The organism is Psychrobacter celer, from assembly GCF_016107555.1.
Lineage (GTDB): Bacteria > Pseudomonadota > Gammaproteobacteria > Pseudomonadales > Moraxellaceae > Psychrobacter > Psychrobacter celer.
Genome location: NZ_JABASU010000009.1, coordinates 1 through 90,822, shown reverse-complemented (window position 1 = coordinate 90,822; position 90,822 = coordinate 1). Strand labels below are relative to the sequence as shown.

The following is a 90,822-nucleotide window of genomic DNA, read 5'->3' as shown; positions in this document are numbered from 1 at the left end:
AAGTAGCGTTCAATAATATACGTTGTGTCTTACAACTACTTTTGCAAGAGGTCTAATACTACAGAAAAAAAAGAACATTCGAATAGTAAAGAAAAAGTGTTATTGGTTATTAACTGCTTGCAAGGTGGCGGTGCAGAACGTTCGGTCTTGACGCTGGGACAAGGTTTTCATGAGTTAGGTTATGACGTCCATATTTTACGCTTTAAATCTAGAGTAGCTTATGAGCTCAGTAATGATATTTCTTATCATCAACTGGACCTAAATGATTATAACTCTATACCTACGAAACGTCTTAGGTACTGGTATTTTGCAAAAGTATTAGACAGATACGTGCGCAAAGAGATTGGTACTCCAATATTGACGCTAGCGAATTTAGATAAAGCCGATATGGTCTTGCGTCATAGTAGTCTGCCCAATATCGCACACGTAATTAGAAATACTATTTCTAAAAAAATTGAATTGTTTAGAAGCCAAGGCAAAAAAGCAAATGATAAAAGATTAAGCAATATATATTCTCGGCATCCTTGTATATGTATTAGTAAAGGAGTCGAAAAAGACTTTCAAGCTACATTGGGTGTGACGAATACAACGACAATATACAACCCGATTGACCAAAGACAGATTGTGCAGTCGGCATTAGAGTTCGAGCCAGAGTTTGACAGTTACATTATTCACGTTGGTAGTTTTAAGACTCAAAAAGCTCATGAAGTGTTGATTAGAAGTTATGCAAAGACTCGGAAAACATTGCCACTTCTATTCTTGGGTGAAGGTGTATTGCTAGAGTCAATGAAAGAACTGGTTACTTCTTTAGATTTGGAGAACCGTGTACATTTTTTAGGTTTTCAAAAAAATCCATATCCTTATATCCAAAAAGCACAGTTTATGGTTTTGTCATCAGTCTTTGAGGGATTTGGAAGGGTTATTGCTGAATCACTGGCTTTAGGGACACCTGTTATCAGTACAGACTGCCCATCGGGTCCAAGTGAGTTGCTACCACCACACAACCTCGTCCCTGTGGGAGATGTGGATACATTAGCTAAAAAGATGGATGAAGCAATGGAGAATGCTGATACATATCAGTCCTCGTTTGACATGGAGTTATTACCAATTAATATTGCTCAACAATATATAGATTTTATGAGAACTAATGGTTAGAAATTACTCGGTTACAGCCTTGATAAAAAGTGTAGGTCGTAGTCGTGTAGTAATATATAAGAGAGATAGACTAATCCAACCACCATTTAGACCAATCATCTCTGTGCAACTGCCGTAGAGTAGCAAAAGCACTGTCATTATTCTGCAGTTTTTCAAACACTGCCAGTAACATGGTCGTGGCCAATTTATCAACTTTCTGAAATTTATTATAGCGTTTTCGCATATTTCTCAAGCTATCATCGGTGCCGATACGAAAATAAGTAAGACCATCGTACAGAGGCAAGTCACCAGCATAAAGCATATCGGTTTTTTCAGTTAGCAATGGCATAGATTCAGCATTAGTGGATAACTGCAGAAAGTTTTTGGTTTCATAAGTACGTAAAGTATTCATTAGAGTTACGACATTCATCAAAATAGCTGCTCTATGAGTATTGTTTGAATGATCAATAAACGTATCGCAAGCAGAGACAATCCAGCGCAACGACAGATGTGTCAATAAATAGTCGCTCTCTGCTTCCCATAGTCTTTCAAATTCAGCGAATGTTTTATCTATTTTGTACTTACGGCGCATTAGTATAATAAGCGTGTTGTGATAAAAGCAGAGCTCAGACTCACCAAGCGATTTGTATTTCAAGTTATTCAAATGGTTTTCTAAATCTGTGCTTTTACGCTCATTGGTTAACGCTTCAATATCACACATTGATTCAGTAATGGTTGTTGCTTTCATCTCATCAAAGCTTCTATCATTATAGGTTTTGATAATCTTACCCGCATTCAGTCTTTTTTCGCTTCGAAAGATCAATATCAATTTTCTCTGCCAACTTGAAGGTGTAGCCATGTTATCAAAATCCTTTAAAAATATATAAAGATATTAGCGCCTTAATCTCTATGATATAAGCCTTAAAGATCGTTGTTATTTGTTTAAACTGAATAATATTGTCTATACCAATCGACAAATTGCTTAATACCATCTTCTATACTAGTCTCCGGTTTAAAGCCAGTATCCTCTATCAATTCATCTATATCGGCGTAAGTAATAGGCACGTCACCAGGCTGCATCGGTAATAAATTTTCTATCGCTTTTTTGCTACATGCTGTTTCTATCGCGGTAATAAATCGACGTAAGGTGATCGGTTTATTGTTGCCTATATTATAAACCTTGTAAGGAGCTACTGCGGTAGTTATGGATGATTTCTGCGGCGCTGGTGCCTTATTCATAATACGAATGATACCCTCAACGATATCGTCAATATAAGTAAAGTCGCGTTGCATGTTACCGTTATTAAAGACGTCAATTGGCTCGCCTGCTAGTATCTTTTTGGTAAAAGAAAAATAAGCCATATCGGGACGGCCATAAGGACCATAAACGGTAAAGAATCTAAGCCCAGTGGTAGGAATATCGTATAAATGACTATAGCTGTGAGCCATTAATTCGTTAGATTTTTTGGTTGCTGCATACAAGCTAATGGGATAATCAACGCGATCCTCTGTGCTGAACGGTTGTTTGGCATTCATGCCGTACACTGAGCTGGAGCTGGCATAAATGAGATGCTTAACTTTAGTATGACGACAGCCTTCTAAAACATTAGCGAAGCCAACGATGTTAGAGTCGATATAAGCATTAGGGTTTTCTATGGAGTAGCGCACACCTGCTTGGGCGCCCAAGTTAATGACAATATCAAATTGGTAGGTGGAAAAAAGCTCAGACATGGCTTCACGATCAGCAAGGTCTAACTTAATAAACGTAAAAACTTCTGGATCTGATATCTCACCTAATATTCTCAAACGCGCTTCTTTTAGATCTACATCATAATAATCATTGATATTATCAATACCAACGATACAGTAATCCCTAGCAGATAGATCTGTTTCTAGTATCGCCTTGATTAAATGAAAACCAATAAAACCTGCCGCACCAGTGACCAGTATTTTCATCAGTCGCTCCCAAATAGATCTCGAGTAAACACTTTATCCGCTACGTCCTGTATATCAGTTGATAAACGATTAGCAACGATTACATCGCTCATCGCTTTAAACTCACTCAAATCTTTAATGACGCGCGAATTAAAAAACTCTTCTTCTTCTAGTACTGGCTCATAAACAACGACTTCTATACCTTTGGCTTTAATACGTTTCATAATGCCTTGAATAGCCGAGGCGCGAAAATTATCAGAACCACTTTTCATAACCAATCGATAAACGCCAACGATTTTAGGGTTTCTTTGAATGATCTTATCTGCAATAAAGTCTTTACGGGTGCGATTAGAGTCTACAATCGCTCTTATTAAATTACTTGGCACCTCATCATAATTGGCCAAGAGCTGCTTGGTGTCTTTTGGTAGACAATAGCCGCCATAGCCAAATGAGGGGTTGTTATAGTGATCGCCGATACGTGGATCTAAGCCCACCCCTTCGATGATTTGCCTAGTAGATAAGCCAAAAGTCTGTGCATAAGTGTCAAGCTCATTAAAGTAGGCCACGCGCATAGCTAGATAAGTATTAGAAAATAGTTTGATTGCCTCAGCTTCAGTGGGCTTAGTAAATAGTAATGGAACATCCTTTTTTTGCGCGCCTTCGATGAGTAGGTCTGCAAACTGCTGGGCACGTTTGGACTGCTCTCCGACTATGATTCTAGAAGGGAAAAGGTTGTCATGCAAAGCTTGGCCTTCTCTTAGAAATTCAGGAGAAAATATAATACGCTCAGTGCCATAGCGCGCTCTAATACTGAGCGTAAAGCCGACGGGTACGGTCGATTTAATAATGATGAGGGCGTTTTGATTAACGGTGAGTATCTGCTCAATTACAGTTTCGACGCTTGAGGTATTAAAATAGTTGGTTTTGGGGTCATAATCAGTAGGCGTTGCTATAATAATAAAATCAGCATCTTCATAGGCTTGCTTTGCATCAAGAGTTGCACTGAAATTTAGTTTTTTATTTGTCAAGAAGTGTTCGATATCTTTGTCTTCGATAGGGGATTGCTTATTATTTAGCAATTCTACCTTTTCAGCGACAATGTCGACAGCGATAACGTCATGATGCTGCGCTAGTAGCATAGCATTTGATAAGCCTACATAGCCGGTACCGACGACTACTATTTTCATAAAGTATCCAAGGTCTCTAAGTTAAAGTTGATGCAATATATGGTTGCTCTAAGACGTTAGTTTGCACTCGTTAGTAGCGATGAGGGTAGATATGCCGAAAATTTATTTGTCATAGCGGCTGTAACCTTCTGATAAGAGTCAGAATTAAGACGGTCTAAGCTTTGAATGCAGCCATACTTATAATCACTATTATCTAAGTTAGATAAAAAACTCTCAACGCTATCTTCGTTCTTCAAGTAATTAACCGCTATATCAGCTCGTAAATGGGCTTGGCTCTTCTGTATTTTGAGATGGTTCATCAGAGTAATAGGGTTCACCTGAGCAACATCTCTAAATTTATATTTTATTTGTGTCTCTAAAAGCTGTGGGTGCTGTAGCAGATAGTTTTTTAAGATCGTTTTATCAACAATATGAGGAAAATGATGAATCTCAAAAAACTGATCCATATCAAGCACTTTTGCACTGAGCATCTGCGCGATGGTATGTCTTGGCTGAATAGGCGTACCTAATAGTTTAGATTTAGCTTTACGAAAGTTAAGTTTGGCATTTAAAGCTGCCGTGTTGCGCCAATGACCGTGCAAGATAAGCTTATCTTTCTCTATAAAATCCTCTAGAGTTGCAGACTGGTTAAAGAAAAAATCATCGTTCATATAAATAAAATAATCAGACACATCCGCTATATGCCAAAGCATTGTTTCAATTGAGCGAGTATTGAACGTTGGCAAAAACTGCTCGTAACCCTCAAAAAGCTCTGTATGATCGATGATTTTTATCTTATCACCTGCACAAATTCCCTGCTTAGCGAACTCATTTATAAACTCAGGCTGCTGCCCGTCACTAACAATATAAATATGACGACAAAAAGGTACATACTTCAAAATAGAAGCAAGGTTGTAATAGATTTCATCATTACTGGCAAAGCGGGTTGAGCTAGTAGCGTCAGAGGCAGCGCTAGAGGTTTTTTGATAGCGCGCTCTTTTTGCTTTGAGCTGTGCATCATCACCGTCCACCCAAGCGATAACAATGTCTATATCTGGTGAGTCGGACTTTTTCATATATTTACCTGTTAGCTAGCACCACTACTGCCAATGCTCTTGCAGCCAAGGACTCGGCAAGACACGCCGATACCATTTGCCGCCGCCGCCTTCAATGGCATCTGGCGGATTGATTTCGCCATGGAAGATAACGATTTTAGCGCCATTGGGCAGAGTAGGTGCTTTGATAAAGTTAAAGGGCGGCTTTGCCATACATTGGTATTTAAAGCTGACGCACCAGTCTTTGGGCCAATACTCTAAATGATGATGCTCGCGCAAATAGTTGGATAGATAAGCCTGCTCATGGCGTACTTGCGTGCGAATGGTGTCAAAATTACGCTCAAAATTACTAAGCAAGTCAGAATAAGTACCCATGCCAATATTAAAGCGATAGACGGAGCTGTTACCAATCATGCGCCAAGGTTTTTTCCAGTCACGAATGATAACCACACTGTCATCAAACTCCGCCTTATAAGTAAAAAAGCTGTCGATATTATCGACAATAACGATGTCGATATCTAAAAATAGCGCTACGCCTTTTAGATCGTACAGCTCAGGCTTAAAGGTTGTAAGCTTTTTCCAGCCGCGTTCAGGTCCCGCTGGCAAATCCATCTCGGGTATCGGGTAGCACTGTACCGCCTCATTAATACCTGTACTATCATCCGTCAAGCAAACCATCTGAAAGTCCAGTGTCAGATGGCGACTGACCATATTATAGAGACGATTGACATACTCAGGACCGTACTTATCGCCCCATTTCATACAGATGATATAGCGTGACTCTGCTAGGTGGGCAGAGTCTTGGTCTTTTAGAGTATGGTTAACGAAGTCAGATGTCATAATTGACTCTTTTTAATAAGATGAAAACATGAAGCTTAGAATATGCTATATTTGATACCGCTATATTGAGTCTACTATAAAAGATAGCGCAATTAAGTCTTATATCTTTTATCCTTAGCCGATTTTAGAAAGGCTTGTAGCTTGCTACTATCAGCGCGATAAGGATTGCCAAGATTAGGGATGCGTTTAAAGCGGCGATAGCCCCACATATAATGGCTACATTTATCCTCAATCATGTGCTGCATGGCCAGATTGAGCGCATGCGCTGCTGTTTTTGCATCGCGCTCATACAGCGCTGGATCATCAAGCTTATAGCAATAAATATCAAATCCGCGCCCATCATCACGGCGAATACAAGATAAGCCGACCAGTGCGCATTTGGTTTTACTGGCAAGCTTGGAGGCCAGCGTACTGGTCAACGTCTCAATCCCAAAAAACGGCACAACCACGCCGCCTGACGGATCAGGGACATGGTCGGGCAATATAATACTAAAGCCGCCTTGCTTTAGAGTCTTAAAGATAGCCTTGACCCCGCTACCATCGGTGGGTACCAGCGTGGCATTTAACCGCGAGCGGCCTTGCAAGACAAAGTCATTGATGATGTCGCCTTTGACTGGTTTATACATGATAGTCGGGGCACCAAATTGATTGAGCCACGCGTTCATCATCTCCCACGTACCCAGATGCGGGACGATGGCCAGCATACCGTTTGGACTGGCAAGACCTTCTAACAAAATGTCTTTATTGTGGACATCACGTATCTGCTTGATGCTCCACTCAGGCGGCATCGCCCAGCTTTTGACCGACTCGATACTGGTCAAGCACTGATGATAGATAATCTCTTTAGTCAGCGCTTGTTTTTGCTGGTCTGATAAAGAATCAGCAATCAGCGCCATATTGATACTGACGGTGCGCATGATACTCAAGCTGGGTATCTTTATGATAACCCAAGCGACAAAACGTGCCACTATCTGTAGGACGGAAAGTGGCACGTATTTAAAGATATGGTACGGATTCATGACCACTCACGCAGTGATGAATCCTGTAGTCCGCCAGATAAAGAATAGTTAAACATTATCTGAGGGCTTACTGAGCAGGTCTATTGCTGTCGGCTTGTGCTTTTTCGCGCACACGGATACCAAGCTCACGTAGCTGCTTGCTATCGACTTCAGCAGGGGCTTGGGTCAATGGGCAGTCAGCAGTTTTGGTTTTCGGGAAAGCAATCACATCACGAATAGAGCTTGCACCTACCATTAACATGATCAACCGATCCAAACCAAAGGCAAGACCACCGTGCGGCGGCGCACCGAATTTTAAGGCGTCAAGTAAGAAGCTAAATTTCTCTTCGGCTTCTTGCTCATCGATACCTAGCGCTTCAAATACAGCTTGCTGCATCTCGAGGGTATTGATACGTAAGCTACCACCACCGATTTCGGTACCGTTTAGTACCATGTCATAAGCGATAGAAAGCGCGGTTTCTGGGCTGTGTTTTAGCTCATCTACCGAGCCTTTAGGCTTGGTAAATGGATGGTGCATAGAGGTCCAGCGGCCATCGTCAGTTTGCTCAAACATTGGGAAGTCGGTCACCCAAAGCGGTGCCCACTCACACGTGGTTATGTCTAAGTCTAGACCGATTTTTTGACGTAGAGCACCTATGGCATCGTTTACCACACTGGCTTTGTCCGCACCAAAGAAAATAATGTCGCCATCTTCTGCACCAGTACGCTCGATAAGGCTAACCAAGACGTCATCAGTCATGTTTTTGATGATAGGCGACTGCAGGCCAGACTCTTTGTCGACGCCGTTGTTGATCAAGCTTACATCATTAACTTTAACATAAGCCAAACCGCGCGCGCCGTAGATACCGACAAACTTGGTATAGGCATCGATTTGCTTACGGCTGAGTGAAGCGCCGCCTGGGATACGTAGCGCGGCCACACGGCCTTTAGGGTCGTTTGCAGGACCAGCAAAGACTTTAAAATCAACATCTTTCATCAAATCAGCCACATCGACCAATTTTAATGGAATACGTAAGTCAGGCTTGTCTGAGGCGTAGTCACGCATCGCCTCGGCATAAGTCATGCGCGGGAAGTCTTCAAACTCGACATCAAGCATGGTTTTAAATAGGTGCTTGATCAAGCCTTCATTGATATTCATGATTTCTTCTTCGTTTAAGAAAGAAGTCTCGATATCTACTTGGGTAAACTCTGGCTGACGATCGGCACGCAAGTCTTCATCACGGAAGCATTTAGCGATTTGATAATAACGATCAAATCCTGACACCATAAGCAGCTGCTTAAATAGCTGTGGTGATTGCGGCAAAGCAAAAAAGTTACCTGGGCGAGTACGTGAAGGCACCAGATAGTCACGCGCACCCTCTGGCGTAGCACGAGTCAAGATAGGGGTTTCAACATCTAGGAAACCGTGATCGTCGAGATAACGACGAATCGCTGAGGTGGCCTTGGCACGGAACACCATGCGCTCTTGCATGTGCGGGCGGCGCATATCTAGATAGCGATACTTAAGACGCAAGTCTTCTGATACCGTGGTATTTTCGTCATTCAATGGGAACGGCGGGGTCTCAGATTTGGCCAGTACTTCGATCTCTTTGCCCAACAGCTCAACTTGACCACTGGTCATATTGTTGTTTTCGGTGCCTTCATAACGGCGGCGTACGCGGCCAGTGATTTTTAGCACATATTCAGGACGTACTGCATCAGCCGTTGCGAATGCCTCTGGCGTATCAGGATCGACGACGACCTGCAAGATACCGGCGCGGTCACGCATGTCTAAAAAAATCACGCCACCGTGATCGCGACGACGATGTACCCAGCCTACGACACTGATGGTTTGCTCAAGTAAGCTTTCGGTTACGGCTCCGCAATATTCGTCTCGGTATTCGCTATGCGTCATAGTGCTTTGCGTCATAATATAATTATCCAGTTGTCAGCCCAGTTCGAAATATAATAATGCAGCCATCATTGGCATGGCGCCAGTTAGGCACTGTGCGAATAGGCACTGTGCAAAAAAGCACAAATACGCGATTCAGACAAATGGTCATCGCGCAGGCTGCAGTAATTTGATGTAAACGCATATTATGCCTAATCTGGCATTGTTATACAACTAGCGGTTGCCAGAGTATCTACGTTAAATAATGTCATCGTGCTTGAAAATACGGCCAATCGGGCACATATCAGCTGCACATTAATAACAGCAACGTTATCATTATATCTACTGACATATCTACCGACTTGAGGAAATGACCATCATGCTATTTCATCCACCCAAAAATCCTATCGAGCTAAAAGTACGCCATCTAAACGAAGCGCAAAAGCAGCGCCGTGAAGATTTAATGGAAGCCACGCAAGGCAAGGCCGCCCTCAAGCAGTTCAAAAAGACCATGGCAAAAAAAGCCAAACAAGCGCTAAAGGCAAAAAATAAGAAAAAAAACAACGAAAGCAAACCACAGGTCTTTGTGCTGGACTTTGATGGAGATATCAAGGCCACAGCCGTCAAGCATCTGCGTGAAGAGATTAGCACACTGATTAGCACCGCCAACAAGGGTGATGAAGTAGTGGTGCGTCTAGAGTCGGGCGGCGGCTTGGTGCATGGTTATGGGTTGGCTGCGGCACAGTTGGTTCGTCTAAAAGATGCCGGTCTAAATCTGACTGTCTGTGTTGATAAAGTCGCGGCGAGTGGTGGTTATATGATGGCTTGTGTGGCTGATAAAGTGGTGGCTGCTCCGTTTGCTGTGATCGGCTCGATCGGGGTGGTCTCTCAATTGCCAAACTTTCATAAATGGCTCAAAAATCACGATGTCGATTATGAGATGTTTACCGCTGGCGACTACAAACGTACCGTAACGGTATTTGGTGAAAACGACGCCGAAGACCGCGCCAAGTATCAAGAAGAGCTTGAGCAGACGCATGCGCTGTTTAAGCATTTTGTCAACACTTACCGTCCAGCTCTAGACTTAGAAAAAGTCGCAACAGGCGAGCACTGGTATGGTGAAGATGCCTTGACGCTAAACTTGGTCGATGAGCTACAAACCTCCGACAGCTATATCTTGGCACGGATGGAAGACAGTGAGGTGTATGCCCTGCATTCAAGGCAAAAACCAACGCTTGCAGAAAAGCTGGGACTGGCGCAAGCAGCAGAGGCGACTCTACATGTGGCGCTCGACAAGCTGCCAGATGCCTTGGCGCGCTTTGAATTAAACAGTCGTTTAAATATCCTAAAATAACATGAAATATCAAAAGGTTGTTTGGTCTTCAGCTCTGCAGGCTTTATGATTGACTGATGAAGTGTTTGTGTTTTGTAAAAGGCGTGGCCTAGCTGGTCGCGCCTTTTTTGCTGTTTATTGATAATCACTGTGTTATAAATGTAGCGGACAAAAGAGAGTATACGTACGTACACTATAATGTTTTATTAAAATTTCGATGTGAAATTTATAAGAGTCATTAACCATAAGTAGAGAAAAGGAAGTCACTATGTCTAGTCAAACCCTGATGTTTACCGCAACAGAGCATGGTCAGGCCATGCATGCCAAAGTCAAAGCGTTCATCGAAACCCATATCGAGCCAATAGAAGCGCAGTTTTGGCAAGATTGTCATGCACAAAACCCTGATGGTGACTGGACCACATGGCAGTGGCCCGAAAAATACGAGAGCTTGCGTAAGCAAGCACGTGACGCTGGATTATGGAACCTGTTTTTGCCAGACGATGAGCTGGGTGCTGGCTTGTCTGTCACCGACTATGCGCCGATTGCTGAGCTGACGGGCCGCAGTTTGCTGGCGCCTTATGTATTCAATTGCAATGCACCTGATAGTGGCAATATGGAGTTGTTATGGCGCTATGGCTCAAAAGAGCAGCAAGACCAGTGGCTTACGCCGTTGTTAGAAGGTAAGACGCGCTCGGTGTTTTGTATGACCGAGCCTGAGGTGGCTTCCAGTGACGCGACCAATATGCAAGCGACGGCGGTGGTCGAAGGTGACGAAATCGTCATCAATGGCAGTAAGTGGTGGTCGTCAGGTCTGGGTGATCCTGCGGTCGATGTATTAATCGTCATGGCCTATACCCCTGATGAGAATAAAGACCGTCACCATCAGCACTCGATGGTACTAGTACCGGCAAAAACCGCTGGCGTCAAAATCGAGCGTATGCTCAAAGTATTTGGTGATTATGATGCGCCGCATGGTCATGGAGAGGTCAGCTTTAATGATGTGCGTGTGCCAGCCAGTCACTTTATCGGCGGGCCGGGTATGGGCTTTGAGATAGCCCAAGGCCGCTTAGGACCAGGCCGCATTCATCACTGTATGCGCTGTATCGGTGCGGCTGAGAAGTCGTTGGAGCTGGCTGTCAAACGCGGCATGGCACGGACGGCTTTTGGTAAGCCACTAATCCAGCTGGGCGGTAACTTTGAGCGTATCAGTGATGCTCGGGTTAAGATTGACCAAGCACGCTTATTGACACTATACGCGGCGCAAAAAATGGATGCCCAAGGCACCAAAGCGGCACTCACTGAAATCTCTGCGATAAAGGTCGTCGCACCCACAGTATTGCAAGAAGTGGTCGATATGGCGATTCAAATCTATGGCGGTATGGGTGTGTGCCAAGACACGATGTTGCCGTCATTTTATGCACAAGCTCGCGCGCTGCGTCTAGCTGACGGCCCTGATGAAGTGCATAAAACCATGATTGCCAAACTTGAGCTGAAGCGTCAAGGTTTTAGCCGCTCGTCGAAACCTGCTAAATCTTAATATAAGAGTAGGGCGCGTTGCACATTCATAACGTGTTGAACATTCACAAATAGGCACTGCTAATCGCTAAAATGGTGCTAGACAAGGCGCAAAGCGACGATAATGCAGCTGCCTTACCGTAATGATTGATTACTTTAATTGACCACATGATAAGGAACATCTTATGGCTACTGATACTCATGCCAACTCTACTGACAACGATGACCAGTCACCGAGCAACGTCCTAGATAAAGGCGGCGCAGTGCGCGAAGGCGAAGAGCTGGATGCTCACGCGGTCAGCGACTGGCTACGCGAGCAGGGCGTTGATATAAAAGGCGAGCCAACAGTCACTCAGTTTTCAGGCGGCGCATCAAACTGGACGTACCGGCTACAATATGAAGGCACGGGTGCAGAGCAAGATTTGATCTTACGTCGTCCGCCAAAAGGCACCAAAGCCAAGTCGGCGCATGACATGGTGCGTGAGTACACGGTACAAAAAGCCTTAAAAGACGCTTACCCTTATGTGCCAAATATGGTGGCGCTATGTACCGATGAGTCAGTCATCGGAGCGGATTTTTATGTCATGGAGCGTATGGAAGGCATCATTCCGCGTGCCAATCTGCCCAAAGGGATTGAGTTAGATGAAGCGCAAACACGCGCATTATGCACCAATGTCATCGACGCCTTGATTGATCTACATCAAGTAGACTATAGCGCGCATCCTGACTTGGTCGAGCTTGGCCGCGGTGAGGGCTACTGCGAGCGCCAAGTGACAGGCTGGGATAAGCGCTATGTCAAAGCCAAAACACCCAATGTGCCAAGCTTTGCGTTGGTGCGTCAATGGCTGACTAAGCACACACCTGCCGATAGTAAAACTTGCTTGATTCACAACGACTGGCGCTTTGATAATGTGATCTTAGATGCCACGGATCCAACCAAAGTCATTGGTGTGCTCGATTGGGAAATGGCGACTTTGGGCGATCCGTTGATGGATTTGGGCAGTGCTTTGGCTTACTGGATAGAAGCCGACGATAACATGATCATGCAGCAGTCCCGCCGTCAGCCCACGCATTTAAAGGGCATGATGACCCGTGAGGAAGTGGTGGATTATTATCTGGAGCGTACGGGCCTACAGATAGACAACTGGACGTTTTATGAGGTGTTTGGGTTGTTTCGCTTAGCGGGTATCGTACAGCAAATTTATTATCGCTATTATCATAAACAAACCACCAACCCTGCCTTTAAAAACTTTTGGATTATCGTCCATGTCTTGCATGCCAAGTGCTTAAAGCTGATCGCTCAGTATGAGGGCGAGGCGTTGTTTACCAGTCACGTGCAGCCGCATTTAGCAGACATGGGCGTCGATGCTGCTACCATCGCACAGCTACCCAGTCCTGTACAAAAAATTGTCAAAAGTATCTTACCAAAAAGTTACTTTACCCAGACGTCGTCATCGGTGGACGAGTAACGCGCTGATACGCCGCAAACAAATACCGTTGGATTAATAACAAAAGGCAGTATTTTATGACCACCATACTTCTGGCACGTCATGGTCAGGCGTCCTTTGGGCAAGCAAACTACGATCAGCTCTCAGAGCTGGGCGGTATTCAGGCGCAGATGTTAGGTGAGCATTATGCAAACACCCAGCGCCCTATCGATGCCATCTTTACCGGCAGCTTGGTCAGGCAGCAAGACTCAGCGCGGCATTTTTGGCAACGCTACCAGTCTTTTGCGGGCAGGGATCAAAACCAAACGCCGCCGCTCGTATCCGCCATTGACTTAGACAATACGGATCGCTATGTCTTGCCGCAGTTTGATGAGTTTAATCATCAAGACGTCTTGATGAAGTCTCATCCAGCTTTTGGCAATCGCGCGGCAATCGCGGCCGAGATTGCGCAAGCAGAGGTCCCATCTAAGCGTTTGGCCGAGCTGTTTGATCAAGCGATGCAGCGCTGGCATGGCGGCGAGTGCGATGATGACTATCTAGAGAGCTGGCCACAGTTCAACGACCGCGCCCAGTTGGCGCTCGAGCAGGTACGACAAAAAGTGGTGGATATGAGCCTAAATCGTGACAGTACGGTGCTGGTTTTTACCTCAGGTGGCGTGATCGCGGCCATCACAGCTCAGCTATTAAAGCAGGGCAGCTCAACGGCTTATCAGATTAATAAAAGTCTGGTCAATACTGGGGTGACGGCGATCACGTTTAAAAATGAGCGAACGCGTTTGCTGTCTTTAAATGAGTATAGTCACCTGTTTTCAGCAGGCAAAGGGTTTGTGACGTGGCGATAAGCTGGTATCTGACGGCACGGATACGCTATAGTAGGACAACAGCGCTCGCGGCTGCGGCTAAGGACGAATGCCATCCTCTATGATCGCCGCGTATCATCCGCTTATCTTGTCTGATGATAAAACAAGCGCTATTTTATTATAAGATATCAAGGACTGTCTATGCAAAATCATATTTTAAAGGTCGTCAAGCAAAACGCCGCGCAGCGCAAGCGGCAGATATTAAGCGCGCTATACCCAGATCGGTATCTAAAAAAACGCAGCAAACAACAAGTCGGGCGCGGCAAAACCGTACTCATCACAGGAGCCAGCTCAGGCTTGGGTGAAGGGATGGCCAGACTCTTTGCCAAGCTTGGTTATAATTTGGCGATTTGTGCGCGCCGTACCGATCGCCTAGAGCGTTTAACCTCAGAGCTAGTGGCAGAGTATCCGGACATTCGGGTCGAGTATCGCGCTTTGGATGTGAGCAACTATGACGAGATATTTTCAGTGTTTGATGCCTTTGCTGCGGACTTCGATGGTATCGACCGTGTGGTCGTCAATGCGGGTGTGGGAGATAGCCGCCGTATTGGTAAAGGCCGTTTTGAAACCAACCGTCATACAGTCGAGATCAATTTTATATCCGCGCTGGCACAGTGTGAAGCGGCGATGAATATCTTTCGCGCACAAAACAGCGGTCACTTGGTGGTGATCTCTAGTATGTCGGCTATGCGTGGTTTGCCCAAACACCTAACGGCGTATGGTGCAAGCAAAGCGGGGCTGGCGCATCTTGCAGAGGGTATTCGTGCTGATATGCTACTTACCAATCTGCCCATTCAGGTGTCTACGATTTATCCAGGCTATGTGCGTACCGAGATCAATGAAAACGCCAAACCGCTGCCGTTTGAGGTCAATGCCGAAACGGGCACCAAAGCCATCGTTGCCGCCATTGAGGCTGAGGTAGAAGAAGCCTGTGTACCAAGCTTGCCGTGGTCGGTGGTGGGTAAGGCGATGAAGCATCTGCCATTACAGGTGGTCAATAAGTTCAGTTAGCATCTCACTCACTTAAAACGCAAATACAATAAAAATATAAATAGACAAAAAAAGCCCTCTATATCTGTATAGAGGGCTTTTTACGCTGCAGTATCCGCAGTGTTAGACGCTTTGACTAAAGCGTTTGCGGGTTGTCGAGTTGATGCTGTTCGCGCAGCTTTTGCCGCAGTACCTTACCGACGTTACTCTTTGGTAGCTCGCTGACAAACTCAATATGACGCGGGCACTTATAACCCGTTAAGTTGTCTAGCGCAAACTCTTTGATGGCTTCTTTGGTGACATTGTTGTCTGCAGGCACGATATAGATTTTGACCGCTTCACCTTGATGCTCATCAGGGATACCTATCACCGCACAGTCGACAATATCGTCGCTGTCCAACATGACAGACTCAATCTCATTAGGGAAAACATTAAAACCAGAGACCAAAATCATGTCTTTTTTGCGATCGAGTAGGGTGAAGTAGCCTTTTTCATCCATACTAACGATATCACCAGTACGGAAGTAACCCTCTTTAGTAAAGTCGCTACTACTGTCTTTATTAAAGTAGCCCGACATGACATTTGGACCTTTGATGCACAGCTCGCCTGCCTGATTAACGCCTACTTCTTTGCCATCTTCATCGATAACAATAATATCAACGCTTGGACCAGGCGTGCCAATCGTACCATTAAATTTACGATCAATGACGATATTGTTGGTGCCGACTGCTACACATTCAGTCATACCCCAACCTTCAATCATCGGACAGCCTGTCACTTCTAACCAACGTGCCGCTGTTTGTTCGGTTGCCGCCATACCACCTGCCTGCGAGAGACGAAGTGAGCTAAAATCTAGGTCTTTAAAGTTTGGCTGATCAAGCAAGCCTTTAAACAAAGTATTAACCGCTGGAAAAATATGGAACGGCTGTTTGGATAAAGTTTTGATAAATCCAGGCATATCACGCGGATTTGGTACCAAGATAAAGGTATAACCTGAGCGCATGCCAAGCAGGCTAAGCATGTAAGCAAAAATATGATACAGCGGCAGCGCCATGACCATATTGATATACACTTCATTGATCTCAGACGTGACCGGACGAAACCATGCTTCTGACTGCATGGCAGCAGCGACGACGTTACGCTGAGTTAATACCGCGCCTTTTGATAGTCCAGTGGTACCACCAGTATATTGCAAGATAGCCGTTTGGCTTAAGCTGGTTTTTGAGGGCTGAAACGGTAGACTCTTGCCTTTTTTTAGAACATCAGGGAATTTGGTGACATTATATTTAGGATCATTGAGGTTGTACTTAGGTACCAAGCGTTTGACTTGACGGATAACGGTATTGACCAAAATACCCTTAAGCCCCATCATGTCGCCCATTTTGGATAAAACAATACGCCTAATGGCCGTCTCTTCGATGACCTGCTCGAGCGCTTGGGCAAAGTTGTCTACCACAAAGATAACTTGCGCACCTGAATCGTTGAGCTGATGGCGCAGCTCGCGGCCAGTGTATAATGGGTTGATAGGCGTACATACGTAGCCTGCTCGCAAGATACCGATCATCGTGGGCAAATACTGCGGCACGTTTGGCATCATCAATGCCACCACGCTACCTTTGGGGATTCCCTGCGACTGTAGCCATGCGGCGACGGCCAATGAGGCTTTGTCGACGTCATCATACGTGTGTGTCACGCCCATACAGACACTCATAGGGTGCATACGAAAGCGATTAAAACACTCCTCGTATAGCTCGATGAGGTTGTCGTATTGATCAGGGTCGATGCTCTTTGGTACGTTTGCTGGATAATGAGCAAGCCAAGGCTTATCTGTAGTCATATTTAGCTTCCTTAATTTTGATATAAGTTAAGGTTCTATAAGAAAGTAGTCACATCCTTGTCAACGATATGCGCTCAATCACTGAGTGCGATATGGCCGAGTGCTATCCTATCTATTACTGACTGCTAACATATGGTGGCCTTTGTACAATGGTGTTTAACGATCAAAAATGCTGGTTTGAATGGGTTAAACGATTGATTGTGCGCCTCGCCGTCACACGAGGTCAAATAAAACATATATATGGTAAAACGACGATATTCTGTTGTTTTAACGAATGTTTCCTTTAATTAAAGCAACAGAATGGCAATTGACATATTCCGGCAATAAATTAACATAACTACAACGTAAATCGATATTATTATACTAGAACTTCTTAGTACATATATAAATTTGATTAATCAAATAAGATGTGTTGCAAGTGAAATAAGTTAAATGGTCATCAAATAGGGATGGGCTGTGAGGGTGTTGTCTGGCGCGGCAGCTTATTTGAAAGATAAATGGCTGGCGAAGGCGATTCGTCAATAGTGACGATAACATAGAATAAAGATTGAGTAAAAATTCTGTGAGGTCAAAGCGGATAAATAGATAGTAACGAGACAGATAAGCCGTCATTCATGCATCAAGCAATAGTAAGTAATAAAAAGATCTAAAGATAAGGGCGCTGACATAAAAGCGCCCTGCAAAGGCAAGGCGCTATGATAAAGCTTTGATAAAGTTCTTATTATGAATGACGTATCTACAGTCTTGGATGGTCTGCGTCGTGTTTTTCGCGCAGTTTTTGCCGCAATACCTTACCGACGTTGCTCTTTGGTAGCTCGCTGACAAACTCGATATGACGTGGGCACTTATAACCCGTTAAGTTGTCCAGCGCAAACTCTTTGATGACTTCTTTGGTGACATTGTTGTCCGCAGGCACCACATAGATTTTGACTGCCTCGCCTTGGCGCTCATCAGGAATACCAATGACCGCACAATCAACGATACCGTCGCAGTCAAGCATGACAGACTCAATCTCATTAGGGAAAACATTAAAACCAGAGACCAAAATCATGTCTTTTTTACGGTCTAACAGTCTAAAGTAGCCTTTTTCATCCATACTAACGATATCACCAGTACGGAAATAACCATCGCTGGTAAAGTCATCACTGCTGTCTCTGTTTAAATAACCTGAGGTGACGTTAGGGCCCTTGACGCACAGCTCGCCTGCTTGGTTTACACCGACGCGCTTGCCCTCATCATCAATCACAATGGCATCGACGCTAGGGACGGGCACACCAATTGTTCCGTTAAACTTACGATCTGTGATGACGTTGGCCGTACCGACCGCCACGCCTTCGGTCATTCCCCAACCTTCGATCATCGCACAGCCAGTGGTCTCAAGCCAGCGAGTGGCGGTTTGTTCGGTCGCCGCCATACCACCTGCCTGCGAGATACGTAGCGAGCTAAAATCTAGGTGTTTAAAGTCTGGATGATCTAGCAAGCCTTTAAACAGCGTATTGACCGCTGGAAAAATATGAAATGGCTGTTTTGATAAGGTTTTGATAAACCCTGGTATATCGCGCGGGTTGGGTATTAAGATAAAGGTATAGCCTGAGCGCATGCCGAGCAAGCTGAGCATAAAGGCAAAGATATGATACAGCGGTAGCGCCATGACCATATTGATATATACCTCATTGATCTCAGAGGTGATAGGGCGGGTCCAAGCCTCTGATTGCATCGCCGCCGCCACGATATTACGCTGCGATAAGATGGCACCCTTTGATAATCCTGTTGTGCCGCCGGTATATTGCAAAAACGCCTTTTGATCAAGTGACATTTTTGGCTTTTGAAAGGGAAGGTTTTTGCCTTTTTTGAGCACATCAGGGAGTTTGGTGACTTGATACTTTGGGTCGTTGAGCTTGTATTTGGGGACCAGACGTTTGACTTGGCGAATGATGGTATTGACCAAGATGCCTTTGAGCCCCATCATATCGCCCATTTTGGATAAGACAATACGTTTGATTTTGGTCTCGCCGATGACCTGCTCGAGCGCTTGGGCAAAGTTGTCTACCACAAAGATAATTTGTGCGCCTGAGTCGTTGAGCTGATGGCGCAGCTCGCGGCCTGTATAGAGTGGATTGACTGGGGTGCATACATAGCCTGCGCGCAAGATACCAATCATCGTGGGCAGATATTGCGGCACGTTTGGCATCATCAGTGCCACCACACTGCCTTGTGGTAGTCCCTGAGATTGTAGCCATGCGGCGACGGCCAACGAGGCTTCATCCACATCATGATAAGTATGAGTCACACCCATACAGATACTCATAGGGTGCATACGAAAGCGGTCAAAGCATTCCTCGTACAGCTCCATTATGCTGCTATATCTATCAGGGTTGATAGTCTTAGGTACACCATCGGGATAATTGGCAAGCCAAGGTTTGTTCGGCATCATAGTCAGCGTCCTTGAATTTCAAAATAGGGTAGGAGGGTGTATCAAAGCAGTCTTATCCGTGTCAATAAAACACACCAGCGCTGACAGAGGTAGTTTGTCGCTGCGTGCGTCAACATCCGTATTTATTGACTGGCTGCTCAGTTTTTTGAATGACAGGGTAAGTTGCACGGTAATCATCGATTGCTTCAGTGATAGCGAAAACCATGCGCTATTATTAAAGCATAAAAACCAAGGCATCAAAAAAATAATACACTTCAGAAATACAGTAGCATGAATGTCGGCCAAGGCAACAACGGTATATGATACTGATCAGTTCATTTAACCATCAGCCATAAAGTATGAGGTAGATTAAGCCTGTACCAGAGAAGTTATCTATAGTTAGCTGAATGTAAAACTGTTATGGATTTAAACGCGCTACTGGTATAAATTTTACTTGCGTGCTGCGTTCCCAGAGGCTGCGCAAAATTCATCCCAGTAGCGCTATGACATTTTTAGAGTGTATCGACTATATATAATTGACAATTACAATGAACGGATAATGAAAAGAAGTGATGCTTGATGGAGTAAATTTGGTGACTATCAGTTGAATTGAGGACACGCCCTCATAGAAGCCAGCAATTGGCAGTCAAGGAAGCGAGAATTGCTGGTGTTTATTAAAAAATCGGCGGTAAGTGAGTAGGGCGCTGATGGTGCAGCCCAATGTGCTACTCACACAGATTAAAAACATGGTGACTATTTGATAGCGAATGGCTTGGGTAGGATCAGCGCCTGCTAAGATCTGTCCTGTCATCATACCAGGTAAGCTCACCACGCCGACCACCAACATAGAGTTGAGCGTCGGTGTCATACCATTGATGATGGCCGTTCGTATCTGCTCATGTACAGCTTCAAAGGGCGTCGCAGATAAGCTGAGCATCATCTCGATACGCGCTTGCTGCTCATAAAAGGCATTGATCAGCTGGTTACTGGTCAATGAGATGGCAGTCAGTGAGTTGCCTAATATCAGACCCAAAATAGGAATCACAAACTGCGGTGTGTACCATGGCTGCACTTCTAAAATAACCAAGATAGCCATGGCTGTCACCAGTACTGCGGAGACACTAACGGCAAGCAGCGTATCGATAAACAAGCCTTTATAGCGGCGTTTGACTCGGTTTTTGGCCGCACTTCCTGCAATCAGTGTCATTATGGTCAAGATGGATAAAACTTCATACCACTGCTCGCGCGCAAATACCCACGCTAAGATGAGACCGATAAAGCTCAGCTGCACGACTGTACGTAGCGCCGCCATCAATAGTGTTTTGGTCAGATGTAGACGCAAACGCCAAGAGACCATCAATACCATGAGGATTAAGCTGCTGGCGAGCGCAATGTCGCCATATGTGAGAAATATCTGCATGTCGTCGCTGGTGTTCATCGCGGCTCACTTTGTCAGCCAAGTATGCTGGCTCACTCATTTATTTTTACTGCCCGCTGTGCCTACGCAGACATGTACCCTTTGATGCGTTCATTGAATTTACATTTACCTGATTTTAGTCAGTACGCCTGCTTGCATATGCCAATGCTGGTCTGCCAATGGCAGGATGTCTTGGGTATCGTGCGTGACCCACAGTACCGTGCGTTGTTTGCTTTTTTGTACCCAGTCGGCGAGAAGCGCAACCAGCTGCGCGGCCGTATCGACATCTAGCGCGGCGGTAGGCTCGTCTAGCAACAAGACACGCGGCTCTAGTTGTAGTAAGCGTAAGGTGTTGACCAGCTGGCGCTCGCCGCCTGATAAGTGATAGGAATCTTTGTGCAAAAAATCACCCCCTCGGCCTAAATAAGCAAGCTGGGCGGTATGCCAATCGCTATCAAAGCATAGATGCTGATGCGCCCGCAACTGGAAAGGCAGCTGCAGATTATCAAGCACGCTGCCTTCTATCAGCTGAGGGTGCTGCGCGAGCAAAGCGACTTGAGCGCGCCATTTGGTAGGTGAGATATCTTGTATGCCCCAAAAGCGGGCGTGGGGCGGCTCGTGCGTGGGTCTTAACCGTACGGTGCCCGCGCTGATGGGCAAAAGCCCTGTCAGCACCCGTAGTAGTACCGACTTGCCGCTACCAGATGTACCCGTCAGGACGGTCACCTGTCCTGCTAATAGTGTGCCACTGGCTTGTTGTATCAGTCGTTTTTTTTGTCCATCACTACCGTGAGTCAGCACCTTGACATGCTCAAATGCCAAGATAGTATCGTCGTTGTCGTTACTCATCGATGGGCGCTGTCTATTGAGCAGCTGGTGTCTGAATTGGTGACGGCCGTGCGGCGGCTTGCTCAATGGCTGCCCGCAGCTTTTGAGGTACGCGAATGGGGCGCATGGGGGCGCCGTTGGCAGCAGCGGTATCGGCTGCATGGTCCTTGTCACCGGTATTTGGTGTCGGTCTTAGCTGGTTTTGCACGCAGGCGATGACAATTTTGCCACGGCTTAATAGCCCAGCGTTGCTGCTAGCTGCGCTATCTGTCAGATGCCGATGGATACTTTGATAAAACACAATGCTGGCAGGCTTTATCTCGACGTCATCGATACGTACGCTGATGACTTCATCTAACAATATCGCCCGTTTGTATTGTAGGTCTGCTTGACTGACGACAAAGTGCTGCACGTCGCCTGTATCTGTCTGTAAAAAATAACCGTTGAGACCGAGTTTGGCAAACCAATCACGGCGACAGTTTTCAAAAAACACCAGATGATTGGCATGGTAGACTATACCGCCAGCATCGGTATGGTTAATATAGACATTATAGTCTTTTGCAAATAGTGGCGAGATACTATCGCTGGTGGCTGTTTTTGGGGTGTGGTGCTCGGTTTTTGTTGTTGTTGTTTGCGTGCTTGTTGTCATATGAGTGCTCAGTATAGTGATACAGGATGTCTGTGCGATGGTTGAGTGCTAAAAGTTGCATGCCCAAAAAGTGTCAGCTATTTATTATGAGGTATCATGGCCGCTGACCAGTAGCAACTACTCTAGCTTAAGATATCTGGGCGTGCAACAGTCAGACCCATTTACGTCTGCTATCATAGTGCGTCATATCAGTGTATCGCTGCGTATTTTCATCAATCAGTATAGGATAATTTATGACCCGTTTTGTCAGTTTTAATATCAATGGTATTCGTGCCCGTCAGCATCAGCTAGAGGCAGTGCGAGAGGTGATCGATCCTGATGTGATGGGATTACAAGAGACTAAAGTACACGACGATCAGTTTCCTTTATCGGCGGTCGAGGGTTTGGGGTATCATGTAGAATACTTTGGCCAAAAAGGGCATTACGGTGTGGCTCTGTTATCCAAAGTTGCGCCGATATTTGTCCAAAAGGGGTTCCCTGGCGAAGATGTGGATGCCCAAAAACGCTTTATCCACGCCCGTTATGAGCTGCAAGGCCGTGAAATTGATGTATTAAATGGCTATTTTCCGCAAGGCGAGAGCCAAGACCATCCCACCAAGTTCCCTATGAAGCGTGCCTACTATGCCGATTTGATGGCATATATCGACACGCTCAAAGCTGAAGGTCGCTCACTGGTGATTATGGGTGATATGAATATCGCGCCAGAAGATATCGACATCGGCATTGGGGAAGCAAATGCCAAACGCTGGCTAAAAAATAGAAAGACTTCATTTTTGCCAGAAGAGCGTGAGTGGTATGCCGATTTGATGTCGCGTGAGCTGACGGATACGTACCGTCTGCATTATCCAGAGAGTACCGAGCTATATAGCTGGTTTGATTACCGCAGTCGCGGCTTTAATGACGATCCGAAGCGTGGTCTACGTATCGACCATATTTTGTGTAGCGCGGATCTCGTCGATCACTGCGTGGATGCGGGTATCAGCTATGAGCTTCGTGGTATGGAAAAGCCTTCTGACCACGCGCCAATTTGGAGCGCGTTTGCTCTTAGCAAAGTATAATTTGAATCAAATATGGCCTAAATAAACAAACCGTCTGAATAAACCATCTATATAAGCAAAATAAGGAAACCCCTATGGCTGTTGGAAATGTTGCAATACCTGATACTATTTATCCCATCGAAGGCGTCAAACTAAGTGCGACCGCGGCAGGTGTGCGTTATAAGGATCGTGATGATTTGGTGGTGCTTGAGATTGCTGAGACGGCCAGCTGCGCTGTTGTCACTACCAACAACACCTTTTGTGCGGCGCCTGTACGCGTACTGCGTGAGCACTTTGACACTCACAGTCCACGCTATCTTGTGATCAACACTGGTAATGCCAATGCTGGGACGGGTGCCGATGGCAAACGCCGCGCCCAAGAGATATGTGCGGCATTGGCCACTAAAGCTGGCGTCGATACCCAGACGGTCTTGCCGTTTTCGACAGGGGTCATTGGTGAGCCGCTAAACAGCGATGCGGTCATTGCAGGGTTGGATGAGGCGCTTGCTGGTTTGGCGGCTGATAAATGGCTGGCCGCGGCAAATGGCATCCGTACCACTGATACTATACCCAAGATTGCGAGCCAAAAAATCGAGGTGGCGGGCAGCTGCTATCATGTGACTGGTATCTCAAAAGGCTCAGGCATGATACGTCCAAATATGGCAACTATGCTAGGCTATGTGGCGACCGATGCCAATATCAAAACCGACCTGCTACAAGAGATGCTGGGTCAAATCAATGAGCAGTCCTTTAACCGCATCACAGTCGATGGAGATACCTCGACCAACGATTGCTGCGTGTTGATCGCCACAGGTGCAGCCAGCTCGGAGGTAATCGATAGCCCTGAGCACCCGCATTATTCAGCGGTATTTGCTGCCTTGACAGAGGTGTTTGTCCGTCTGGCGCAGTTGATTGTACGAGATGGGGAAGGCGCAACGAAGTTTATGACGGTCAAAGTCACCGGCGGCAAAGTTACACAAGAATGCTGTGACGTGGCCTATGCGGTCGCGCACTCTCCATTGGTCAAAACGGCGTTTTTTGCCAGCGATGCTAATTGGGGTCGTATCTTGGCGGCGGTGGGTTATGCAGGGATTGAAGATCTTGATACCGAGCAAGTCGATGTCTATCTTGATGAAGTGATGATTTGCCAAAACGGCGGCGTGGCGCCAGATTATACAGAAGAGGCGGGCAAGGCGGTGATGAGCCGCCCAGAGATTACCATTCATATCGATCTGGCACGCGGTGATGCTAGCGATACCGTTTATACCTGCGACTTGTCTTATGACTATGTCAAAATCAATGCAGACTATCGTAGCTAACTGATAGCGGCTATTTATTGATACCTTAATGCCAAGTGTAACAGCCAGAGTGACCGATACGGTGTCGCTCTGGCTTTTTTTGTGCCTTGTTAAGCCAATATGAGGAGACGTGCTCGAAGTAAATACGCGGTGAGTAGCAATTTACCCTGTGATTTAATACGCTTTATTAACAGCAGTTGCAAAAGCTGACGTTACTTTACAAAGCAGTCATAGAGGAGAAGCAGCACTGCGCCCTATACTTATTTCAGTCAGCAATACATCAAACGGTTAAACCAAACTATCAAGTAATCATGACCTGATAAGTGTGAGACATACGACGATAGTTATAAAATTTGCCAAACAATAACGTAAAACAAGTAATAAAAACGCATAACCAATAACTGAGGATTGAATAATGAAAAAATTAGCCATTGCAGCATTAATGACCACATTTGCCCTATCAGGTTGCTCTACCATGGGGATGGATAACGAGCGTACCATGGTGGTTGAGGGGCAGCCAATGAATGTCAAAGTTGTCAATATCCCAAGCTTTGAGGTAGAGATTGCACCACGAAAAGCTGTTTGTGACCTCACGGCAACCGATGGTACCACCGTTGAAGCTGAATGCTTGCAGTATCGTCAAACCCATCAGAAAAACTACACCACATTAAATGGTAATATCCAAGGTTTCACTTATGAGCCAAACTATCGTTATGTGCTCGATGTGCGCCAAGAAGCCGTAACTGCTGAAGGCTCAAATGTGGTACAACCGGTCTGGATCTTAAATGAAGTAATTTCTAAGACAGCTGAGTAATGACGCTAACTGCTGACTAAAACTATTGTAGACAGCCATCATACTGACGATAGATATTGAGGGCGTGTTCTGACGATAGATATTGAGGGCGTGTTGAACATTCAACCATGGCACTGACAGAGACTATTTTTTAGGACGATTCGAAGGTAAAAATAGTAAGCTTAGTCGCTCTAAGCGTCTATTTTTACCAATGAAGCGGCAAAAAAGAGTCCTGTCCCTACGGCTGATGCTAAAATTGCGCTGTACTGCGTTGCAAATCTAGCTAAGGCATCTGCATTATCGTTGCTTTGCGCCTTGTCTGGAACAATTTTAGCAATCAGCAGTGCCTATTTGTGAATGTTCAACACGCCCTAATCATTATCCTAAAAAATGCCTCTGATTGATCAGAGGCATTTTTTGTTACGTTTAACACAACACGATTATCTTATTAGTATGCTGACCTCATAAATGACGACTAACACTGGCTGTACTTTACACTGACGCCATGAGTGGCCGTCGGTATACGATTGTCAGCATACACTGCCAGCCCGCCACGTGAGGTTTCTTTATACTTATCGAGCATGTCAGCGCCAGTCACTTTCATGGTTTCAATCACCTTGTCTAACGAGACGAAATGTTGGCCATTGCCGCGGCAGGCCAGACGCGCCGCATTGATCGCTTTGACCGCGCCCATGGCATTGCGCTCGATACAAGGCACCTGTACCAGTCCGCCGATAGGATCGCAGGTTAAGCCTAAGTTGTGCTCGATGCCTATTTCGGCCGCATTTAAGCATTTGGCTGGCGAGCCATCCATGATCTCGGCTAGAGCAGAGCCTGCCATCGCACAAGCGGAGCCAACCTCGCCTTGACAGCCAACTTCAGCGCCAGAGATGGAGGCGTTTTGTTTGATTAAGCTGCCGATAGCCGTGGCGTTTAATAAAAACTTGCGCACGCCGTCTTGGCTATAGTTGGGCAAAAAATCACGGTAATAATGTAGCACCGCTGGGATGATGCCCGCTGCACCATTGGTCGGCGCAGTGACCACTTTGCCACCATTGGCGTTTTCTTCATTGACTGCCAGAGCGTACAGATCGACCCAGTCCATGGCAGCGAGCTTGTCGGTCTTGGCGATCGGCTGGTCTTTTTCAGCGTCTAGCTGTTGGTGCAAGTCTTTAGCGCGGCGTTTGACATCTAGGCCACCTGGCAAGATGCCACCATTGTCACACCCTTGTGTGACGCAGTCTTGCATCACCGCCCAAATCTGATCCAAATACTCAAACACCGCTGTTTTATCACGAAAGTGGCACTCGTTGGCCAGCACCAGCTCGCTGATACTAAGCTCATGCTGACGACATTGCTCTAGTAGCTCTGCGGCACTATTGAAGGGGTACGGCACACTAGCTATCGTAGGGCTGGCATGGTCTTCGTCTGGGTTGGTGGCGTCTTCTTCATTGATGACAAAACCGCCGCCAACTGAGTAGTAAGTCTGCTGATAGCTGCTATCATCTGCTAGTGTCGCGCGCAGGGTCAAGGCGTTTGGGTGATAAGGCAACACCGTCTCATCATACCAGTGAATATCGCGATCTGTATCAAAGTCAATCGTATGCATGGCTGAGATAGCCAGCTGTTTGGCTGAAAAAATAGGCGCTAGATAATCACTGGTCAAACGCGTATCAATCGTACTGGGCGTATGTCCGAGTAAGCCAAGTAATATGGCTGTGTCGGTGGCATGGCCTTTGCCAGTGGCTGCCAACGAGCCATAAAGCTCAATCTCGATACGCTGGATAGTCGTTAACTCAGCCTGCTTTATCAGTGAGGTCAAAAAAAGATTGGCAGCGACCATCGGACCGACGGTATGTGAGCTTGATGGCCCGATACCGATTTTAAATAAATCAAAAACACTAATCATAATAAATTACCAAAAAGTCATCAGTGATTGGGCAGACAAGATAGCCTGCTTTACGCACTTTGAGTCAATATATAATAGCCAGCCACTACCGATAATCACCTATATACGGTGCATATAGCGCAGTGGTGGTGGTTGTATGGGAGTCGAAGAACAAAAATAGCCGCTGAATAATAACTTTTATTTAATAAGAAACTCCGTTATTATGCTTCCAGCCAACGGTTGTGTAACATCCTGTAAGTCAGTAGTTGATAGGCTGATGGACAGTAGGACAGCGCCAACTTAGATATTTAGTATAGTGAGTTCAGTATAAAAACGACACAGTATGACTGGGATGAGTTTTACGCAGCATCGAGCAGCACAGGTACGGCACGCAAGGAAAATCTATACCAGTTCCATGTTGACATATAATGTATCTGTTTTATTTAGAATTAACTATTGAACATATCGGCAACATATCGACCCTGTCACATCCGGTAAAACACAGACATCATAACAAATAATACTTTTGGTTTGCTAGCAAGAAATATAAAAGAATAAGTCTCAATAGAAAAAAAGAAAAATAGTCGATTTGTGTTATAAATCATGATGTTATAAATCAAAATATTGCTGCATAGTATCATTCTATTAAAGTGTTTTTATTTTTAGGCTAAGTAAGTAGCTATTGACTAAAATTGAGACACGCCCTTGTTTTTCCTCATCACTCCAGCTCACATAGGACGCGCGCATGTCATCGCCAACAGAACATCCTTCATCTTCCCAAAAAAGCGCTCAAGATAAGCCGGCACAAAACGCCTTAGAGGCGGCGGGTATCGACCCAGCAGCCATGGGTCAGCCGCTTCATTCAGATTTTGACAATGGCCGCTGGTTTCCGACATGGCGACCTTATAAAGGCGACTTGGACCGCGATCCTGTCGGTATCAATGAATATCTACCGCCTTCAAAAAGCGTCTTGTTAGGGGTGCAGCATACCTTTGCCATGTTTGGGGCGACGGTGTTGGCACCGCTTTTGATGGGATTTGACCCCAATCTGGCTATCTTGATGTCGGGCATCTGTACTGTGATGTTTTTTATGATCACAGGCGGGCGTATGCCAAGTTATCTGGGCTCAAGCTTTGCGTTCATCGGACCTGTCATTGCAGTGACCGCTTATGCAGGGGCAGGGTTCAATGATAATTTGAGTGTCGCTTTAGGCGGTATCATGGCATGTGGTATCGTCTATGCGCTGATTGGGCTATTGGTGATGAAGACGGGCACTGGCTGGATTGAACGCTTGATGCCGCCCATTGTCACAGGAGCTATTGTGATGATTATCGGTCTAAACCTAGCGCCAGTGACCATCCAAGGGGTGTCGGCCAATCAGTTTGATGCTTGGATGGCGACGTTGACGGTATTACTCATCAGTGGGGTGGCGGTCTTTACCCGTGGTATGCTGCGCCGCTTGCTGTTGCTGGTGGGCTTGATCTTGTCTTATGTGGCCTATTTTGTGATGACCAATGTTTTGGGCTTCGGCACGGCGATTGATTTTAGTGGTGTCGCCGCCGCATCGTGGTTTGGGCTACCAACGATTCATGCCCCAAGCTTTGAGATGAGCGCCATTATTCTTATCGCGCCGGTGGCATTTATCCTAGTCGCCGAAAACTTAGGACACTTTAAGGCAGTTGAGGGTATGACAAAAGCGCGGGTGACGCCTTATATGGGCCGCGCGTTTTTTGCAGATGGGCTGGCCACGACGTTTTCGGCAGGGTTTGGTGGCACTGGTGTCACTACCTATGCCGAAAACATCGGTGTCATGGCCGTAACCAAGGTCTATAGCACGACGATATTTGTCGTGGCAGGGTTGGTGGCTATTTTGCTGGGCTTATCGCCAAAGTTTGGTGCCATTATTCAGACGATACCAGCGGCCTTATTAGGCGGTGCTTCTATCGTGGTGTTTGGCCTGATCGCGATTGCAGGGGCAAAGATTTGGATCGACAATCACATCGATTTTAGCAAAAACAGCAATCTGATTATCGCGGCTGTTACTGTCATTATGGGGACAGGTAACTTTAGCTTGCACTTAGGCGGGTTTGATTTGGGCGGCATCGGCACGGCAACTTTGGCTGCTATCGTGTTAAATGTGTTGTTTAATAAAGGCTCTGACAAAAACGCTGACACTAGCGCAGCGGCCAAATAGGCCGTATACTGGTCAAAAAAACGCCCATACTATTATAGTATGGGCGTTTTTTGTAGTGCGTTTAGGGGAGCAATAGATGATGATAAGTAGCAGACAGAGATTATTTATAGTCGCGTTTATAAAACCGCGAAAAAAAACGATAACGGCGTAGGGCGCGTGGCTTTGGTTTGAGTGAACCCAAATAAATAGCAAACATGGTGAGTAACGCACCAGCCCACTGTAAAGTATTGATGGGTTTGTCCAGCCAGCTATAATCAATCACCAAAGCGGCGATAGGCTCAGAGAGCAATAGTAACCCCGTCAAGGCCAGTGACAGCTTGGGAATAGAGTAAGCAATGAGTCCCCATGCCAAGCACTGCATCACCGTACCATAGACCAATATCCAGCCAATCTCCGCCCAAGTATTGGGCAAGATACTGCCTTGATCAGACACCCACATTGGCACAACCATCGCCAGCACCCCGCCGATACTGATCAGCTGCATGAGCATAAATATCGGCGTTGGCTCAGTATCGTGCGTCTTACGGATAAAGGTCATCGATGCCGCTAGCATAGCGCCCGAGACGATACCAGTGACAAACCCCCACGTCGCTGCACTGTTATGGGCAAACTCCGGGCTACCAATCATCGCCACACCGAGCATTGCCAAAAACAAACTAATCAGCTGTACAATAGATTGACGCTCATTGAAATACAAAAACCCAATCGCTGCTAAGAAAAAGATCTGTAAGCTATTGAGCAGGGTAGAGATACCAGGGCCGACCGCATAAATACTCTCATGCCAAAGTGCCAAATCCAATCCCAAAAACGCCCCTGATAACAACGCATAAAAAATTGCGCGTCCTGAGCGCGGCAAGCGTTGTCCCATGATTTTGGCCAATACGGCAAAAACGATACCAGAGATGGCCAAGCGCCAAAACGACATCGCCCAACCACCGATATCGACATGAGCGACGATCAGGCTACCTAAACCAAAAATAATACAGCCTACGACTAAACCGATAGGGGCAGAGCGGGATGCGGCGATGGCCATAGCCATAGTGTCTCCTTATATGAATGGGATGATGATAAAAAAGCATTTTACAGCGATTAAGCTATTGTCGAGGTTTTGCCCCCAAAATGAAATGGCTCAGCGACAATTATTCTATGAGATAGCAGACAAGGCTATCTAAACGACGACCCCTGTGTATATAATTATGCCAATAAATGACATTTGCTTAGGTTTATTATGTTTCGATGTTCTTTATCAAAACCGCGCCCTGTAGTATCTAACCTTTGGACAATGATGTTGCGGTGTACGGCTGGCGTTAGCATTGTCAGTGCGTTACTGGTGATACCGCAAGCACAAGCCGCCAGCTGTAAAATCCCCAAAAGCTACTACAAAAACGTCTCTTGTACCGCCAGCAGTGGCTTGTTTTTAGCCGTCAAAGATTTTGGCGCGCCTGTGGCCTTGATTGACAACAAAGGCAAGCGCATCGTCGATCTATCACGTTATCAAAAGGTCGACGCCGATAACCTTTCAGAGGGGCTGCTGCCCGTACTGCGTAACGGTCATGTCGGATATCTCAATATGAAAGGGCGAGAAGTGGTGCCTGCTATGTACGATATGCTAAAAGAGCGTCAAGGCTGGGCGCGGCCGGTATCAGAAGGGCGTATCGTCGTAAAAAAGGACGGCAACTATGGCGTCATCAATACCGCCAACAGAACCGTCGTGCCATTTTCGTCATCGTTTAGTGAGGTGGCTGATTATCGCGGCGGCATCACCCGTGTGCGTAAAAGCAATAACATCAGTTGGCTGGATAAAAGTGGCAATGTGGCAAAAGAGCCTGCTGACAATAACCACAAGCCGCCGCAAGCGCGTCAGTCGCCATCCACGCCGCCCATCAGTCCATTTACCACACTACAGCCGCGTCAGCAAGATGGTAAATGGGGCTTTGTCGATGACCAAAATGTCACCATGATTACCTACTCATTTGATGAGGTGCGTCCCTTCTCTGAAGGCATGGCGGGCGTACGTATCAATGAAGATTGGGGCTTTGTCAATCTTGGTGGTGAGCTGTTGATTCCGTTTCGGTTTGCAGACAGTGGCGTGTCGGCAAGTGATACTTATCAAGGCAAGCCCTCGTTTGTGTTTGTCGATGGCAAAGCATGGATCGGTAATCTAAAAAATGGCAATAAAATGTGTATTGATAAAACAGGCAGCAGCGTTGGCTGTGATTGAGCCGTTTGTTTTTGCCCCATGGCGATACCTAAGTAGGCATAAAAAATTCAGCAAATATAAATAACTTAAGCAGGCATAAAAAAGCGTGCAAGCTTGTCTTTGACAGTCAAACTTACACGCTTGTTCAGACGTACGCGCTTTTTAAATAACCTTTAAGAGCGATGCGCCAACAGATGATTACTGATCAGATCCACCATATAAGGCTGATAATACTCAGGAATATCGTGTGCCATGCCCTCAATCAGATAAAACTTGGCATTGGGGATGGTCTTCGCCACCACGCGCCCTTGCGATGCTGGCAGGAGGCCATCGGCGCTACCATGTAACACAATGGTTGGGGCTTTGACTTGTTTGCTATAGCGGCTAATAGAGCCAGATGCCAAAATAGCATTTAGCTGCTGCACGGTCCCGAGCGGATGAAAGCTGCGCTGATAGCGAATTTTGGCAATCTCACGCACCATGCGCACATTGACATGCCCTGGCGTGCCAACCGTCTTCATAAACCAGACGCTATGACGCACGATATCACGCTCAGAGTGACTCTCAGGGCGGTTGATAAGGGTGTATAGCTGCCGAGGTTTGGGTGGTCTTAAAAATGCACGATTGGTGGTGGTAAACATCAGAGCCATTCGCTGTACCAAGCTTGGATAGCGAGCGGCCACGATTTGGGCAATCATCCCGCCCATAGATGCGCCAAGCAGATGGGTTTTACCCAGCTGCAACGCCTTTATAAGACGGGCGGTGTCTTCGGCCATGTCGGTCAAATTATAGGCCACTTGCGCGCTCTTGTTAGAGAGCCCTGTTTGCAGACGCATCATCATCTTTAGCTGACTGATACGCGGTAGGCCGTCAATTTGCACTTTAGACGATAGACCAATATCACGATTGTCAAAACGAATCACAAAAAAACCGGCATCAATGAGGCGTTTTATAAAGTTTTCTGGCCAAAATATCATTTGTGAGCCAAGCCCCATGACCATGAGCAAGGGTGGGTGGTTTGGGTTACCGCCTGCTTCCACACAAAGCTCGATACCATCACCGATATCGATCATCGCTTGATGCAACTGGTCACTCAGATCAGAGTCATGCCACTGATGTGCGCCAAACTTTTGCCACTCAGGCGTAGGATAGTGGCTCACATTCTCATCTAGGCTTGGATCTGGGCTTGCTTGGGATCTGGCGCTATTGATGTTATTTGATTGTGTCATGAAGTGTCCTAATCAGAGGTCGTCTACTACAGCTCAAGCATCTCAAAATCGAGTTTGCCCACACCGCACTCAGGACATGTCCAGTCATCAGGGATATCTTCCCATTTGGTACCAGGGGCGATGCCTTCTTCTGGGCAGCCAAGTGCTTCGTCGTATATCCAGCCGCAGACAATACATTCATAACGTTTCATAAAAAGTCCTATCGATTATTTCTAGTGTGACCGTTTTTTAGCGCGCCAGTCATGCCAAGGGCTAATGACTGGGCGTCACGACAGTGTGCAAGTGTCCATATAACGGTCAGCGCTTAGACAGCAAAAACGCACGTAGTTTAGCATATAACCGTTATTTTCATAGTTAAGTTTACACTTGTATATTGAGATTGTGAGATTTTTATCAAGTCAAGCGTCGCGGTTTTGTGCAGACCGAGGCTGATAATAGCCGATGCTTTAGCGTATTAATTGGGTCAATTATGCTACAATAACGGCCGAAAAATTCACACCAGTTATCATTAAAGTCATACACGCTAAGGGTCCTCATGAGCATCAATGCCGCTACCTCTACCAATACCGAAAACCAGCCATCAGCCGTGCTCAATACTGATCATCCTTTTTGGCAGATCATTCGCACCGTACCAGACTTTCCAAAAGTCGGCATTGATTTTTATGACATAACCCCGTTACTGCGCAGTCACGTTGATGCGGTCATCGATGCGCTGCTGGCCGCTTTACCAGAAGGCTGTCTGGATGAGGTCGATTGTTTGGGTGCGGTCGAGGCGCGTGGGTTTGTCTTTGCCAGCTTGCTAGCAGGGCATTTGGGTAAGGGTATGATATTGCTGCGTAAGCCTGGTAAGTTGCCGCCACCTGTAGCCAATAAGGCTTATGCGCTTGAGTATGGTAAAGACACCCTTGAGATGCAAAACAATCTACCGCCTGAGCGGGTATTGTTGGTCGATGATATTTTGGCAACTGGTGGCACCTTGAACACCGCTTACGAGCTTTGTCGCTCAGCAGGTCACACCGTGGTCGGGGCGCTGGTATTACTCGATTTGGTGGCGCTGCATGGAGCGTTTCCAGTACCCGTTTATACGGTACTAAAAGCCTAAAATCAAAAAGCGCGCTGATGCTGATATAATCAGCGCGCTTTTTTTCAACATAGCTATTTAAGATACACGGTATTTAAGACACATGGCATAAAGCCCATGCTAAATTAAGCCGTTTTTTGTTGTTCGTGGTTTTTGCAGCTGTATTCTACGAGGGCGCGCCCGATCGTCTTAGGGCTGGTGATTTTGAAATCTTTTGTGGTCAAAATGGGTTTATCTGACTGCCAAGACTTTATGACTTTGTCATTGGCCGCGTAATTGACATAAGCACGCCGATAGTAGCTGGCGTCTTTACAAGAGATCAGTAGCTGCTGGTCGCTATGATGGATGGGTTTTTCTTTAAAAGGCGCTGTTTCCGCATTTTCTTCTTTTGCAGCCTCTTTGTCTTTTGCTATGTTTTTTTTGGCTTGTGGGGGGTAGGTTCGACGGATTGAGACGGTGATATTTTCGACACGCTTTTCATCTATGATGCTAATATCAGAGCGCTCGATAGAATCTAAGTCCACACTAAAAACCGAGCCAGAATGACTCTCGGACACCTCTGACCAGTTCACTGCTTGTGCGCTGAGTGCCAAAGCACTGCCTGCCAATAACACTGATAGCCGTTTCATACTTAAGCCTTGCTTCTGGTTGTTTGAAGTAGGCCATAATAGCCAAGTTGTTATCGGCAGGCAAATATCTTTTATGACAGGTCACGGCCTGACAAGTTACTCACGGATGGCCGCCAGTGTCTTGGCCAGCTCATCACGAGCAGTGATAAAGCCATCAATGCCCTTTGGTAGCAGGTCTTGTGTCACGGTGTCTTGTTGGTAGGCGGCGCTGAATTCTTCGTGAGTTAGACTGACGCGGGTCATCTCATCTAGCGCCATAGACATGCTGGGCGATAGCTGACGCTCTACTTGTGTGTCCATGGCGGCAAGCTCGTCGATAAGGTTTGGCGCGATGGTCAATAAATCACAGCCTGCCAACGCCAGTATTTGCTCAGTAGAGCGGAAGCTTGCGCCCATGACTTGAGTGCCATAGCCGTGCTGCTTGTAATACTGATAAATCAGCTTGACCGATTTTACGCCCATATCATCGGAGGCGGGCACATTTTGGCGGTTTTGCTGGCGTTTTTGCCAGTCTAAAATACGACCCACAAAAGGCGAGATCAGCGTCACGCCAGCATCAGCACAGGCAATGGCTTGATGCTGACCGAATAAAAGCGTCAAGTTACAATGGATGCCTTGGGTTTCGAGGTAGCGCGCCGCCTCGATGCCTTGCCAGGTGGCGGCCATTTTGATCAAGACGCGCTGAGGATCGATTCCTGCCTTTTGATACGCCTCCATAAACGCCATGGCCTTATCGATCGTCGCTTTGGTGTCATAAGACAAGCGCGCGTCGACTTCGGTAGATACTCGTCCCTCGATCAGTGCCAAAATATCACAGCCAACTTGGACGGTCAGTGCATCTATAACCGCATCGACATCGCCATTATGGCGGCTCATGGTCTCTGCCAGCATGCCTTGGTTGTCAGGGTGGATGAGAGCTTTGGTGATCAAGCTTGGGTTGGTGGTGGCGTCGATGGGTTTTAAGCGCGCAATGGCGGCCAGATCGCCAGTATCAGCGACAATGGTGGTCATGGTACGAAGCTGTTGTAATGCGCTCATTAGAGATCCTTTTTTTTTAGTGACGTGATGTTATCAATCACAGGGTGGTTTTGTTTTTGTCGTAAGATGAGGGATTGGTATTAAACTGTAACATAGTTTTGAGCCTCTGTTGCCTCATAGTGTGATGGACGACAAAAGACAAGGGCACAACTGTGCTATAGTCAGGTCAATATTAGCTGATCAGCATTCTCATTTGCTGACGCTGTACCACAATTATTTTGAATCGACTATACTATGGACGAGATGATATGGGCAGCTGATAAGAGTGGCGCGACATTACATGCGATTGCACACGATTACCCGTGGGCACTGCGCGCCGTTTTTGTTATAGTAGAGCCGGTCACCTGCTATGCGACAGTGGTATGAGCAGCTTGAGATATTATCGATAAGTCAAAAAATAGCATGGCAAAATCGGATAAGAGCAAAAGCAGACGGTGTCTTGATAGACTGTTGTTTTATCATGTCGCTATAGCAAGCTATTAACACCGATGATGTCAGACCCAATAGCTAAAAGCTGGTCAAAAATTTCAACAGTAAAAAATCTAAAAAGGATGGGCGGTAATGAGTGAGCAGTCACCAGAACAACATATGAATAACTCCAATCAAACCACGACAGACACAAACGATGCCGCAACCGAAAAAGCGTTTTTGGACAATATTCGTCAAAGTATCGATGCAGTAGACTGCAAAATTCAAACGTTGATCAATGATCGTGCCAAATTGGCTCAGCAAGTGGCTGTCGTCAAAAAAGAACACCTCGCGAATAATGCCGCCGCCGCAACTGACAGCAACCCTATTTTTTATCGTCCAGAGCGAGAGGCGCAAGTACTAAAAGCCGTCATGGAGCGCAATACTGGCCCTATCGCTGACGAAAAAATGGCCCGTCTGTTTCGTGAGATTATGTCTGTATGCTTGGACTTAGAAGCACCGCAGCGCATCGCCTTTTTAGGGCCTGTTGGTACCTTTACCCATGCAGCTGCGCTCAAACACTTTGGCAAAGCCGCGGATACCATGCCGATGACCACCATCACCGATGTGTTTCGCGAAGTCGAAGCGGGCACAGCGATGTATGGCGTGGTACCTGTTGAAAACTCTTCAGAAGGGGTGGTCAATCACACGCTAGATGGCTTTTTGTCCTCTTCTTTAAAAATCATCGGTGAAGTTGAGCTGCCTATTCACCAAAACTTCTTGGTCGCTGAGCACACCAAGGTCGATAGTCTCAGCCGTATTTATTCGCACCAGCAGTCATTGGCTCAGTGCCGTCATTGGCTTGATGTCAACTTTCCAAACGTCGAGCGTGTGGCCGTATCGAGCAACGGAGAGGCGGCGCGTCGCCTCAAAAACGAGTGGCATTCTGCCGCTATCGCAGGGGACGTTGCTGCAGCAGAATATGATCTACACAAGCTGTATACCAATATAGAAGACAATCCTAGCAACACCACACGTTTTCTTATCATCGGTCACGAGGCGATTGCGCCATCAGGCCAAGACAAAACCTCTATCGTGGTATCGGCACACGACAAAGCAGGGGCACTTATCGAAATCCTAAAGCCACTGTCTTATCATGGGGTATCGATGACCAGTATCGAGACGCGTCCTGAGCGCCCGAATAAATGGGCTTATGTGTTCTTTATCGATATGAATGGTCATATTGATGCGCCAAACGTGAGCGCGGCGATTGCCGATATTCGTCCACTGGTAAAAGATTTGCGTATACTTGGCTCATACCCCAAAGCGGTATTGTAAGCTAATCATCGGCCGCAAATGGATCATACTAAGCAGTAGATGTGTCATCATCTCTAAGGATAAACCATGGCATCACCTCAAGCGACATCATCAAGTTTAGCTCCGCTTACCTCTGCGTATGATAGTATCTTAGCGCTGACGCCTTATCAGACTGGCAAGCCGGTTGAGGAGCTGACACGCGAATATGGGGTTTCTGATGTCGTAAAGCTGGCCAGCAATGAAAACCCATTAGGCTGCTCGCCGCATGTGACATTGGCAATCACCGAGCAGCTGGGTCAACTGGCACGCTATCCTGATGGCAATGGCTATTATCTCAAGCAAGCGCTGGCGGATTTTAATCGTGTGGATGTTGAGCAGATTACCCTAGGTAATGGCTCCAATGATCTATTGGATCTCTTGGCGCGTGGCTTTGTCAGTTGCGACGATACCATTGTGTATAGTCAGTATGCCTTTGTGGTGTATTCGATGCTGGCGAAGATACAAGGTGCTACTGGGATTGAGGTGCCAGCGCCGCGGTTTGGTCATGACTTAACGGCCATGCGTCAAGCCGTCGCCGACCATCCAAATACCAAGGTTGTGTTTATTGCCAATCCCAATAACCCAACAGGCACCCAGCTTGGGCAAAAAGAGCTACGTGAGTTTGTCGCTAGCGTGCCAGCTTCGGTACTGGTGGTGCTCGATGAGGCGTATATCGAGTATAGCCCTGAGAGTAATAATAGGGCGCTGCTTGATGAGTTTGACAATGTGGTTATCGTTCGTACGTTTTCTAAAGCTTATGGGCTGGCGGGTTTGCGCGTGGGCTACGCGCTCAGCTCAGTACCAGTCGCAAATCTGCTCAATCGCATCCGTCAGCCATTTAACGTCAGCCGTGTGGCATTGGCCGCCGCCGCTGCTGCACTTGCCGATCAAGACTTTATCGAAGCCACTCGCTTGAGCAACGCTGAGCAAATGCGCTGGTTAGAAAAACAGTTTGACGCGCTAGGGCTGGGTTTTATTAAGTCGCACGCCAATTTTATTATGGTAAAATTCGAAGTCGAGATGGAAGACATCAACGCTATGTCTATTCATCAAGCATTGCTAGAGCAGGGAGTAATCGTACGTCCTTTGGCCGCCTATGGACTCCCGAACTGGCTGCGTATCACGGTAGGTCTGGCTGAAGACAATCTGCGTTTGATAGATACGTTACGCTCGATTTTGACCGAGGACTGATCACTGGCAACTGATACTGATAAAGAGGGCGGGCCAGCCCATCTGAATCCTGATAATGTCATGGCACTCATGCAGGCGTGCCTTTGCGACTGAATGCCAACTTGTGAAATACAAGCTGCCGTGAGTCGCCATAAAAAAGATAAAAAATAAGAATCCTATGCAATCCTCTTTTGATAAAACCCCTTTGTTGTTTAAACAAGTTTGCGTGATCGGTCTTGGGCTGATTGGCGCAAGTCTTGCTCAAGCTATAAAAGACAATCATTTAAGCGAGCGCTTGGTTGCTGTCGATAGGCACTTGCCAAGCGTGGATGAAGCCATAAAACATGGCTTGCTTGATGCTGGTAGCACGCGCTTGACTGACGTGGTGGCAGGTAGCGACTTACTTATCATAGCCGTACCGGTGCAAGCGGTGCAAGCCGTATTTACCGATATCAAAGCTGCAATGGACAACGGCCAGCTGGCTACAGACTGTATCATCACGGATGTCTGTAGTACCAAGGTCAATATCATTGAGGCAGCAAAATCGGTATTTGCTGCACTGCCAACGGGGTTTGTACCCGCGCATCCGATTGCTGGGGCGGAGAATTCAGGGTATCATGCCAGACGCGCCAATTTGTTTGTCAACCACAGCGTGATAATCTGTGAGCTAGCCACCACCAGCTCTTCTGCAATTGCAAAGCTGCAGCAGTTATGGGAGGCGGTGGGTGCGACTGTCATGCCGATGGCAGCCGATCATCACGATGCGATATTGGCGCATACCAGTCATCTACCGCACCTACTGGCGTTTAATCTGGTCGAGCAATTGGCGAGTCATGATGACAATTTGGATATGTTTCGCTATGCCGCTGGTGGGTTCCGCGACTTTACCCGTATCGCTGCCAGCGATCCTAAGATGTGGCATGATATATTTTTTGCCAACGAGCGCGCGATTATCAGCGCCCTTGATGAGTACGGCGTCTATCTACAGACCATGCGTCAGCTTATCATTGATAAAGATTCAACCGCCCTGATGGGGCTTTTGGGCCGCGCGCAAGCCGCACGGCGACATTTTGGCCATATGTTAGCCAGCACCCCTTATACGGATACCTCTGCTATGTCAGCTTCTTATAATATCACCCCTAGCAACACCGTCTCTGGCACCATTACCGTTCCTGGAGACAAATCTATCTCGCATCGCAGCATCATGCTTGGCAGTTTAGCCACAGGTGTGACTAACGTTACTGGATTTTTGGAAGGGGAGGATGCGCTGGCTACCTTACAAGCATTCCGTGACATGGGTGTAAGCATCGAAGGCCCTGATAAAGGCAGATTGACCATTCATGGTGTCGGTATGCACGGACTAAAACCCAGCAAAACGCCACTGTATATGGGCAACTCAGGCACCAGTATGCGCCTGCTAGCCGGCATCTTAGCCGCCCAGTCATTTGATAGTGTGTTGACTGGTGATACCAGTCTAAACAAGCGTCCGATGGAGCGGGTGGCAGCACCGTTACGTGACATGGGTGCGGTGATTCAAAGCACGGGTCATGATGGTACCGCGCCGCTAAGCATCACTGGCCGTGATACGGTTGGCCAGCCACTGCAAGGGGTAGAGTATGACATGCCAGTGGCGTCAGCACAGGTGAAGTCTTGCTTACTGCTAGCAGGTCTATGGGCCGAGGGTACGACAACGGTCACTCAGCCTGAGATCAGCCGTGACCATACCGAGCGTATGCTATCAGCCTTTGGCTATCCAGTAATTGTAGAAGGCAACCGTATCAGTGTCACCGGTGGCGGCACACTCACAGGTGGCGATATCGCTGTGCCTGCGGATATCTCTTCCGCCGCCTTCTTTATGGTCGCCGCGGCCATCAGTCAAGGTAGTGAACTGACCCTAACGCAAGTGGGTATTAACCCAACCCGCACCGGCATCATTGATATCTTAAAGCTGATGAATGCTGATATCAGCCTAAGCAATGAGACCCATGTCGGCGGCGAGCCAGTGGCGGATATCACGATACGCAGCTCAAACCTGCAAGGTATCGATATTCCAGAGTATCTAGTACCACTGGCGATTGATGAGTTCCCAGTACTGTTTATCGCTGCTAGCTGTGCGCGAGGTCGTACAGTACTAACGGGTGCTAAAGAACTGCGTGTCAAAGAGTCCGATCGTATTGCTGTGATGGCAGATGGTCTACAAACCCTTGGTATTGATTGTACAGTGACTGAGGATGGTCTGATCATTGAAGGCAAAGGTAGTGCAGGTGTAGGTCAAAGTGAAGCAAATAACAGCCAACCTGTTTTTGGCGGTGGACATATCACCTCGCATCATGACCATCGTATCGCCATGAGCTTTGCGGTTGCAAGCTTGCGCGCATCCAAGCCGATCACCATCGAAGGCGTTGAGACGGTCAATACCAGTTTCCCAGGATTTGCCGAGCTTGCCAATCAAGTAGGCATGTCTATCGAGGTTCACGATAGCCGCGCCTAATAGCGTTAGGACTTTTACCAGGGATTAAACACCATAAGGGTTCAAATACCGTTATCGTCAGCAATGCATTGATACTACTATGAGTGTCAATGCATTGCTTTTTCACTTTTATTCTATCTGTAGTAACCCTGTGCTTTTGCCGCTCGCCTAAATATGCTCATCATCAGGCGCAGTCTGCAACAGTACGCTTTGCTCTAAATTAAGTTGTACTGACTTATGACCACTCAAAATATTATCAAAAAACCCGTGACGCCTATCAAAACCACCAGACGTGGTATTGTCACAGCGCTTATGGCCTTTTTTATCTGGGGCGGATTTCCTTTATATTTTAAACAGTTGGCCGCCTACGATGCCACTGAGATCATCGGGCACCGTATCGTCTGGACCTTTGCTTGTCTGCTGCTTGTCTTAGTCGTCACCAAACGCTGGGGCTGGATAGACACTTTAAAGAAAAATCCTAGGTGGATTGTGTTTTCGCTGATATCGGGTCTGATTATTGCCACCAACTGGCTGACCTATGTTTGGGCGGTCAACCATGACCGCATACTTGAGGCCAGTTTGGGCTATTTTATCGGGCCGCTGGTAGGGGTGGCGCTCTCGATGATTTTGTTCAAAGAGCGCTTGCGTACACTGCAATGGGTGGCGATTGGTTTTGCGCTATTGTCTGTGATTATTCAGGTGGTGATGATTGGGAGCTTACCTTGGATTTCGCTGATACTGGCGTTTAGCTTTAGCACATACGGTACCATTCAGCGGCAAACACCGCTGAGCGCCATCGATGCGATGTTTGTGGAGACGACGATGCTGGTACCGATGTGCCTGTGGTGGTTTTGGCAGGCCGATGTGGTGAGTAGTCAGATCAGTTTTTGGTTGTCATCAAACATCTGGCTATTGATGCTGGCAGGCCCCATCACTTTGATACCGCTATTGTTATTTAATAAATCAACCAAGCTGGTGGCTTATAGTATTTTAAGTTTTATGAACTATCTGACGCCGACTTTTATTTTCTTTTTGGCAGTATTTTACTATAAAGAGCCATTTGACTTGCACCGTTTGGCCGTCTTTGGCTTGATTTGGGTTGGTCTGTTGTTGTTTAGCATTGACTTGTGGCATCATCGCCCAAGTAAGATGCTAAAGGCTGCGCGTTTGCGCCAAAAAGCATGATCATCTGTCTGCTATAAAACTCCTAAAAAACCAGTAAACAAGGATAAAAGCATGTTGCATACTCAGTCTGATGTGGTATTTGTCAGAGGCTTGACGGTAGATGCCGTCATCGGCGTCTATGAATGGGAGCGCGCTATCACCCAGCCGCTGCAGATCGATATCGTGCTTGAGACGGATATCAGTGCTGCTGCCGCCTCAGATGATGTACAGGATGCGCTAAATTATAAGGCGGTTTGTGATGATGTCAGCGAGTGGTGCCAAGTCATTCAAGCAAAGCTACTTGAGCATCTGGCTGAGCAAATCGCAGATAAACTGCTTGCCAAATACGCTTGTCATAAAATCACGCTGAGCATGGCTAAGCCGACGGCAATCAAACACGCAGACGCCGTTGGGGTGCAAATCACCCGATCTGCAAAAGCCAGTCATAGCGAGCAGCCTACCAGTCAACGTCATGATGCATAAGACGCCTAAAATTTTTAATATGTATGAGAAGCATAAAGGTCTGGCTGGTTTAAATCTTGCGGGCCTAGAGATATATACGCCTGAACAGCTGCAAGCGTACGAGGTGACAGCAGTGGTACTGGCTTTGGGTAGCAACTATCACGCTGACTACTATTTGCCTGATGCGCGTGAAAAACTGGCCACATTTGGCCGTATGCAGCTCTCTACGTCTTTTCAAAACCCTGACTTTACCGCGACTCAAGAGCAGCCAAAGCCTGACTATACCAATCAGTGTGCGTATTTATCTCTGGATACGGCGATGAGTTTGCAGGAGCTGCAGCAGGCTTTTAAGCTCATTGAAAGTGACTGCCATCGGCAGCGTTTCATAGAAGCGCAAACCTCTATAAAGCAAGTCACCATGGATATTGACATTTTACTTATACAAACTGGACTTAACCAAAATAGCCTAAGCAATAAATCGACATCTACAAAAATAGTAGAGTATTCAGAACAATGGATAATAATGGCGGATCGTTATCCATTCAAAGCACACGAGACAGCAGGGGTTGAAGAATTGATTTCAAAGAGCGGTTTTATCGGTTAAAAGGCTTTAAAACTTTTCCAAACACCAAAATCCGTCCTACGGGCATTCATTTTTCTTGTGTACTGTGCCAACGCCGCTCGATGCGGCGCAAAATACATACCAGTAGCACGTGATATCAATTGTGCCAGTTTTATGTGCGATTGACTATATTAAAAGAGTATCAGAGGCTACGGTAAGCTATCAGGACTTGTTTTTTTCGTCAGTCAGCTCTTCCATGTCAGAGCGCCCGATCACATCTAAATCTTCTAAACAAAGCTTGTCATACTTCTTTTTGCAAAAATCAGGATCAATCTCACACATGGCAGTTTGCAGCTGATCTAGGCGATTTTCTGACTGCTGAATATGCTCAAGCATTTTTGCAAACGCTTCGGCCACTGGGTCTTGAGAAGAGGGGTCGATACCATAAGCTTGAAAAGTAGTGCGGCGCTTGGCCTTGGCCGCTGTGCTTTGCGCTTGGTCTTTGCCGGTGTCGCCTTCGCCTGCTTGGGCCACTTTCTCTTGTTGTTTGGCGTCTTGGACTTTGGTGGCGATGGGGTTGCCTTTTTCATCGTGATGATCAGATATCATGCGCGCCGCGCTGCCGACCATGGTAGCGCCAGCTGGCACAGGTTTGACCACCACCGCATTTGAGCCGATTTTGGCATTTTTACCGACAGTAAATGGCCCCAAAACTTTTGCGCCAGCGCCTACGGTCACGCCGTCTTCTAACGTTGGATGGCGTTTGCCGTTATTCCATGAGACGCCGCCGAGAGTGACGCCGTGGTATAAGGTGACATCGTTGCCAATCTCTGCGGTCTCACCGATGACCACGCCGACACCGTGGTCGATAAAAAACCGCTTACCGATTTTGGCTGCAGGGTGAATCTCGATACCAGTGACCATACGCGAGCCGTAAGAGATCACGCGGGCGGCCAGTTTTTGTTCGTGATTCCAGAGATAATGAGCGCCGCGATGCAAGATAAGCGCATGAATACCAGGATAGGTAAGAATGACCTCCAGACTATTGCGTGCGGCAGGATCACGGTTGAATACCGCATCGATATCTTCTTTTAGGTCTTTTTTGATGCTGGCAAGCGAATTGAGCAATTTGGCTGGCAATGACATAAAGTGTCCTATTTGTTGATCGGTCTGTTGGTCCGTCTATTGGTCGGTAAAGTATGGCGGTGTGATCAGTATTGGGTGCTAATCCTGATGCTTATTCTATATACTTATTTCTATGTATAGTCGCTTCTAAATAAAACAGATACATTATATATCAACGTGGAACTGGTATAAATTTTCCTTGCGTGCTGTCGTGCTGTGCCTGCGCTGCTCGATGCTGCGTAAAATTTATCCCAGTCCCACTGCATCGTTTTTATACTGAACTCACTATACTTACAATCTGAGCCATCCAATATAACACGCTCTAATAATAGCAGGCTATCGCTGGCCGACCAAACCCAAAAAATCTGTACTGGTGGCTTTTATTATGATGATTGGGGTCTATCTTTTAAAAGCTTGGCGATAAGTGCGCTTAACAGCTGATACTCTTTTTGATCCAGCTGTAAGCGTGAGCCGAGCCGCGATAGCCGTGCTGGCAAAGATTTTAGATGTGCGCTGTCTGCCAGACCCTGCTGCACCAACAGCGCTGTCATGCGCTCGGTCAACTGCTGTTGCTGCTGCTGAGTGATGGCCGGCTCATCCCACTGTTGGCGTAACGTCATGTCAATCATCGAGCGTGCTGCGGCTTTATCAGAGTCAGCATCAGCCTCTGGGCTCGTCGCTGTCTGAGTGTGGGTTTGCGCATAAGCAAAGACAAAACTGGCAATCACTTGTACCGCTGAGGCGACATTAAGTACCGGATAGGCAGGGTTGGCATCGATTTGGATATGGTAATCGGCATAGGCCAGCTCTTCATTGGTCAAACCACGGTCTTCGCGGCCAAACAATATCGCGATATTTGGTTTGCGGGTGCCAGCAGTATTATCCTGTGCGGTCTCGGCCGTGGTCTGAGGCTGATAGGTGGATTGACTATCGATAAAATCAAAAATGATTTTGGCCGCCTGTGTGGGCGTGACGACAGGGCGCGGCATATGACGACTGCGACTGCTAGCTGCAAATACCAGCTGACAATCAGCGATCGCCGACTCTAGCGTTGGGGCAATCACAGCTGCTGACAGCAGCTCATGGCCACCTGCAGCGTGCGATACACTGGTCTCATCGATAGGCCGCTTGGGGTCGACGACCGTCAAGCGTGACAATCCCATCGTATGCATGGCCCGTGCCGCTGAGCCGATATTGGCAGGCAAGGTGGTATTGACCATGACGACCTGAATACAAGATAAGTAGTCGTCTACGCTCGTTGCTGGATGGTTGATTGGCATAGATGATGGCGACGTTGTCACTGATAAAGGGCTTTGGCTCATTTATTGCTCCATGCGCTGTTTGATGGTTTGCTCAGCGCGTTGCAGCGCCGCTGCGATATCCTCGATCAGCGCCGCCTGCTCACCGATACGCTGCTCACGGCACCGCTCTTGGAGTTGACTACTAAGACGCATCAGCTGAGTCGTCCCCAAATTAGCACTGGCGCCTTTTAGGGCATGGGCAATCTCAAAACCATTGGCATTATCGTTTTGTTGTTGTGCGATGCGTAGGCTTTGGATGCGCTGCTGGCTGTCAGTGAGATACACTTGAATCAAATCGGCAAAGTCCTCTTCGAGCAAGTCACGCATGTCTTCAAATTGCTCATCATTGAGGATATCTACAGTTTGGTCGGCGGTATTATTATGTGGGTTCTCATCCATGGTATTAGGTCCAATATTGTCAGTTAAATCAGTTAAATCAGTTAAATCAGTTAAATCTCAAGCAATAAAACGGCTATCGTCAAGGGATAGAGTAGACATCGCTATAGGAGGCCACGGCTAAAAGCCCCGCGTCAGCTATAGTGAAAATGTAAGTTGTCCTCATTCACCATGCTTTTTAGTTGTTGCAAGTTGTCATCATTTGGATAGATACGCCAATGCTCAGAGAGTCCCACATTGGCGATACCATACGCTTCATAAATGCTCAGGCCAAGCGGCAGACAGTTATCATGAATGGAGGCGTCAGTGTTACTCAGCGCATTATTACTATAAGGGCTGCCATTTTGCAGCGCGTCTTGTTGCATGTCATGCTCTAGCGCCAATAAGTCATTGCCATCCTCATCATATAAGCTCCCACCCAACGCAGGATCATAGTTGCCATTGAAGGTCGCATCGTCTGGCTCATCTTGCTGAGTCAAGCTAGGCGCGGGGATGATATCTGCTTGGGCGGACTTAAGTAGCGGCTGTAGGCGTGAGAGTAGGCGCGTGTCACTGCCATGGATTTTGATACTGATTTTTTTGAGCCAACGCAGACGCGCATCTACCATACTCATGGCATTATCTAGACGGGCAAACAATCGCCCGTCACGCTCCCGGATGCTGCCTTTGATAATGACCACTTCATCCACCTTCAGCTGGTCTTTGACGCGATTGAAACGCTCAGCATAGCAGCTGACCTCTAGTCGTGAGGTGCCATCATCTAAGGTAATGACATTTCGATTGCCAAAGTTGGCAATATCGATAATAAGGCCTGCAAAGTAGCAGCTGCCGTTATAGCCTGTGTCTGTGAGCTTATCAAGGCGAGCGCCAGAGGTATAGCGTTTTAGCTCATCCAAGTACTCATTGATTGGGTGCCCAGTTAGGTATAGCCCTAATGTGTTTTTTTCTGCTTTGAGGCGATGCTTGTCACCCCAGATCAGCTCTGGCGTCATTTTGAGCGGTGGGGCGGCGACCACACCGTCCATCTCGCCAAACAAGTCCATCATGCCAAGCTCATTGTTTTGGCGGTCTTGCTCCGCGGCCTGTACCGCGCTTGGCAGCTGACTCATCAGCGCGCCGCGAATCTCGTAGGCGGCATCGCTTGGTAAGTCTGGTCGCAACGTCGCGGCAAAGTCATCAAAACAGCCAGCACTGACCAATGCCTCAAGCGTACGTTTATTGACTTTTTTGATATCAACGCGGCGGCAGAAGTCATATAAGTCTTTAAACGGCCCACCGCGGCTGCGCGCATCGACGATAGACTCCACCGCACCTTCACCGACGCCTTTAATCGCGCCAAGTCCATAAATAATATTGGTCGGTGTATCAGCGACAAAGTGCCACTCACTGCGGTTTACCGATGGATTGTCTACAGTCAATCCAAAGTTTTCACGGCAGTCATTGATAAAGAACACCACGTTGTCGGTGTTGTTCATATCGGATGTCAGTACCGCAGCCATAAATTCGGCAGGGTAGTACTGCTTGAGATAAGCGGTCTGATAAGCAAGGACGCCATACGCAGCGGAATGCGAGCGGTTAAAACCATAACCGGCAAATTTTTCCATCAAGTCAAAGACGCCGCCTGACGTTGCTTCATCGATGCCTTGCGCGGTGGCACCCGTGACAAAAATATCACGCTGTTTGGCCATCTCTTCAGGTTTTTTCTTACCCATGGCGCGGCGTAGCATATCCGCGCCGCCGAGACTGTAACCGGCCATTACCTGCGAGATCTGCATTACTTGCTCTTGATAGACAATAACGCCGTTGGTGTTTTGCAAAATTGGCTCGAGGTTGGGATGGTCATAAATGACCTCTTCGCGGCCATGCTTACGGTCAATGTACATCTCTACCATGCCGGCATCGAGAGGGCCGGGACGGTAGAGGGCACACATGGCGATGACGTCTTCGATGTTGGTCGGTTGCAGCTTAGCCAAGTATTTTTTCATACCCATACTCTCTAGCTGAAAGACGGCTGTGGTCTTTGCTTCTTGCAAGAGTTTGTAGGTTTTTTTGTCATCTAACGGTAAATCTTCTAGTACCAGCGCGTCTTTGCCTTCGCGTGCGCGGCGTTGGTTGATGTTTTCTACCGCAGCATTAATGACGGTTAAGTTACGCAAGCCCAAAAAGTCAAATTTTACCAGACCGACATCTTCGACATCGTCTTTATCAAACTGACTGACACGATGACCCTCATCGTCACAGTAAATGGCGCTAAAGTCAGTGATTTTATGCGGGGCTATGAGGACACCACCGGCATGCTTGCCGACGTTGCGGCACACGCCCTCTAATTTGACCGCCATCTCCCAAATCTCGATGGCATCTTCATAATCCATGTTATCAGGATTGGAGATTAAGTCTTTGAGCTGCGGTTCTTGCTCGAGTGCTTGAGACAAGGTGATGCCAGGTGTTTTCGGAATCAATTTAGAGATTTTATTGGCCAAAAAGTATGACTTGCTTTGTACCCGCGCCACATCACGCACCACCGCTTTTGCCGCCATGGTACCAAAGGTGATGATCTGTGAGACCGCTTCACGGCCGTAAGTTTGCGCCACATAATCGATGACACGGTCGCGACCTTCGATACAAAAGTCAATATCGAAATCGGGCATAGAGACACGTTCAGGGTTCAAGAAGCGCTCGAATAATAGGTCGTAATGAATGGGGTCGAGATCGGTAATGTTGAGCGCATACGCAACCAAAGAGCCGGCACCAGAGCCGCGTCCTGGCCCCACAGGGACGCCATTGGCCTTGGCCCAGCGGATAAAGTCCATAACGATTAAGAAGTAACCGGGGAACCCCATAGACAAAATAATATCGAGCTCATACTCTAGGCGCTCATCGTACTGCTTACGAAAGTCGCTCCAGCTCTCGTCACGCGCTTCCACAGGAAACAGCTTGTCCAATCGGTGATTAAGACCGCGCTGTGATTCTGCCCGAAAAAAAGACTCAATGGTCTCGCCCTCTGGCACAGGAAAGTCAGGCAACACGTTGATGCCTAGCGTCAGTGTCACATTACAGCGAGTGGCTAGGCGGATGGTATTGTCGACCACCTGCGGAATATCGGCAAACAGTTGCGCCATTTGGTCTTGGGTTTTTAGATACTGCTCATCTGAATACAAGCGCGGACGGTTAGGGTCAGCCAGTACGTACGAGCCTGCGATACAGACGCGGGCTTCGTGAGCATCGAAGTCCTCTTGCTCCAAAAACCGCACGTCATTGTGGGCGATAATGGGCAGTTGATGCTTGGCACCAGCGTGGATAGCCGCTTTGATAAAAGCGTCTTCGCCTGAGCGGTTGGTGCGCTTGATCGCAAAGTACAAGCGATCAGCAAAATGCGCCTGCCATTCTGTGATCAGCACGTCGGCATTTTCTGGCATAGAGCTGACTAGCGCATGACCGACGTCTGATTTTTCGCCAAACAAGACAATAACGCCCGCTGCGTGCTCTAAGATATGACGGCGCTTGATGACAGGGGTGCCATGATTGTCAGGATCAGCGCGGCCCTCGGTGAAGCCCAGCGAGACGATACGAGTGATGTTTTGATAGCCTTCGTTGTCCATGGCCAGCAGCGTTAGCCTAGTGTCTTCATCATCTATGATAACTTCGCTGCCGATGATGGGCTTGATGCCAGCGCCAAGACAAGCGCGATAAAACTTCACCGTCGCGTACAGATTGGAGAGGTCGGTCAACGCCAGCGCACGCTGATTATCAGCTGCCGCCGCTTTAATAAGCGGCTTTATGCGCACGATAGAATCAGTGATGGAGTATTCGCTGTGAATGCCAAGGTGTACAAATGCCATAGAGGACTCTTATTGGTGCGGTCAATAACAATAGGTTTTATTAGCGGATTTTGCGTGGTTTACATGGGAAGTTTAGGCCGTAAAAGCCTTTGTCGCAAATGCTCAATTGAGCAGGACATCATAGCATTATTTGCTGTTGACAGCTATAGCTTCGGTGGGGGCCATAAGAAACAGCCTGTCTTTGCTGGCAGGTGCTGATATGAAAAAAGCCTTTTATACTATGCTGATATAAAAGGCTTTGAGAGGAAGTAAAACGAGGTTTTTTACCAATACTTAACGCTTACCGTACTTATCACTATACTCTATCCAGAAATCTGCGTTTTCGATACCTACTTTTCTAGGATCAAACATTGGATCAAGTCCTAATTTTTTCTGTTCATCGTAGTCTTTTAGAACTTTTAATGCGGTTTTGCTAAGCAGTAGGATAGCAATGAAGTTTAAGTAACACATACTACCGAAGCCAATATCACCAAGTGCCCACATCATGCCGATTGATTGCACACTACCAGCAAAGCAGATGATCAAAAATACAATTTTTAGTATTGGCCTTAATACAGGATAACGCAGCTTGCTATCTAAATAGACAAGAGTAGTTTCAGCAATGTAGTAATAAGCTATCAAGCAGGTAAAAGCAAATAGGAAGATAGCAATGGCCACAAAGCCACTGCCATACTGGCTAAATACGGTTGATACTGCCGCTTGTGTAAATGCGGTACCAGCGGCCACACCTGGCATGTTTTCAACCAACGTCATGCCCTCTGCCGGAATGACATTGTACATACCTGTAGATAAGATCATCAGTGCGGTCGCAGTACAGACGAGAACGGTGTCAATATAAATCGAAAAGCCCTGCACCAAACCTTGCTTGGCAGGGTGTGATACTTCAGCAGCAGCGGAGCTAAAAGTCGCCTCGCCAGCACCGGCGACGTTGGAGAATACCGCGCGGCGTACGCCCCAAGAAATAGCAGTACCAACGATGCCGCCAAAGACAGCGTCCATTCCAAAGGCGCTCTTGAAGATAAGGGCAAACATGGCAGGTATGTTGGATGCATTAAAGGCTAAGACGATGACCATCATTAAAATATAACCAATCGCCATAAAAGGTACCACTGTAGCAGCAAAGCTGGCAATGCGTTTTACGCCACCAAATATAATAATGGCCAATAGCGCCACAATGATTATACCAGTCACCGAAGAGGGGATATTAAAAGCGGTCTGAAAGGAGTCAGCGATGGTATTGGCTTGAACGCCGGGAACCAATACGCCATAAGACAGACAAGTAACGGCAGCAACGACAATAGCAAAAGGCTTCATCTTAAGGCCGCGCTCAATATAAAATGGCGAACCACCACGGTACTGACCATCCACATCGTCTTTGTATACCTGCGCAAGAGTGGATTCAATAAAGGCACTTGCACCGCCCAGCAGCCCCATCACAATCATCCAAAATACAGCTCCAGGTCCGCCAGCTGCGATGGCCGTGGCAACCCCAGCAATGTTACCAACACCAATACGACCCGACAACGCCATACAAAAGGCTTGGAATGAGCTAATACCTCTATTTGAAGTTTGCTTGTCAAATAATAACTTGATCATCTCTTTAAAATGGCGGAACTGTACACCGCGGGTCATAATTGTAAAATAAATACCGACACCGAGTGCCAAATAAACTAACGCATCACTCCAGATATAGCCGACTATGGCGTTAATAATTGCTTCCATGACCTTACTTCCTTGTAAGTTTGACTAAAGAATTCAATTGTTTTGATATGAAATACGGTCACATTAAGCGCGTTAATATGACCGTACGTGTTGCGAATCTCTATTAATTGACCACCCAAATAGTCTTAGTCTGTGTGTATTGCTCTAACGCTTCTAGACCGTTATCACGTCCGCCGAATCCTGACTGTTTATAGCCGCCAAATGGCGTTGTGATATCGCCTTCTGAAAAGCCATTGATAGAGACAGTGCCCGCTTTGATGGCTGAAGCGACTCGATACGCGCGCTTGATGTTTTGAGTATAAAATGACGCCGCCAAACCATAGCTAGACTGATTGGCAAGACTAATGGCTTCTTCTTCAGTCTCGAAGCTAGTGACGGCAAGGATGGGACCAAATACCTCTTCATTAAACAAAGTCATGTCGGGGCTGACATTGTCAAAAATAGTAGGCTCGACATACCAACCGCTGCCCAATTCTGAATGGATGTTGCCTCCTGCAACAAGCGTTGCGCCTTCATCTTTGGTGGTTTGTAGATAATGACTCACCTTGTCGAAATGTGCTTTTTCGATCATCGGGCCAATGGCAGTACTTGAATCATAAGGTGAGCCAACTTTCCAGTCTTTTAGACCTTCTTTAAGTTTTTCAAGTAAAGCTGCTTTTTGGCTGCTATGTACGATCAAACGTGATCCGCAGCTACAGTTTTCACTCATGTTCCAAAACGCTGCAGACAAGATGTCGTTGATGGCGGCGTCATCAAGTACAGCGTCATCAAAGACGACTTGCGGGCTCTTGCCGCCGCACTCTAAGACGATTTCCTTTAAGTTGCTTTGTGCCGCGTATTGTAAGAACAGACGTCCGACTTCTGTTGAGCCAGTGAATGACACCATGTCGACATCCATATGCTGACCGAGTGCTGCACCGACATTTTCCCCAAGACCACAGACCAGCTGTAAGGCTTCTTTTGGCACGCCAGCTTCGTAGGCAAGCTCGGTTAAACGGTAGGCGGATAGGGAGGTCAGCTCAGCGGGTTTGACAATGACGGAGTTGCCTGAGATGAGAGCAGGGGCGACTTTCCAAGCGTACATTTGGGCTGGAAAGTTCCAAGGTAACACCGCACCGACGACGCCAATAGGCTCTTGTACGATGAGAGCTAAAGCGGCGCTGCCAGTTGGAGCGACTTTACCGAAAACTTTATCAGCGGCCTCGGCGTACCATTCAAAAGTCTCAATGGTCGCTGGGATATCGGTATTTAGGCATTCAGTAATGGGTTTGCCCGCATCCACACAATCTAATGCTGCAAGTTCCTCGCTATGTTCGTGCATGAGCGCACACCAGCGCTGCATGATGGCTTTACGCTCAGCTGGTGCTAGACGTCGCCATTCGCCATTCTCAAAGCTGTCGCGTGCGACCTTGACGGCAATGTCAACATCATCGGCGTTACCTGAGGCGATTTGACCGATGACGCTGTTATCAATAGGCGTGTAATTGTCTAAGGTCTCTGTTGATAGATTTTCGGCGGCGATTAAGTGACCCGCCCATAGCTTTTGTTGTTTTGCTTGCTCGAATACTTGCTCTTTAGTGATTTGTTCTTTAGTGCTCATTTTTCTAATCCTTGTCTGCTAAATTTGATGCCGTCAGTTTAACTAAGGCATCAAATTTAGCGTTGGTTATCCTTAACAGTCCTTTTACTAAGCTGAGTGCTATTTAGACAGCAATGCTAAAAACTCTGATTTCTCATCTGCTGGCATGTCCGTGAGTGGTACGCGAACTGAGCCAACATCCATAGTGCCGTTTAAGCATCCCGCTTTGGCCTTTTGGTTGTAGTTGCCAGACTCCATAGAATGAATGGCAGGATAAATCTCACTCATGATTTGCTTGGCTTTATCCCAGTCGCCTTGCTGGGTGGCCTCAAACAGAGCAACTTGTTCGGCTGGAAAGACGTTTGCTGCGCCTGCGATCCAGCTTTTTGCGCCCCAAAAGAAGAAGTCAACGGGTTGATCATCGCAGCCACAGACCACTTCAAAGTCATCAAAATCAGCTTGTAGCATACGTAGCGCATGGCTAAAGTCGCCGCTACTTTCTTTTACGCCGACGATGTTAGGGTGCTTGGCTAGATGAGCAACCGTGTCAAATTCAATGGCAACGCCGACGCGATCCGGGAAGTTGTACATGATGATTGGCAGCTCGCTGGCGTCGGCCACTTTTTCAAAGTGAGCGATGATGCCATCTTGCTCAGGTAAGCTATAAGGCGTCGCAGATAGCATGAGACCGTCATAACCTAAGGTTTTTGCTTGTGCGGCAAGCTCAATAGAATGATCGGTTGATAAGCTATTGATACCAGCAATTAAAGTGACTTTGTTTTCAGCACCTTTATTTTTTGCAGCTTCAGCAATAGTGGTCAATACCAACTCACGCTCAGCTGCCGAAAACGTGTAGTATTCACCAGTAGTGCCGCAAGCGACAATACCTGACACGCCTTTATCGATAAAGGCTTCGACCAGTGCCGTTAGTTTTTGCGCATCAACGTTACCGTTATTGTCAAATGGGGTAACGATTGGGACTAAGATTCCATTAATATTCATAAGTCTTTCCTTGTTAGTAGTGATTTAAATAATGGTGATTCAATATTGAATCGGTTGGTTTTTTGCTTGCTACACGGCAGTCATAAACTGCTTATTTGAAACGGTTAAGTCGATATGGTTTTGGATCTATCACAGGCGGCTCATTAAAATATAGTTCCGCGACCATGCGTGCGCTGACGACAGCTTGCGTTAGGCCCAAATGCTGATGCCCGAAGTTTAAAAACACCTTGTCAATCCTATCTATGATGGGTAGTGAATCCGCTGTTGAAGGTCGAAAACCCATCCAAGGCACACTGTCTGCTGCATTTAATGGTGCTTTTAACATGGGCTGCGCTTGTTGCAATAACATGTGAGCTCGCCTCATATTTGCTGGCGCGTCAAGTCCTGCATATTCCACAGTGCCAGCCAAACGCAAGCCCTTTTGCATCGGTGTCATAATAAAGCGCCGATCCATACTGGATACGGGTATCTGCAAACGCTGCGGCTCATGCGGTAGCATTAGATGATAGCCACGCTCGGTATCTAACGGTACCGTCACACCAGTGAGTTTCCTCGCCAATGTTTTTGAATGAGCACCGGCAGATAGCATGACCTTAGATGCTGTCATATCGCCTTGACTGGTGGTTAGACGAATACCGTCTGGATGCACGGCTGCATCCAGTACACGGCAATGTTCAATCGTATGACCCCCTAATTGTCTAAAGGTACTGTGAAGCTGTTTCATGACGGATTTTAGATTGGTGATGTGACCGGTATTTGGAAAGAACAACGCCGCCAACTGGTTATCTTGTAAGGCAGGCTCACGCGCCAACAGCTCTTTTTGACTGAGTAACTCATTTGCCACACCAATCTCGTTAAGACGGTTGCCATGTGCGGTTAATAACGACACGCTAACGGGTTTTTCAACCGTTAATAATGAGCCCTCAATATGTACCCAATCGTTTAGTTTCCACTGATTAGCAAAATCCTGCCAAGTTTGAATGCTGCTCTGATTAAGGGTCATTAATGCCTGATGAATGCGCTCAAATGGCTCAGGGCGCATGTTCATGAGCAATTGCATTGCCCAAGGCATTAAGCGCGGCAGATAGCGCCAGTCTATACGTAATGGCCCTGTTGGGTTAAAGAGCATGGCTGGGATATGGCGAAGCATACTTGCATCGGCAATCGGAAAAACCTGCTCGGCAGCGATATGACCGGCGTTACCTAATGATGCGCCTTGACCGACTTCATTGGCGTCGAGTAATGCGACCTTGGTGCCTCGCGCTTGTAACGTCACCGCAGTCGCAAGACCGATAATGCCGCCACCAATAATATGAATGTCGAAGTGTGAGGTGCTCATAGGATCTCTCGATAATACTCATGCATAAACATTGGCTGGCCAATTTATTGCTATCTGTGGTTTCGCATATGCTTAATAGTTTTTTAGCAATTGCTTAATAATTACATAACAAGTGTTTAGCAAGAAATGCCCCATTTGAATGGGTCGTCTTCTTGTACAATCAGTGTGGTCTCGGCGCAGACATGGGCATGACCACAGATGGTTGGGATAATCGTGTGCTCAGGGTAGGCTGTAGACTCTGTATTGTTGAGATCAGTGGCATATTGGTAGCTGCCGGTAAATACGCTGCCAACAACACTTTGTTGGCGCCAGATTTGACCAGGCGCTAACAGATCGTCAGCAGCAAGGCAGGCCAGTTTGGCACTGGTGCCGGTACCGCAAGGTGAGCGGTCGTACGCCGCACCTGGGCATAGGACGAAGTTTTTACTATCTGCTTGAGCATCATTGCTATCGGCAAACAGCTCGATATGGTCAATCTCGCCGCCGTTTTCGCCAGAGATGTTAGCAGTGATTAATGCTTGCTTAATTTGCATGGTTACTTGAGTCAGTTTTTCGACATTATTTGCTTGAATGTCTTGTCCATGCTCACTGACTAAAAAGAACCAGTTGCCACCCCAGGCAATGTCGCCACGGGTAAGGCCTAATTCAGGAACTTGAACCTCAACTTGTTTTTTGTAACGATAAGAAAGGACGTTTTGGATGCTACAGCTGCCATCATCATGCAAGGTTGTTTTGATTAAACCCACCGGGGTCTCAAACCAATGTGTGCCAGTCGTGATTTTTTGTTGATAAGCCAGCGATGCGACGACACCAATCGTGCCGTGCCCGCACATACCTAAATAACCAGCATTGTTGAAAAAGATAACGCCCGCTGTGGCTTTAGGATCAGCTGCAGGAAGGAGTAGTGCACCGACAAGGACATCATTGCCGCGTGGCTCTAGAATGATACTTTGGCGCAGATGGTCAAAGTTTTGTTTGAAATAATGCAGCTTATCTTGCATGGTCTCACCGACCAGCTCAGGAAAGCCGTCATAGACCATACGAGTAGGCTCACCGCCAGTATGTGAGTCGATAATTTTAAAGTTAAATAATATAGAAGACATGACGGGCATCCTAATTCATCCTTGAAAAAGTTACATTCCATTGTTTTGCAATAGAGCTAATGCAAGCATAGCTTGCAGTCATCCATTAATCCGCAATTGCTAAGGTCTATATATAGAATGGACGTTTTTGAATGGAGCGTCTTGCTGTTTTTTCATGGATAAATGCGTATTTCTGCATAGTATTCAGGTGTACACTAGTAAGGTTGTAATATATTTTTGGAGTAAATAAGACATGACTTTTTTTCATAAATATAGTCAGTAAATGCTGTTATATAAGCTTTGTGTCATAGAATATGAGAGTAATTGCGTATAGAGTTTTTTAACGTTCAATATGTGTGTTCAGCTTGATAGAACAAGGAAGCGCTATGCTTGATGAAGTAAATGAAAACACTGAACTTGTGATGTCACTACAAGAGAGTATTACGTCTTATTATCCAGAAAGTATGGATGAATTTGTTGGGAATATATCGCTATTGCTGCCTTTGATTGACAATTTCACCAAGATTGTCTTTTTTGTAAAAGATGAGCAGGCGCGTTACCAGCTGGCAAACAGAACGCTGTTAAAACGTTGTCAGTTGAATAAGCATGCAGACATTATAGGCTTCACCACAGAAGAGGTGTTTTCACATCATCAGGGCAAAGACTATATGGTGCAAGATATGAAGGTATTGCGCGAGGGAAAGTCGATTGTCGACAACTTAGAGCTGCACAGTTATGCGTCTGGTCAATTAGGGTGGTGTATTACCAATAAGCTGCCTATTTATAATAACAACCAACAAATAGTTGCGATGGTTGGAATATCGGTCGATATCGATGAAGATAATGAGCGTGTTTTACGTAAACACGCTCGCTTGGCAGAAGTTGCTCAGTTTGTACGAGCTAACCTCGATCAAAAAATCAATGTGGCTCAGCTAGCGGAACTGGCTAATTTGAGCGTGTCGCAGCTAGAGCGAACGTTTAAGGCAGTGCTCAGTATGTCGCCGCTGCAGTTTGTACAAAAGCTACGCTTGGAGTATGCGGTGAAGTTATTGGCTAATCCTGAAATGTCAGTGACTCAGATATCATTGCACTGCGGCTACAGCGATCACAGTGCTTTTAGCCGCCAGTTTAAGCAATTTACAGGCATATCGCCTACTCAGTTCCGCCACGCGTATTTGACACCAAAAACTTAACTTAATACCCAACCACCGCTGCATCGACAATACGCGGATCAGAGGAGCCGTAGACACCATTTGGCGTTATCATAATCGACTGTGTTGAGCCCATAGCGGCTTTTGGACTGACCGTGTGTCCCATGGATTCTAGCTTTTTGATCGTATCGATATTCAGTGCTTTTTCTACTCGTATCTCATCCGGTAGCCACTGATCATGGATGCGCGGCGCATGCGTTGCCTCTGCGATATTCATATCATGATCGATGACGTTGGAGATGATTTGGGTAACGGTGGTGATGATGCGGCTACCGCCGGGGCTGCCAGTCACGATATAAGGCTTATCATCCTTAAATACCAACGTCGGACTCATCGAGGATAGCGGCCGTTTATTGGCTTCTACGCTATTTGCCTCACCGCCTAGTAGCCCATAGCCATTTGGCGTGCCAGGCTTGGCAGAAAAATCATCCATCTCGTTGTTTAGTAATATACCCGTGCCGTCTGCAACCAGACCGGTGCCATAAGAGAAGTTCAGCGTATAGGTATTGGCGATTGCATTGCCGTCTTTATCCACAATAGAGAAATGCGTGGTTTGGTCGCTCTCGTAGGGTAGTGGGTTGTTGGCTTTAATCGTACTCGCTGGCGTGGCCTTGCCTGGATCAATCAAGGTGCGCAGCTGGTCGGCATAGGCTTGAGAAGTAAGGCCGCTGGCTGGTACATCGATAAAGTCTGAATCCCCTAAATACTCTGCACGGTCAGCATACGCCAGTTGCATTGCCTCTGCCATCAAGTGAATGGTTTGCGCGCTATTGTGACCATAGTCTTTTAGTGGATAGCCTTCTAAAATGTTTAAAATCTGCACGATGTGAATACCACCAGAGGAGGGCGGTGGCATCGAGACGATCTCATAACCACGGTAGTCGCCTGTCACAGGCGTACGAGCGATGGCTTCGTAATTGGCCAAATCCTGCAAGCTCATACTGCCGCCAGCATCATTGACCGCTTTGACTAATTTAGTCGCGGTCTCACCTTTATAAAAGCCATCAGCACCTTGAGTGGCAATGAGCTTTAGTGAGCGGGCAAGCTCTGGCTGATAAAGGCGCTCGCCAGGTTGATACGCGCTGCCATCAGGTTTAAAAAACACTTTTTTGGTACTGGGCCACTTTTGTAGGCGATCGCTTAAGGCTTCTAGTGACTCCGACAAGCCAGCGGTGACTTCTATACCATCTTCAGCAAGTGCAATCGCTGGTGCCATCACTTGCTCGCGGCTCATGGTGCCATGGTCTTCTAGCGCTTTGAGCAGTCCTGCGACTGTCCCTGGTACACCGACAGCTAAGCCATGAAAGCGAGACAAATCACTTACCGCATTGCCCTCCTCATCGAGATACATATCACGCGAGGCGCTGCTTGGGGCTTTTTCGCGATAATCAAGTGCCACTGTTTCGCCTTGCTCGGCATCATAAATCATCATAAAACCGCCACCGCCGATGTTGCCCGCCCGAGGTAGTGTCACGGCTAAGGCAAAACCCACCGCAACGCCAGCATCGACGGCATTGCCGCCGTCTTTTAGAATTTGTAGCCCTATATCTGAGGCCAGTGCTTCTTGAGTCGCGACCATGCCGTTTTTGGCCCAGACGGGATGATGAATGGCGTCCTCGGAGTAGATAGCTTGCTCGGTTTTTATTTTATTGGTTGTGGATGTCAGCGTATTGGTTTGCGCTGGTGTGATGCGCTTGGTTTCAGACAAGACCGTCGGATTGTCGGTCATGATGGCCAGATTGATCGCACTGGTGTTGATTGAGGTGTTATTTATCACATTGGCATCAGTTGGTGTTACTGGTTCAAGTGCGTGCGCTGATACAGATAGCAATAATGTACTGCTAGCAATGAGCATCGCAGATTTTAATGTGGTGATGATGGGTGGTTGAGAGTGACCAGACAGATTTGGCATGGCAAAGTCCTTTTTATGTGAGTGGTAAATTTTGGGTATTTCATAAGTCTGAGTAAGAGGTTTTTTATATATAAAAAATACAAAATATGAGAGGGCAGGTTCTAATAGATAAAAACAATACAGACTTTTGCCTAGAAACGCACGCTAATATTACTAAATTGTAACGCTTTGTGTTATAAGTATCATACGCGTTTATCCTTATTTTACCCATTAAATAAAGGCACCTTTATGTCATCTACTCATAGCAATCATCGCAGTCGACAGTCTGGTTGTAGGTCGCAGCTGCATGAGGTAACTGCGCCTGTGGCGATTTATCATAAAAACAAACATCGAAATTTATCACGTACACTGACGGCGACCGGTTGTGCGCTGCTGCTTGGTGGTACGTCATTGGTATTGATGGGCTGTCAGACAAGCGGTGGCGTCTCCTCAGGCGCGGTATCAGATGCGCTCATCGACTTTGAGGTCGCAGACAGTGCAGTAAACCAAGCACAGGGGCGCGTCTTTACTGACCGTCTACAAGCCAACTCTGCGCGCTATGAGCAACTGTTTGACCAGCAGAGCTATCCCAATACGGAGACTCAGGCAAAGACACGTTTGCTTGCTGCCATTCGTCAGCATCTCGCTAGTGAGCACGTGGCCGTCGCGCAGGCCAATTATCATATGGCACCCTTTATCGATCCAGACAGTATCGATGCTGGCGCGAGCAGTCTGCTAAGAACCATCATCGAAACTTATGCGTATCAAGAAGAGCAAGCGATAGACGACGAGGCTGCTGATGATAATAGTGAGTTTGCTGACAGGAGTTTTGCTGACGATGCAGATGAAGCGTTTGCTGATGATGATGAGTATAGCGCCAATACTAAAGACGATGGGTTGATACCGGGCGTGCAAGATGTCAAACCCAAGGCATTATTGAAGAGCTATGAAGCCATGCAAGCCGCCAAGCAGCAGCCAGTGGCGAGCGATGACAAACCGATGCCAACTACCGGCGTCATCGGTCAGATGCTTGCTATGTTGCATCGCACACCTGAGCAAATCGCTGCGACCAACGCCTATCAATATCAGCATTTGACATTTAATAGCGTCAGCCAATTCAGGCCCAAACAGCGACAGCTACGTAGCGTCTATAGTTATGACTATGTCAGCCCAACGCTTAGCTCATCCATACAGATACCGCTCGCACTGGATTTTAATGACAGTCGTATCACGGTAGACCCATCGGCCATCATGCCGATTGTGGCGCTGGCCAGTCCTGAAAATACCCCGCTGCCTCAGGAGATGGCCTCTTATACGGTCAGCTTTGGTCTGCCTAAGGGTATCACCGAGCAGCTGCCGCCTACGGTATTGTATGATGCTGCGCTTGCTGCGATACAGAAGAGTATGGCCGAGCTGGCACCAGAGTATTTCAGCGCCGTTGATATACGTAATGACGCATTTGCCAAAGAAGTGGGTGCCAGCCATGGCGTCAAGTTATATATCGGTAGTAAGCAAGGCGGTGAGCTGGTCGGCAAAATCCTAAAATATATGACCCAGTCACTACAAGAGCATGTCGATGCCAATCCGTCACAGTATCCTGATGGAGCGATGCTAAAAGCTGCACTTGCTAAGGCGAAGCTATACCATAAAGGCTATCAAAGCGCGGATGTCGGCGCACTGCTACAGCTGATTGAAGCGATCGGTCCCATCTCCTTTAATCAAACAAACTACTACTATTTGGATCGCGCAAATCAGCTACTGGCCAAGCAGCAACGGCTAAATGTCGGTAGCGATTTGATGGGTGCGACCACCAGCGTAATTAACCAAGTGCGTTATGATAAAGCCAGCTTTAACGACCATGCGCTCACACCTTTATTGGCCGAGTCTTTTGGGGCAAATGCCAAGCCTGCCATCGACGGCAACGCGTGGCTTGCGAAGATGCGCCAACAAAAAGACAGACTGCAAAGCGCTCGTTATGCACGCTATGACTACGAGTATGATGATGAAGATCGTTACGATGTTGATAATATTGATGAAGAGGGTAGCGTTGATGACAGTGGTAATAGTGAGGACTGGAACGACAACGATGAGGCATTGTATGACCATGCGGCCAAGTATGGCATCGATAGCAAGCTAGCGGATCAGTAGGTCTGTCTTGTTAACTCTCCCTATTAAGGATAAAAAATGAAAAAATCCCAGCAAACTCATACCAGCCGCCCGCCACGTGCATCTACTATTATCAATGGTCATGCGGTATTTGCCAGCGCGCTTGTCGCAGGCGCGGCGTTATTGACAGGGTGTCAATCGACCAGCCTTGGACAGTCTAATGCCATGACGGCTACCCAAACCTCAGTAGCTGCCAAAACAGCCGTCGCAAGCGCGCTACAAGCGCAGCGTCGCCAGTCTTTTCGTTATCATAGCAACCTTGAGATCAGTAATAAGCAGCAGTTTGACGGTATAACGGCTCAAAGCACTACCAACAATGGTGCTAACAACCCAGTCACTACTGATGATATCTATCAATACTGCGAAGATACGCATGACGAGGCCTATGCGGCATTATTGGCGCAGGCAGAAGAGCAAAAGCAAGATATATCGGCGACAATATATGACGCTCAGCGTGCAACCATCAAACAATCCTATCTAGCCTGTACGGATGCCTATCAAGCATGGCAAGACAGCCAATACGACAGTGAGGTAAGTGTGCCTGCTGATTACCAAAAGTTGTTTGATAATTATGACGCGCAGCCAACCGCGCAGGGTATCAAAAAAGCAAAGCTACTCGATGCCTATCTACTAAAACCGTTGTCTATCAACGCCCAAGGCGTGTATCAGCCGATGGCGGGCAAAGCGACCATGCTTGCCAGTGCCCAATACCAAGCGCGAAATCATCAAAGTAGCCTCAATCAACCGGTCTATATCGATTTTAAAAACGGTGATATTTATCTATGGGCGGACAATTTTGCGATGATTAACTCAAAGCTATTGGACGACAAACTTGGCACGACATGGCAAAACAAATGGCTCAAAGTCACGCTGGACGATGGCACGTTACCCAAAGGCTTTGGCAAAGCAGTGATCACCCATCATTTTGCCGCGCTCGATGCCGCATTTGCCGCAGCGCCAGCAAGTCAGTTTGAGTATGTCGCGGCCACGTCTTTGACTGCGCTATCTCCTAAGCTGCCAGCGCACCAGATGCCCGCAATGCTGGCAAGTGAGCAAGTGATCCGCCGTACTCAAAGCGCGACCAGTCACGAGCAGTCATATCAAGAGTATATGCGTGGTTTTTATGAGCGGATAAGCGAGCAGTATCCAGAGCTTGTCAATGACAGTGCTGATGGTGCTGACAGTGCTTCTGATATAGCGCCTGACATTTTTACCAGTAAGGCCTTGGTACAGCAAGTACTGACAATAATCAAAAACAGTATAGACGCCGCTGATGATACGGTCGCCAGCCGTACAGTAGATACTGGTGCAGAGACGCCAAACGTGCAAACGCTATACGGCATTGATGAACGTGGCCGTCTCATCTGGCAGCATCTGCGGCGTGAGTTTCCTAGCGAGACCAATCAGCATAAAGGCGTCGTGATAGATGCTATGCAGCAGTATTCTGCTATTCGTCCAAAAGACGCTGCATTTCCCAACTTACCAAGCGATGTACAAGTACCAAATGCGCGCAATAGTGTTGATGCGCGCGAGTATGGTCGCGAGCTGATGCAGTACTATCGCGATGGTAATGGTACGGCGATAGGCAAGATGGTATTTAAGGCGCTACCGCTGTCGCAAGAGCGTTTGGGCGGTACTGATTAAAAGGTATTGAGCTATCATCAGAATTATAAAAAAAAGCGCACCGTTATCACGATGCGCTTTTTCTGAGTGGTGTAGCGGGCAGTAATAACTACTACTACATGCCTTGATGCTGATGCGGTTGGCCATGCTGACCTTTTGTCATTTTTGCCATTCTCTCGTTTTGCAGTTTGGCAAGTTTGGCGCGTTGCTCCGGCGTTAGCACTTGCGCGATGGCGTGCTGGGTCTGAGCATGCTCAATAAAACGCTGTTTGACTTTAGCCGCTTGCTGATCCGCTAGGCGGTTAAGCGCGGCCGTATTCAACGTGCTGGCAGTAGTCAATGCCTGCATTTGTTGATGCATCTGCGCCTGTTCTGCTTTGTGTTGTGCGCGCTCAGCGTTACGATCGCCATGTTTGGCCTCCATGATGGCTTTGATTTGTGCTTGCTGCGTGGCACTCAAATCTAGCTGTGACAGTGGGCCTCGCATGCCGCCTCTCATATCGCCTTTATGCATGCCACCTTTGTGCATACCTTCTTTCATACCGCCTTGATGATGCTTTTGCATTTTGCTGGTGGCAGGTGCGGAGTCAGTCGTTGCATTGACACTGGTGCAGGCGGTGACAGCAAATACACTAGAGGTGGCCAAGACTGTGCCCATAAGTAGTTTTTTCATCATACAATCCTTTTATAATTTGAGTAAATAAACAATAAATACCTTATCTTGCCAGTATGGCGATAAGTGCGACAAGTGATTGATAGGTGCTATCTTACGACAGTTAAAGGTTGCGATACTTTATGAAGTATTAAGAAAGGTAACGTTTATGGCGTTATGATAAGTCCATGCCTGATAATATAGGCAACAAAGCGACCTTAGGCTTAAGGAGACAGCAGTGCCAAACATACTACTCGGCGATGATGACGAAGAGTTGACACAGTTATTACAAGAATACTTGCAAAATCATGATATCGATTGTGACTGCGTGCACGATGGTGAAGCGGTCATGCAAAGACTCAAGAATACCAGCACTGCCACCGCTTATGATTTGCTGGTACTCGATATCATGATGCCCAAAATCGATGGGCTCAGTGTGCTGCGGCAACTGCCGGACATCAGTGATATTCCGGTCATTATGCTGACGGCAAAAGGCGAGGAGATTGATCGTATCATTGGGCTTGAGCTTGGCGCGGATGATTATATTACCAAGCCTTGCAATCCGCGTGAGCTGTTGGCACGTATCAATGCGGTGATAAAACGCACCCGTCTTAGTGCTTCTGATAGTACGTTAGAGCACATGCCGTTACCTGAGAGCCGATTACATTTGGATCAAAACCAGCGACTCTGTCAGATAGACGGGACAGAGCTACAAGTGACAGGCACAGAGTTTGACTTGTTGCTCGCCTTGCTCAAGAAAAAAGGCGAGGTGGTGAGTAAAGCGTGGCTATCAGAGCATGTGTTGCAGCGTGAGCTACAGCCCTTCGACCGCAGCCTTGATGTGCATGTCTCACGCCTGCGCAAAAAACTTCAACCTTTTCATGATGAGCCGATCAAAGCGATTCGTGGGAAAGGCTATCAGCTGGTACTGTAATGACATATTCCGCAAATACTTCTACCTTTCGACCCAGAATCACGCTGTTTTGGCGGCTGTTTTTGAGTCTACTATTGACGATCTTACTCACCTCTATTTTGTCCATCGTGGTAGAGCGGATACTGGTTGAAAGAGCGCTGACCGCTCGTATGGAAGTGCAGATTGAGCAGTTGTTGATTAAACGCAATGAGCTGGCTGCCGCGTTGCAAGCGGGCGATTTTGCATCAGTCAGGCAGATGTACCGTGATGATCGGCGGCTGATGAGTCAAATCAGAGTCTATAACGGGCAAGGCGCTATTATCTTTCCGCGTTATCGAGACCAAGCGGACCGTCAAGACGACAGGCAAGTTATGCCGCGTGCGCCCATGCATCCGATGCCATCAATGCCTGCCATGCCAAACGTAGCCGCCGCACCCGCCTTAGATCATCACCGCTCTGACGATACTGCCAGTATGCCAAACAATACTCGCAATCCTTATTGGCAATCGATGATGTCTCAGCGCACGATAGCAGACCCCGAGATGCGCCCTGAGCTGGCGGATAAGACCGTCGCGCTGCCAGATGGTCAATCTGTCATTATACAGCTGCGTCCGCACCTGCGTTTTGCCGATGTCGTCGCGCTGCAACGGAATAATTTTTCGGTACGTTTGCTGCTAATTATCTTCTTTAGTGTCTTGGTCTGTGTTTGGCTTAGCCGTACCTTGACCCAGCGTATGCGCCGCGTCCAACATGCGGTACATCGCATGATTGCTGGCGATTATCAGGCGGATACCCAGCTGGCAAAAATGGGCGATGATGAGCTGGGTCTATTGGCAAAAGACGTGGCCAAGCTATCAAGGCGGCTGGCTGAGAGTGAGCTGGCGCGCAAGCAAATGCTTAGTGATATCTCGCATGAGCTGCGCTCGCCCTTAGCGCGCCTTGATGTGGCAACCGAGCTGACGCGAGATTTTGCCCCCAATGCCAATCGCTACCTCGACCGTATCGACAAAGAGTCTGCGCGGATGAATGAGCTGATCGAACAAATCATTCATATCCAGTCGCTACAGATGCAGCAATACACCACTGATAATATAGAAAATGACTGGGTTGATGTCTCTGAGATTATTAGTGAGATTGGACAAGATGTTTGTTTTGAATTTCAGCACAAAAACGTCCATTGGCACTGGCAGCCACCAACCCTAAAGTCGACGGTAAAGGGCAACCAAGAACAGTTACATAGTGCGCTTGAAAACGTCATTCGTAATGCTTTTATGCACACAGCAGCTGATTCAGCGGTTATGGCTGAGATTAAACCAGCAAAGATAGATGGCAAAAAACCTGCCATTCAAATCCGCATCATAGACGAGGGCGGCGGCGTTGCAGAGCAAGACTTGCAGCGTATTTTTCAGCCCTTTGTACGGCTAGACTCGGCGCGTCACCGCGACACTGGCGGCTATGGGCTAGGGCTGGCGATCGTCCATGCGGTGGTGCTGGCACATAAAGGCCAAATTGACGTTTATAATCGTCTTGATGGTGTCCAAGGGCTGATAGTGCAGATTATGTTACCTATTGGATTATAAAACGTCTCATTAATGATCTACATGGTTGCCACACCTTTCTAATAAGTAACGAATACCTGCGAAAAGGTGTGCTTGGTATCAGAACAATGAACGAGAATTTGTGAAAAATAGAGGTAATCTAATATAAATAAGAGATAATGAAAAGAATATATTCATTTATAAGAATATATTCCGATAAGCGGTAGTAAATAGCTGAAGAGTGACATGTACACTCTCTATATATTTGATATTATGAATATATAGAGAGTGTACAGAGTCTTACACGATGAAACTTTTAGGTTTTTAAACACTAAGAATGGTTACATTTGCGCAAAAAGTTTCATTAAAGCTTACCGCCGTGTCATTTTGTCGTATTCGCTCTCTACATACCGACTATGAGTTGGCTTCTAATAATTATGTAAGGGAGTACGCATCATGAACCGCATCTATAAAGTCATATGGAATGAAGCTTTAAATTGTTTTGTCGCCGTTGGTGAATATGCCAAAGCACGTGGCAAGTCCTCTAAATCTAGCGTCAGTGCCAATGCTCGTATTAATACCACAGCTACCACTTTTGTCAAAAAATGGCATGTGAGCGCTATAGGACTCGGTCTGCTGGCTGCTGGTGTCGCGATGCCACTACATACGTTAACGAAACTTGCACAGCGCGTAAAATCTTCTAAATTGAAAAACCACTGATGAGCTAGTATCTTTTGCCTAAAGATTCGGCTTAGCAGCAGTATTGTTCATTCTATCTTAAAGGTTTTTTATGGGTCAAATCAGTGACTGGGTACTCTCTATTACGGCGAAGTTTGGCTACTTTGGCATCATCTTTGCCATGTTTGCCGAAAACGTCTTTCCGCCTATTCCTTCCGAGGTCATTATGCCTGCTGCTGGGTTTGCTGCCTCAAATGGTGAGCTTAATCTCATACTTGCCATACTAGCAGGGACACTTGGCGCGGTACTTGGTGCGTTACCGCTGTACTATTTAGGCCGCGTGTTTAACGAAAAGCGCTTGATAGCCTTAACCAAAAAATATGGCAAATTTGTTTTTGTAAAACCTGACGATATCAAAGCTACCAATGAATGGTTCGATAAGCACGGTAAAAAAGCGGTATTCTTTGGTCGTATGGTGCCTGGTATCCGCTCGTTTATCTCGATTCCTGCCGGTATGAATAATATGCCGATGCTACCGTTTTTGGGACTCTCCGCACTTGGTGCGAGCATTTGGACGACAGGTCTGACGCTCGCGGGTTACTATATGGGCCAAAACTACGAGGTTATTGAATCGACGCTCGCCCCTTACTCGACAGGTATTGGCATCCTTATCGTGGTGTTGATAATCGGTTGGTTTGTAAAGCGGCGTTTATCTGATAAACACTAACAAACGCGAAGACCGATAATCACTAAGTGCTAACGCCTTGATTTACTTGTCGATAGCGTCCAGCCCTAAGCGCATCCAAGTAATCGCCTGCTCTTGATGCTCTGTCATCGCATTCCAGATACCGTCTTCGCTAAAGATAGAATGAGCCTCACCAGAGTGCTTAATTACGATAATTCTAAATTCCAGCTCGCTAATTACCATGACATACCCCATTACCCTTCGTAAAAAGGCACTACAGTCTCTTGAACAAGGCATAAGCGTGCGCACCGCAGCCAAGCTTTATGATATGAGTCCCACCACCATTATTAACTGGAAAAAAGACATCAGTATCAAGCCTATCGTCAGAGCACCGCGCAAAATACCTAATGATGCTCTAAAACAAGACATTATTGACTATCCTGACGCTTACTACTATGAAAGAGCTGCTCGTTTGGGCTGTAGTAAATCCGGCGTAGAAGCTGCCATGAAAGCGAGGATAAAGCAAAGCACTGCTTTGCCCGAGTGTAAGGGGAGAGCTATGCTCGAGTACCAGATTTCATAAGAACAAACGTATCAAAAAACTATTAAACCGACATGGTCACCTTATTCTATGGCTACCGCCTTACAGTCCTGATTTAAATCTTATTGAGAAGAAGTGGGCTGAAGTAAAAACGCTCAGGCAAGGCTGGGGTGAGAATAATCTAAATCATTTATTCAGCAATGTCTGCTGTTACAACTTTAAGTTGGATTGACTATATTTATTTAAACTTGCCCAAACAACATTACGCCATGTATTAATGAAGGGCCTAAGAATACCATAAACAATCCCGCTAAAATCATTGTTAAACTAGCTATAACGCCCTCGTCCTCATTGCGCTGACTTGCCCGGGCTGTACCAAAACCGTGTGATGCATTACCAAATGCGATTCCATTTGCAAGATGTGAGCGAATACGAAAAAAAGTCAAAATCATATCCCCTAAAATCATTCCCACCATCCCTGTAATTAAAGTAAACAATGAGACTAAAGAGGAAGATCCGTGAATTTTTTCAGATAAGTCTAACGCAAATGGTGTCGATATTGAACGGGCCATCAAGCTATAGGTCAAGGTCTTATCAAAATGGAACAAACCAGTGAATAGGTATATGCTTAAGACTCCCACCACCATCCCAACAGTTATAGAAGCGGTCAAAGCCAAAGCATGTTGACGTATTAAACGACGATATTCATAAATAGGTATAGCAAACGCAACTGTTGCGGGGGCAAGTAACTGCACAATCCAAGCTGTATCCTTCCAATAAGTATCATAAGAGATATTAAAGATAATCATTAATGAAAGCGTTATTACTGGAACCGTGATAGCTGGGTTTAGCCAAGATTTTCGATAGCGTACATAGATTACTTTAGCCATATAATAAGCAGCTAATGTCCAAATGAGACAAAGGATTGACCAGATATTCATTGTAAATCCTCACGCATTATCATTATTTTTTAAGTTTAATTGGGCTTTATGAATCTGATGTCGATACAATCTACGTTGCAAACGGTGCACCATAATAAAAGTGAATGCTGAGCTTAACATCACCATCGCGGTACTTAAGATAATTGTCAGCATTAATTGCCAGCCCTTACTGATAAATAGCGCCTTGTATTGAAGTATTGACATCATAAGTGGGATAAACATTAATACTAATTCACCCAAAACAAATTTTGCCCCCAGTCTGACCCAGTTAACCTTAATAGCACCACTCATTAATAAGATCAGCATTAAAAATACTCCTAAGACGCCTGAGGATACGGGTAAATGCAATAACTCAACCAATATCGCAGCACAATACCAGACAGCTGCGATAATAGCGCATTGCATAAGGACATGAAGCCATGATTGGCGACAGAACTGTTGAAGTCTAAGTTTTTTTTCAGCTACAAAGGATAGAGATAAGCTAATATTAGGATTACGCATAATAATTGTTGTTTGTTGATTAGAGACTACTTATTATAAAAATACCCTAGTCATAAATTATGAATTATATTTTTATTTTTATTCCCAATTTCTATAATAAATTTCATTATCCTTCCTAACCATGGTTTATTATTCATGATAACTTTCAAGCAATTACGCTGCTTTGTGACAGTCGTAAAAACAGGTGGGTTTCTTCAGGCTAGTATCCAACTCAATCTAACCCAACCCACCGTTACCAAATCCGTCAGTAACCTTGAAGAATATTTAGGCGTAGCTCTGTTTGATAAGCCGTTGACTCATAGAAAAAAGCGGCTAGTTAATTTAACGGAAATTGGCGAACACCTCTATATTCAAGCAGTTGATATCTTACAAAAGGCAGATAATCTTGAACAAACAGTAGTAGATTATCAGCAATTAATAGGTGGTAAGTTGCGTCTGGGGATTTCACCGTTAGGCAGTGAAATACTAAGCAAAGCTATTTTTAACTTTTACCAAATGCATCCTAGTATAGAAACCTCACTTATCGAAGATGGTGCTGAGTCACTTAAGCAGGCCCTTCTAGAGGGGCAACTTGATGTGGCAACATTGATGAAGCCGATTGACGATGATTTTGACTACTCGTCGATATGTTGCTATCCAGTGGTGGTCGTAGCAAATAAAAACCGTATGGGTAAGCGAAAAACCAAGGTAACACTTAAGTCACTATCAAATGCACCCCTAATTTTATTTACCTCCAATTCATCATTTACTCCAATGATTATAGAAAACTGTCAATCACTAGGTTTTGAACCTAATATTATTTGCCAAACCAATCAGTGGCACTTGCTTCTTGACATGGTAAAACAGGATATGGGTGTGACTCTTTTGCCTCAATATTATACTCAAAAGTTGGATTTGACAGGATTAGTCTGCTTGCCACTAACCCAACCTCAGTTAAAATGGGAGCTTGTCATGGCTTGGCGTCGTCATCGCTTGCTTACACCAAGTATGCGAGCTTGGCTTGATAACATAAGAAAAAATATATAACCAGGCCTTGATAATGCTTTGGCTGAAACAGGGCATAGGTTATACAAAACAGAGGTGGTTGAATATTTAAAAGCAGGTTGGCAAGGTTTAGCGAATGTACAACTTGCGACATTGAATTGAGTAGATTGGTTCAATAAAAAGCGTATACACAGTGCATTGGGCTATGTATCGCCTTTTGAGTTTGAAAAGCGGTATTATGATAATTTAATCCTGTCAGGCATGGCTGCCTGACTCAAGTAAACCAGACTCCGACATAGTCGGGGCGGTTCACACTATATCGCACTTAATAGGGTACTGGTGATGGCATAGTATCAGCTAGATCGCTTGTGGTGCATCAGGCTGCTGCATCGGTTCGGCATCTATAAAGGCTTTTAAGGTGCGGCAGTGAGCATCAATGGCGACGATGGTTGGGTAGGGGGTGAGGTCCACCTCAAACCGGCGCGCAGACGACACCTGTGGTATCAAATAGCAATCTGCAAAGGTTGGTGTGTCACCGTAACAAAACTTGCCGCGAGTATGGTCAGCTGCCAAGCGTTTTTCTAAAGCGGCAAAGCCTTCGCTGATCCAGCGGTTGCACCACGTCATGACCTGCGCTTCATCTACAGACAGCTCGTGGCGTAAGTATTGTAAAATACGGCGGTTATTAATAGGGTGTATGTCGCAGCCAATCATCGCACTCAGCGCTCGTACTTGCATACGGCCAGCAGCGTCGCTGGGCAATAAAGGCGGCACAGGATAGACCTCTTCTAGCCACTCTAATATGGCGGGGCTTTGATAGAGTAATACGTCATCAGCCTGTAAAATAGGCACCAATCCTTGTGGGTTTAGGGTTTTGAAAGTCTCAGCTAGCTGCTCGTTTTGGGCCAGATTGACTGCCAGATAATCGTACTCTAGACCTTTTAGATTCATTGCGATACGTGTACGGTAAGATGTGCCGCTACGAAAATAACCGTAAAGTTTCATCATGGTATCTTCCTTTTATTATGTTATGTTGTGAGTCAAACGCCCCGTTGCCACCATAGCTTGTCCCGTCATTATCGTTGCATAAGATATGCATGCTCTCCAACTGCATATGCATACAATCAGGCGTAAGTGTTATAAAATTGTACTTCTCATTCCACGGCCTAAGCCTAAATAAAGCCAGCCTTTTAGCGAGTCCATTATGCCAGCAGCCAAAAGCCCTATAGAAAGCGCGACGACCACTCAAAAAAATGGCGTCCAGTCTTTGGAGACAGGGTTGTCCGTCTTAGATATCCTTATCGAGCGCCGCGAGCCTATGATGTTAAAAGACATTGCTCAAGCGCTGCAAATGCATCCTGCCAAGTGTCATCGCTATTTGGTCAGTCTCATTCGAAAAGACTATGCACAGCAATTGGCAGACGGGCGTTACGGACTTGGGCACAGAGTCGACGCGCTAAGCCACCGCGCCCACCGTCCAAACAACCTTCTAGAGCGCCTGACGCTTATCGCTCATGATATCAAAGACACATTGCACTGCGGGGTACAGATTGCCAAATGGTTTACCGAAGGGCCTATTATTATCCAGTCGGTCGAGCCAGATAGCGCCATCAGTATCATCACGCGTGTGGGCTCACGGATGCCGCTTAGCACCTCGGCAACCGGACAGCTGTTTGCCAGCTATCAGTCAGATACGGTTATTTGGCCATTGGTGATGGCAGAGTGGCGTGATCATGAGACCTATGATGACATGGCACAAAAACGTCAGACGTTTAGCGAACGATGCGCCAATATCCGTACCCAAGGCTATGCCATGGTGACAGGCGATATGCTCAAAGGTATCAACGCCATTAGTATGCCTGCTTTGATATCATCACAGGCAAGTCATATAGACGATCACAGTACTGAGAAACACGCACCTATCGGTTTAGAGTATGCCATCACGGTCATCGGGACCAATGAGCAACTGCCTGTACATAAGCAACATGATTTGGTCGCGCAGATACGGGCAATCGCGCAGCGTTATGATGTGATGTAACGGTGTTTTTTTCTTAACGTTGTGTTTACTTAACACTATTTTTCGATACTCAAGTCCAGCACCGACTATTTATTCGCCCATAGGGAGTTGTTGCTTTACTTCTTCTAACTCTTCGTTGTGCAAAAACTGCGTATGGACGGGTGCGCGTTTGGTACGTGACCACTCATCGAGCATCTCTTGCTTCATCGCTTCGGTAATCATCGATACTTTTTCTTCTGACGTGACATCGTCATAGGTCAGCTCCAAGCGGTGGCCGTTTGGATCAAAGAAATAAATCGAGTGAAAGATACCGTGATTGGTCACGCCGACCACCTCGATACCATTGTCTTCTAAATGCGTTTTTGCCAGCATCAGGGCATCGCGATCTTTTACCTTCAGTGCCAAATGCTGTACCCAGCTTGGCGTATTGGGGTCAAAGCCCATCTCAGGCTGATTTGGTACTTCAAAAAATGCCAAGACATTGCCGTGTCCTGCGTCTAAAAACACATGCATGTAAGGGTCGAAGGCCTTGGTTGAGGGTACATGATCTTCGGCAAATGCCAAGATAAAGTCCATGTTTAGATGTTTTTTGTACCATTCGACAGTTTCTTTGGCATCCTTGCAGCGATAAGCCACGTGATGGATTTTGTCAATTGTAAAGCTCATATCAATATCCTTTTGATAAGGCGTGACCTGCGTCATACTGCCAGTATGGTTCGAGCAACGGTCTGATCAGAGCGGACGTATGCTTTACTAAAATTTGGCAGCGTGATCAACTATTTAGCACTGCACGCCTATGTGATAGCCAGTATCAGTGGTCAAAATCAAAGCTAAAAATCAAAGCTCAGGGCAGGCAAGACTTTACCGCGTACTTCGCCAAAACCGACTCGAACGCCGTCTTTTTCGCTATAGCCTTTCATGATGACGGTATCGCCATCTTCGATAAAGCTGCGCGTCTCACCGCCGGCTAGCGTCACAGGCTTGGTCGCGTTCCAAGCGATCTCGAGCATTGAGCCATAAGCGTCAGGTGTCGGCCCCGAGATCGTCCCTGAGCCCATCATATCGCCAACTTCTACCTTACAGCCAGTGATGGTGTGGTGCGTCAACTGCTGCGCCATCGACCAATACATATACTTAAAGTTTGTCTCACAAACGACAGTAGCGCTCTCGGCATTTTCGGGTAGCAGCTCGACCGATAGGTTGATATCAAAGCTGGTATCAGTGGCGGTCTCGTTTAGATACGCCAGCGGTTTTGGCTCTTGGGTAGGGCATGAGGTCTTAAAGGGGGCAAGCGCCTCCATGGTGACAATCCAAGGCGAGACCTCAGAAGCAAAGGTTTTGGCATTGAATGGCCCTAAAGGCACGTATTCCCATTTTTGGATATCGCGCGCTGACCAGTCATTGAGCAACACCATGCCAAAAATATGCTCAAATGCTTCATCGACGGCGATAGGCTGACCAAGCTGGTTGCCTTTGCCAACGACGAACGCAGTCTCTAGCTCAAAATCTAAGCGCTTACAAGGTGAGAAGATAGGGCGCTCATCCGCATTAGGTTTTAGCTGCCCAGAGGGGCGCACGATATCGGTGCCACTGACGACGACCGTGCTGGCGCGGCCATTGTAACCGACTGGCATCTCTGTCCAGTTGGGTAGCAGCGCATTGTTTGGATCACGAAACATCGTACCGACGTTGGTTGCATGCTCTTTAGACGAGTAAAAGTCGGTAAAGCCTGGCACGTGAACGGGCAGATGCATGGTGACATCCGCTTGCTTAAACAGTGCCTTTTTTTGTAGCTCGGTGTCGTCACGTAGGGTGCTGTCTGCGTCAGATAGCAGTGTTTGAACCGTCGCACGCGCCTTTTGCCAATTATCTCGGCCTGAGTCAATAAAGGCGTTTAGGGTCGGCTGGTTAAAATACGGCCCGCCTGCTAAATCTAAAAGACCTGCTGACTCAAGCACAGACAAATCCAGTACGTATTCACCGATTGCCACGCCAGCACGGCGGTTGTTTGCCTCTGCTTGAGTCTTGGTATCGCTAAAAATACCATAAGGCAAATTGTGAATAGAAAAATCAGAGTCGGCGGCAACCTCGATAAACGAAGTCAGGTTTTTGTCAATCGTTGACATCAGATGCTCCTTGCTAAAAAAAATAAAGGATAAAGTTAGGTAATAAAAAGCGAGTGAATAAGAAATATAAGGTTTATTACGCAATACGTAATTTATTACTAATAGTATAATTTATGTCTTATGCTAAGTTATCATCAGAGGTATTGCAAGGGTTTTTATGCCCATTATCGCTTACTTTTAGGGGCGCTATTAGCCATGCAGATCGGTAAAGTGCTGCGCAAAATACGTTTGCAAAAACTGCTTAAAGGCAACCGTTGCAGGCGCTAGCGCTCGTGATGAGCGTTGATAGATAAAAAACCGCCTTGTCTTGACTGGATGAGCAAGTGGCCGCATCTGTAAGCTATTGGCGCTGACCCAGTCGATCACCTCTGGCATATAGGGTAGGCACAACGTGATACCAAACCCTTGACGCGTCATTTCCAGCGCTGTCGACATAAAATTGACCTTGTAGCGCGCTTGCTGAATATGGGCGGCGACCGCTTCATCAAGCTCGGTGGTGACTTGCTCAATAAATGGCCCTTGCAAGGTAATAAGCGGCGTCTCTAGCAAGTCTTGCCAGACGATCTCACTTCTTTGTGCCAACACATGCTGCTCTGGCATCACCACACAAAACGGCAATTCGTACAGTAAGTCGGTGCTGATGTCATCATCCATCTCCATAAATCCAAGCTCGGTACCGACGCCTAAGTCCACCTCGATATTTTGGATGTGTTGTAGGACATTTTCGGCCGAGCAATCTAATAACGACACGCTGATATCAGGATAGGTTTGGGAAAACTGAGCGATGACAGCAGGCATAGAGGAGGCTGCAAACTGCGACACCGCTAGTCTGACTTGGCCTTGTGCCAAGCTGGTCAAACTATTGGCTTCGTTTTCAAAAAGATGCATCTCATTTAGTACCCGCCGCGCTTGTGGCAGCAGATGGCGACCGACAGCGGACAACGACAGCTGGCGGGTGGTGCGGTCAAACAACACGATGCCGAGGCTGGATTCTAATTCTTTGATCAAACCACTCACGGCAGATTGGGTCAGATGCATCTGGTCGCTGGCACGGGTAAAGCTACCATTGTCAGCGACAGTGATAAATGCGGTCAATTGGCGAATGCTGATATTCATAAGTAAACCTGATAAATAAATCATAAAAAACAATTAGTCTTATAAATAAAGCTAATCTAATATAAATGCATCGTCAATAAGCGTTATTGATATAGACAAATTTTTACGCTGATTTAAGGTTTTATACGGATTGATAGTGCCAATTTTTAGCACTAACTATTTTTAGCAGTAATTGATATTAAGGATGATGACCATGGCAGATTTATTTGAAAACCCAATGGGACTAAACGGATTTGATTTTGTAGAGTTTGCTTCACCTGAGCCACACGCCGTCGATGCATTGTTTAAGCAGCTAGGCTTTAGCCACATCGCCAACCACCGCTCAAAGGACGTGGCGCTTTATCGTCAAGGCGATATCAATCTCATCTTAAACCGTGAGCCAAAAAGCCACGCCAGCTATTTTGTAGAAGAGCATGGTGCAGGGACATGTAGTATGGGATTTCGGGTGAAGGATGCCAAAAAAGCCTATGAGCGGGCCATTGAGATGGGCGCGCAGCCTGTCGAGGTGCCAACAGGCGTGATGGAGCTGCGTTTGCCTGCGATAAAAGGCATCGGTGGCTCTTTGATATATTTAATTGACCGCTACAAAGACGGTGAGTCTATCTATGATGTCGACTTTGAGTTTTTTGCTGACGTCGATAGGCAGCCTACCGGTCATGGCTTTAAAGTCATCGATCATCTCACGCACAACGTCTATCGCGGCCGAATGGCGTATTGGGCAAATTTCTATGAGCGTATCTTTAATTTCCGCGAAATCCGTTATTTTGATATCAAAGGCGAGTACACAGGTCTTACTAGTAAAGCCATGACCGCCCCTGATGGCAAAATTCGCATCCCGCTTAATGAAGAATCAAAGCAGGGTGGCGGGCAGATCGAAGAGTATTTGATGCACTTTAATGGCGAAGGCATTCAGCATATTGCCTTAGCCAGTGACGACTTGCTGGCGAGCATCGATTTGCTCAAAGCGGCGGGCATTCCGCTGATGACTGCGCCAAACGCTGCTTATTACGACATGTTAAGTGAGCGTCTGCCGGGTCATGGTGAGGATGTCGCGGCACTGCAAACACGCGGTATCTTGCTAGATGGCACGACTGAGAGCAATGAGCCTCGCTTGCTGCTACAGATTTTTTCCGAGACCATCTTAGGCAGCCCAGTGTTTTTTGAATTTATCCAGCGTAAAGGCGATTATGCAGAGGGCTTTGGCGAAGGTAATTTTAAGGCGTTGTTTGAATCTATCGAGCGCGACCAAGTGCGCCGCGGCGCTATCGGTCAACCAGAAGCAGAAGCGCTATAGCTATAGCTGCGGGCAAGGCAAAAGGAGTTTGTCTTGTCCACTTGCTTCATTATACGTAGCAGTTGGCTTGCGTATTTTTAGTCTTATCCGTATTGGCTGGCCTGACTGGCTAGCTTGTTTGACCGATTAGGCGACGTGATAGACGCGCCAGTTTGAATGGTCAACAGGTAGGGGACAATAGGCTGATAGAAAAAACAATCGTCATATAAGGAGTTCAGGCATGGATCGCCTCTCACATACCCCCTCTTATCAACGCGCTGTCAGCAACACTCACAAAAATGACATCGGCAAAAAACAAGCCGCTGACGGCTCAATTACCGATAGCACTAATACCAATACCACTAATAGCAGCGCCCATCTAGCGGCTTCTCGTCTAGAAGTTTCCTATCTAGAAGCGCCGCAAAAGCAGCCATATATCTCGCACCAGCCAGACAGCGACGGCCATATTGCCTATAGCGATGATGAGCACCTCATGTGGCAAACGCTGCTCGAGCGACAAGCCAAACAAATCCCCAATCGCGCCTGTTCAGCATATTTAGACGGCCTAACAAAGCTGCAGCTACCCATCACCCAAATCCCCCAATTGGCTACTATCGATGATGTCTTGCAAGCGACCACAGGGTGGCAAACGGCTGCTGTGCCAGCATTGATTAGCTTTGGTAAGTTTTTTAAACTGCTCTCCCAGCGGCGTTTTCCTGTTGCGACTTTTATTCGCCGCATGGATGACATGGACTATATCGAAGAGCCGGATATCTTTCATGAAATCGTTGGCCATTGCCCGTTGCTGACTCATCCTGCATTTGCCGCTTTTAATGAAACCTATGGTAAATTAGGTCTCAACGCCAGCAAAGAAGAGCGGTGGTTTTTGGCGCGCCTCTATTGGTTTACCATCGAGTTTGGGCTGGTAGGTCATGCCCCAAAAGACCGCAAAATCTATGGTGGCGGTATCTTAAGTTCACCGTCTGAGACATTATATGCGCTGAGCGACACGCCTGAATATCGGGCGTTTGATTTGCTCGATGTGCTGCGCACCCCTTATCGTATCGACCATATCCAGCCTATTTATTATGTGATTGATGAGCTGGATACGCTGTTTGATATCGTCGACAGCGATATCATGGGCGTGGTCAAGCAAGCGATGTCACTGGGTTTGTTTGAGCCGAGCTATGCCATGGATGCCAACTGCTGATTTGCTTTATTTGTTTTATTTGCTTTAACACGGACGTATATCACGTAAAAACGTAATCATGACAATAAAAGGAGTTTATTATGACGACACTATCCCAAGCCAGCTGCGAAGCCTGCCGTATCGGTGCCCCGACAGTCAGTGAGACTGAAGCGCGCGAGCTATTAACGCAGATTCCTGATTGGTCACTTATCGAGGTCGATGGTATCCGGCAGTTGCAGCGCCAGTATAAGTTTAAAAACTTCGTCGCGGCCATGGCATTTGCCAATGAGCTTGCCGATATCGCCGAAGCAGAAGGCCATCATCCAGGCATATTGGTAGAGTGGGGGAAGGCCACGGTTACTTGGTGGTCACACAGTATTAAGGGGCTGCATCGCAATGATTTTGTCATGGCTGCCAAGACCGATAGCCTACTTGGTAAATAATCAGGGTAGTAATAATCAGAGCAACTGATTAAACTTGCCACCCCAAAGCCAACCCTAACGCCAAATCCACTGGCAATCTAAGGATGTGTGATGCCACCAAAAATACTCACTCAAATCTCTTTTCAACTGGCATTTATGATCTCTGCCATCGTCATCGCTATCATGGGCGTCACCATGATCGGCTTTGGCTGGGTGCCTCATCTCTCATTGATACTCGCTATCTGTGTCCTACTGGCCATCGGTTTGTTTCGAGGCCTTAGCTTCGATGACATGCAAGCACAGATGGCCTCTGGCGTGATGCGCGGTATTGGCGCGATATATTTATTCTTTTTTATCGGTCTGATGGTCGCCGCCTTGATGATGTCTGGTGCCATTCCGACGCTGATGTATTTTGGTTTTCAGCTGATATCGCCTGAGTATTACTATATTTCAGCGTTTGTACTGACCTCTATTATCGGCGTGGCCTTAGGCAGTAGCTTGACGACCGCGGCGACTCTTGGGGTGGCTTTTATCGGCATGAGCCATGCGTTTGATGCCAACGTCGCTATTGCTGCAGGTGCGGTGGTGTCGGGCGCGTTTTTTGGTGATAAGATGTCGCCGCTGTCCGATACTTGTACCATCGCCTCATCTGTGGTGGGGATTGATCTGTTTGCCCATATTCGCAATATGATGTATACCACCATCCCTGCATGGATACTAACCGTGATATTGTTTTGGTTTTTTTCGGGGCAGACGGTGAGCTCGGACTTAAGTCAAGTGACTGTACTACAAAACCAGTTGATAGACAGCGGCTTGGTACAAAACTATGCGGTACTGCCTTTTGTCGTGTTGGTAGGGTTGGCAGTGTTTCGCATCAACGCCATTTATACCATCATCTGTACTATTTTTGTCGCCCTTATCGTCACCTATTTTCATAGCTCACCCAGTATCGGGCAATTAGGCGGCTATTTGTTTGCAGGCTATACGCCAGCTGAGTCGCTAGAGCTGGGCGAAGTGGCAGGGATGATATCGCGCGGCGGTGTACAAAGCATGTTTTTTACCCAAGCAATCGTGGTGCTGGCGCTCAGTCTGGGTGGCTTGCTGACGGCATTGGGTATTTTGCCAGCATTGCTATCAGGGATTAAAGGCAGCTTGACCACTGCAGGGCGCGCAATCTTTGCCGCGGCGATGTCCGCGCTTAGTATCAATGTGCTGATCGGTGAGCAGTATTTGAGTATTTTATTATCCGGTACGGCATTTCGCCCGACCTTTGAGCGCTTGAACCTGCATCCCAAAAATCTATCACGCACCATTGAGGATGCAGGTACGGTCATCAATCCGCTGGTACCATGGAGTGTGTGCGGGGTATTTATCAGTCAGGCGTTAGGCGTTCCTGTACTGGATTATTTGCCCTATGCGTTTTTCTGCTATTTGTCACTGCTCTTGACATTGATATTCGGTTTTACCGGTATTACCATCAGCCGCGTAGATGCTCCTAGCGCCAAAACGTCTGCATAGCTCTTCATAAAAAACATAAAAATGATGCCCCAATCGGTCTGCTTGTAGGCCGATTTTTTATGCGTGCTGTTTTGATCAGTAAGGTTTTATCAATTTATTCTTATCAATAAAGTTTTCACAGTAGGGCGGCGCTACCTATCGTTTAGCACCAAAGCAGATAATGGCTATGTTAATATATGTTGTTGTATATTGTGGCGCTGGTCTGTGCTAAATTTTAAATAAATATTGGTGTGAACTGCTTGCCCATAAAACAGCTTATAAAAAATCATCAATTCAATAAGCGGTAAGCACCGGCTTGAATAAATTATAACGACATAAAACATCAACGATAACGATAAATATAGTAGACGGTGTATGAGGGTGATTGTTTCACGATTGGGCAGCTTGAGATTCGGGTGCTCGAGACACCAGGTCATACTGATGATCACCTAGCGTACGCGGTATTTGACAGCACTTATCCAGACAAGGCGGTAGGTGTGTTTACCGGAGATGCTTTGTTTGTAGGGGATGTCATCAGGCCAGTTATAAAGCATTGGTGCTCTGGTCAGTCTCCACCAAAACACCAGCCTTTTGGATTAACGCTGAAAATGTCGCCTGCAAACTGACAGACATTTGACGCTCAGGCCCCATCCAGCAGTTGTTGATATCGTAACAGGCACCGACATAGGTTTTATCAAACAAGTTATTGATACTCGCGCCGACAGCCAGCATCGGACTGATTTGATAATTGCCACCGATATCGAACAAGGTCACGCTTGGTAGCTCATCCGAGTTTTGTTTATCAAGCTGCATGCCGTCTTCGTAGCGTACGCCTGCATTCAGTGTAAGCTTATCTGTGGCGTAGTAGTCGGCCCACAGCGTGGCTTTGTGCTTAGCTGTTTGGGCAGGGGTGTTGCCAACCACGTCAGGGTTGAATTCATCTTTTGTAATCTCAGCGTCGGTATAGCTATAGCTTGCCGCAACATCCACCCAGTCATTGAGCATATGACTGCCTGATATCTCAAAGCCTTTTGACTCAATCTCACCGGTCTGAGTTTGGCTTCTATAGTTGATTTCGTCTGCGACTACGACGTTCTTTTGCGTGATATCAAAGACAGCGAGCGTGCCTTTGGTCGCGCGATCTGAAGACAGATATTTGATACCCGCTTCTAGCTGGTCGGCGGTGGTGGGTTTAAACGCTTCATTGGTAATAAAGTTGCTACCAACGACAGGCTGAAACGACTGCGAATAGCTGGCATAAGGCGATAAACCATTATCCAAATCATAAATGGCCGCCAGACGACCACTGGTTTTTGAGGCATCATTATCGATCGTTTGTGCATCGTACACCGCGCCTTGTGCGGCTTTGGTCTGCTCAGTGATACTCTCAAACTTATCGTGACGCAAGCCTGCGACCACAGTCAAATCTTGCCACTGCATTTCATCTTGTATATAGAGCCCAAGCTGGCTTTGCTCGATGTCTTCGTCTTGACGATAGGCATCTAGTGGCAGCGTAGCCGTATTTATTTGTGAGAAGTCTGGATTAGATAGGTCAAGGTTTGGCGTGCCATTTGCGCCCGCATCATAATAAACCGCATTGCTATCTGTCTCTTGATACTCAGCACCAAACAATAGATTATGTGAGGTATTTTCAGTATCAAACTTATAAGCCAGCTGGTTGTCTGTGGTCCAGTTTTTCATGCGCTCATCAGTGGTATACGCCACGCGGTTTAAGATCTTATCGCTACCATCGACAAACCCGCCACTATTATACATATTGCGCTGCTCAGCTTCGGCATCGGTATAGCGTAAGATGTGCTTAAAGGTGAGATTGTCATTGATATCCCAGTTTACCGTAATGCTTGGCATCAGTACTTCTTTACTAAAATGATTCCATTGATCTCCTGCATAGGCGTCGCTGTCTAATTTGCCATAGCTGGCGTTGTAGACCGTACCGACAGCGGGTAGTGGAGTGGATGGCACCATCTCTGGATCATCTTGATAAAACAGATTGGCAAGCACAGAGACATCGTCAGTCGCCTGCCACTCAAGCGATGGATTAATCAGTAATCGCTCTTCTTCGGTGGTCTGCATTTGACCGTCTTTTTGCCGTTTTAATGCCACCAAGCGATAGTTAAGCGCATCGCTGACTGGTCCTGTCGTATCGACCGCTACCTCTTTTAAGTTTTGATTGCCAAGTCGCAGCTGCACTTCGGTTTCTTGCGTGCTCTTTGGGGTTTTGGCGATCTGGTTGACCATACCACCTGGTGCAGCATAACCGTAGAGCGAAGAGGCGGGACCTTTGACCACCTCGACCGCTTCAGTCGCATAGACATCGACTTGTGGCATCAGATTCCACGCACCATCATAGGGCAGTCTGAGACCGTCATAAAAATTTGAGTAGGTCTTAAAACCGCGGATATTATACTCATCAAAGATAGAGACTGTGCCGCGGCTCTCCGAGCTTATGCCTGGCTCATAACGCAAAGCAGCGTTGACACTATCTGCTTGGCGCTTTTTTAACAGCTCCTGAGCGATACGGGTATAGCTCATGGGCGCATCTTCAGGGTCTAAGGCGGTCTTGGTACCGGTGCTGCGATAGCCATCGGCATAGACAGTAATGGCCTCTAACGTGGTCGATGGGGCGATCGAGGTCACAGCAGTGGTCGTTTCACTTTCGCTGATGACTTCTGCGCCTGTAGACGACTCAGCACTGCCTGAGTTGTCGATTGTCTTGGCCGCAATCGATTGCGCGGCTGCGATGTGACTGACACCCATTAAGAGGCCGATCTGTACGGCCAATGTCAGGTGTTTTTTTCGGATGGTTCGGATAGATAGAGGGGGTAAATGAGACCGCATCTGATGTCCTTTTGAACTGAAATGGTTGTCTTTTGGGTACAAAGTTGTAACAATACTTGCAACAATGAGAATAATAACATTAATGATAATTGTTATCATTAAAAAATTGCATTCAAGGACTCCGTATAGTCAAATCTAAATTGCTCGATAAAGCGTTGGTTTTATTGCGTGCTGTACCTGCGCTGCTCGATGCTGCGTAAAACGACACTTCATCTCGCCATATCGTTTTTATATCGGATTGACTATAGAAGTATCGACCACTGCGAGTAGTGCGTATCGTGCCAAGCGCGCGTCATTTATTTGAGCATCGCAATGGCGTCGATGCTGGCACGCTGCCGTTCTTCAGCGTTTAGCTCTATCAGTCGGCCTGCTTTCATCAGTAGCAATCGATCGGCATGCTCAAAATAGCTGTCGTCGTGACTAATGATAAACAAGGTTTTGCCCATGGTTTTGAGCTTGGGTATCAGTGTTTGATAAAACACACGGCGAAAGGCAGGGTCTTGGTCTGCGGCCCATTCATCGAGGAGGAGGATGTCTTTTTGTTCGGCGACAGTGATGAGCATGGCCAGTCGTTTTCGTTGGCCTTGTGACAGCTTATCGGTAGAGAGGGTGTCGTCAGTGATGCTCACTTTGTCTTGCAGGTTGAGCTGATGCAGCCATGTATCCGTCAGTACTCGATCAGGCGCTTGTCCTTTAGGGCCGATGAGCTGCGTAAACAGATGATGATCGCTAAAAATCGCCGAAAACAGCTGGCGATAATCGGCGCTACTTTGTAAGTTGTTAGTTTGTAAGTCGCTACTTTGTGAATCGCTGTTTTGAGAATGAATGAGCTTTCCATCGACTGTTACGGTGCCCGTCGTCGGGGCAAAAATCCCCGTGATGATCTTGGCCAGCGTAGACTTGCCGCTACCATTTGCCCCTATCAAAAACACCACATCGCCGCGTTGCAAAGTTAGCGTGACAGACTGTAAGATATCATCGACATGCTCGCTGTCGACAGCTGTCACATTTTGGCTATCGGTGTTGTGTGGGTAGCGATAACAGATATCCTGAAAACAGATGGTTTGCCAGTTTGTCGCCGCGCTGTCTGTTTGAAAATCCGGCTGATAATCAGCAAGTGCCAACGCCTGTATTTTTTCTAAAGCCACTTGGGCAGTTTGTAGCGTGGGATAAGCGCCGACAGCATGTAGGAGCGGGGACTGCATAAATAAAATCGTCAAAGAAAACGTCGTGGCCACAGCCATAGAGATGCCCAGAGAGCTTGCGACAGCAAAGATGATACCAATCGCGGCAAACATCATGATATTGGACCAGTTTACTGCCGATAAATGAAAGGTGTCAGACTTGGTCACGGTCTGTTCATAGGCTTTGGCGTGCCGCAAAAAGTCGTCGTTATACAGCCTTTGGGCGCGGTGTTGGTTGAGCGCCAGCTCTTTACGCCCTTCTATGATGGACTGATAATCTTGGTATAAATCATCATTGATCTCGCGTAGCTCTGTCAGATGTGTATAGACGTGCTTGACCAAAATATTACTGATCCAAATCGTCATCACAATCCAGAACATGACAATCAATAACAATGGCAGCGACAGCCAGCCCAGATACAGCCCGACACCTACCGATAAAATCACGCCTTGTACCAGCTCTGGCATGCGCACAAACGCGGTGGTGATAGACTGAATGTCAGAGGATAGGCTGGCAAGTAGGCGTGCGCTCCCTAGATTATCTATCTGCGGCACGGCGGTGTCGATGATTTGTTTGACCAGTTTTTTCCGTAGCTCATAGACAAACCGATGACCCAAGCGCGTGAGGGCATATTGTGCTAAAAACGTGGTCGTTAGCAATAGCAGCACCAATAGCGAAAACTGCCCCAAGCTCTGCCATGATAAAGCACTAAAGACAGACTGGCTGATAAAGGTGTGATTGATATACGCAATGATACCGACGCTGACGGCGGCATTGAGCAGGTTTAATAAAACAACTTTTAAAAACGGCAGGCGATAGTGCGCCCATACCATATGATACAAAGAAGCGGCAGCGCGAGGGGACATAAAGACTCAATAAATATACGTTTTTGAGGGTTTTAAAGAAGCTTGGCGTTCGCCCTATAGATGCTTATAAGGCTGAACGCTGATAAAAAAATACAGGCTATATAAATAGAAGCTATGACAAGTAGAAGCTATAAAAAATAGCTTTTTATATCGACTCCTTGTCCTTGCTCTGCGACTGGGTGAAAAAACACAGCCTAAGAAGCCGGCTGAATGTCTAGTTTAAACTCCCACGAGGTCGCCGTCGTCGCCGCGCTATCAGGATAATTGATCTTATCCAAACGCACGCGCGCATAGCTGTTGCCTTCAGCAGATCTGATAAGGGCGCCTTGAGCACTATCAAGTGGTTTGGGATTTAGCTGATGGGTCATGCCATTATAGGTGTACCAGCCAAAATCCAAATTCGGGAAGTTGCCAGTATACGCAGGGTTGAGATCTGAGCCTTTACTGTCAATCACCCAGCTTCTAGCGCTTAGTGGCTTGTCGTAGTCTGCTGTGCTGGTGAGGTTGGCTAAGGTCGCTGCACTACCATCGGTGATAAATTGACTGACAATAGGCTCGTCTTTTGCGTCATAATATCCTGCTGGTGTGGCGGCAAGATAACCGCCAACCTTACCACTGCCCGAATCCCCACCATTTAAAATCACATCATTACGCTTAAAGCCGATCTGCCAAGTGCTGTCTTTGTCCGTGCTGCTTTGGCCTGTTTTTAGGTCAACATATACCCAATCATCATTGCTGGTGGCGTTGATGGTTTGGGTCTGTACCTGATTTGGTAGCGCCGTATCAATCCAGCGAATGGTTGGGTAGCCAGATTTTCCAGCATCATTGTAGTAGTTGGTGATTTGCATGGCATAGATCGGCTGCTGGACGCTGCTGTCTGTCATGGCGCTACTACTGTCTGTGGTGACCATATAGACGCGGTTGTTGGGATATAGCTGATGATTGCCTTGTAAGTTGTACTCAAACCAAGGCTTCGCAGTAAACACCCCGCCGCTGCGGTCTTCGTTATAGTGCAGGCTGATGTCACGGCCTGTATCAGGGTCAAGGGTGGCATTGGTATAACGGCTCAGATCAGACCAATCGATCAAGCCAAAAACCCCGCCCATGCCTGCGCCAGAGTCGCCACTATTAGACCAAAGCTTGACCGAACGTGCTTGGTTTTCAAACTTAATATCCCATGTATCGCCGTCACATGAGCTTTCAGCTTTGGCATCAAAGTCATAACAAGTGGCACTATCAGGTGCTAGGTTGGTGACTTGCCATGTGGCGGTTTCGCTAAAGCTGGCACTGCTGGCAGGCGGTGTGCTGCCATCATTATCGCTATTTCCGTTATTGCCACTACTCGATCCATCACCGCCGCCACCGCAGCCGGTCATGCTAAGGGCTAATAGGCTGCTGCTAAAAAGTAATGCCAATTTGGTCGGCTTGGTGTTCATTGCTAGGGTGGGGCTGGTCATGTCAGGCTCCTTGATGGTTGTTGTTTTGGCTAAAGATAAAAACAGCGCTATAGACAGAGTTTTTTAAACAATTGTTTTACAAAAGGTGCTTTAATATAAGTGCGGGCAAGGGCTTACCAGTGATAGCTGGCACCCAGTAACCATGATCTTGGGGCTGGCTATCTTATTACCCTTAGGTCGGCAGTTAGATGGGTTGATGCTAGGGGAGGCCGCTGCTAAGTCCTTGGGTATCAAGGTGGGAGTGGTGCGCTGTCTGGTGGTGATTGCCTCGGCATTGTTGACAGGAGCGGCGGTGTCCTTAGCCGGCGTCATCGGCTTTATTGGCATGATGGTGCCCAACCTGCTGGCTATTTTGTTTGGTGGCGGGCGTATGCGGCTGATGATTTGGTCGGGCTGGCTTGGGGCGATATTATTGCTGCTCATTGATGGCACAGCGCGGCATGTCGCTTATCCAGTGGATGTGCCTGTTGGCATCGTTTTAGCGCTGCTTGGTGGCCCCTTCTTTATTTGGCTGTTTGTGCGCAGTAGCCGCCGTTAATTGATAGGAGTAACTATGCTTGATTCATTTTTTCAAAGTGGACGCAGCGCTGCGGCAGCAAAACCCGTGCGGCCAGTACGGTCAATGCAAACAGGGCAACCGAGTCAAAATAATAATACAAGTCATGAGAAAGCAAGCGAGCTGTTGTCGATGCAAGATATTCATATCTCGCATGGTGACAAAGTGATGCTAAAAATAGACAAGCTAACCGTGCCAAGCCAAAAGCTCGTCGCCTTTATCGGGCCCAATGGCGCGGGTAAAAGCACATTATTGCATACAGTATTGGGTCAGCATACTGGGGTGGCGTTAAAAACACAGGGGAATATCACGGCTCAAGGCCAGCCTATCGATGAGATGATGCGTGATGGTCATATCGCTTGGGTTGGGCAACATGAGCGTTTTGAGCTGCCGCTTACGGTGCTTGATTATGCGCTATTGGGCGTCTCGCCAAACCTTGCTTGGTATCAGCGGCCAAATCGTCACCATGTTGATCGCGCGCAAACCTTGCTGCAAGATTTTGAGCTGTCAAATCTAACCGATGCCCGTGTGCAAACCTTGTCAGGCGGGGAAAAGCAGCGCTTGGCTATCGTGCGGGCGCTGATGCAAGACACCAAAATCATGATGTTTGATGAGCCGACCAACCATCTTGACATTCGCCATCAGCGTTTTTTATTGCATTATTTACACACCCTGGTACATGAGCAGCGCAAAAGTATCTTGGTAGTGCTGCATGACTTGACCCATGCCCATCGCTATACCGATGAGGTGGTACTACTAAACGGTGGGAGGGTTATTGCCCAAGGCACGCCTACTGAGGTAATGACCCGTCAACGACTCAGCGCTGCCTATGATGTCGATATCAAGGCACATCAGACCGAAGATGGGATGGTGTTTGTATAACCATATACAGTCAATCTACTGGTATTTATTTTTCTTGTGTGCTGTGCCTACACCGCTCGATGCTGCGTCAAACAACTACCAGCAGCACTTGGCATATAGTCTCTTGCCTGCCAGTTTTATTTAGGATCGAGTATATAAAAAACGTCAGAGCACGTTTTATGTTCAATCGAATAGTCATATTGAAATAAAAAGCTAATATTGCCCTAATAGCTGATTAGGGCGTGTCTTCAGTTTACTAGATAGTAGACCTCTTGCAAAAGTCATATTCTAAGCTCGGAATTAATGATACCAGCAAACAGTGAACCGCCCCGACTATATAGGAGTCTGGTTTACTTGAGTCAGGCAGCAATACCTGACAGGATTAAATTATCATAATACCGCTTTTCAAACTCAAAGGGTGACACATATCCAATCGTGCTATGCAAACGGGTTTTGTTAAACCAGTCCACCCACTCAAGGGTTGCCAGTTCAACATCGTTCACACCAGTCCAGTTTTGCTTTAAATAATGAATCACCTCAGACTTATAAAGCCCATTGACCGTCTCAGCCAATGCGTTGTCATAAGAGTCGCCTGTGGTACCAACAGAGGCAATCACGCCAGAATCCGTCATTTTATCAGTATAGCGAATGGATAAGTACTGAACGCCGCGATCACTATGATGAATCACATCTTTTGGGTTGTTTCTGTCTGCTATTGCTTGATTTAACGCTGACATCACCATATCAGTGTTCATACGATTCGATATTTTCCAGCCAACGATAGCACGGGCAAACACATCAATAATAAAAGCGGTATAGACCCAGCCGCTTGTCGTCTTGATATAGGTAAAATCTGCAACCCACAGCTGATTAGGACGATGCGCATTAAAGTTACGATTAACCAAGTCATCAGCACGCTTTTGATCGTCACGGCTATTGGTGGTTATCTTACCTTTACCGCGCCAGACGCCTTGTAGGCCATACTGCTTCATTAATCGCTCTACGGTACACCGAGCAACCTTTAAGCAATCAGCTTTCATCTGCTGCCAGACTTTACGCGCACCGTAACGGCATTTACTGTCTTGCCAAATACGTTTGATTTCACTGATATAATAGTCGTCATGCTGCTGACGCAACGAGCGCTTTTCAGGACAGTCCTCTAAGTCTTTAGCCCGATAATAGGTTGATGGGGCAACTGGTAGGACTCTACAAATTGACTCGATCCTGTATTGATATTTATACGCATCGATAAATCTAACCATTGTCTTAGTCAGCGGTCGAGCTTCGCCTGGACGAAAAAAGCGGCTGCCTTACGTATGATCTCATTGGCCTGTTTGAGTTCTTTGTTCTCACGTTCAAGCTCCTTGATACGCTCGGCTTGGCTTTGAGCTTGCACATTTGCAGGAATGGTTTTATCAATGTGCTTCTTATGCCAGGATCGTAGTGTCTCAGGCGTGCAACCTATCTTTGGCGCTATGGCTTTGATGGCTGACCAGGTGGATGGGTAATCGTCTTTAGCTTCAATTAGCATACGGACGGCGCGTTCTTTAATCTCAGGAGTGTAGGTTTGTCTTTTCATTGTCGTATTCTCTTGGAGCGTTGAGTCTCCGACAATACCGGGGCGGTTCAAAAGTTCAAAAGTTTAAAAGATAACCTTAAAGATTTGAACAAGGATTGGTATAGCTGTTAATATATAACTGAAGAAAGTAGGGTACAAAAACACAATAACCTAACTCGGAGATAAAAATGATTACCCATGTACCTGATGTAACTTTTAAAACTCGTGTTCGTGATGAATCTATCGGTGGTGAAAACCCATTCAAATGGTATGATCTAACCACAGATGAGTTATTTGCCAATAAAAAAGTAGTTGTATTCTCACTACCTGGCGCCTTTACACCAACCTGTTCAACCAGTCATTTGCCTCGCTATGAAGAGCTTTACAATGAGTTTAAAGCGCTAGGTGTTGATGAAGTTGTTTGTGTTTCTGTTAACGATGCCTTTGTTATGTACCAGTGGGGCTTAAAGCAAGGCCGTGAAAACGTTTTCTTACTTCCTGACGGTAACGGTGAGTTCACTCGTAAAATGGGTATGCTGGTGGATAAGAGCAATCTTGGCTTTGGCATGCGCTCATGGCGTTATTCAATGTATGTCGATAATAAAGAAATCAAAAAGGTGTTCAAAGAACCTAACTTCGGTGACAACTGCCCAACAGACCCGTTCGAAGTGTCAGATGCTGACACCATGTTAGAGTACTTAAAAAGCCAGAAGTAAATCAAATTAATTCTGGGGCTGTCCTAGATAACTAGTTCAAACCCTGTTTAACCCATTGTTTTAATTGTAGTCATTGCGACTTTGGGTCACTGTGATTAAAACGCCACTCACATTCCTTTAAATAGAG

Annotated in this window: 76 protein-coding genes, 1 pseudogene and 1 other annotated feature; of the genes and pseudogenes, 37 read left to right on the top strand and 40 right to left on the bottom strand. The window is 46.8% G+C overall.

What is annotated here, in order from left to right; genetic code table 11:
- The first annotated feature begins 24 nt into the window (after window positions 1–24).
- Window positions 25–1,155 carry a glycosyltransferase gene (locus JFC05_RS06410; protein ID WP_198336247.1) on the top strand — a complete coding sequence of 377 codons (1,131 nt, stop codon included), beginning with the start codon at window positions 25–27 and terminating at the stop codon, window positions 1,153–1,155.
- Window positions 1,156–1,225: 70 nt separating this feature from the next.
- Here JFC05_RS06410 and JFC05_RS06405 read toward each other — a convergent pair whose 3' ends face one another.
- From JFC05_RS06405 to aspS, 7 genes are all read right to left on the bottom strand, one after another.
- A complete protein-coding gene (locus JFC05_RS06405; protein WP_186474636.1) occupies window positions 1,226–1,993 on the bottom strand; it encodes a hypothetical protein in 768 nt (255 codons plus the stop codon).
- A gap of 83 nt (window positions 1,994–2,076) precedes the next feature.
- Window positions 2,077–3,090 (bottom strand): NAD-dependent epimerase, encoded by a 1,014-nt coding sequence (locus JFC05_RS06400; protein WP_198336246.1) that lies wholly within the window; start codon window positions 3,088–3,090, stop codon window positions 2,077–2,079.
- On the bottom strand, window positions 3,090–4,256 hold the full coding sequence (locus tag JFC05_RS06395; protein ID WP_198336245.1) for a nucleotide sugar dehydrogenase: 1,167 nt from the start codon (window positions 4,254–4,256) through the stop codon (window positions 3,090–3,092). The genes JFC05_RS06400 and JFC05_RS06395 overlap by 1 nt, the downstream gene beginning before the upstream one ends.
- A gap of 56 nt (window positions 4,257–4,312) precedes the next feature.
- Entirely contained in the window at window positions 4,313–5,311 is a 999-nt protein-coding gene (locus tag JFC05_RS06390) for a Stealth CR1 domain-containing protein (protein ID WP_198336244.1), read from the bottom strand.
- 24 nt (window positions 5,312–5,335) lie between these two features.
- Window positions 5,336–6,130, bottom strand: a complete 795-nt coding sequence (locus tag JFC05_RS06385) for a glycosyltransferase (protein ID WP_198336243.1) — start codon at window positions 6,128–6,130, stop codon at window positions 5,336–5,338.
- A gap of 92 nt (window positions 6,131–6,222) precedes the next feature.
- On the bottom strand, window positions 6,223–7,149 hold the full coding sequence (locus JFC05_RS06380; protein WP_198336242.1) for a lysophospholipid acyltransferase family protein: 927 nt from the start codon (window positions 7,147–7,149) through the stop codon (window positions 6,223–6,225).
- Between the two features lie 67 nt (window positions 7,150–7,216).
- On the bottom strand, window positions 7,217–9,043 hold the full coding sequence (aspS, locus tag JFC05_RS06375) for an aspartate--tRNA ligase (protein WP_198336256.1): 1,827 nt from the start codon (window positions 9,041–9,043) through the stop codon (window positions 7,217–7,219).
- Window positions 9,044–9,398: 355 nt separating this feature from the next.
- Between aspS and sohB the strand changes: the two genes are divergently transcribed.
- The 5 genes from sohB (at window position 9,399) to JFC05_RS06350 (ending at window position 15,186) form a co-directional block, all read left to right on the top strand.
- Window positions 9,399–10,373 (top strand): protease SohB, encoded by a 975-nt coding sequence (gene sohB / locus JFC05_RS06370; RefSeq protein WP_198336241.1) that lies wholly within the window; start codon window positions 9,399–9,401, stop codon window positions 10,371–10,373.
- Between the two features lie 265 nt (window positions 10,374–10,638).
- Window positions 10,639–11,889, top strand: coding sequence for an acyl-CoA dehydrogenase family protein (locus JFC05_RS06365; protein WP_198336255.1), 1,251 nt, complete (start codon window positions 10,639–10,641; stop codon window positions 11,887–11,889).
- A 163-nt stretch (window positions 11,890–12,052) separates the two neighbouring features.
- The gene (locus JFC05_RS06360; RefSeq protein WP_198336240.1) at window positions 12,053–13,336 is read left to right on the top strand and encodes a phosphotransferase family protein; all 1,284 of its coding nucleotides are present in this window, start codon (window positions 12,053–12,055) and stop codon (window positions 13,334–13,336) included.
- 56 nt (window positions 13,337–13,392) lie between these two features.
- Entirely contained in the window at window positions 13,393–14,157 is a 765-nt protein-coding gene (locus tag JFC05_RS06355) for a histidine phosphatase family protein (protein WP_198336239.1), read from the top strand.
- 159 nt (window positions 14,158–14,316) lie between these two features.
- Window positions 14,317–15,186 (top strand): SDR family oxidoreductase, encoded by an 870-nt coding sequence (locus JFC05_RS06350; RefSeq protein ID WP_192995494.1) that lies wholly within the window; start codon window positions 14,317–14,319, stop codon window positions 15,184–15,186.
- Between the two features lie 115 nt (window positions 15,187–15,301).
- Here JFC05_RS06350 and JFC05_RS06345 read toward each other — a convergent pair whose 3' ends face one another.
- The 5 genes from JFC05_RS06345 to JFC05_RS06325 all read right to left on the bottom strand — a co-directional run bounded on the left by JFC05_RS06345 (window position 15,302) and on the right by JFC05_RS06325 (window position 22,309).
- Entirely contained in the window at window positions 15,302–17,002 is a 1,701-nt protein-coding gene (locus tag JFC05_RS06345) for an AMP-binding protein (RefSeq protein ID WP_198336238.1), read from the bottom strand.
- A gap of 736 nt (window positions 17,003–17,738) precedes the next feature.
- A complete protein-coding gene (locus JFC05_RS06340) occupies window positions 17,739–19,436 on the bottom strand; it encodes an AMP-binding protein (RefSeq protein WP_198336237.1) in 1,698 nt (565 codons plus the stop codon).
- Window positions 19,437–20,061: 625 nt separating this feature from the next.
- Entirely contained in the window at window positions 20,062–20,853 is a 792-nt protein-coding gene (locus tag JFC05_RS06335) for an ABC transporter permease (RefSeq protein WP_198336236.1), read from the bottom strand.
- 105 nt (window positions 20,854–20,958) lie between these two features.
- A complete protein-coding gene (locus tag JFC05_RS06330; RefSeq protein WP_198336235.1) occupies window positions 20,959–21,681 on the bottom strand; it encodes an ABC transporter ATP-binding protein in 723 nt (240 codons plus the stop codon).
- A gap of 13 nt (window positions 21,682–21,694) precedes the next feature.
- Window positions 21,695–22,309 (bottom strand): thioesterase family protein, encoded by a 615-nt coding sequence (locus JFC05_RS06325; RefSeq protein WP_198336234.1) that lies wholly within the window; start codon window positions 22,307–22,309, stop codon window positions 21,695–21,697.
- A gap of 233 nt (window positions 22,310–22,542) precedes the next feature.
- Here JFC05_RS06325 and xthA point away from each other — a divergent pair, with 233 nt between their 5' ends.
- The 3 genes from xthA (at window position 22,543) to JFC05_RS06310 (ending at window position 25,458) form a co-directional block, all read left to right on the top strand.
- Window positions 22,543–23,367: an exodeoxyribonuclease III gene (xthA, locus tag JFC05_RS06320; RefSeq protein WP_198336233.1), complete on the top strand. Its 825-nt coding sequence runs from the start codon at window positions 22,543–22,545 to the stop codon at window positions 23,365–23,367.
- A 74-nt stretch (window positions 23,368–23,441) separates the two neighbouring features.
- Window positions 23,442–24,665, top strand: coding sequence for a bifunctional glutamate N-acetyltransferase/amino-acid acetyltransferase ArgJ (gene argJ, locus JFC05_RS06315; RefSeq protein WP_198336232.1), 1,224 nt, complete (start codon window positions 23,442–23,444; stop codon window positions 24,663–24,665).
- Window positions 24,666–25,059: 394 nt separating this feature from the next.
- Window positions 25,060–25,458 (top strand): DUF4377 domain-containing protein, encoded by a 399-nt coding sequence (locus JFC05_RS06310; RefSeq protein ID WP_198336231.1) that lies wholly within the window; start codon window positions 25,060–25,062, stop codon window positions 25,456–25,458.
- Window positions 25,459–25,912: 454 nt separating this feature from the next.
- Here JFC05_RS06310 and JFC05_RS06305 read toward each other — a convergent pair whose 3' ends face one another.
- Window positions 25,913–27,349, bottom strand: coding sequence for an L-serine ammonia-lyase (locus tag JFC05_RS06305; protein WP_276511262.1), 1,437 nt, complete (start codon window positions 27,347–27,349; stop codon window positions 25,913–25,915).
- Between the two features lie 721 nt (window positions 27,350–28,070).
- Between JFC05_RS06305 and JFC05_RS06300 the strand changes: the two genes are divergently transcribed.
- The gene (locus tag JFC05_RS06300; RefSeq protein WP_198336229.1) at window positions 28,071–29,519 is read left to right on the top strand and encodes a solute carrier family 23 protein; all 1,449 of its coding nucleotides are present in this window, start codon (window positions 28,071–28,073) and stop codon (window positions 29,517–29,519) included.
- Window positions 29,520–29,619: 100 nt separating this feature from the next.
- Here JFC05_RS06300 and JFC05_RS06295 read toward each other — a convergent pair whose 3' ends face one another.
- Window positions 29,620–30,552, bottom strand: a complete 933-nt coding sequence (locus JFC05_RS06295; protein ID WP_198336254.1) for a DMT family transporter — start codon at window positions 30,550–30,552, stop codon at window positions 29,620–29,622.
- Between the two features lie 249 nt (window positions 30,553–30,801).
- Between JFC05_RS06295 and JFC05_RS06290 the strand changes: the two genes are divergently transcribed.
- Window positions 30,802–31,740 carry a WG repeat-containing protein gene (locus JFC05_RS06290; RefSeq protein ID WP_227697440.1) on the top strand — a complete coding sequence of 313 codons (939 nt, stop codon included), beginning with the start codon at window positions 30,802–30,804 and terminating at the stop codon, window positions 31,738–31,740.
- A gap of 152 nt (window positions 31,741–31,892) precedes the next feature.
- Here JFC05_RS06290 and JFC05_RS06285 read toward each other — a convergent pair whose 3' ends face one another.
- Window positions 31,893–32,948 (bottom strand): alpha/beta fold hydrolase, encoded by a 1,056-nt coding sequence (locus JFC05_RS06285; RefSeq protein WP_105245933.1) that lies wholly within the window; start codon window positions 32,946–32,948, stop codon window positions 31,893–31,895.
- 26 nt (window positions 32,949–32,974) lie between these two features.
- Window positions 32,975–33,139, bottom strand: coding sequence for a rubredoxin (locus tag JFC05_RS06280; protein ID WP_057759803.1), 165 nt, complete (start codon window positions 33,137–33,139; stop codon window positions 32,975–32,977).
- 344 nt (window positions 33,140–33,483) lie between these two features.
- On the opposite strand from JFC05_RS06280, the gene JFC05_RS06275 reads away from it, so the two are divergent.
- Window positions 33,484–34,050 carry an adenine phosphoribosyltransferase gene (locus tag JFC05_RS06275; RefSeq protein WP_198336227.1) on the top strand — a complete coding sequence of 189 codons (567 nt, stop codon included), beginning with the start codon at window positions 33,484–33,486 and terminating at the stop codon, window positions 34,048–34,050.
- A gap of 104 nt (window positions 34,051–34,154) precedes the next feature.
- Here the strand turns inward: JFC05_RS06275 and JFC05_RS06270 are convergent, their stop codons facing one another.
- Window positions 34,155–34,658, bottom strand: a complete 504-nt coding sequence (locus JFC05_RS06270) for a hypothetical protein (protein WP_198336226.1) — start codon at window positions 34,656–34,658, stop codon at window positions 34,155–34,157.
- A gap of 96 nt (window positions 34,659–34,754) precedes the next feature.
- Complete coding sequence (locus JFC05_RS06265; protein ID WP_198336225.1) at window positions 34,755–35,696, bottom strand: transaldolase; 942 nt, start codon at window positions 35,694–35,696, stop codon at window positions 34,755–34,757.
- A 561-nt stretch (window positions 35,697–36,257) separates the two neighbouring features.
- Here JFC05_RS06265 and pheA point away from each other — a divergent pair.
- From pheA to JFC05_RS06235, 6 genes are all read left to right on the top strand, one after another.
- Complete coding sequence (gene pheA / locus JFC05_RS06260) at window positions 36,258–37,442, top strand: prephenate dehydratase (protein ID WP_192995720.1); 1,185 nt, start codon at window positions 36,258–36,260, stop codon at window positions 37,440–37,442.
- A gap of 66 nt (window positions 37,443–37,508) precedes the next feature.
- Window positions 37,509–38,651, top strand: coding sequence for a histidinol-phosphate transaminase (gene hisC, locus JFC05_RS06255; protein ID WP_192995722.1), 1,143 nt, complete (start codon window positions 37,509–37,511; stop codon window positions 38,649–38,651).
- A 157-nt stretch (window positions 38,652–38,808) separates the two neighbouring features.
- A complete protein-coding gene (locus JFC05_RS06250) occupies window positions 38,809–41,121 on the top strand; it encodes a bifunctional prephenate dehydrogenase/3-phosphoshikimate 1-carboxyvinyltransferase (protein ID WP_198336224.1) in 2,313 nt (770 codons plus the stop codon).
- 216 nt (window positions 41,122–41,337) lie between these two features.
- On the top strand, window positions 41,338–42,285 hold the full coding sequence (rarD, locus tag JFC05_RS06245; RefSeq protein WP_198336223.1) for an EamA family transporter RarD: 948 nt from the start codon (window positions 41,338–41,340) through the stop codon (window positions 42,283–42,285).
- A gap of 51 nt (window positions 42,286–42,336) precedes the next feature.
- Window positions 42,337–42,747: a dihydroneopterin aldolase gene (gene folB, locus JFC05_RS06240; protein WP_198336222.1), complete on the top strand. Its 411-nt coding sequence runs from the start codon at window positions 42,337–42,339 to the stop codon at window positions 42,745–42,747.
- Between the two features lie 19 nt (window positions 42,748–42,766).
- Complete coding sequence (locus tag JFC05_RS06235; RefSeq protein ID WP_198336221.1) at window positions 42,767–43,330, top strand: 2-amino-4-hydroxy-6-hydroxymethyldihydropteridine diphosphokinase; 564 nt, start codon at window positions 42,767–42,769, stop codon at window positions 43,328–43,330.
- A 180-nt stretch (window positions 43,331–43,510) separates the two neighbouring features.
- Here JFC05_RS06235 and cysE read toward each other — a convergent pair whose 3' ends face one another.
- The 9 genes from cysE to JFC05_RS06190 form a co-directional block, all read right to left on the bottom strand.
- Window positions 43,511–44,434: a serine O-acetyltransferase gene (gene cysE / locus JFC05_RS06230; protein ID WP_198336220.1), complete on the bottom strand. Its 924-nt coding sequence runs from the start codon at window positions 44,432–44,434 to the stop codon at window positions 43,511–43,513.
- Between the two features lie 362 nt (window positions 44,435–44,796).
- Entirely contained in the window at window positions 44,797–45,693 is an 897-nt protein-coding gene (locus JFC05_RS06225) for an RNA methyltransferase (protein WP_244658191.1), read from the bottom strand.
- 42 nt (window positions 45,694–45,735) lie between these two features.
- Entirely contained in the window at window positions 45,736–46,113 is a 378-nt protein-coding gene (locus JFC05_RS06220; protein ID WP_198336218.1) for an Hpt domain-containing protein, read from the bottom strand.
- Between the two features lie 131 nt (window positions 46,114–46,244).
- A complete protein-coding gene (gene dnaE, locus JFC05_RS06215; RefSeq protein WP_198336217.1) occupies window positions 46,245–49,949 on the bottom strand; it encodes a DNA polymerase III subunit alpha in 3,705 nt (1,234 codons plus the stop codon).
- A 273-nt stretch (window positions 49,950–50,222) separates the two neighbouring features.
- Window positions 50,223–51,671, bottom strand: a complete 1,449-nt coding sequence (locus JFC05_RS06210) for an alanine/glycine:cation symporter family protein (RefSeq protein WP_198336216.1) — start codon at window positions 51,669–51,671, stop codon at window positions 50,223–50,225.
- 103 nt (window positions 51,672–51,774) lie between these two features.
- Window positions 51,775–53,271 carry an aldehyde dehydrogenase gene (locus tag JFC05_RS06205; RefSeq protein ID WP_198336215.1) on the bottom strand — a complete coding sequence of 499 codons (1,497 nt, stop codon included), beginning with the start codon at window positions 53,269–53,271 and terminating at the stop codon, window positions 51,775–51,777.
- A 99-nt stretch (window positions 53,272–53,370) separates the two neighbouring features.
- On the bottom strand, window positions 53,371–54,252 hold the full coding sequence (dapA, locus tag JFC05_RS06200; RefSeq protein ID WP_198336214.1) for a 4-hydroxy-tetrahydrodipicolinate synthase: 882 nt from the start codon (window positions 54,250–54,252) through the stop codon (window positions 53,371–53,373).
- Between the two features lie 91 nt (window positions 54,253–54,343).
- Window positions 54,344–55,591 (bottom strand): NAD(P)/FAD-dependent oxidoreductase, encoded by a 1,248-nt coding sequence (locus JFC05_RS06195; protein WP_198336213.1) that lies wholly within the window; start codon window positions 55,589–55,591, stop codon window positions 54,344–54,346.
- A gap of 116 nt (window positions 55,592–55,707) precedes the next feature.
- Entirely contained in the window at window positions 55,708–56,694 is a 987-nt protein-coding gene (locus tag JFC05_RS06190) for a proline racemase family protein (protein ID WP_198336212.1), read from the bottom strand.
- Between the two features lie 365 nt (window positions 56,695–57,059).
- On the opposite strand from JFC05_RS06190, the gene JFC05_RS06185 reads away from it, so the two are divergent.
- A complete protein-coding gene (locus JFC05_RS06185; RefSeq protein WP_198336211.1) occupies window positions 57,060–57,866 on the top strand; it encodes an AraC family transcriptional regulator in 807 nt (268 codons plus the stop codon).
- A 1-nt stretch (window position 57,867) separates the two neighbouring features.
- Here the strand turns inward: JFC05_RS06185 and ggt are convergent, their stop codons facing one another.
- Complete coding sequence (ggt, locus tag JFC05_RS06180; RefSeq protein WP_198336210.1) at window positions 57,868–59,796, bottom strand: gamma-glutamyltransferase; 1,929 nt, start codon at window positions 59,794–59,796, stop codon at window positions 57,868–57,870.
- A 228-nt stretch (window positions 59,797–60,024) separates the two neighbouring features.
- On the opposite strand from ggt, the gene JFC05_RS06175 reads away from it, so the two are divergent.
- Together JFC05_RS06175 and JFC05_RS06170 are read left to right on the top strand one after the other, a co-directional pair.
- The gene (locus tag JFC05_RS06175; RefSeq protein WP_198336209.1) at window positions 60,025–61,923 is read left to right on the top strand and encodes a hypothetical protein; all 1,899 of its coding nucleotides are present in this window, start codon (window positions 60,025–60,027) and stop codon (window positions 61,921–61,923) included.
- Between the two features lie 36 nt (window positions 61,924–61,959).
- Window positions 61,960–63,585 carry a hypothetical protein gene (locus JFC05_RS06170; protein WP_198336208.1) on the top strand — a complete coding sequence of 542 codons (1,626 nt, stop codon included), beginning with the start codon at window positions 61,960–61,962 and terminating at the stop codon, window positions 63,583–63,585.
- A 94-nt stretch (window positions 63,586–63,679) separates the two neighbouring features.
- Here the strand turns inward: JFC05_RS06170 and JFC05_RS06165 are convergent, their stop codons facing one another.
- Window positions 63,680–64,237, bottom strand: a complete 558-nt coding sequence (locus JFC05_RS06165; RefSeq protein WP_198336207.1) for a Spy/CpxP family protein refolding chaperone — start codon at window positions 64,235–64,237, stop codon at window positions 63,680–63,682.
- 217 nt (window positions 64,238–64,454) lie between these two features.
- On the opposite strand from JFC05_RS06165, the gene JFC05_RS12890 reads away from it, so the two are divergent.
- The 4 genes from JFC05_RS12890 to JFC05_RS06145 all read left to right on the top strand — a co-directional run bounded on the left by JFC05_RS12890 (window position 64,455) and on the right by JFC05_RS06145 (window position 68,072).
- Window positions 64,455–65,150, top strand: coding sequence for a response regulator transcription factor (locus tag JFC05_RS12890; RefSeq protein WP_198336206.1), 696 nt, complete (start codon window positions 64,455–64,457; stop codon window positions 65,148–65,150).
- A complete protein-coding gene (locus JFC05_RS06155) occupies window positions 65,150–66,709 on the top strand; it encodes a sensor histidine kinase (protein ID WP_198336205.1) in 1,560 nt (519 codons plus the stop codon). Before JFC05_RS12890 ends, JFC05_RS06155 begins: the two co-directional genes overlap by 1 nt.
- Window positions 66,710–67,123: 414 nt before the next feature.
- A complete protein-coding gene (locus tag JFC05_RS06150; protein ID WP_198336204.1) occupies window positions 67,124–67,387 on the top strand; it encodes an ESPR domain-containing protein in 264 nt (87 codons plus the stop codon).
- Window positions 67,388–67,457: 70 nt separating this feature from the next.
- Entirely contained in the window at window positions 67,458–68,072 is a 615-nt protein-coding gene (locus JFC05_RS06145) for a DedA family protein (protein WP_198336203.1), read from the top strand.
- Window positions 68,073–68,114: 42 nt separating this feature from the next.
- On the opposite strand, the gene JFC05_RS06140 is transcribed toward JFC05_RS06145, so the two are convergent.
- On the bottom strand, window positions 68,115–68,273 hold the full coding sequence (locus JFC05_RS06140; protein WP_226941182.1) for a DUF4298 domain-containing protein: 159 nt from the start codon (window positions 68,271–68,273) through the stop codon (window positions 68,115–68,117).
- Here JFC05_RS06140 and JFC05_RS06135 point away from each other — a divergent pair.
- Window positions 68,272–68,613 carry an IS630 transposase-related protein gene (locus JFC05_RS06135; protein WP_198336201.1) on the top strand — a complete coding sequence of 114 codons (342 nt, stop codon included), beginning with the start codon at window positions 68,272–68,274 and terminating at the stop codon, window positions 68,611–68,613. The two genes, JFC05_RS06140 and JFC05_RS06135, sit on opposite strands and share 2 nt — an antisense overlap.
- Complete coding sequence (locus tag JFC05_RS12955; protein WP_198336253.1) at window positions 68,561–68,803, top strand: transposase; 243 nt, start codon at window positions 68,561–68,563, stop codon at window positions 68,801–68,803. Before JFC05_RS06135 ends, JFC05_RS12955 begins: the two co-directional genes overlap by 53 nt.
- Before the next feature lie 10 nt (window positions 68,804–68,813).
- On the opposite strand, the gene JFC05_RS06125 is transcribed toward JFC05_RS12955, so the two are convergent.
- A complete protein-coding gene (locus JFC05_RS06125; RefSeq protein ID WP_075102372.1) occupies window positions 68,814–69,512 on the bottom strand; it encodes an LrgB family protein in 699 nt (232 codons plus the stop codon).
- A 9-nt stretch (window positions 69,513–69,521) separates the two neighbouring features.
- Window positions 69,522–70,013 (bottom strand): CidA/LrgA family protein, encoded by a 492-nt coding sequence (locus JFC05_RS06120; RefSeq protein WP_198336200.1) that lies wholly within the window; start codon window positions 70,011–70,013, stop codon window positions 69,522–69,524.
- Window positions 70,014–70,148: 135 nt separating this feature from the next.
- On the opposite strand from JFC05_RS06120, the gene JFC05_RS06115 reads away from it, so the two are divergent.
- Entirely contained in the window at window positions 70,149–71,039 is an 891-nt protein-coding gene (locus tag JFC05_RS06115) for a LysR family transcriptional regulator (RefSeq protein ID WP_198336199.1), read from the top strand.
- Window positions 71,040–71,048: 9 nt separating this feature from the next.
- A pseudogene (locus JFC05_RS06110) lies at window positions 71,049–71,270 on the top strand (integrase core domain-containing protein); the annotation flags it as partial.
- An 84-nt stretch (window positions 71,271–71,354) separates the two neighbouring features.
- On the opposite strand, the gene maiA reads toward JFC05_RS06110, so the two are convergent.
- Complete coding sequence (gene maiA / locus JFC05_RS06105) at window positions 71,355–72,002, bottom strand: maleylacetoacetate isomerase (RefSeq protein ID WP_198336252.1); 648 nt, start codon at window positions 72,000–72,002, stop codon at window positions 71,355–71,357.
- A gap of 199 nt (window positions 72,003–72,201) precedes the next feature.
- Between maiA and JFC05_RS06100 the strand changes: the two genes are divergently transcribed.
- Window positions 72,202–73,035, top strand: a complete 834-nt coding sequence (locus JFC05_RS06100) for an IclR family transcriptional regulator (protein WP_198336198.1) — start codon at window positions 72,202–72,204, stop codon at window positions 73,033–73,035.
- A gap of 69 nt (window positions 73,036–73,104) precedes the next feature.
- Here the strand turns inward: JFC05_RS06100 and JFC05_RS06095 are convergent, their stop codons facing one another.
- From JFC05_RS06095 to JFC05_RS06085, 3 genes are all read right to left on the bottom strand, one after another.
- Complete coding sequence (locus tag JFC05_RS06095; protein WP_198336197.1) at window positions 73,105–73,680, bottom strand: VOC family protein; 576 nt, start codon at window positions 73,678–73,680, stop codon at window positions 73,105–73,107.
- 164 nt (window positions 73,681–73,844) lie between these two features.
- Complete coding sequence (gene fahA / locus JFC05_RS06090; RefSeq protein WP_227697439.1) at window positions 73,845–75,140, bottom strand: fumarylacetoacetase; 1,296 nt, start codon at window positions 75,138–75,140, stop codon at window positions 73,845–73,847.
- Between the two features lie 189 nt (window positions 75,141–75,329).
- A complete protein-coding gene (locus JFC05_RS06085; RefSeq protein WP_198336196.1) occupies window positions 75,330–76,256 on the bottom strand; it encodes a LysR family transcriptional regulator in 927 nt (308 codons plus the stop codon).
- 193 nt (window positions 76,257–76,449) lie between these two features.
- On the opposite strand from JFC05_RS06085, the gene hppD reads away from it, so the two are divergent.
- From hppD to nhaC, 4 genes are all read left to right on the top strand, one after another.
- Window positions 76,450–77,550 (top strand): 4-hydroxyphenylpyruvate dioxygenase, encoded by a 1,101-nt coding sequence (gene hppD, locus JFC05_RS06080; protein ID WP_198336195.1) that lies wholly within the window; start codon window positions 76,450–76,452, stop codon window positions 77,548–77,550.
- A gap of 220 nt (window positions 77,551–77,770) precedes the next feature.
- On the top strand, window positions 77,771–78,739 hold the full coding sequence (phhA, locus tag JFC05_RS06075) for a phenylalanine 4-monooxygenase (RefSeq protein WP_227697438.1): 969 nt from the start codon (window positions 77,771–77,773) through the stop codon (window positions 78,737–78,739).
- Between the two features lie 80 nt (window positions 78,740–78,819).
- Window positions 78,820–79,161, top strand: a complete 342-nt coding sequence (locus JFC05_RS06070) for a 4a-hydroxytetrahydrobiopterin dehydratase (protein WP_075102380.1) — start codon at window positions 78,820–78,822, stop codon at window positions 79,159–79,161.
- 90 nt (window positions 79,162–79,251) lie between these two features.
- Window positions 79,252–80,658, top strand: a complete 1,407-nt coding sequence (gene nhaC / locus JFC05_RS06065; protein ID WP_198336194.1) for a Na+/H+ antiporter NhaC — start codon at window positions 79,252–79,254, stop codon at window positions 80,656–80,658.
- Window positions 80,659–81,180: 522 nt separating this feature from the next.
- On the opposite strand, the gene JFC05_RS06060 is transcribed toward nhaC, so the two are convergent.
- The 3 genes from JFC05_RS06060 to JFC05_RS06050 form a co-directional block, all read right to left on the bottom strand.
- Window positions 81,181–83,496 (bottom strand): TonB-dependent siderophore receptor, encoded by a 2,316-nt coding sequence (locus JFC05_RS06060; protein ID WP_198336193.1) that lies wholly within the window; start codon window positions 83,494–83,496, stop codon window positions 81,181–81,183.
- A gap of 296 nt (window positions 83,497–83,792) precedes the next feature.
- Window positions 83,793–85,547: a multidrug ABC transporter permease/ATP-binding protein gene (locus tag JFC05_RS06055; protein WP_198336192.1), complete on the bottom strand. Its 1,755-nt coding sequence runs from the start codon at window positions 85,545–85,547 to the stop codon at window positions 83,793–83,795.
- Window positions 85,548–85,741: 194 nt separating this feature from the next.
- Window positions 85,742–87,004 (bottom strand): HmuY family protein, encoded by a 1,263-nt coding sequence (locus JFC05_RS06050; RefSeq protein ID WP_227697437.1) that lies wholly within the window; start codon window positions 87,002–87,004, stop codon window positions 85,742–85,744.
- 142 nt (window positions 87,005–87,146) lie between these two features.
- Between JFC05_RS06050 and JFC05_RS06045 the strand changes: the two genes are divergently transcribed.
- Both JFC05_RS06045 and JFC05_RS06040 read left to right on the top strand, forming a co-directional pair.
- Entirely contained in the window at window positions 87,147–87,542 is a 396-nt protein-coding gene (locus JFC05_RS06045) for a FecCD family ABC transporter permease (RefSeq protein ID WP_227697436.1), read from the top strand.
- A gap of 15 nt (window positions 87,543–87,557) precedes the next feature.
- Window positions 87,558–88,442, top strand: a complete 885-nt coding sequence (locus JFC05_RS06040; protein WP_227697435.1) for an ABC transporter ATP-binding protein — start codon at window positions 87,558–87,560, stop codon at window positions 88,440–88,442.
- 338 nt (window positions 88,443–88,780) lie between these two features.
- Here JFC05_RS06040 and JFC05_RS06035 read toward each other — a convergent pair.
- A protein-coding gene (locus tag JFC05_RS06035) for an IS3 family transposase (protein ID WP_198336191.1) occupies window positions 88,781–90,000 on the bottom strand; the annotation gives its coding sequence in 2 pieces (ribosomal slippage) (window positions 88,781–89,715 and window positions 89,715–90,000; 1,221 coding nt in all).
- Window positions 89,609–89,725 (bottom strand) — a sequence feature (AL1L pseudoknot). It overlaps the preceding gene by 117 nt.
- Window positions 90,001–90,167: 167 nt before the next feature.
- On the opposite strand from JFC05_RS06035, the gene JFC05_RS06030 reads away from it, so the two are divergent.
- Window positions 90,168–90,695: a peroxiredoxin gene (locus tag JFC05_RS06030; protein WP_198336190.1), complete on the top strand. Its 528-nt coding sequence runs from the start codon at window positions 90,168–90,170 to the stop codon at window positions 90,693–90,695.
- Window positions 90,696–90,822: the final 127 nt, after the last annotated feature.

Bases quoted from the DNA above. Each gene is read 5' to 3' on its own strand.
- JFC05_RS06405 (WP_186474636.1), bottom strand. From the start codon at position 1,993: ATGGCTACACCTTCAAGTTGGCAGAGAAAATTGATATTGATCTTTCGA.
- JFC05_RS06400 (WP_198336246.1), bottom strand. From the start codon at position 3,090: ATGAAAATACTGGTCACTGGTGCGGCAGGTTTTATTGGTTTTCATTTA.
- JFC05_RS06395 (WP_198336245.1), bottom strand. From the start codon at position 4,256: ATGAAAATAGTAGTCGTCGGTACCGGCTATGTAGGCTTATCAAATGCT.
- JFC05_RS06390 (WP_198336244.1), bottom strand. From the start codon at position 5,311: ATGAAAAAGTCCGACTCACCAGATATAGACATTGTTATCGCTTGGGTG.
- JFC05_RS06385 (WP_198336243.1), bottom strand. From the start codon at position 6,130: ATGACATCTGACTTCGTTAACCATACTCTAAAAGACCAAGACTCTGCC.
- JFC05_RS06380 (WP_198336242.1), bottom strand. From the start codon at position 7,149: ATGAATCCGTACCATATCTTTAAATACGTGCCACTTTCCGTCCTACAG.
- aspS (WP_198336256.1), bottom strand. From the start codon at position 9,043: ATGACGCATAGCGAATACCGAGACGAATATTGCGGAGCCGTAACCGAA.
- sohB (WP_198336241.1), top strand. From the start codon at position 9,399: ATGCTATTTCATCCACCCAAAAATCCTATCGAGCTAAAAGTACGCCAT.
- JFC05_RS06365 (WP_198336255.1), top strand. From the start codon at position 10,639: ATGTTTACCGCAACAGAGCATGGTCAGGCCATGCATGCCAAAGTCAAA.
- JFC05_RS06360 (WP_198336240.1), top strand. From the start codon at position 12,053: ATGGCTACTGATACTCATGCCAACTCTACTGACAACGATGACCAGTCA.
- JFC05_RS06355 (WP_198336239.1), top strand. From the start codon at position 13,393: ATGACCACCATACTTCTGGCACGTCATGGTCAGGCGTCCTTTGGGCAA.
- JFC05_RS06350 (WP_192995494.1), top strand. From the start codon at position 14,317: ATGCAAAATCATATTTTAAAGGTCGTCAAGCAAAACGCCGCGCAGCGC.
- JFC05_RS06345 (WP_198336238.1), bottom strand. From the start codon at position 17,002: ATGACTACAGATAAGCCTTGGCTTGCTCATTATCCAGCAAACGTACCA.
- JFC05_RS06340 (WP_198336237.1), bottom strand. From the start codon at position 19,436: ATGATGCCGAACAAACCTTGGCTTGCCAATTATCCCGATGGTGTACCT.
- JFC05_RS06335 (WP_198336236.1), bottom strand. From the start codon at position 20,853: ATGAACACCAGCGACGACATGCAGATATTTCTCACATATGGCGACATT.
- JFC05_RS06330 (WP_198336235.1), bottom strand. From the start codon at position 21,681: ATGAGTAACGACAACGACGATACTATCTTGGCATTTGAGCATGTCAAG.
- JFC05_RS06325 (WP_198336234.1), bottom strand. From the start codon at position 22,309: ATGACAACAAGCACGCAAACAACAACAACAAAAACCGAGCACCACACC.
- xthA (WP_198336233.1), top strand. From the start codon at position 22,543: ATGACCCGTTTTGTCAGTTTTAATATCAATGGTATTCGTGCCCGTCAG.
- argJ (WP_198336232.1), top strand. From the start codon at position 23,442: ATGGCTGTTGGAAATGTTGCAATACCTGATACTATTTATCCCATCGAA.
- JFC05_RS06310 (WP_198336231.1), top strand. From the start codon at position 25,060: ATGAAAAAATTAGCCATTGCAGCATTAATGACCACATTTGCCCTATCA.
- JFC05_RS06300 (WP_198336229.1), top strand. From the start codon at position 28,071: ATGTCATCGCCAACAGAACATCCTTCATCTTCCCAAAAAAGCGCTCAA.
- JFC05_RS06295 (WP_198336254.1), bottom strand. From the start codon at position 30,552: ATGGCCATCGCCGCATCCCGCTCTGCCCCTATCGGTTTAGTCGTAGGC.
- JFC05_RS06290 (WP_227697440.1), top strand. From the start codon at position 30,802: ATGATGTTGCGGTGTACGGCTGGCGTTAGCATTGTCAGTGCGTTACTG.
- JFC05_RS06285 (WP_105245933.1), bottom strand. From the start codon at position 32,948: ATGACACAATCAAATAACATCAATAGCGCCAGATCCCAAGCAAGCCCA.
- JFC05_RS06280 (WP_057759803.1), bottom strand. From the start codon at position 33,139: ATGAAACGTTATGAATGTATTGTCTGCGGCTGGATATACGACGAAGCA.
- JFC05_RS06275 (WP_198336227.1), top strand. From the start codon at position 33,484: ATGAGCATCAATGCCGCTACCTCTACCAATACCGAAAACCAGCCATCA.
- JFC05_RS06270 (WP_198336226.1), bottom strand. From the start codon at position 34,658: ATGAAACGGCTATCAGTGTTATTGGCAGGCAGTGCTTTGGCACTCAGC.
- JFC05_RS06265 (WP_198336225.1), bottom strand. From the start codon at position 35,696: ATGAGCGCATTACAACAGCTTCGTACCATGACCACCATTGTCGCTGAT.
- pheA (WP_192995720.1), top strand. From the start codon at position 36,258: ATGAGTGAGCAGTCACCAGAACAACATATGAATAACTCCAATCAAACC.
- hisC (WP_192995722.1), top strand. From the start codon at position 37,509: ATGGCATCACCTCAAGCGACATCATCAAGTTTAGCTCCGCTTACCTCT.
- JFC05_RS06250 (WP_198336224.1), top strand. From the start codon at position 38,809: ATGCAATCCTCTTTTGATAAAACCCCTTTGTTGTTTAAACAAGTTTGC.
- rarD (WP_198336223.1), top strand. From the start codon at position 41,338: ATGACCACTCAAAATATTATCAAAAAACCCGTGACGCCTATCAAAACC.
- folB (WP_198336222.1), top strand. From the start codon at position 42,337: ATGTTGCATACTCAGTCTGATGTGGTATTTGTCAGAGGCTTGACGGTA.
- JFC05_RS06235 (WP_198336221.1), top strand. From the start codon at position 42,767: ATGTATGAGAAGCATAAAGGTCTGGCTGGTTTAAATCTTGCGGGCCTA.
- cysE (WP_198336220.1), bottom strand. From the start codon at position 44,434: ATGTCATTGCCAGCCAAATTGCTCAATTCGCTTGCCAGCATCAAAAAA.
- JFC05_RS06225 (WP_244658191.1), bottom strand. From the start codon at position 45,693: ATGCCAATCAACCATCCAGCAACGAGCGTAGACGACTACTTATCTTGT.
- JFC05_RS06220 (WP_198336218.1), bottom strand. From the start codon at position 46,113: ATGGATGAGAACCCACATAATAATACCGCCGACCAAACTGTAGATATC.
- dnaE (WP_198336217.1), bottom strand. From the start codon at position 49,949: ATGGCATTTGTACACCTTGGCATTCACAGCGAATACTCCATCACTGAT.
- JFC05_RS06210 (WP_198336216.1), bottom strand. From the start codon at position 51,671: ATGGAAGCAATTATTAACGCCATAGTCGGCTATATCTGGAGTGATGCG.
- JFC05_RS06205 (WP_198336215.1), bottom strand. From the start codon at position 53,271: ATGAGCACTAAAGAACAAATCACTAAAGAGCAAGTATTCGAGCAAGCA.
- dapA (WP_198336214.1), bottom strand. From the start codon at position 54,252: ATGAATATTAATGGAATCTTAGTCCCAATCGTTACCCCATTTGACAAT.
- JFC05_RS06195 (WP_198336213.1), bottom strand. From the start codon at position 55,591: ATGAGCACCTCACACTTCGACATTCATATTATTGGTGGCGGCATTATC.
- JFC05_RS06190 (WP_198336212.1), bottom strand. From the start codon at position 56,694: ATGTCTTCTATATTATTTAACTTTAAAATTATCGACTCACATACTGGC.
- JFC05_RS06185 (WP_198336211.1), top strand. From the start codon at position 57,060: ATGCTTGATGAAGTAAATGAAAACACTGAACTTGTGATGTCACTACAA.
- ggt (WP_198336210.1), bottom strand. From the start codon at position 59,796: ATGCCAAATCTGTCTGGTCACTCTCAACCACCCATCATCACCACATTA.
- JFC05_RS06175 (WP_198336209.1), top strand. From the start codon at position 60,025: ATGTCATCTACTCATAGCAATCATCGCAGTCGACAGTCTGGTTGTAGG.
- JFC05_RS06170 (WP_198336208.1), top strand. From the start codon at position 61,960: ATGAAAAAATCCCAGCAAACTCATACCAGCCGCCCGCCACGTGCATCT.
- JFC05_RS06165 (WP_198336207.1), bottom strand. From the start codon at position 64,237: ATGAAAAAACTACTTATGGGCACAGTCTTGGCCACCTCTAGTGTATTT.
- JFC05_RS06155 (WP_198336205.1), top strand. From the start codon at position 65,150: ATGACATATTCCGCAAATACTTCTACCTTTCGACCCAGAATCACGCTG.
- JFC05_RS06150 (WP_198336204.1), top strand. From the start codon at position 67,124: ATGAACCGCATCTATAAAGTCATATGGAATGAAGCTTTAAATTGTTTT.
- JFC05_RS06145 (WP_198336203.1), top strand. From the start codon at position 67,458: ATGGGTCAAATCAGTGACTGGGTACTCTCTATTACGGCGAAGTTTGGC.
- JFC05_RS06135 (WP_198336201.1), top strand. From the start codon at position 68,272: ATGACATACCCCATTACCCTTCGTAAAAAGGCACTACAGTCTCTTGAA.
- JFC05_RS06140 (WP_226941182.1), bottom strand. From the start codon at position 68,273: ATGGTAATTAGCGAGCTGGAATTTAGAATTATCGTAATTAAGCACTCT.
- JFC05_RS06125 (WP_075102372.1), bottom strand. From the start codon at position 69,512: ATGAATATCTGGTCAATCCTTTGTCTCATTTGGACATTAGCTGCTTAT.
- JFC05_RS06120 (WP_198336200.1), bottom strand. From the start codon at position 70,013: ATGCGTAATCCTAATATTAGCTTATCTCTATCCTTTGTAGCTGAAAAA.
- JFC05_RS06115 (WP_198336199.1), top strand. From the start codon at position 70,149: ATGATAACTTTCAAGCAATTACGCTGCTTTGTGACAGTCGTAAAAACA.
- maiA (WP_198336252.1), bottom strand. From the start codon at position 72,002: ATGAAACTTTACGGTTATTTTCGTAGCGGCACATCTTACCGTACACGT.
- JFC05_RS06100 (WP_198336198.1), top strand. From the start codon at position 72,202: ATGCCAGCAGCCAAAAGCCCTATAGAAAGCGCGACGACCACTCAAAAA.
- JFC05_RS06095 (WP_198336197.1), bottom strand. From the start codon at position 73,680: ATGAGCTTTACAATTGACAAAATCCATCACGTGGCTTATCGCTGCAAG.
- fahA (WP_227697439.1), bottom strand. From the start codon at position 75,140: ATGTCAACGATTGACAAAAACCTGACTTCGTTTATCGAGGTTGCCGCC.
- JFC05_RS06085 (WP_198336196.1), bottom strand. From the start codon at position 76,256: ATGAATATCAGCATTCGCCAATTGACCGCATTTATCACTGTCGCTGAC.
- hppD (WP_198336195.1), top strand. From the start codon at position 76,450: ATGGCAGATTTATTTGAAAACCCAATGGGACTAAACGGATTTGATTTT.
- phhA (WP_227697438.1), top strand. From the start codon at position 77,771: ATGGATCGCCTCTCACATACCCCCTCTTATCAACGCGCTGTCAGCAAC.
- JFC05_RS06070 (WP_075102380.1), top strand. From the start codon at position 78,820: ATGACGACACTATCCCAAGCCAGCTGCGAAGCCTGCCGTATCGGTGCC.
- nhaC (WP_198336194.1), top strand. From the start codon at position 79,252: ATGCCACCAAAAATACTCACTCAAATCTCTTTTCAACTGGCATTTATG.
- JFC05_RS06060 (WP_198336193.1), bottom strand. From the start codon at position 83,496: ATGCGGTCTCATTTACCCCCTCTATCTATCCGAACCATCCGAAAAAAA.
- JFC05_RS06055 (WP_198336192.1), bottom strand. From the start codon at position 85,547: ATGTCCCCTCGCGCTGCCGCTTCTTTGTATCATATGGTATGGGCGCAC.
- JFC05_RS06050 (WP_227697437.1), bottom strand. From the start codon at position 87,004: ATGACCAGCCCCACCCTAGCAATGAACACCAAGCCGACCAAATTGGCA.
- JFC05_RS06045 (WP_227697436.1), top strand. From the start codon at position 87,147: ATGATCTTGGGGCTGGCTATCTTATTACCCTTAGGTCGGCAGTTAGAT.
- JFC05_RS06040 (WP_227697435.1), top strand. From the start codon at position 87,558: ATGCTTGATTCATTTTTTCAAAGTGGACGCAGCGCTGCGGCAGCAAAA.
- JFC05_RS06030 (WP_198336190.1), top strand. From the start codon at position 90,168: ATGATTACCCATGTACCTGATGTAACTTTTAAAACTCGTGTTCGTGAT.